The sequence below is a fragment of the Pseudomonas sp. AC532 genome, from assembly GCF_979258965.1.
This window is the reverse complement of record NZ_OZ409888.1, coordinates 3262457-3377799: the sequence shown is the minus strand read 5'-3', so window position 1 is coordinate 3377799 and position 115343 is coordinate 3262457. Positions and strand designations below refer to the sequence as shown.

101 protein-coding genes, 1 tRNA gene and 5 pseudogenes (2 of these 107 running past the window's edge) are annotated in these 115343 nt (G+C 63.0%); 54 read left to right on the top strand and 53 right to left on the bottom strand.

From position 1 onward, the window contains the following. The 8 genes in view from ACZ0AV_RS15855 to glnE are tightly spaced (at most 42 nt apart) and all read right to left on the bottom strand, a layout consistent with a single transcriptional unit that may run on beyond the window. A protein-coding gene (locus ACZ0AV_RS15855; protein WP_499151912.1) for a lipopolysaccharide kinase InaA family protein crosses the window boundary here: on the bottom strand, window positions 1-190 show its 5' end (the start). The gene continues 1241 nt to the left of window position 1, outside the view; the window shows 190 of its 1431 coding nt (coding positions 1-190); it begins with the start codon at window positions 188-190; its stop codon lies beyond the left edge, outside the window. Next, window positions 187-936: a lipopolysaccharide kinase InaA family protein gene (locus ACZ0AV_RS15850; RefSeq protein ID WP_499151911.1), complete on the bottom strand. Its 750-nt coding sequence runs from the start codon at window positions 934-936 to the stop codon at window positions 187-189. Before ACZ0AV_RS15850 ends, ACZ0AV_RS15855 begins: the two co-directional genes overlap by 4 nt. Then, the gene (locus ACZ0AV_RS15845; RefSeq protein ID WP_499151910.1) at window positions 933-1670 is read right to left on the bottom strand and encodes a lipopolysaccharide kinase InaA family protein; all 738 of its coding nucleotides are present in this window, start codon (window positions 1668-1670) and stop codon (window positions 933-935) included. The genes ACZ0AV_RS15850 and ACZ0AV_RS15845 overlap by 4 nt, the downstream gene beginning before the upstream one ends. Continuing rightward, entirely contained in the window at window positions 1667-2497 is an 831-nt protein-coding gene (gene rfaP / locus ACZ0AV_RS15840) for a lipopolysaccharide core heptose(I) kinase RfaP (protein WP_499151909.1), read from the bottom strand. The genes ACZ0AV_RS15845 and rfaP overlap by 4 nt, the downstream gene beginning before the upstream one ends. A gap of 16 nt (window positions 2498-2513) precedes the next feature. Further along, window positions 2514-3635, bottom strand: coding sequence for a glycosyltransferase family 4 protein (locus tag ACZ0AV_RS15835; RefSeq protein WP_499153376.1), 1122 nt, complete (start codon window positions 3633-3635; stop codon window positions 2514-2516). Window positions 3636-3655: 20 nt separating this feature from the next. Continuing rightward, window positions 3656-4657 carry a lipopolysaccharide heptosyltransferase I gene (waaC, locus tag ACZ0AV_RS15830; RefSeq protein WP_499151908.1) on the bottom strand — a complete coding sequence of 334 codons (1002 nt, stop codon included), beginning with the start codon at window positions 4655-4657 and terminating at the stop codon, window positions 3656-3658. Between the two features lie 6 nt (window positions 4658-4663). Beyond that, the gene (gene waaF, locus ACZ0AV_RS15825; RefSeq protein WP_499151907.1) at window positions 4664-5695 is read right to left on the bottom strand and encodes a lipopolysaccharide heptosyltransferase II; all 1032 of its coding nucleotides are present in this window, start codon (window positions 5693-5695) and stop codon (window positions 4664-4666) included. A 42-nt stretch (window positions 5696-5737) separates the two neighbouring features. Next, window positions 5738-8683, bottom strand: coding sequence for a bifunctional [glutamate--ammonia ligase]-adenylyl-L-tyrosine phosphorylase/[glutamate--ammonia-ligase] adenylyltransferase (gene glnE / locus ACZ0AV_RS15820; RefSeq protein ID WP_499151906.1), 2946 nt, complete (start codon window positions 8681-8683; stop codon window positions 5738-5740). 267 nt (window positions 8684-8950) lie between these two features. On the opposite strand from glnE, the gene aceE reads away from it, so the two are divergent. From aceE to ACZ0AV_RS15785, 7 genes are all read left to right on the top strand, one after another. Continuing rightward, entirely contained in the window at window positions 8951-11599 is a 2649-nt protein-coding gene (gene aceE / locus ACZ0AV_RS15815) for a pyruvate dehydrogenase (acetyl-transferring), homodimeric type (protein ID WP_499151905.1), read from the top strand. An 11-nt stretch (window positions 11600-11610) separates the two neighbouring features. Then, a complete protein-coding gene (gene aceF, locus ACZ0AV_RS15810; RefSeq protein ID WP_499151904.1) occupies window positions 11611-13599 on the top strand; it encodes a dihydrolipoyllysine-residue acetyltransferase in 1989 nt (662 codons plus the stop codon). 330 nt (window positions 13600-13929) lie between these two features. Then, window positions 13930-16620: a putative bifunctional diguanylate cyclase/phosphodiesterase gene (locus tag ACZ0AV_RS15805; RefSeq protein ID WP_499151903.1), complete on the top strand. Its 2691-nt coding sequence runs from the start codon at window positions 13930-13932 to the stop codon at window positions 16618-16620. A gap of 70 nt (window positions 16621-16690) precedes the next feature. Beyond that, window positions 16691-17344, top strand: coding sequence for a peptide-methionine (S)-S-oxide reductase MsrA (gene msrA, locus ACZ0AV_RS15800; protein ID WP_499151902.1), 654 nt, complete (start codon window positions 16691-16693; stop codon window positions 17342-17344). Between the two features lie 16 nt (window positions 17345-17360). Further along, window positions 17361-17558: a putative motility protein gene (locus tag ACZ0AV_RS15795; RefSeq protein ID WP_499151901.1), complete on the top strand. Its 198-nt coding sequence runs from the start codon at window positions 17361-17363 to the stop codon at window positions 17556-17558. A gap of 69 nt (window positions 17559-17627) precedes the next feature. Then, the gene (locus ACZ0AV_RS15790) at window positions 17628-18878 is read left to right on the top strand and encodes an HD-GYP domain-containing protein (RefSeq protein ID WP_499151900.1); all 1251 of its coding nucleotides are present in this window, start codon (window positions 17628-17630) and stop codon (window positions 18876-18878) included. A 46-nt stretch (window positions 18879-18924) separates the two neighbouring features. After that, window positions 18925-19662, top strand: coding sequence for an alpha/beta fold hydrolase (locus ACZ0AV_RS15785; RefSeq protein ID WP_499151899.1), 738 nt, complete (start codon window positions 18925-18927; stop codon window positions 19660-19662). Between the two features lie 32 nt (window positions 19663-19694). Here the strand turns inward: ACZ0AV_RS15785 and ACZ0AV_RS15780 are convergent, their stop codons facing one another. Next, complete coding sequence (locus ACZ0AV_RS15780; protein ID WP_499151898.1) at window positions 19695-20531, bottom strand: 23S rRNA (adenine(2030)-N(6))-methyltransferase RlmJ; 837 nt, start codon at window positions 20529-20531, stop codon at window positions 19695-19697. Between the two features lie 169 nt (window positions 20532-20700). On the opposite strand from ACZ0AV_RS15780, the gene ACZ0AV_RS15775 reads away from it, so the two are divergent. Together ACZ0AV_RS15775 and ACZ0AV_RS15770 are read left to right on the top strand one after the other, a co-directional pair. Then, window positions 20701-22503: an acyl-CoA dehydrogenase gene (locus ACZ0AV_RS15775; protein ID WP_499151897.1), complete on the top strand. Its 1803-nt coding sequence runs from the start codon at window positions 20701-20703 to the stop codon at window positions 22501-22503. A gap of 229 nt (window positions 22504-22732) precedes the next feature. After that, on the top strand, window positions 22733-23134 hold the full coding sequence (locus tag ACZ0AV_RS15770) for a GFA family protein (protein WP_499151896.1): 402 nt from the start codon (window positions 22733-22735) through the stop codon (window positions 23132-23134). Window positions 23135-23412: 278 nt separating this feature from the next. On the opposite strand, the gene ppk1 is transcribed toward ACZ0AV_RS15770, so the two are convergent. Together ppk1 and hemB are read right to left on the bottom strand one after the other, a co-directional pair. Continuing rightward, entirely contained in the window at window positions 23413-25626 is a 2214-nt protein-coding gene (ppk1, locus tag ACZ0AV_RS15765) for a polyphosphate kinase 1 (protein ID WP_499151895.1), read from the bottom strand. An 18-nt stretch (window positions 25627-25644) separates the two neighbouring features. Continuing rightward, window positions 25645-26658, bottom strand: a complete 1014-nt coding sequence (hemB, locus tag ACZ0AV_RS15760; RefSeq protein WP_499151894.1) for a porphobilinogen synthase — start codon at window positions 26656-26658, stop codon at window positions 25645-25647. Between the two features lie 252 nt (window positions 26659-26910). On the opposite strand from hemB, the gene ACZ0AV_RS15755 reads away from it, so the two are divergent. Next, a complete protein-coding gene (locus ACZ0AV_RS15755) occupies window positions 26911-27462 on the top strand; it encodes a DedA family protein (RefSeq protein ID WP_499151893.1) in 552 nt (183 codons plus the stop codon). Window positions 27463-27606: 144 nt separating this feature from the next. Continuing rightward, a complete protein-coding gene (gene elbB / locus ACZ0AV_RS15750; RefSeq protein ID WP_499151892.1) occupies window positions 27607-28266 on the top strand; it encodes an isoprenoid biosynthesis glyoxalase ElbB in 660 nt (219 codons plus the stop codon). Between the two features lie 261 nt (window positions 28267-28527). On the opposite strand, the gene ACZ0AV_RS15745 is transcribed toward elbB, so the two are convergent. From ACZ0AV_RS15745 to ACZ0AV_RS15730, 4 genes are all read right to left on the bottom strand, one after another. After that, window positions 28528-28980: a YaiI/YqxD family protein gene (locus ACZ0AV_RS15745; protein WP_499151891.1), complete on the bottom strand. Its 453-nt coding sequence runs from the start codon at window positions 28978-28980 to the stop codon at window positions 28528-28530. Between the two features lie 133 nt (window positions 28981-29113). Continuing rightward, window positions 29114-29743, bottom strand: a complete 630-nt coding sequence (gene rhtB / locus ACZ0AV_RS15740) for a homoserine/homoserine lactone efflux protein (protein ID WP_499151890.1) — start codon at window positions 29741-29743, stop codon at window positions 29114-29116. Window positions 29744-29919: 176 nt separating this feature from the next. Then, window positions 29920-30495, bottom strand: a complete 576-nt coding sequence (locus ACZ0AV_RS15735; RefSeq protein WP_499153375.1) for a mechanosensitive ion channel domain-containing protein — start codon at window positions 30493-30495, stop codon at window positions 29920-29922. A gap of 8 nt (window positions 30496-30503) precedes the next feature. Continuing rightward, window positions 30504-32420: an ATP-binding cassette domain-containing protein gene (locus tag ACZ0AV_RS15730; RefSeq protein WP_499151889.1), complete on the bottom strand. Its 1917-nt coding sequence runs from the start codon at window positions 32418-32420 to the stop codon at window positions 30504-30506. Between the two features lie 50 nt (window positions 32421-32470). On the opposite strand from ACZ0AV_RS15730, the gene ACZ0AV_RS15725 reads away from it, so the two are divergent. Together ACZ0AV_RS15725 and ACZ0AV_RS15720 are read left to right on the top strand one after the other, a co-directional pair. Next, on the top strand, window positions 32471-32938 hold the full coding sequence (locus ACZ0AV_RS15725; RefSeq protein ID WP_499151888.1) for a TIGR02444 family protein: 468 nt from the start codon (window positions 32471-32473) through the stop codon (window positions 32936-32938). 155 nt (window positions 32939-33093) lie between these two features. Next, window positions 33094-33525: a nuclear transport factor 2 family protein gene (locus ACZ0AV_RS15720; RefSeq protein WP_499151887.1), complete on the top strand. Its 432-nt coding sequence runs from the start codon at window positions 33094-33096 to the stop codon at window positions 33523-33525. Window positions 33526-33633: 108 nt separating this feature from the next. On the opposite strand, the gene ACZ0AV_RS15715 is transcribed toward ACZ0AV_RS15720, so the two are convergent. From ACZ0AV_RS15715 to ACZ0AV_RS15705, 3 genes are all read right to left on the bottom strand, one after another. After that, window positions 33634-35250, bottom strand: a complete 1617-nt coding sequence (locus tag ACZ0AV_RS15715; protein WP_499151886.1) for a YdgA family protein — start codon at window positions 35248-35250, stop codon at window positions 33634-33636. Window positions 35251-35737: 487 nt separating this feature from the next. Further along, on the bottom strand, window positions 35738-36070 hold the full coding sequence (locus ACZ0AV_RS15710) for a hypothetical protein (RefSeq protein ID WP_499151885.1): 333 nt from the start codon (window positions 36068-36070) through the stop codon (window positions 35738-35740). After that, window positions 36067-36447, bottom strand: coding sequence for a DNA/RNA non-specific endonuclease (locus ACZ0AV_RS15705; RefSeq protein ID WP_499151884.1), 381 nt, complete (start codon window positions 36445-36447; stop codon window positions 36067-36069). Before ACZ0AV_RS15705 ends, ACZ0AV_RS15710 begins: the two co-directional genes overlap by 4 nt. Before the next feature lie 212 nt (window positions 36448-36659). Between ACZ0AV_RS15705 and ACZ0AV_RS15700 the strand changes: the two are divergent. Then, window positions 36660-37852 (top strand): annotated as a pseudogene (locus ACZ0AV_RS15700) (IS4 family transposase). Here the strand turns inward: ACZ0AV_RS15700 and ACZ0AV_RS15695 are convergent. The 8 genes and pseudogenes from ACZ0AV_RS15695 to ACZ0AV_RS15660 all read right to left on the bottom strand — a co-directional run bounded on the left by ACZ0AV_RS15695 (window position 37837) and on the right by ACZ0AV_RS15660 (window position 43734). Next, a complete protein-coding gene (locus ACZ0AV_RS15695) occupies window positions 37837-38178 on the bottom strand; it encodes a hypothetical protein (protein WP_499151883.1) in 342 nt (113 codons plus the stop codon). The pseudogene ACZ0AV_RS15700 and the gene ACZ0AV_RS15695 overlap by 16 nt on opposite strands. 233 nt (window positions 38179-38411) lie before the next feature. Beyond that, window positions 38412-38786 (bottom strand): annotated as a pseudogene (locus tag ACZ0AV_RS15690) (transposase); the annotation flags it as partial. A 228-nt stretch (window positions 38787-39014) separates the two neighbouring features. Further along, window positions 39015-39614, bottom strand: a complete 600-nt coding sequence (locus ACZ0AV_RS15685) for a hypothetical protein (RefSeq protein ID WP_499151882.1) — start codon at window positions 39612-39614, stop codon at window positions 39015-39017. A 265-nt stretch (window positions 39615-39879) separates the two neighbouring features. Then, entirely contained in the window at window positions 39880-40581 is a 702-nt protein-coding gene (locus ACZ0AV_RS15680) for a transposase (protein WP_499151881.1), read from the bottom strand. A 113-nt stretch (window positions 40582-40694) separates the two neighbouring features. Next, a complete protein-coding gene (locus tag ACZ0AV_RS15675) occupies window positions 40695-41147 on the bottom strand; it encodes a hypothetical protein (protein ID WP_499151880.1) in 453 nt (150 codons plus the stop codon). 150 nt (window positions 41148-41297) lie between these two features. Beyond that, window positions 41298-42448 (bottom strand): IS3 family transposase gene (locus ACZ0AV_RS15670; RefSeq protein WP_499150580.1). Its coding sequence is split into 2 segments (ribosomal slippage): window positions 41298-42205 and window positions 42205-42448, totalling 1152 coding nucleotides; the frame shifts between segments, so codons are not numbered across the junction. A 40-nt stretch (window positions 42449-42488) separates the two neighbouring features. Continuing rightward, window positions 42489-42899 carry a hypothetical protein gene (locus tag ACZ0AV_RS15665; protein ID WP_499151879.1) on the bottom strand — a complete coding sequence of 137 codons (411 nt, stop codon included), beginning with the start codon at window positions 42897-42899 and terminating at the stop codon, window positions 42489-42491. Between the two features lie 406 nt (window positions 42900-43305). Continuing rightward, window positions 43306-43734: a hypothetical protein gene (locus ACZ0AV_RS15660; RefSeq protein WP_499151878.1), complete on the bottom strand. Its 429-nt coding sequence runs from the start codon at window positions 43732-43734 to the stop codon at window positions 43306-43308. Between the two features lie 461 nt (window positions 43735-44195). Between ACZ0AV_RS15660 and ACZ0AV_RS15655 the strand changes: the two are divergent. Next, window positions 44196-44390: pseudogene (locus ACZ0AV_RS15655) on the top strand (transposase); the annotation flags it as partial. A 276-nt stretch (window positions 44391-44666) separates the two neighbouring features. Here ACZ0AV_RS15655 and ACZ0AV_RS15650 read toward each other — a convergent pair. Then, window positions 44667-44945, bottom strand: coding sequence for a polyhydroxyalkanoic acid system family protein (locus ACZ0AV_RS15650; RefSeq protein WP_499151877.1), 279 nt, complete (start codon window positions 44943-44945; stop codon window positions 44667-44669). A 148-nt stretch (window positions 44946-45093) separates the two neighbouring features. On the opposite strand from ACZ0AV_RS15650, the gene ubiE reads away from it, so the two are divergent. From ubiE to yihG, 10 genes are all read left to right on the top strand, one after another. Then, complete coding sequence (ubiE, locus tag ACZ0AV_RS15645; RefSeq protein WP_499151876.1) at window positions 45094-45864, top strand: bifunctional demethylmenaquinone methyltransferase/2-methoxy-6-polyprenyl-1,4-benzoquinol methylase UbiE; 771 nt, start codon at window positions 45094-45096, stop codon at window positions 45862-45864. Beyond that, on the top strand, window positions 45864-46481 hold the full coding sequence (locus tag ACZ0AV_RS15640) for a ubiquinone biosynthesis accessory factor UbiJ (RefSeq protein WP_499151875.1): 618 nt from the start codon (window positions 45864-45866) through the stop codon (window positions 46479-46481). Before ubiE ends, ACZ0AV_RS15640 begins: the two co-directional genes overlap by 1 nt. Then, window positions 46478-48085 (top strand): ubiquinone biosynthesis regulatory protein kinase UbiB, encoded by a 1608-nt coding sequence (ubiB, locus tag ACZ0AV_RS15635; RefSeq protein ID WP_499151874.1) that lies wholly within the window; start codon window positions 46478-46480, stop codon window positions 48083-48085. Before ACZ0AV_RS15640 ends, ubiB begins: the two co-directional genes overlap by 4 nt. Window positions 48086-48139: 54 nt before the next feature. Then, window positions 48140-48541: a phosphoribosyl-AMP cyclohydrolase gene (gene hisI, locus ACZ0AV_RS15630; RefSeq protein ID WP_499151873.1), complete on the top strand. Its 402-nt coding sequence runs from the start codon at window positions 48140-48142 to the stop codon at window positions 48539-48541. Continuing rightward, complete coding sequence (locus ACZ0AV_RS15625) at window positions 48534-48875, top strand: phosphoribosyl-ATP diphosphatase (protein WP_499151872.1); 342 nt, start codon at window positions 48534-48536, stop codon at window positions 48873-48875. The genes hisI and ACZ0AV_RS15625 overlap by 8 nt, the downstream gene beginning before the upstream one ends. A 24-nt stretch (window positions 48876-48899) precedes the next feature. Further along, the gene (locus tag ACZ0AV_RS15620; RefSeq protein WP_084308200.1) at window positions 48900-49166 is read left to right on the top strand and encodes a twin-arginine translocase TatA/TatE family subunit; all 267 of its coding nucleotides are present in this window, start codon (window positions 48900-48902) and stop codon (window positions 49164-49166) included. Window positions 49167-49175: 9 nt separating this feature from the next. Continuing rightward, entirely contained in the window at window positions 49176-49583 is a 408-nt protein-coding gene (gene tatB, locus ACZ0AV_RS15615; RefSeq protein ID WP_499151871.1) for a Sec-independent protein translocase protein TatB, read from the top strand. After that, a complete protein-coding gene (gene tatC / locus ACZ0AV_RS15610) occupies window positions 49580-50377 on the top strand; it encodes a twin-arginine translocase subunit TatC (protein WP_499151870.1) in 798 nt (265 codons plus the stop codon). The genes tatB and tatC overlap by 4 nt, the downstream gene beginning before the upstream one ends. Next, the gene (locus ACZ0AV_RS15605) at window positions 50374-51081 is read left to right on the top strand and encodes a 16S rRNA (uracil(1498)-N(3))-methyltransferase (RefSeq protein ID WP_499151869.1); all 708 of its coding nucleotides are present in this window, start codon (window positions 50374-50376) and stop codon (window positions 51079-51081) included. Before tatC ends, ACZ0AV_RS15605 begins: the two co-directional genes overlap by 4 nt. Before the next feature lie 211 nt (window positions 51082-51292). After that, a complete protein-coding gene (gene yihG, locus ACZ0AV_RS15600; RefSeq protein ID WP_499151868.1) occupies window positions 51293-52186 on the top strand; it encodes a 1-acylglycerol-3-phosphate O-acyltransferase, YihG family in 894 nt (297 codons plus the stop codon). 24 nt (window positions 52187-52210) lie between these two features. Here yihG and ACZ0AV_RS15595 read toward each other — a convergent pair whose 3' ends face one another. The 12 genes from ACZ0AV_RS15595 to ACZ0AV_RS15540 form a co-directional block, all read right to left on the bottom strand. Continuing rightward, the gene (locus ACZ0AV_RS15595) at window positions 52211-52645 is read right to left on the bottom strand and encodes a VOC family protein (RefSeq protein WP_499151867.1); all 435 of its coding nucleotides are present in this window, start codon (window positions 52643-52645) and stop codon (window positions 52211-52213) included. 138 nt (window positions 52646-52783) lie between these two features. Beyond that, complete coding sequence (locus ACZ0AV_RS15590; protein ID WP_499151866.1) at window positions 52784-53326, bottom strand: C40 family peptidase; 543 nt, start codon at window positions 53324-53326, stop codon at window positions 52784-52786. Between the two features lie 68 nt (window positions 53327-53394). Continuing rightward, entirely contained in the window at window positions 53395-53853 is a 459-nt protein-coding gene (locus ACZ0AV_RS15585; RefSeq protein ID WP_499151865.1) for a DUF4878 domain-containing protein, read from the bottom strand. 76 nt (window positions 53854-53929) lie between these two features. Beyond that, entirely contained in the window at window positions 53930-55129 is a 1200-nt protein-coding gene (fdhA, locus tag ACZ0AV_RS15580; protein WP_499151864.1) for a formaldehyde dehydrogenase, glutathione-independent, read from the bottom strand. Between the two features lie 201 nt (window positions 55130-55330). After that, a complete protein-coding gene (gene purU, locus ACZ0AV_RS15575; RefSeq protein ID WP_499151863.1) occupies window positions 55331-56188 on the bottom strand; it encodes a formyltetrahydrofolate deformylase in 858 nt (285 codons plus the stop codon). 265 nt (window positions 56189-56453) lie between these two features. After that, window positions 56454-57083: a sarcosine oxidase subunit gamma gene (locus tag ACZ0AV_RS15570; protein WP_499151862.1), complete on the bottom strand. Its 630-nt coding sequence runs from the start codon at window positions 57081-57083 to the stop codon at window positions 56454-56456. Further along, complete coding sequence (locus ACZ0AV_RS15565) at window positions 57076-60093, bottom strand: sarcosine oxidase subunit alpha (protein WP_499151861.1); 3018 nt, start codon at window positions 60091-60093, stop codon at window positions 57076-57078. Before ACZ0AV_RS15565 ends, ACZ0AV_RS15570 begins: the two co-directional genes overlap by 8 nt. Beyond that, window positions 60090-60416 (bottom strand): sarcosine oxidase subunit delta, encoded by a 327-nt coding sequence (locus ACZ0AV_RS15560; RefSeq protein ID WP_499151860.1) that lies wholly within the window; start codon window positions 60414-60416, stop codon window positions 60090-60092. The genes ACZ0AV_RS15565 and ACZ0AV_RS15560 overlap by 4 nt, the downstream gene beginning before the upstream one ends. Window positions 60417-60471: 55 nt before the next feature. Next, window positions 60472-61722, bottom strand: a complete 1251-nt coding sequence (locus ACZ0AV_RS15555) for a sarcosine oxidase subunit beta family protein (RefSeq protein WP_499151859.1) — start codon at window positions 61720-61722, stop codon at window positions 60472-60474. Window positions 61723-61847: 125 nt separating this feature from the next. Further along, the gene (gene glyA, locus ACZ0AV_RS15550) at window positions 61848-63101 is read right to left on the bottom strand and encodes a serine hydroxymethyltransferase (protein ID WP_499151858.1); all 1254 of its coding nucleotides are present in this window, start codon (window positions 63099-63101) and stop codon (window positions 61848-61850) included. 167 nt (window positions 63102-63268) lie between these two features. Beyond that, complete coding sequence (locus ACZ0AV_RS15545; protein WP_499151857.1) at window positions 63269-64006, bottom strand: TraX family protein; 738 nt, start codon at window positions 64004-64006, stop codon at window positions 63269-63271. Between the two features lie 108 nt (window positions 64007-64114). Then, window positions 64115-64414: a hypothetical protein gene (locus ACZ0AV_RS15540; protein WP_499151856.1), complete on the bottom strand. Its 300-nt coding sequence runs from the start codon at window positions 64412-64414 to the stop codon at window positions 64115-64117. A 191-nt stretch (window positions 64415-64605) separates the two neighbouring features. On the opposite strand from ACZ0AV_RS15540, the gene ACZ0AV_RS15535 reads away from it, so the two are divergent. After that, on the top strand, window positions 64606-65646 hold the full coding sequence (locus ACZ0AV_RS15535) for a threonine aldolase family protein (protein WP_499151855.1): 1041 nt from the start codon (window positions 64606-64608) through the stop codon (window positions 65644-65646). A 1152-nt stretch (window positions 65647-66798) separates the two neighbouring features. Here ACZ0AV_RS15535 and gbcB read toward each other — a convergent pair. Continuing rightward, window positions 66799-67899, bottom strand: a complete 1101-nt coding sequence (gbcB, locus tag ACZ0AV_RS15530; protein ID WP_499151854.1) for a glycine betaine monooxygenase reductase subunit — start codon at window positions 67897-67899, stop codon at window positions 66799-66801. Window positions 67900-68254: 355 nt separating this feature from the next. Here gbcB and gbca point away from each other — a divergent pair, with 355 nt between their 5' ends. The 10 genes and pseudogenes from gbca to ACZ0AV_RS15480 all read left to right on the top strand — a co-directional run bounded on the left by gbca (window position 68255) and on the right by ACZ0AV_RS15480 (window position 78715). Next, the gene (gbca, locus tag ACZ0AV_RS15525) at window positions 68255-69547 is read left to right on the top strand and encodes a glycine betaine monooxygenase oxygenase subunit (protein ID WP_499151853.1); all 1293 of its coding nucleotides are present in this window, start codon (window positions 68255-68257) and stop codon (window positions 69545-69547) included. Between the two features lie 194 nt (window positions 69548-69741). Continuing rightward, window positions 69742-69870 (top strand): annotated as a pseudogene (locus ACZ0AV_RS15520) (AraC family transcriptional regulator); the annotation flags it as partial. A gap of 402 nt (window positions 69871-70272) precedes the next feature. Then, entirely contained in the window at window positions 70273-71250 is a 978-nt protein-coding gene (locus ACZ0AV_RS15515) for a dipeptidase (RefSeq protein WP_499151852.1), read from the top strand. A 171-nt stretch (window positions 71251-71421) separates the two neighbouring features. Next, on the top strand, window positions 71422-71952 hold the full coding sequence (locus tag ACZ0AV_RS15510; RefSeq protein ID WP_499151851.1) for a DUF5943 domain-containing protein: 531 nt from the start codon (window positions 71422-71424) through the stop codon (window positions 71950-71952). 90 nt (window positions 71953-72042) lie between these two features. Then, window positions 72043-74103, top strand: a complete 2061-nt coding sequence (gene dgcA / locus ACZ0AV_RS15505; RefSeq protein WP_499151850.1) for a dimethylglycine demethylation protein DgcA — start codon at window positions 72043-72045, stop codon at window positions 74101-74103. A gap of 114 nt (window positions 74104-74217) precedes the next feature. Beyond that, window positions 74218-76176, top strand: a complete 1959-nt coding sequence (dgcB, locus tag ACZ0AV_RS15500) for a dimethylglycine demethylation protein DgcB (RefSeq protein ID WP_499151849.1) — start codon at window positions 74218-74220, stop codon at window positions 76174-76176. Beyond that, on the top strand, window positions 76173-76301 hold the full coding sequence (locus ACZ0AV_RS15495; protein WP_499151848.1) for a hypothetical protein: 129 nt from the start codon (window positions 76173-76175) through the stop codon (window positions 76299-76301). Before dgcB ends, ACZ0AV_RS15495 begins: the two co-directional genes overlap by 4 nt. Then, window positions 76294-77526 (top strand): electron transfer flavoprotein subunit alpha, encoded by a 1233-nt coding sequence (etfA, locus tag ACZ0AV_RS15490; RefSeq protein WP_499151847.1) that lies wholly within the window; start codon window positions 76294-76296, stop codon window positions 77524-77526. Before ACZ0AV_RS15495 ends, etfA begins: the two co-directional genes overlap by 8 nt. 128 nt (window positions 77527-77654) lie before the next feature. Beyond that, entirely contained in the window at window positions 77655-78428 is a 774-nt protein-coding gene (gene etfB / locus ACZ0AV_RS15485; protein WP_499151846.1) for an electron transfer flavoprotein subunit beta, read from the top strand. 38 nt (window positions 78429-78466) lie between these two features. Next, on the top strand, window positions 78467-78715 hold the full coding sequence (locus ACZ0AV_RS15480) for a hypothetical protein (protein ID WP_499151845.1): 249 nt from the start codon (window positions 78467-78469) through the stop codon (window positions 78713-78715). Between the two features lie 403 nt (window positions 78716-79118). On the opposite strand, the gene gbdR is transcribed toward ACZ0AV_RS15480, so the two are convergent. Continuing rightward, a complete protein-coding gene (gbdR, locus tag ACZ0AV_RS15475; protein ID WP_499151844.1) occupies window positions 79119-80219 on the bottom strand; it encodes a choline metabolism transcriptional regulator GbdR in 1101 nt (366 codons plus the stop codon). 721 nt (window positions 80220-80940) lie between these two features. After that, window positions 80941-81294: a hypothetical protein gene (locus ACZ0AV_RS15470; protein WP_499151843.1), complete on the bottom strand. Its 354-nt coding sequence runs from the start codon at window positions 81292-81294 to the stop codon at window positions 80941-80943. A 182-nt stretch (window positions 81295-81476) separates the two neighbouring features. Here ACZ0AV_RS15470 and ACZ0AV_RS15465 point away from each other — a divergent pair, with 182 nt between their 5' ends. The 7 genes from ACZ0AV_RS15465 to modC all read left to right on the top strand — a co-directional run bounded on the left by ACZ0AV_RS15465 (window position 81477) and on the right by modC (window position 88738). Further along, entirely contained in the window at window positions 81477-82673 is a 1197-nt protein-coding gene (locus ACZ0AV_RS15465) for a quaternary amine ABC transporter ATP-binding protein (protein WP_499151842.1), read from the top strand. Window position 82674: 1 nt separating this feature from the next. After that, window positions 82675-83556, top strand: a complete 882-nt coding sequence (locus tag ACZ0AV_RS15460; RefSeq protein WP_499151841.1) for an ABC transporter permease — start codon at window positions 82675-82677, stop codon at window positions 83554-83556. Between the two features lie 42 nt (window positions 83557-83598). Next, window positions 83599-84543, top strand: coding sequence for a choline ABC transporter substrate-binding protein (locus ACZ0AV_RS15455; protein ID WP_499151840.1), 945 nt, complete (start codon window positions 83599-83601; stop codon window positions 84541-84543). A 268-nt stretch (window positions 84544-84811) separates the two neighbouring features. Beyond that, window positions 84812-85672, top strand: a complete 861-nt coding sequence (locus ACZ0AV_RS15450; RefSeq protein WP_499151839.1) for a glycine betaine ABC transporter substrate-binding protein — start codon at window positions 84812-84814, stop codon at window positions 85670-85672. Between the two features lie 224 nt (window positions 85673-85896). After that, window positions 85897-86655, top strand: coding sequence for a molybdate ABC transporter substrate-binding protein (gene modA / locus ACZ0AV_RS15445; protein ID WP_499151838.1), 759 nt, complete (start codon window positions 85897-85899; stop codon window positions 86653-86655). A 308-nt stretch (window positions 86656-86963) separates the two neighbouring features. Further along, window positions 86964-87647 carry a molybdate ABC transporter permease subunit gene (modB, locus tag ACZ0AV_RS15440; protein WP_499151837.1) on the top strand — a complete coding sequence of 228 codons (684 nt, stop codon included), beginning with the start codon at window positions 86964-86966 and terminating at the stop codon, window positions 87645-87647. Further along, window positions 87644-88738: a molybdenum ABC transporter ATP-binding protein gene (gene modC / locus ACZ0AV_RS15435; protein WP_499151836.1), complete on the top strand. Its 1095-nt coding sequence runs from the start codon at window positions 87644-87646 to the stop codon at window positions 88736-88738. Before modB ends, modC begins: the two co-directional genes overlap by 4 nt. 242 nt (window positions 88739-88980) lie before the next feature. Here the strand turns inward: modC and ACZ0AV_RS15430 are convergent, their stop codons facing one another. Continuing rightward, window positions 88981-89931, bottom strand: a complete 951-nt coding sequence (locus tag ACZ0AV_RS15430; protein ID WP_499151835.1) for a sigma 54-interacting transcriptional regulator — start codon at window positions 89929-89931, stop codon at window positions 88981-88983. A gap of 99 nt (window positions 89932-90030) precedes the next feature. Beyond that, complete coding sequence (locus tag ACZ0AV_RS15425) at window positions 90031-90612, bottom strand: alpha/beta hydrolase (RefSeq protein ID WP_499151834.1); 582 nt, start codon at window positions 90610-90612, stop codon at window positions 90031-90033. Window positions 90613-90864: 252 nt separating this feature from the next. On the opposite strand from ACZ0AV_RS15425, the gene oscA reads away from it, so the two are divergent. From oscA to ACZ0AV_RS15390, 7 genes are all read left to right on the top strand, one after another. Beyond that, complete coding sequence (gene oscA, locus ACZ0AV_RS15420) at window positions 90865-91047, top strand: sulfur starvation response protein OscA (protein WP_499151833.1); 183 nt, start codon at window positions 90865-90867, stop codon at window positions 91045-91047. 150 nt (window positions 91048-91197) lie between these two features. After that, on the top strand, window positions 91198-92199 hold the full coding sequence (locus tag ACZ0AV_RS15415) for a sulfate ABC transporter substrate-binding protein (protein WP_499151832.1): 1002 nt from the start codon (window positions 91198-91200) through the stop codon (window positions 92197-92199). A gap of 74 nt (window positions 92200-92273) precedes the next feature. Next, the gene (gene cysT / locus ACZ0AV_RS15410; RefSeq protein ID WP_499151831.1) at window positions 92274-93086 is read left to right on the top strand and encodes a sulfate ABC transporter permease subunit CysT; all 813 of its coding nucleotides are present in this window, start codon (window positions 92274-92276) and stop codon (window positions 93084-93086) included. Between the two features lie 10 nt (window positions 93087-93096). Continuing rightward, window positions 93097-93957 carry a sulfate ABC transporter permease subunit CysW gene (gene cysW / locus ACZ0AV_RS15405; RefSeq protein ID WP_499151830.1) on the top strand — a complete coding sequence of 287 codons (861 nt, stop codon included), beginning with the start codon at window positions 93097-93099 and terminating at the stop codon, window positions 93955-93957. A 59-nt stretch (window positions 93958-94016) separates the two neighbouring features. Then, a complete protein-coding gene (locus ACZ0AV_RS15400; RefSeq protein ID WP_499151829.1) occupies window positions 94017-95009 on the top strand; it encodes a sulfate/molybdate ABC transporter ATP-binding protein in 993 nt (330 codons plus the stop codon). Window positions 95010-95225: 216 nt separating this feature from the next. After that, entirely contained in the window at window positions 95226-95984 is a 759-nt protein-coding gene (locus ACZ0AV_RS15395) for a sulfite exporter TauE/SafE family protein (RefSeq protein ID WP_499151828.1), read from the top strand. An 8-nt stretch (window positions 95985-95992) separates the two neighbouring features. Next, window positions 95993-96301: a hypothetical protein gene (locus ACZ0AV_RS15390; RefSeq protein ID WP_499151827.1), complete on the top strand. Its 309-nt coding sequence runs from the start codon at window positions 95993-95995 to the stop codon at window positions 96299-96301. A gap of 260 nt (window positions 96302-96561) precedes the next feature. Here the strand turns inward: ACZ0AV_RS15390 and ACZ0AV_RS15385 are convergent, their stop codons facing one another. Beyond that, window positions 96562-97083 carry an Mpo1 family 2-hydroxy fatty acid dioxygenase gene (locus ACZ0AV_RS15385; RefSeq protein WP_499151826.1) on the bottom strand — a complete coding sequence of 174 codons (522 nt, stop codon included), beginning with the start codon at window positions 97081-97083 and terminating at the stop codon, window positions 96562-96564. A gap of 87 nt (window positions 97084-97170) precedes the next feature. Here ACZ0AV_RS15385 and ACZ0AV_RS15380 point away from each other — a divergent pair, with 87 nt between their 5' ends. After that, window positions 97171-97848 (top strand): Crp/Fnr family transcriptional regulator, encoded by a 678-nt coding sequence (locus tag ACZ0AV_RS15380; protein ID WP_499151825.1) that lies wholly within the window; start codon window positions 97171-97173, stop codon window positions 97846-97848. Window positions 97849-97959: 111 nt separating this feature from the next. Next, entirely contained in the window at window positions 97960-99915 is a 1956-nt protein-coding gene (locus ACZ0AV_RS15375) for a metallophosphoesterase family protein (RefSeq protein WP_499151824.1), read from the top strand. Window positions 99916-101070: 1155 nt separating this feature from the next. On the opposite strand, the gene ACZ0AV_RS15370 is transcribed toward ACZ0AV_RS15375, so the two are convergent. The 6 genes from ACZ0AV_RS15370 to gabD form a co-directional block, all read right to left on the bottom strand. Next, on the bottom strand, window positions 101071-102372 hold the full coding sequence (locus ACZ0AV_RS15370; RefSeq protein WP_499151823.1) for an NAD(P)/FAD-dependent oxidoreductase: 1302 nt from the start codon (window positions 102370-102372) through the stop codon (window positions 101071-101073). A gap of 56 nt (window positions 102373-102428) precedes the next feature. Continuing rightward, complete coding sequence (locus ACZ0AV_RS15365; RefSeq protein WP_499151822.1) at window positions 102429-103793, bottom strand: glutamine synthetase family protein; 1365 nt, start codon at window positions 103791-103793, stop codon at window positions 102429-102431. Window positions 103794-104120: 327 nt separating this feature from the next. Further along, window positions 104121-105653: a methyl-accepting chemotaxis protein gene (locus ACZ0AV_RS15360; RefSeq protein ID WP_499153374.1), complete on the bottom strand. Its 1533-nt coding sequence runs from the start codon at window positions 105651-105653 to the stop codon at window positions 104121-104123. Window positions 105654-105870: 217 nt separating this feature from the next. After that, on the bottom strand, window positions 105871-106947 hold the full coding sequence (locus tag ACZ0AV_RS15355; RefSeq protein WP_499151821.1) for an FAD-dependent oxidoreductase: 1077 nt from the start codon (window positions 106945-106947) through the stop codon (window positions 105871-105873). A gap of 422 nt (window positions 106948-107369) precedes the next feature. Further along, on the bottom strand, window positions 107370-108650 hold the full coding sequence (gene gabT / locus ACZ0AV_RS15350) for a 4-aminobutyrate--2-oxoglutarate transaminase (protein WP_070881107.1): 1281 nt from the start codon (window positions 108648-108650) through the stop codon (window positions 107370-107372). Window positions 108651-108899: 249 nt separating this feature from the next. After that, the gene (gene gabD, locus ACZ0AV_RS15345; protein WP_499151820.1) at window positions 108900-110348 is read right to left on the bottom strand and encodes an NADP-dependent succinate-semialdehyde dehydrogenase; all 1449 of its coding nucleotides are present in this window, start codon (window positions 110346-110348) and stop codon (window positions 108900-108902) included. A gap of 337 nt (window positions 110349-110685) precedes the next feature. Here gabD and ACZ0AV_RS15340 point away from each other — a divergent pair. Continuing rightward, window positions 110686-110762 (top strand) — tRNA-Arg (locus ACZ0AV_RS15340). 196 nt (window positions 110763-110958) lie between these two features. Continuing rightward, window positions 110959-111823: pseudogene (gene rhuM, locus ACZ0AV_RS15335) on the top strand (RhuM family protein); the annotation flags it as partial. Window positions 111824-112081: 258 nt separating this feature from the next. Here the strand turns inward: rhuM and ACZ0AV_RS15330 are convergent. Both ACZ0AV_RS15330 and ACZ0AV_RS15325 read right to left on the bottom strand, forming a co-directional pair. Beyond that, complete coding sequence (locus ACZ0AV_RS15330) at window positions 112082-113272, bottom strand: Wadjet anti-phage system protein JetD domain-containing protein (RefSeq protein WP_499151819.1); 1191 nt, start codon at window positions 113270-113272, stop codon at window positions 112082-112084. After that, window positions 113223-115343, bottom strand: partial view of an ATP-binding protein gene (locus tag ACZ0AV_RS15325; RefSeq protein WP_499151818.1) — the 3' portion only. 1185 nt of this gene lie beyond the right edge of the window; the window shows 2121 of its 3306 coding nt (coding positions 1186-3306); the start codon falls outside the window, past its right edge; its stop codon occupies window positions 113223-113225. Before ACZ0AV_RS15325 ends, ACZ0AV_RS15330 begins: the two co-directional genes overlap by 50 nt.

The following is a 115343-nucleotide window of genomic DNA, read 5'->3' as shown; positions in this document are numbered from 1 at the left end:
GTTCGGCCTTGCTGCCTACCAGCAATTTGGCCAGCACCGTACGCCCCTGCCACTGCGCCTGGCCGACATAGCGCTGGCCAGGCAATACGCGCAGCAGGCTGCACAGCTCGAGCGTTTGGCCTGACGGCAAGTCGATCAGCAACGGCAATTCGGGGCTACGCCCCACCTCGGTCAGAGAAGCCAGTTTCATGGGCGCTGCGCCTTGTCCTTGAAGCGCGCCGTGAGGCGCTGCAACCAATGATTCACGTTCTGCTCACCACCCAGATAGGCCGTCAGGAACGCGACCGTATCCTCGTCGCTCCACGGGTTGGCGCGGCGCAACAGCGGCTCCAGATCCTTGATGCGATCACGCTCGCCAAAGAACAGCGGACGTGTCTTCTCCAGGTCGATCAGCTGCGCGGTGAACCCTTCGCCGCGCGCCTGCAGAAAGATGTGCTTGGGGTAAAAGCAGCCATGCAGCTGGCCCTTGTCGTGCACCTGGCGGGCCAGCGCACCGCAGGCAGTCACGATCGCCAAACGCTGCGCGGCAGGCAGCGACGCCCAGCCGGGCAGACAGCTATCGAGGTCCTGCCAGCCGTCCAGCGCCCGGGTCAGCAGGATGGCGCGACGCTCGCCGTCGACACGCCGCTCGGCGTAGAAGGACGCATTCATGGCGGGAATACCCAGCCGCCCGTAGCGGCGAATGCTGCGAAACTCGCGCGCCAGCGTCGGCTCCCCCAGCGGGCGCTCCAGGCTGCGCGTCAGGTAGTTGCTCTGGCGCTTGAGGTAGTAGCCCTGCCCCTCCAGGTCGAGCCGGTACACCGAACTCCAGCCGCCACGAGGCGCCTTGTTGGGTTCGTCCACCGCATGCAGCTGGAGCGCCCACAAAGTCTCGAAACTGGCCAATTGGTGACGTTCGAGCAGCGTGCGGTCCTCGCTGTCGATGAAGTCCTTCATTCTCTGCCCTCGAAAAAGCGGACGATCTGGCCAATACGCTGTTTGTCGCTGTCGTTCAGGCGCTCGCGACGCCGGTACTGCAGGTAGAAGCGCAGTCGCTGGGTGCGTGACAGGTGATATTTGGCCACCTTGTCCAGGCAGGCGAGGTCCTTGACGATACGCCGGCGCAGAAACGGCCCCCACCAGAAGGCTCCGGTCGGGCAGTCGATAAAGTACAGGCGGCGGTGCTCGTCGACCAGCAGGTTGCGCCACTTCAGATCGTTGTGCGCGAAGTGGTGGTCATGCAGGGTGCGCGTGGCCTTGGCCAGCTGGCAGCTGACATCCTCGACCCACGCCCGATCGCGCAACCGCGCATCGTTGCCGTCGGCCAGGCGCCACATGTCCATGGTATCGACCAGCTCCTGGGTGATCAGCGCACCGCGGCTGAATGCGCTGCCCTTGCGCTCCAAGCCGTAGGCGGCAATCGGCGCCGTCGGTATGCCCCAGGCTGCAAAATGCTTGAGATTCTGCCACTCGGCCTTGACCCGCGGCCGGCCGATGAAACGCCGAGCGCCTTTGCCGGCGCCGAAGTAGCGTTTGACGTAATAGCGCAGCCCGTCGAACTCCACGCGGATCACATCCGACAGGGGGTCGTGGGTAATAGGCTCGCCCTGCAGGGCGAACACCGCGTCCAGTGTCGCGAAGGCACGGGCGGCCTCCGGAGTGGCCAGGGCGGTAACGCGCCACTCGCTCATGGCGTGCCTCCCGCCTGGTACTTGCGTGCATAGCGCGTCAGCAGTCGGTCGGCTTTGCCTTGCAGCCAGGTCAGCAGTGCGGCTTCGTCACGCAATAGCTGACGCAGCGAACGCGCCTTGCCGGCCGCCGCGAAATAGGCCTTGAGAAAGCGCAGGAAATCACGCTGCGTCAGGCCGATATTCAGCGCCGAGAAGTACAGCCCGGCCAGGTCCTTGTCGCGCCAGCGCCGCGGCACCGCCGGCCGTATCTGGGCACGGTGCAGGTCGATCACCGAGAGGCGGAAATCGGCGGCGTTAAAGGGTTTGTCGGTGTGCAGCAGGAAATGGCAGATATAGCAGTCGCGATGGTTGACCCCCGCAGCGTGCATGCGCCCGGTCATGTCGGCAACGCGGCGGATCAACGCCCGTTTCAGCCCGGGTTGCGGTGGCTGTGTGGCCCAATCGAGGGTCAGTTGCTCCAGATCGACGGTCGGCGCCAGCTCCTCGGTGATGATGAACGAATGCTGCTGCGCCGGATTGCTGCCGCGCTCGCCATAGGCAGCGGCGGTCATGGTCGGCACACCGGCCTCGGTCAGCCGCCGAATGGCTCTCCACTCCTGGCCGGCACCGAGTACCGGCAGGCGCGCCGTGGAGAGGTTCTTGACGATTTCCCCCCAGCCAACGCCCCGGTGGATCTTCACGAAGTACCCCTTGCCGTCGACCTCGGTACGCAGCGTGCGACGGGCCTCCAGCTCGCGATAGACCTGCCCCTGCAGGCGCTCGACTTCTACGAAGGCATCCTTGCCCTGCCACAAGGTGGCAAATGGCTGTTCGAGAAACAGCTTCATGGCTGGACACTCCTCATTACGGACGCGGCGCCAGGATCACATCGGCCGCATGCTGCGGCATGCTGTACAGGTCGGCGGTATCGGCAAATGCCAGGCCGTTGCGGTGCCAGGCGGCGCGGCCCTGCACGTCTGCGAGCATCTCGGCCAGCGTGCGATTCAGCGCCGGCTGCTCGAACGGGCTGGGCAGCACGCGACCGGCATCGGCATCACGGATGTAGTGGGCGTAGCCGCAGATGTCGGTCACCAGCACCGGCAGCCCGGCCACCAACGCCTCCAGCAGCACCGTGCCGGTATTTTCGTTATAGGCGGGATGAATCAGCAAGTCGGCCCCCAGCAGGAAACGCGGGATATCGCTGCGGCCCTTGAGGATCTGTACCTGATCCCCCACTCCGAGCGCGGTGATCTGCAGCAGGAACGGCTTGGGGTCATCCTGACCGATGACGATCAGCCGGGTGCGCCGCTTCAGCTCGGGCGGCAATGCTGCCAGCGCCTTGAGGCTGCGGTCCAGGCCCTTGGTCTTGAAGCCGGAGCCGATCTGTACCAGCAGCAGCTCATCATCGGCCAGCTTGAATTCGCGGCGAAACTCGGCGCGGATCTCGGCGGCGTTGGCCGGCGCACGGCGATCCAGGGAGATGCCCGGCGGCAGCAGGTGAAAGCGCTCGGCGGGCGTGCCGTAATGCTTGACGAACAGCGGCTGCTGCACCTCGGAGATCATCAGGATCTCGGTGCGCGACTGCGGGGCGAACACCGCGCGCTCATAGTCGGCGAAATGCTTGTAGCGGCCCCAGCGGCGGTACAGCGGGTTACGCAGGGTCTGCGCCTTCTCCTCGAAGCAGCCGTCGGCGGCGTAGTACACATCAAGCCCCGGCATCTTGTTGAAACCGACCACCCGGTCGACCGGGCGCTTGCGCAGGTCCGACTGCACCCAGGCGGTGAGCTTTTCGTTGCGGTGATGATTGAACAGCGCCTTGACCGGCACCACCACCACCTCGAAACCGGCGGGCACCTCGCCCTCCCAGATCGGCGTGTACACGCGAATGCTGTGGCCACGCCCCTGGCACTCCAGGGCGATGCGCATGAAATCGCGCTGCAACCCGCCGAACGGGAAGTATTTGTAGAGGATGAAGGCCAGGCGCATCGGCCCTTCGCTCTGTGGCATCAGTCTATCCCCATGTCCAGCAGCAGCGCGTGCAACTCGGTGAACACCCGCTGCGGCAGTAAATCATCGAAACACGGCTTGTCGCGATCGCCCTTGCCGGCGTCCGGGCCGCTGGCACACAAGTGGATCTGCGAGCGACCGTAGGCGCCCACGCGGCCCGGCAAGGTCGGCCCGTACAGCGAAATGCAGGGCACATCCAGCGCGGCGGCCAGATGGCCGAGGCCGGTGTCCACCGCGACACAGGCCTGAGCGCCGGCGATCACCTTGGCGACGCCGGCGAGATTGAGCCTGGGCAGCACAGCCGCGCCGTCGATGCCCGCGGCGATACGTTCGGCGCGGGCCTTCTCCACGTCATTGCCCCAGGGCAGGCGAATCGACCAGCCCTGCTCACTGACCTGCTCGGCCAGTTCGCGCCAGTAGGCTTCCGGCCAGTGCTTGCTGGCCCAGGTGGTGCCGTGCAGGAATACCAGATAGGGGCGTGATGACGGATCTGCAAGCTGAGCGCGGTTCAGGCCGTAGTCGCCCAGACCGGCGGGCACGCTGTAGCCCAGGGCCTGGCCAAACAGCTGGCGCGTGCGCTCCAGTGCGTGCTGGGCGCGCGGCACGCTGTAACGTCGGTCGTAGAAGCGCGCGGCGATGGGCTCGCGCGCTGACTTGGCATCCAGCCCGGCCACCGGCGCCTTGACGTAACGCGTCAGCCAGGCGCTCTTGAGCAGCCCCTGGGCGTCGATCACCAGGTCATACGGCGTATCGCGCAGGCGCTGCTTGAAGCGTGACCACTCACCATTGCGCAGGGTCTGCAGCGGATGCTTGCGCCAGCGGCGGATGGCCACCGCAATGACCTGCGACACCGCCGGATGCCACGCAGGTATCTCGGCGAAGCCCTCTTCCACCACCCAATCGAAACGAATACCGGGGTTGGCCCGCACCGCATCGGTCAGCGCTGGCAGGGTGTGAATCACATCGCCCAATGACGACGTCTTGATCAACAACACTCGCATCCGGCGCTATACCTCGACCGGACGGGCAACGAGCCGGTCCAGTGCCTCATTGGCAACACGCGGCTCGAGCTGCACCAGGCAGTTGTAGTGGCCGAAACGGCAGGTACGATCAAAACACGGGCTGCATTCGATGCCCAGGCGGACGATCTCCACCCGCTCGGCCAACGGCGGCGTGAACTGTGGCGACGTGGAGCCGTAAACCGCCACCAGCGGACGATTCAGGGCCGCTGCCACGTGCATCAGCCCGGAGTCGTTGGACACCACCGAGGCCGCACAGGACAACAGGTCGATGGCCTGGGCCAGGCTGGTCTCGCCGCACAGGTTGACCACCTCCTCGCGCAGCCCGGGAATCAGCCGCGAACGAATGTCTTCGCCGACCGGATGATCCTTCTTCGAGCCAAACAACCAGACCTGCCAGCCTTCACGGATCCGCTGCTCGGCGACACGCGCGTAATGCTCGCTTGGCCAGCGCTTGGATTCACCGAACTCGGCACCGGGGCACAGCGCGAGCACCGGGCGATCCAGCACCAGGCCGAAGCTCGCCAGTGCGGCGTCGCGCGATGCCGGATCGATGCGCAGCGCAGGCCGCGGGTAAGGCTGCGGCAGCTCGGCGCCGGGGGGATACGCCAGCGCCATAAAGCGCTCGATCATCAGCGGGTAGCGATCCTTGTCCAGGGCGCGAACATCGTTGAGCAGGCCGTAGCGCATCTCGCCCTTCCAGCCGGTGCGCAGCGGGATACCGGCGAAGAACGGCACCAGCGCCGACTTCAGCGAATTGGGCAGCAGGATCGCCTGGTCATAGCGGCCGGCCAGCGACTTGCCGATGCGCCGACGGGTGGCCAGCTCCAGCACGCCGTGACCAAGCGGGAAGCTGAGAGCCGCGCGCACTTCGGGCATGCGCTCGAGAATCGGCCGGCTCCATTCCGGCGCCAGCACGTCGATGGCGCAATCGGGATGACGGGTTTTCAGGCATTGGAACAATGTCTGCGCCATCACCATGTCGCCTACCCACGAAGGGCCGATGATCAGAATATTCATACGCTCAGTTCGATAGAGAAGCCCGAGGGCGGACGGCTGCCATCAACTCAGGCCCAGTTCACGCCAGATACGCATCACATTGCGCCGGTGCTCGTGAAACTGGTCGCCGCCCACTACCCCAGGCTGCTTCTGCAACGCCTGTCGGTGGGCTGCAGAGCGGTAGGCTTTATAAGCGTCCTGGAGCAGGGTCGCCTCACCATCGCGGAGCAGACCAAGCCGATCCAGGCCTTCCAGAATGCGGATGTTATCGGTGAATTCGAGCAGCACCGGGTGCTGTTTCGACCACGCCAGGGCCGCGTATTGCACCATAAATTCGATATCGACGATACCTCCCGCATCCTGCTTGAGATCGAAGGTGGCACCGGCCTCGAAGGCATTCTGCGCAGTGCCGGCGGCAGTGGCGCGGGTACCGAGATTGTCGCGCATCTTGGCGCGCATCTCGCTCACCTCGGCCTGCAACCTGGCCTGATCGCGCTCGCTGGTCAGCACGGCGCTGCGCACCTCGGCAAAGGCCGCACCAACGCGCTGGCAGCCGACCAGCAACCGCGCACGCACCAGCGCCTGGTGTTCCCAGGTCCAGGCTTCCTGTTCCTGGTAGCGGCGAAACGCGCCAAGGGAACTGACCAGCAGGCCGGCCGCCCCGGACGGCCGCAGGCGCATGTCGACGTCATACAGCTGGCCCGAGTTGGTCTGCGCGGTCAGCAGGTGGATGATGCGCTGGCCCAGGCGAGTGAAGAACTGCGCACCGTCGATGGGCTTGGCGCCATCGGTTTCCGCCTGGGGGTCGCCATCGTGGATGAACACCAGGTCGAGGTCCGAACCGTGGCCCAGCTCGATGCCGCCCACCTTGCCGTAGCCGACGATGATGAAGTCCGGCGCGCACAGGCTGCCGTCCGCTCGCTGCGGCGCACCATGCCGGGCGACCATCTGCCGCCAGGTCAGGGCCAGCACCTGATCAAGGATGGCTTCGGCCAGCCAGGTCAGGTAATCGCTGACCTTCATCAGCGGCAGCGTGCCGGCGATTTCCGACGCGGCTACCCGCAGGCCGTGGGCCAGTTTGAAATGGCGCAGGGCTTCCATCTGCTGTTCGAGGTCGTCCTCGGGAATGCGCATCAGCCGCTCTTGCAACTCGGCCGCCAGCTCCGGCGCCTGGGGCGGGCTGAACAGCCGACCCTCATTGAGCAGCTCGTCGAGCAGCAGCGGAAACCGGCTGATCTGCTCGGCGATCCACGGGCTGGCCGCACACAGGGTCAGCAGGCGCAACAGCGCACCGGGATTCTCGGTCAACAGCACCAGGTAGGCGGAGCGCCGGGCGACCGCCTCGATCAGCGGCAGCACCCGTTCCAGCACCAGGTCGGGCTTTTCCTGCTCCACCGTGGCGGCCAGCAGCCTGGGAATGAAGGCATCCAGACGCTCGCGGCCGATGCGCTGCATGGCGCGCACCTGATTGCCGTTGCGCAGGCCCACCAGGCGCTGCCAGGCCGCCTGGGCATCATTGAACCCGGCCTCGGCGAGTTGCCGGCAGGCCGCCTCTTCATCCTGATCGTCATTCCACAACGGCAGCCAGGCGGCACCGACCATGGGCTCCTCGCCACTGTCCTGATCGTCATCCGGATCGGCGATGACCTGGCGGAAGTGCCAGTCGACACGCCCCCGCCAGTGCATCAGCTGTTCATGGAAGGCGCCCCAATCGTCGAAGCCGAGCATGAAGGCCACACGGGCGCGATCCTCGTCGTTGTCCGGCAGCATTTGCGTCTGCCGGTCATCGATGGCCTGCAGCGCATGCTCGGTGTAGCGCAGAAAGGCATAACCGGCGAGCAGTTCATCAACGGCGTGCGCCGGCAGATAGCCTTGCCCCTTGAGCGTATCGAGCACCTTGAGCAGCGAGCGCTGCTGCAGGCTGAGGTCGCGCCCGCCGTGAATCAGCTGGAAGGCCTGGGCGATGAATTCCACTTCGCGAATGCCGCCGGAACCCAGCTTGATGTTCTCGGCCATGCCCTTGCGGCGCACCTCCTGCTGAATCAGCTGCTTCATGGTGCGCAGCGCGTCGATGGCCGAGAAATCCAGGTAACGCCGGTAAACGAACGGGCGCAGCATCTCCAGCAACTGCGCACCGGCCTGCTGGTCACCACCGACCACGCGCGCCTTGATCATCGCGTAGCGCTCCCAGTCACGGCCCTGGTCCTGGTAGTACTGCTCCAGCGCGTTGAAGCTAAATACCAGCGCACCAGACGAGCCGTAGGGGCGCAGGCGCATGTCGGTACGAAACACGAAACCATCGACGGTGATGGCGTCGAGCGCCTTGATCAGCTTCTGGCCCAGGCGGATGAAGAACTCCTGGTTGTCCAGCGGCCGCTTGACGCCCTGGGTTTCACCACCCTCCGGGTAACCGAAGATCAGGTCGATGTCGGACGACAGGTTCAGCTCGAGGGCGCCGAGCTTGCCCATGCCCAGGATAACCATGTGCTGGGGCTCGCCACTGCGGCGCCCCACCGACGTGCCGAACTGCTCGCAATGCCGGGGGTAGAGCCATTGATAGGCCAGATCGATACAGGCATCGGCGAGATCGGAAAGATCCTGACACGTTTCGACCAGATCGGCCTGGCGGCTGACATCACGCCAGATGATGCGCAGTTGCTGGCGGTTGCGAAAGCGCCGCAAGCTGCGCGCCAGGGCGTTTTCATCGCCGCAGTCGCGCAATTGATCGGCCAGTTGCTCGCGCAACTCGCCACGCGCCAGGCGCCGCTCCAACTCGCCACTGGCAGCCAGGTCGAGGAGCATCTGCGGGTCGCGCAGGCCTTGCTGCGTCACGAAATCGCTGGCGGCCGTGACACGCTGCAACTGCGCCTTGCGCGGCGCTGGCCAGGCCGCGAAATCGGCGGCGGCCTGAGGCGACAGCGCCCCCATGGCGTGGGCCAGCGACTGATCGGCGCGCTGCGCCAGGGGTTCGAGGACGGCAGGCAAAGAGGCGAGCGCAGGCAAGCTCATGGTCTATCCTTTTCGGCGGGCTGAAGAGCCTGTTGGCACGCCGGTGCCCCCGCAGGTAGGCTCCCGGCACGGGGCTTGCGCCTGGCGTGATTGTGTATTGCCATTACGGAATCAACCGTAAGAGCTGAAATCGCCAGCGAAATGTAGTAAAACTACACGAAGCCGGATCTACCAACCGGTACATCCAAGAATCAATGTGCCCGCTCAAAAAGCCGGCCACGCATCCTGGCTTCCGATTCTGGAAGCCTTTCCGCTCTGGAGCAAGCCATGCAAGACCTCGATCCAATCGAAACCCAGGAATGGCTGGACGCACTGGAATCCGTCCTCGACAAGGAAGGCGAAGACCGTGCCCACTATCTGATGACGCGCCTGGGTGAGTTGGCCACTCGCAGCGGCACGCAGTTGCCCTATTCGATCACCACGCCCTATCGCAACACCATTCCGGTCACCCGCGAGGCGCGTATGCCGGGCGACCTGTTCATGGAGCGCCGCATCCGCTCGATCGTTCGCTGGAACGCTCTGGCCATGGTCATGCGTGCGAACATGCAGGACCCGGATCTGGGTGGCCACATCTCCACCTTCGCCTCCAGCGCGACCCTTTACGACATCGGCTTCAACTATTTCTTCCAGGCGCCGACCGAAGAACATGGCGGCGACCTGATCTACTACCAGGGCCACGCATCTCCTGGCATCTACGCACGCGCCTTCCTGGAAGGCCGCCTGAGCGAAGAGCAGATGCTCAAGTTCCGTCAGGAAGTGGACGGCGGCGGCCTGTCGTCGTACCCGCACCCGCACCTGATGCCGGACTTCTGGCAGTTCCCGACCGTATCCATGGGCCTGGGCCCGATCACCGCGATCTACCAGGCACGCTTCATGAAGTACCTGGAAAATCGCGGCTTCATCCCGGCCGGCAAGCAGAAAGTCTGGTGCTTCATCGGTGACGGTGAGACCGACGAGCCGGAAACCCTGGGCGCCATTTCCCTGGCCGGCCGCGAGAACCTCGACAACCTGATCTTCGTCATCAACTGCAACCTGCAGCGCCTCGACGGCCCGGTTCGCGGCAACAGCAAGATCATCCAGGAACTCGAAGGCGTGTTCCGCGGCGCCAACTGGAACGTCAACAAGGTCATCTGGGGCCGCATGTGGGATCCGCTGTTCGCCCAGGACGAAGACGGCCGCATGCAGCGCCGCATGGACCAGGCGATCGACGGCGAGTACCAGAACTACAAGGCCAAGGACGGCGCCTACGTGCGCAAGCATTTCTTCGGCCACGACCCGGAGCTGCTCAAACGCGTCGAGAAGCTCTCGGACGAGGAAATCTTCAACCTCAACCGTGGCGGCCACGACCCCTACAAGGTCTACGCGGCCTACCACCAGGCGGTCAACCACAAGGGTCAGCCGACCGTCATCCTGGCCAAGACCATCAAGGGTTATGGCACCGGTGCCGGCGAAGCCAAGAACACCGCGCACAACACCAAGAAGGTCGATATCGAGTCGCTGAAGAAATTCCGCGATCGCTTCGACATTCCGCTCAACGATTCGCAGCTCGAAGAACTGCCGTTCTACCGCCCGGCCGAAGACAGCGCGGAGATGAAATACCTGCGCAAGTGCCGCGAAAAGCTCGGCGGCCACCTGCCGCAGCGCAACCGCGGCACCATGAGCATCCCAACGCCGCCGCTGGACACCCTCAAGGCCGTCCTCGACGGTTCGGGCGACCGCGAAATCTCCACCACCATGGCCTTCGGTCGCATCCTCGCGACAATGATCAAGGACAAGGAGCTGGGCAAGCGCATCGTGCCGATCCTCGCTGACGAGGCCCGTACCTTCGGCATGGAAGGCATGTTCCGCCAACTGGGTATCTACTCCCCGGTCGGCCAGCTGTACGAGCCGGTCGACCGCGACCAGGTGATGTACTACCGCGAAGAGAAAGACGGCCAGATCCTTCAGGAAGGCCTCAACGAGGCCGGCGCGTTCTCCTCGTTCATCGCCGCGGGCACTGCCTACAGCAACTACAATCAGCCGATGCTGCCGGTTTACATCTTCTATTCGATGTTCGGCTTCCAGCGTATCGGCGACCTGGCCTGGGCTGCCGGCGACGGCCAGACCCGCGGTTTCCTGCTGGGCGGCACCTCCGGTCGCACCACGCTGAACGGTGAAGGCCTGCAGCACGAAGACGGCCACAGCCACATCCTGGCCAGCACCATCCCCAACGTGCGCAGCTATGACCCCACCTACGCTTACGAGCTGGCGGTGATCATGCGCGAAGGCACGCACCGGATGATGACCCTGCAGGAAAACGTTTATTACTACATCACCGTGATGAACGAGAACTATCAGCAGCCGCCCATGCCCGAAGGTGTCGAGGAAGGCATCGTCAAGGGCATGTATCTGCTCGAAGAGGACCAGAAGGAAGCCGCTCATCACGTGCAACTGCTGGGTTGCGGCACCATCCTCAACGAAGTTCGCGAAGCGGCGAAGATCCTGCGCAACGACTACAACATCGGCGCCGATGTGTGGAGCGTGACCAGCTTCAACGAGTTGCGCCGCAACGGCCTGGCCGTAGAGCGCAGCAACCGCCTGCACCCGGGCGACGAGCCCAAGCAGAGCTATGTCGAGCAGTGCCTGGGCGGCCGTAAGGGTCCGGTCGTGGCAAGCACCGACTACATGAAGCTGTTCGCCGAGCAGATTCGTCAGTGGGTTCCGGTCAAGGAATACAAGGTGCTGGGCACCGACGGCTACGGCCGTAGCGACAGCCGTCGCAAACTGCGCGATTTCTTCGAAGTGGACCGTCGCTGGGTCGTTCTGGCCGCGCTCGAAGCGCTGGCCGATCGTGGCGAAATCGAACGCAAGGCCGTGGCCGAAGCCATCGTCAAGTTCGGTATCGACCCCGAAAAACGCAACCCACTGGACTGCTAAGGAGACGCATTGTGAGTGAATTGATTCGCGTACCCGACATCGGCGGTGGTGAGGGTGAAATCATCGAGTTGTTCGTCAAGGTCGGCGACCGCATCGAAGCCGACCAGAGCCTGCTGACCCTCGAGTCGGACAAGGCGAGCATGGAGATTCCGGCCCCCAAGGCCGGCGTCATCAAGAGCCTCAAGGTCAAGCTGGGCGACACCCTGAAAGAGGGTGACGAGCTGCTCGAACTGGACGTGGAAGGCGACGCCGAAACTGCCCCGGCAGAAGAGCCTGCCCCTGCACAGGAAGCCCAGGCCGCTGCCCCGCAACCTGCCGCCGAGCCCCAGGCAGAAGCGGCCGGCAGCGCCGAGCCCCAGGAAGTCAAGGTGCCGGACATCGGCTCCGACGCCAAGGCCAGCGTGATCGAAGTATTGGTCAAGCCTGGCGACAGCATCGAGGCCGACCAGTCGCTGATCGCCCTCGAATCCGACAAGGCCAGCATGGAAATCCCGTCGCCGGCTGCCGGCGTGGTGGAGAGCGTGTCGGTCAAGGTCGGCGACGAAGTGGGCACGGGTGACCTGATCCTGGTCCTCAAGGGCGCCGCCGGGGCACAGCCGAAGCAGGCTGCCAGCGCTCCTGCAGCAGCGCCAAGCGCCGCTGCACCTGCCGAGGCCAGCGCCGCCGCACCAGCGGCAGCCGAAGAGCCGGCTGGCGAAAGCAGCGAAGAAGTACGTATTCCGGACATCGGCGAAGATGCCGCCGGCGTGATCGAACTACTGGTCAAGGTCGGCGACAGCGTCGAAACCGAGCAGTCGCTCGTCGTGCTGGAGTCGGCCAAGGCCAGCATGGAGATTCCAGCGCCCAAGGCTGGCGTCATCGAAAGCATCTCCATCAAGGTCGGTGACCAGGCCAAGACCGGCGACCTGATTCTGGTGATGAAGGTTCAGGGCAAGGCCGCCGCCAAACCCGCTGCCGCAGCCGCTGCCCAGGCGCCGGCTGCCGCTCCCGAGCAGGCCAAACCGGCCAATGTTCAGGGCACGGCACCTGCCAAGGCCGCACCGCAGGCCGCTCCTGCTGCCACGCCAAGCCGCGACGGCAGCAAGGTGCACGCCGGCCCGGCGGTGCGTCAGCTGGCCCGCGAATTCGGCGTCGAACTGAGCGCAGTACCTGGCAGCGGCCCGAAAGGCCGCATCCTCAAGGAAGACGTGCAGGTCTACGTCAAGGCCGAGCTCCAGAAGGCCAAGTCGGCACCTGCCGCAGCGGCCGGCGTCACCGGCGGTGCCGGCATTCCGCCGATCCCGACCGTCGACTTCAGCAAGTTCGGTGAAGTCGAAGAAGTGCCGATGACCCGCCTCATGCAGGTCGGCGCTGCCAACCTGCACCGCAGCTGGCTGAACGTGCCGCATGTAACCCAGTTCGACTCGGCCGACATCACCGAGCTGGAAGCCTTCCGCGTGGCCCAGAAGGCGGTCGCCGAGAAAGCCGGCGTCAAGCTGACCGTACTGCCCCTGCTGCTCAAGGCCTGTGCCTATCTGCTCAAGGAACTGCCGGACTTCAACAGTTCGCTGGCACCAAGCGGCAAGGCGGTGATCCGCAAGAAGTACGTGCACATCGGCTTCGCGGTCGATACCCCGGATGGCCTGCTGGTGCCGGTAATCAAGAACGTCGATCAGAAGAGCCTGCTGCAACTGGCTGCCGAAGCCGCTGCCCTGGCAGAAAAGGCGCGCACCAAGAAGCTCTCCGCTGACGACATGCAGGGCGCCTGCTTCACCATCTCCAGCCTCGGCCACATTGGCGGCACCGGCTTCACGCCGATCGTCAATGCGCCGGAAGTGGCGATCCTTGGGGTCAGCAAGGCGACCATCCAGCCGGTCTGGGATGGCAAGGCCTTCCAGCCCAAGCTGATGCTGCCGCTGTCGCTGTCCTACGATCACCGCGTGATCAATGGTGCTGCCGCGGCGCGCTTCACCAAGCGCCTGGGCGATGTGCTGACCGACATCCGCACCATGCTGTTGTAAGTACAGGTTTCGAGCGCCACGTTCGTACCCGTGACCCCGCCCCTCCAGGCGGGGTTTTTTTTAGCCGATACCGCCTCGCCGGCCGCCGGAAATGGCGCCGACGAGCGTTGAAAACATACCCATAATGAAATATTTATCCTTTATAAAACAGTTAGTTAAAAGAAAGACATCACAATGCCATTAGATTTCTTGTCAGTTGGCACACCATGGTGCAACCTAAGCGCTAATACCGCCTCGCAGCGGCCAGGGAGATTCGGCAGCACCCCTCGTTAGCGTTATAGTGAAGAGGCCAGGCGCCTGCCTGTGCCAGTAGATGGATACAGCCATTCGATGAAAAGCCATCCCGATGCCGCGAGCCGTGCAGCGGCCGAGGTCGTGACGCAACTGCCCGTGCCTTCCAGGCTCGGCATGATGCGTTTCGAACGGATGAATGAAGCGAACTGGCTGCTGCTATTTCTCGATGCATCCTGCGAAAAACAGTTCGGCATCGCCGCCAGCGACCTCTGCGCGCTGGTCGAAACTCCCTACGCCAGCCTGATGGAGCCGGAAGCACGTTACCGGCTGCATGACGCCATCCAGCAGCAATTGTCCATTGGCAGCCACTACCTGGTGCGCTACACCTTGCACACGCCCCAGGGCCCGTTGAAGTTGATGGAAGTGGGCGAGCCATTTCGCCAGCGCGGCCGCCACCTGCTGCGCGGCTACTTACTGATAGTCGCTGATGAGACACCGGACAGTGCCGGCCTACCCTCGCCTGGCCCCGCGACCCACGGCGTATTCGACGCGCTGGAGCAGTTTCAGGGCAGCCAGGCAGAGGCCAGGCGGCAGGAGCAGCGCGCGGCGGCCCAGCAGCAACTCATCGTGCGCCTGGCCAGCCAGCGCCATCAGGGCAATGACCCAACCCGTGAAGCCGCCGAGCTGATTACGCGCAGCGCCTGTGAAATCTATGGGGTCGCCCGCGCCGGGATCTGGCATATCAATGGCGATACCCTCGATCCGGTGGCGCTCTACCTGCTCGACCAGGCCCACTACGAAATCCCCCTGCCGATCGATGGCCGCCGCTACCCGACGTACCTGCGTGCCCTGAAGGAAAGCCGCGCGCTGAGCGCACACGACGCCGAGAACGATCCACGTACCCGCGAACTGCGCGACGACTACCTGCGCCCCGAGGGGATTACCGCCATCCTCGACGCCAGTATCCGCGTTGGCGGCGAGCTGGTTGCAGTGCTCTGCCTGGAACACACCGGCGGGCCACGCCACTGGCAGGCGGACGAAATCGCCTTTGCCGGCGAGCTCGCGGATCAATACGCCAACGTGCTGAGCAATCAGGAACGGCGCAACGCCACCAGCGCCCTGTACCTGTTCCAGCGCGCCGTGGAGCAGAGCGCCAGCGCCTTCATCCTGCTCAATCGCGATGGCATGGTGGAGTACGTCAACCCGAGCTTCACGGCGATCACCCAGTACAGCGCCGATGAGGTGCAGGGCCGCCAGCTGTCGGAGTTGGCGGCCCTGGAAAACCTCAGCGAGCTGCTGTTCGACAGCACCTCCGGGCTGGCCGAGCAGAACAGCTGGCAGGGCGAGTTCAAGAGCCGGCGCAAGAATCTGGAACCCTACTGGAGCCAGTTCTCGATCTCCAAGGTGCATGCCGATGACGGCACCCTCACCCACTACATCGGCATCTACGAGGACATTACCGAGTCCAAGCAGTCGCAGCAGCGCATCGAGCGCCTGGCCTACAGCGACAACCTCACCGGGCTGGGCAATCGCTACGCATTCATCCGTGCCCTGGAGAAACGCTTTACCAGCACCAGCAGTTCGCCGGTCAGCCTGCTGCTGGTCGATATCGACAACTTCAAGCGAATCAACGACACCCTCGGCCACCAGACCGGCGACAAACTGCTGGTCAGCCTGGCCAAGCGGTTGCGCAACACCTTCAGTGGCGAGAGCACCCTGGCGCGCTTCGCCAGCAACGAGTTCGCCATCCTGCTCGACAACTGCCACAGCGAGCGCGGCCAACTGATCGCCCAGCAGGTGCTGGCAACCCTCGACAAACCGCTGTTCGTCGACAACCAGCTGATCAACGTCACCGGCTCGGTGGGCCTGGCCTGCTCGCCCGAACACGGCGCCGATCCGCAAACCCTGATGAAACATGCGGGGCTTGCGCTGCACAAGGCCAAGGCCAACGGCAAGCATCAGTTGCATGTGTTCACCGACGCCCTGAACGCCGAGGCCAATTACAAACTGTTCGTCGAGAACAACCTGCGCCGAGCGCTGACGCAGAACGAACTCGAGGTGTTCTACCAGCCCAAGCTGTGCCTGAAGACCGGGCAACTGCTGGGCATGGAGGCGCTGCTGCGCTGGCAGCACCCGGAAAAAGGCATGATCCGCCCGGACCAGTTCATCAGCGTCGCCGAAGAAACCGGGCTGATCATCCCGATCGGCAAGTGGGTGGTGCGCCAGGCCTGCCGCATGAGCAAGCAGCTCACCGCCTTGGGAATGGGCAATCTGCAGGTGGCGATCAACCTGTCTCCCAAGCAGTTCAGCGACCCCGACCTGGTCGGCTCGATTGCCGCCATCCTCGAAGAAGAGCAGTTGCCGCCGGAGCTGCTCGAACTGGAGCTCACCGAAGGGCTGCTGCTGGAAGCCACCGAAGACACGCGCAGCCAGCTCAGCCGCCTCAAGCAACTGGGCCTGACGCTGGCCATGGACGACTTCGGCACGGGCTATTCGTCGCTCAGCTACCTGAAGAAATTCCCGATCGACGTGATCAAGATCGACCGCAGCTTCATCAAGGATATTCCCGAGAACCAGGACGACATGGAAATCACCTCCGCGGTGATTGCCATGGCCCACAACCTCAAACTCAAGGTAGTCGCCGAGGGCATCGAAACCCAGGCCCAGCTGGGCTTCCTGCGTCGTCAGCGCTGCGATATCGGCCAGGGCTATCTGTTCGACCGTCCCATTCCCGGTCGCGATCTGGTAGAAAGCCTGAAGCGCTACCCGCGGCGCCCCACGCGCTGAACGGCAGCTAACGTCAGCCAGTTGCCGCGGTCTACCCCCCACGACAGACACGACTCGGAGAACATGACGCATGGTCTTACGCTCGCAAATTCTCGCCCACAAGCTCGAACTGCCCAGCGCCGAACAGGCATTGCCTGGCCGCGACACGCCGATTTCAGTGCCCGAAGCCCACTACGTGAACGGTAACCCGCTGCAGGGCCCTTTCCCGACAGGCCTGCAAACCGCTATTTTCGGCCTTGGCTGTTTCTGGGGCGCGGAGCGGCGGTTCTGGCAACAGCCCGGCGTATGGAGCACCGCGGCAGGCTATGCCGGCGGCCACACGCCCAACCCGACCTATGAAGAAACCTGCTCTGGCCTCACCGGCCACGCGGAAGTGGTATTGGTGGTGTTCGACCCCCAGCAAACCAGCTACGAGGCGCTGCTCAAGGTGTTCTGGGAAGTGCACAACCCGACTCAGGGCATGCGCCAGGGCAACGATATCGGCAGCCAGTACCGCTCGGCCATCTACTGCACCGACGAGCAGCAGCTCGAAGCCGCTCGCCGCAGCCAGGCACAGTTCCAGAGCGAGCTGGAAAAGGCCGGCCTGGGCGAGATCACCACGGAGATCGCCCCGGCACCGGCCTTTTACTACGCCGAGGCCTATCACCAGCAGTACCTGGCGAAGAACCCGGAAGGCTATTGCGGCCTGGGCGGCACCGGTGTATGTCTACCTCCTGCATCCTGAATAGGGGGAGACGGTCGTGGAGCTGAGCAGCATTTCCAGCCAGGTGGCGAGTCAGGCAGCGGCGCAGTTCTCCGCACAGATGTCGCTCTTGCTGCTGCGCAAGACGCTCGAGCTACAGAGCGCCAGCATCAGCGGGCTGGTGCAGTCCGCTGCACCGGCCAGCGCTCCCAGCAATCCGCCAAACCTGGGCAACAGCATTGATGTGATGGCCTGAAGAACTACTGCCATCACGCCAACAGCCGGCTAAACTGTTGGCAATTAGCCAGCAAACGACGAGCACGGCATGCCCGCCAACCTCCCCTGCATCTCCCCCGATCAACTCTGCGTCGGCCTTTACGTTCACCTGGATCTGAGTTGGTGGGAACATTCGTTCGCCTTCAGCAATTTCAAGATCAAGGACGACAGCCAGCTCAAGCAGTTGCGCGCCCTAGGCCTCAAGCGCCTGCGCTATGACCCGGCGCGTAGCGACTGCACGCCGTTGCCGCTCCCGGCCAGCCCGGTGCAGCAGCCAGCGCCACCCGCACCACCCGACCCCCAGGAACAGGCGCGCCAGGCGCGCGTCCAGCAACTGAGCGTACTGCGCAAACGCCTGTCGGAAGTCGACCGCGCCTTCGTCCAGGCCAGCCAGCGGGTCAAGGCGCTCAACCAGAGCCTGCGCAACCAGCCGGAAGACTCGGTCAAGCAGGCCGGCGCACTGGTGAATGAACTGGTCGCCACCATGCTTGGCGAAGACGGCGTCGCCCTGCACAGCATCACCGGCAAGGCCGCCGAAGATGCCTACGTGCACTCGCTCAACGTCACCGTGCTGTCGATGATGCTTGGCCGTCAGCTCGGTCTGGATGCCGAGGCCAGCCACATGCTCGGCATGGGTGCGCTGCTGCACGACATCGGCAAACTGGAACTGCCGAGCAAGGTGCTGCTCAAGCCGCCGCCGCTGACCCGCGCCGAGCAACAGCTACTGGAGATGCACACCCTGTATGGCAAGCGCATGGGCGAAAAGCTCATGCTCGACGACGACGTACTGCGCATCATCCATGAGCACCACGAGCATTGCGACGGCAGCGGCTACCCGCAGCAACTGCGTGAAGCCTCCATCGGCCGCCTGAGCCGAATCGTCTGCATCGCCAACCACTTCGACAACCTGTGTAACCCCGTCGACCCGCGCGTGGCGCTCAGCCCCCACGAAGCACTGGCGCGAATGTTCCTGCCGCAATATCGGGTGCGCTACGACGATGTCGCGCTCAAGGCCTTCATTCGCTGCATGGGCGTCTATCCGCCGGGCAGCCTGGTGCAGCTCGAAGACGAGCGCTACGCCCTGGTGCTGGGCATGCACCCGACGCTGCCCCTGAAGCCCACGCTGATCGTCTACGATCCGGCGGTAGCCAAGGAGGAAGCGCTGATCGTCAGCCTCGAAGCCGAGCCGAAACTGGCCATCGCCGGCAGCGTCCGTCCTTCACAGCTGCCGCCTGAAGCACTCGAGTACCTCAACCCGCGCCAGCAACTGACCTACTATGTCGACCCGCGACGTCGCTGACCCGCCCCGAGGGCACAGCCCCTTCCCCTCGCCTGGATGCACCGCGATGGCAGACTGTCCCTATCTCCTCATCCACGGCCTGATCGGCAGCCTGCGCGAGCTGGCTCCACTGTTCGCCGCGCACGGTCGCCAGGCCCTCGCGCCAGACCTGCTCGGCTATGGCAGCAGACAGGATGCAGAGCCCTCCAGCATCACGCTCGACGGCCAGGTCGCACATCTCGCCCAGTGGCTTTCGCAGCGAGGCATCAGGCGCGTGCACCTGGTCGGCCATTCGGTCGGCGGCGCGATCGCCATGCTGTTTGCAGCGGCTTATCCGCACCAGGTCGCCTCGATCATCAACGTGGAAGGAAATTTCACGCTGGACGACGCATTCTGGTCAGCCAACGTGGCCACAATGCCGCCCCGGGAAGCCGAAGCACTGCTCGCCGGGTTTCAGCAGGACCCGGCACAATGGCTGGCGCGGTCGGCGATCAGCGCCTCGCCGCACCACCTCGACAGCGCGGCGCGGCTACTCGCCAACCAGCCCGCCTCGACACTCCAGGCCACCGCCCGCTCGGTGGTCGCGGTGACTGGCCGGGCAGCGTACCTGGAAGCGATCAGGGCACTGTTCGAGGGCCCCATGGCCATCCACCTGATTGCCGGCGAGGGCTCGAAAGACGGCTGGCACGTGCCTGAGTGGGCGCTTGCCCACGCTGCAAGCGTCACCTACCTGCCCGGTGGACACCTGATGATGCTGGAGGACCCGCAACGCTTCGTGGCAGCGCTCATCAGCCTCCCGGGCTGAAACCACTAGCAGCTCTGCCGCGACCGACGCGCTTATTCGGCGATCAGCCAATCCAGGCGCCAACTGCCCTTGCTTTGCGCCAAACGCTCGGCCAGCCAGGGCAGCAGTTCACGCAAGTCCTCTTCCAGCCCCCAAGGCGGATTGCTGATCAGCAGACCGGAGCCGTTCAGGCGCCCTGCCTCGTCAGCGGGATGCACGAACAGCTCGGCACGCAGCAGCTTGGGAGCCGCACTCTTTTGCATGTCGCGGTAGAAGCGCTTGAGCTGGCGCTCGTCCTTGATCGGGTACCAGATCGCCACGATGGTCTGGCGCATGCGCCCGATGGCTTCGTTGAGCGCCGCCACGCAGCGCTCCAGCTCGTCGGCCTTTTCGAACGGCGGATCGATCAGCAGCACGGCGCGCTTTTCACGGGTGGGCAGCAAGGCGCGCGGCACATGCCAGCCCTCGCCCAGGTGCACCGCCACGCGCCGGTCACCGGCCATGTTTTCCTTGAGCAACTGGCCGTCGTCCGGGTGTTTCTCATTGAGGTGCAGGCGATCCTGCTCGCGGGTCTGCAGGCGCGCCAGCTCGGGCGAGCCGGGGTAATGGCGCAGCACCCCATCGGGGTTCATCGCGCGGATGACAGCCAGATAGTCGAGCAAAGCCTCCGGTGCCTCCGTGGCCTCCCACAGGCGGGCGATACCTTCGCGCCATTCACCGGTGCGGCTGGCCTGGTCGCCAGCCAGGTCGTAGAGCCCGACGCCGGCGTGGCTATCGAGGTAGGCATACGGGGCCTCCTTGCGCGCCAGCAGGGCGAACAGGCGGCACAGCACCAGGTGTTTCAAGACATCGGCGTGGTTGCCGGCATGGAAGGCGTGGCGGTAATTCATCATCGGCTCCTGAGCAGGGGCGAATTGTAGCCGGCCTGAGCGCGCGCTGCAGCGCCTGCGGTGGATGGCCCGACGACGTCCGGCTTGTTCCACGGCATCACGCCGGTCGATGATGCTGGCGGCACGCGCCCAGCGCCCTAGACTGCGCTGATCGAACCGGAGAGCCATCATGCCCGAGACCCTGCTCAGCGCCCGTAACCTGGCGTTCGAACTCTACGAAGTGCTGAATGCCGAAGCCCTCACCAGCCGCCCGCGCTTCAGCGAGCACAGCCGGGACACCTTCGAGGCCGCGCTGGGCACCGCGCGCAGCATCGCCGAGGAATTGTTCGCTGGGCACAATCGCAAGGGCGACGAGCACGAACCGCAGTATGTCGATGGCGCCGCGCAGTTGATCGCCGAGGTCAAGCCGGCCCTGCAGGCCTTCATGGACGCCGGCTTCGCGAACGCGACCCGGGATTTCGAGGCCGGCGGCATGCAATTGCCCAACCTGCTGTCACAGGCCTGTTTCGCCCACTTTCAGGCGGCCAACATTGCCACGGCCTCATATCCATTGCTGACCATGGCCGCCGCCAACCTGATCGAAGCATTCGGCGACGACGCGCAGAAGCAGCGCTTCCTGCAGCCGATGATCGAGGGGCGCTTCTTCGGCACCATGGCTCTCACCGAACCCCATGCCGGCTCCTCCCTCGCCGATATCCGCACCCGCGCCGAACCGGCAGGCGACGGCAGCTACCGCCTCAAAGGCAACAAGATCTTCATTTCCGGTGGTGATCACGGGTTGAGCGAGAACATTATCCACCTCGTGCTGGCGCGCTTGCCCGACGCGCCTGCCGGAGTGAAAGGCATCTCGCTGTTCATCGTGCCCAAATGGCTGGTCAACGAAGACGGCCGCCTCGGTCCACGCAACGACGTGACCCTGGCCGGGCTGTTCCACAAGATGGGCTGGCGCGGCACCACCTCGACGGCACTGAATTTCGGCGACCAGGGCAACTGCGTGGGCTACCTGGTGGGCAAACCCCACACTGGGCTCTCCTGCATGTTCCAGATGATGAACGAGGCGCGCATCGGTGTCGGCATGGGCGCGACGATGCTCGGCTATGCCGGTTACCTCTACTCCCTCGACTATGCCCGCCAGCGCAGCCAGGGCCGCCTGCCCGACGGCAAGCAAGCGGCGAGCGATCAGGTGGCGATCGTCGAACACGCCGACGTGCGCCGCATGCTGCTGACCCAGAAGGCCTACGTGGAAGGTGCATTCGACCTGGCGCTTTACTGCGCGCGCCTGTTCGACGACAGCCAGACCCTGGAAGACGCCGAACAGCGTACCCAGGCCGGCCAGTTGCTCGACCTGCTGACCCCGATAGCCAAATCCTGGCCGTCGCACTACTGCCTGGAGGCCAACGCCCTGGCGATCCAGATTCTCGGCGGCCACGGTTATACCCGCGACCACCCCGTGGAACAGTACTACCGGGACAACCGCCTCAATCCGATCCACGAAGGCACCCACGGCATCCAGTCCCTCGATCTGCTGGGGCGCAAGGTCGGCCAGCACGGCGGCGCGGCGCTCAAGGCGCTGAGCCGGCTGATCATCGAGACGTGCCAGCGCGCCGAACCCTTCACCGCACTGGACGCCCTGCGCCAACCGCTGGAAACATTACTCAAGCGCCTCTCGGAGGTGACCCTTGGCCTGCTTGGCGATCTGCAACAAGGCCGCGTCAACGGCGCCCTGGCCGACTCGGCGCTGTACCTCAAGGTGTTCGGCCACCTGGTGATCGGCTGGCGCTGGCTGGAACAGGCGATCCACGCCGAACAGGGCCGCCTGGCCGGCAACCCGGCCGACGTCGACTTCTACAGCGGCAAACTGCAGGCCGCGCGCTACTTCCTGCTGCGCGAGGTGCCGGGCTGCCATCACGACCTGCACCTGCTGGAGCAACGTGACGACACCTGCCTGGCGATGAACGAGGCGTGGTTTTGAATCACGGCTCGACCCGCCTCGCAGCCCGACTCATGCGAGGCGACAGCAAGGCGGGCCTCGCCATGCACTGCGGCGCAGCCGAGCAACATGACTGAATCGGAAACCAGCGTCGCCGCCGTCCATACGCCGCTTGCAACAATTGGCGCCGCCGCGCAGCGCCGACAGGCCGCTAGAATTCCATCGCCCACAGACCAATATCCGTAGCGTAACGATCAGGGAGAGCGTGCCGATGAATCATCTGCCGACGCACACGGGAGGCTGCCTTTGCGGGCAGGTCAGGTTTAGCGTCCGGGGTGACTTCCGCGATCCGCATACCTGCTCCTGCGAACAGTGCCAACGGCACTCCGGAGCGCTGACACTGGCATGGGTGGAACTGGACAAGGCCCAACTGGACTGGACCGGCCCTTCTGGCGAACCAGGGCTCTGGCGCTCCTCAGACGCGACCTGTCGGGCTTTCTGTCCCCATTGCGGCTCGACCCTGGGCGCCATCGACGACGGCGCAACAATGGCACTCACCCTTGGCGTCTTCGATATGCTGACGGACCGGCTAGCACCGCAATTTCACAGCTTCTCCGAACGGCGCCCATGCTGGTGGAGCGTGCATGGCAAAACGCCGGGTGACCAAGCGTGATCCAGAGTATTCCCGGCAGCCTGGATAACCCTCGGCGCCCGGCCGCCCTCCACCGTAAACCGTGTCAGGCGCCTGTTTCGGATGGCCCGGCAAGCGCCTTCCCATTACGCGGCGACCGGACACGCCGCAACGCTTGGATGCCGACTGGTTGCCTGCGCGAAGCGCCAGGTTGGCGGCGCCTGTAGCGGTCGGGTATCGCGCCGCTGCCCCATCCGTAAGGTTGGTCCATCCACAACGAGAAACGGGCCCATGGGGCCCGTTTCCTGTTCCTGGCTCACTCAGCGCGCGGTGATCAGCGGGGCGCTGAGCTTTTCCAGCAGGCTGGCCTGCGCGTTGCGCGAGTTCTGGTTGCCGGTCGGCGACAGGCGCAGGTAGCGACCATCGGGCTGCAGCACCCAGGCATGGGTGTTGTCGGTGAGGTAGGCTTCCAGCTCTTTCTTGACGCGGGTGATGAGCTTCTTGCCCTCGACCGGGAAGCAGGTCTCCACGCGCTTGTCGAGGTTGCGCTCCATCCAGTCGGCGCTGGAGAGGTAGATCTTCTCCTCGCCGCCATTGAGGAAGTAGAACACCCGAGTGTGCTCCAGGAAGCGGCCGATGATCGAGCGCACGTGGATGTTGTGCGACACGCCTGGCACGCCGGGGCGCAGGCAACACATGCCACGCACCACCAGGTCGATACGCACGCCCGTCTGGCTGGCCTTGTACAGCGCGCGAATGATCTTCGCATCGGTCAGCGAGTTGAACTTGGCGATGATGTGCGCCGGCTTGCCCTCGCTCGCAAGCTGGGTCTCCCGGGCGATCATGTCGAGCAGGGTTTTCTTCAGGGTGAACGGCGCATGCAGGAGCTTCTTCATGCGCAGCGTCTTGCCCATGCCGATCAGCTGGCTGAACATTTTCGACACGTCCTCACCCAGCGCCACGTCGGCGGTGAGCAGGCTGTAGTCGGTGTACAGCCGCGCGTTGCCGGCGTGGTAGTTACCGGTACCGAGGTGCGCGTAACGAACGATCTCGCCGTTCTCGCGACGCAGGATGAGCATCATCTTGGCGTGGGTCTTGAAGCCCACCACACCGTAGATCACCACCGCACCGGCAGCCTGCAGGCGGCTGGCCAGCGCCAGGTTGGACTCCTCGTCGAAGCGCGCGCGCAGCTCGATCACCGCGGTGACTTCCTTGCCGTTGCGCGCCGCCTCTACCAGGGCATCGACGATCTCCGAGTTGGCGCCCGAGCGGTACAGGGTCTGCTTGATGGCCAGCACATGCGGGTCTTTCGCGGCCTGGCGCAACAGGTCGACCACCGGCGTGAAGGACTCGAAAGGATGCAGCAGGAGGATGTCCTGCTTGCTGACGACGCTGAAGATGTTCTCGCTGTTCTGCAGCAGCCGTGGAATCACGGGCGTGAACGGGGCGTGCTGCAGATCCTGGTGGCTCTCGAGGCCGGTGATGCTGAACAGGCGCGTCAGGTTGACCGGGCCATTGACCTGGTACAGCTCGTGCTCCGAAAGGCCGAACTGCTTGAGCAATTGGTCGGTGAGGTGTTTCGGGCAGCTGTCGACCACTTCCAGGCGCACCGCATCACCGTAACGGCGGCTGAACAGCTCACCGCGCAGGGCGCGCGCCAGGTCTTCCACATCCTCGGTATCCACCGACAGGTCGGCGTTACGGGTCAGGCGGAACTGGTAGCAACCCTTGACCTTCATGCCGGGGAACAGGTCGTCGGCGTGGGCGTGGATCATCGACGACAGGAACACGTAGTTGGCACCCGGGCCGCCGACGTCTTCCGGTACCTTTATGATGCGCGGCAGCAGGCGTGGCGCCGGGATCACCGCGAGGCCGGAATCGCGGCCGAAGGCATCCACGCCTTCCAGCTCGACGATGAAGTTCAGGCTCTTGTTGACCAGCAGCGGGAACGGGTGCGTCGGGTCGAGGCCGATCGGCGTGATGATCGGCGCGATCTCGTCACGGAAATAACGGCGTACCCAGGCCTTGTGCTTGGTCGTCCAGTAACGGCGGCGAATGAAGTTGATGCCGTGCTTGGCCAGGGCCGGAAACAGCACATCGTTGAGGATGGCGTACTGGCGACCGACCTGCTCGTGCACCAGCTCGGCGATCCGCGACAGCGCCTGGTGCGGCTGCAAGCCGTCGGCACCAGCCTGCTCGCGGGCGAAATTGATCTGCTTTTTCAGCCCGGCGACGCGAATCTCGAAGAACTCGTCGAGGTTGCTGGAGAAGATCAGCAGGAACTTGAGGCGTTCGAGCAGCGGATAGGACTCGTCCAGCGCCTGTTCCAGCACGCGGATGTTGAACTGCAGCTGCGACAGCTCACGGTGGATGTACAGGCTGCTGTCATCCAGGCTGGGCACAGCCACGGCGATCGCCGTGGTTTCGATTACGGGTGTTTCCACTATCGTTCCCACCGGCGCTTCGTCGATGACCGGCAGGCTGACTACCGGTGCATCGAGCTGTTCGTTCTCACTGAGTCCTTCGTTGCTCATTGAATTACCCTGGAGGGGCTACTGCCCCTGTCGTATGAGTTCGGCCGCACGCACGGCGAAATAGGTGAGGATGCCGTCGGCACCCGCTCGTTTGCAGGCCGTCAGCGATTCGAGGATCACCGCCTCGCTGAGCCAGCCGTTGCGGATGGCGGCCATGTGCATGGCGTATTCGCCACTGACCTGATAGACGAACGTCGGCACCCTGAATTCGTTTTTGACCCGCTGGACGATGTCCAGGTACGGCATGCCCGGCTTGACCATCACCATGTCGGCACCCTCGGCCAGGTCGGCGGCGACTTCGTGCAACGCCTCGTCGGCATTGGCCGGGTCCATCTGGTAGGAAGCCTTGTTGGCCTTGCCCAGGTTCAGCGAGGAACCCACCGCGTCACGGAACGGGCCGTAATAGGCGCTGGCGTACTTGGCAGAGTAGGCCATGATCCGCACGTTGACGTGGTCGGCCAGCTCCAGCGCCTCGCGGATCGCCTGGATGCGCCCGTCCATCATGTCCGACGGCGCGACCACCTGGGCGCCTGCCTCGGCATGGGACAACGCCTGCTTGACCAGGGCATCGACGGTGATGTCGTTCTGCACATAGCCTTCGTCGTCGAGAATGCCGTCCTGACCATGGGTGGTGAACGGGTCGAGCGCCACGTCGGTGATCACCCCAAGCTCGGGGAAGCGCGCGCGCAGCGCACGGGTGGCGCGCTGGGCGATGCCATCCGGGTTCCAGGCTTCGCGGCCATCGAGGGTTTTCTTTTCGGCGGGCGTCACCGGGAACAGGGCCAGGGCCGGAATGCCCAGGGCGACCCACTTCTCCGCTTCCTGCAGCAGCAGGTCGATGGACAGTCGCTCGACGCCCGGCATGGACGCCACCTCTTCACGCTGATTGTCACCGTCGAGTACGAATACCGGCAGGATCAGGTCATTGGTGGTCAGCACGTTCTCGCGCACCAGGCGCCGGGAAAAATCGTCACGACGATTGCGACGCAGGCGGGTGGCTGGGAACAGGCGGTTGGCGGGGGTAAAGCTCACGGCAGACTCCTGGGCCCGCTCGAACGGGCGAAGTGTGACAGTTATAAGCCGTCATTATGACCAAATGATGACGCCGGTAACGAATACTGCGACGGCGCGTCGCACGCCCCAAGGCACATCCTATCGCGAGATGCTCGTGCACGGCCGGCAACCCGCGCCACGCGCTGGGTGAATTTCACGGTCTCCTGACAAATGCTGTATTACGGTGTCGAACCGCGTAGCCTTGTATCCCCTACCCCACGGTTGCCTTTCATGCTGGAAAATCTGCTGCAGAACTTCGGTTACCCGGCCCTGGCGCTGGGCACTTTTCTCGAAGGCGAAATGTCGCTGTTGCTGGCCGCCTACCTGGCTCTGCGCGGTATCCTGCAGATCGAACTGGTGATTCTGTTCGCCTTCATCGGCACTTACACCAGCGACCAGCTCTGGTTCCACCTGGGCCGCCGCCACGGCCGCCGCATCCTCGAACGCCGCCCGCAGTGGCAGGCGCTCAGCGACAAGGCGCTGGTCTACCTGCGCCGCCACCCGGACCTCTGGGTACTGGGCTTTCGCTTCTTCTACGGCATGCGCACGGTGATGCCGCTGGCGATCGGCCTGTCCGGCTATCCGCCGCGCCGTTACCTGATCCTCGATGCCATCGGCGCAGCGATCTGGGCCGTGGTGCTCGGCACCCTGGCCTACAAGCTCGGCCGTGTGCTGGAAGGCCTGCTCGGCGAGCTGCATCAGGTGCAGATGTACCTGTTCGGCGGCCTGCTGATCATCGGCCTGGGCGTCTGGATGTACCGGCGTAGACAGCGCAGCACCTGAAGCTCGACATTTGACGACGCCCGCAGGCCCGTTTAAAACCTGTAACTACAGGCTGACCCACCGGTCATAACAGAACACGTATTTCCCCAGGCGAGCCCGCCGCACGCAATCGGGCTCGCCTCGTACCTCATCAGGAGTTGATCCATGAACAAGAAAGTCGCAGTGATTCTTTCCGGTTGTGGGGTGTATGACGGCTCGGAGATCCACGAAAGCGTGATCACCCTGCTGCGCCTCGATCAGCGCGGCGTCGAGGTGCAGTGCTTCGCACCCGATATCGATCAGGCTCACGTGATCGATCACCTCAGCGGCGAGGAAATGCAGCCCGCCCGTAACGTGCTGGTGGAATCGGCGCGCATCGCTCGCGGCAACATCAAGGACGTGCGCGAACTGCGTGCCGACGACTTCGATGCGCTGATCCTGCCGGGCGGCTTCGGCGCAGCCAAGAACCTCTCGGATTTCGCCAGCAAAGGCGGCCAGTGCAGCGTGCAGGCCGATGTACTGGCGGCCGCGCAATCGTTCGTCAGCGCTGCCAAGCCGATCGGCCTGATCTGCATCGCGCCGGCCCTGGCCGCGCACATCTTCGGCGCCGGGGTGACCTGCACCATCGGCCATGACGCTGACACCGCAGCGGCCCTGAGCAAGATGGGTGCCGAACACGTGGAGTGCAACGTCGAGGACATCGTCGAGGACACCCAGCGCAAACTGGTGACCACGCCCGCGTACATGCTGGCCAACTCGATCTCCCAGACCGCGTCGGGCATCAACAAACTGGTCGACCGGGTGCTGGAACTGACCCACGAGTGATGAACAACGGCGTCAGCGAGCAGCCGTAGGATGGGCGACAGCCCATCAACGGCCAGGCCGCGCGCCAGTCACGATATGGGAGCGCGCCATGCGTGCGAAATCACGGGCATGGACTGGGGCGTCCCGCCCGTTCCCACATACGTGACCGAAAAACCGATGTGTACGCGTAGGCTGGGCGCAGCCCAACAACCTAGTACGCGCGCCATAGCCTGACCTGGCCGCCCCGGTATCACTTCGCTCCACCCGGGCCACAACTCCAGCTCAACCGCGTGAAAGGCGCGTCAGCAAGCGATCCAGCGAGTTGGCAAAGGCCTGGCGATCCTTGTCGTCATAGGCACCCTGCCCACCCCCTACCTGGCCCTGCTCACGCAGGTCGGTGAACAGGTTGCGCACCGCCAGGCGCTCGCCCATGTTGCGCTCGTCAAACTCCTTGCCCCGCGGGTCCAGCGCGGCCACGCCTTTCTTGACCAGCCGATCGGCCAGCGGCACGTCGCTGCAGATCACCAACTCACCCGGCACGGCGTGTTCCACCAGGTAATCATCCGCCGCATCCGGGCCGCTGGGCACCACGATCAGCTTCACGCACGCGAAACCTGGCCGCGCGACAGCCTGACCGGCAACCAGCACCACCTCGAAATTACGCTTGAGGGCGAACTTGACCACCTGATCCCGCGCCAGCCGGGGGCAGGCATCGGCATCTATCCATACGCGCATATCAAAAACCTGTGGAAAATTTCGCGGGCTGAAAGCGCGCCGGGGCTAGGCGCTCTCGCAAGAACCGGCGAGAACGCGGCATTCATTGTGTGCATGCGCACGCCGAGCGCCTGCCAGGTGCGGGGGCGAGCTCTCAGACCGGTGCACGCCGCACGGTGGCCAGCAGCGCTGCGGCGCCCATGAACAACGCCCCAAAGCTGCGGTTCATGATGCGCTGCTGGCGCGGCGTGCGCAGCAGCCGCAGCACGCGCACCGCCAGGCCGGTGTAGCCGGCCATGACGATCAGGTCGACGGTCACCATGGTCACGCCGATGACCAGGTACTGCTCGGTGAGCGGCGCATGGGGGTTGATGAATTGCGGCAGCACCGCGAGCATGAAGACGATGGCCTTGGGGTTGCCGAAATTCACCAGGAAGCCACGCAGCACCAGGCTCAACGGCCGGCCAATCGGCCGCTCGCCACTCACGCTCATATCGGCTGGCAGCGCACGCCACTGGCGCCAACCGAGGTACACCAGGTACGCCACGCCAAACCATTTGATCAGGCTGAAGGCCAGCGCCGAGGTGGCCAGTACCGCGCCGACACCCGCTGCGACGATGGCGATCTGCAGCGCCAGGCCCAGTTGCAGGCCCAGCGCATTCCAGTAACCGCGCCAGAAGCCGTACTGCAACCCCGCCGACATCGACGCGATGGCGCCGGCACCCGGCGACAGGCTGATCAGCCAGCAGGCGACGAAGAAAGCGAGCCAGGTTTCCAGAGCCATGGTGACGACCTCGATGAAGGTTTGGATGATGGAGGCACGACCTGCGTGCCAGCGCCGCGTTGCAAACAGACTGGATCGCCAGCCAGCCGAAAAGCCGACCACGGCTCGTACACATTCAGCACAACCGAGCGAGCCGGGTCAACCGCCTCACTCCTCTTGCCAGCCCCGCTCCCCGATCAGGACTCGATCTTGCGGTGGGTCGGCACTTCGCCGTTGCGCCAGCGCCTCACGGCCTTCTGGAAAAACAGGCTGTTGGGAATCTGTATCCAGGTGCCAGGCGCATCGCCGGTCAGGTCTTCCAGGGTGGTGTAGAACAGGTTGATATCCAGCACCCGGCCACGTACGCCTGGCTTGTCGGCACTTTCCAGCACCTCGACGCAATCACCGATGCGGAACGGCCCAAGGGCGAAGATCAGCAGCGCGCAGAACAGGTTCGACAATACGCTCCAGATGGCGAAGAACGCGATAGCGGCGACCGCCACGAAACCGGTCAGGGCGCCCCACAGCACCTGCGCCGAAACGCCCAGGCGCTCGAGCACCAGCATGAAGGCGCTGCCGAGAATCAGCCAGCGCGTCAGGCCGCGCAACGGCACCAGCAATTCTGCCGGCAACTGCGGGTAACGATGGCCCAGGCGGGTGATGCCGCGGGTGAGGATGCGCTGCGCCAGCCAGGCCAGGGCAAGGATCAGCACGACCTGCCCGGTGCGCATCAGCGGCTGGCTCCAGGCGCTTAGCCAGGCCAGATCGATCACATCGAAATTCAACCTATCGCCTCCAGTTCCTGTTGCAGGGTTTCCAGGGTCTCCAGCGCTTCGAGCCACTGCTCTTCCAGTTCGGCCTCACGGCTCTTCAGGCCGGCCTGCTCGGCGAGGGCCTGGCGCAGTTCCTCTTTGCGCGCGGCCTCGTAGAGGGCGCTGTCGCCGAGGCGTGCCTCGAGAGCAGCGAGTTTGCTCTGCACCTGGCCCAATTCGGCTTCGAGCTTGTCAGCAGCCTTCTTGTGCGGTGCCAACTGCTGGCGCAGGGCGGCAGCGGCCTGGCGCTGGCCGCGCTTGTCAGTGCCCAGAGCCGATGACGCCACCGCAGTGGCCGCTGGTGCGGCCTGGCGCTGACGGTAGTCGATCAGCCAACGTGCGTAATCCTCCAGGTCGCCATCGAACGGCGCCACGCGCCCGTCCGCCACCAGCAGGAACTCATCGGTGGTGCTCTTGAGCAGGTGACGATCGTGAGAGACCACCACCACCGCCCCGGCGAACTCCTGCAGCGCCATGGTCAGCGCCAGGCGCATTTCCAGGTCCAGGTGGTTGGTCGGCTCGTCGAGCAGCAACAGATTGGGCTTGCCCCAGGCGATCAGCGCAAGGGCCAGGCGCGCCTTCTCGCCGCCGGAGAAATTCAGCACCGGCTCGTCGCAGCGCGGCCCGCGAAAATCGAAACCACCGAGGAAGTCGCGCAGGGTCTGCTCGCGCTCGGCCGGCGCAATGCGCTGCAGGTGCAGCAACGGGCTGGCCTTGTCGTCCAGCGCATCGAGCTGGTGCTGGGCGAAGTAGCCGATCACCAGGTTCTCGCCGCGGGTCAGGCTGCCGCTGAGCGGTTGCAGCTCCGCCGAGAGGTTCTTGATCAGCGTCGACTTGCCCGCGCCGTTGGGGCCCAGCAGGCCGATCCGCGCGCCGGGCACCAGGCTGAGCTTGACCTGCTGCAAAATGGTCTTGTCGCCGTAACCCAGGCGTCCTTCACTGAGGCTGAGCAGTGGCGTGGAGATCTTGTCCGCCTCACGAAACACGAAGTCGAAGGGCGAGTCGACGTGCGCCGCGCTCAGCTCTTCCATGCGTTCCAGTGCCTTGATGCGGCTCTGTGCCTGGCGGGCCTTGGTGGCCTGGGCCTTGAAGCGGGCGATGTACTTTTCCATGTGCGCGCGCTGCGCCTGCTGCTTCTCGTATGCCTGCTGCTGCTGAGCCAGGCGCTCGGCGCGGGTACGCTCGAAGGCACTGTAGCCACCGCGATAAAGCGTCAGTTTGCGCTGCTCGACATGGGCGACGTGATCGACCACCGCATCGAGAAAATCCCGGTCGTGCGAGATCAGCAGCAAGGTGCCAGGGTAGCTTTGCAGCCAGCCCTCGAGCCAGAGGATGGCGTCCAGGTCCAGGTGGTTGGTCGGCTCATCGAGCAGCAGCAGGTCGGACGGGCACATCAGCGCCTGGGCGAGGTTCAGGCGCATCCGCCAGCCGCCGGAGAAGTCGCCGACGCGGCGGTCCATCTGCGCATTGTCGAAGCCCAGGCCGGCCAGCAGCTTGCGTGCGCGGGCGTCGGCGGTATAGCCGTCGGCGCTGTCCAGTTCGCTGTGCAGCCGCGCGATGGCGGTGCCGTCGTGGCTCTGCTCGGCCGCCGCCAGCTCAGCCTGCACGCGGCGCAGGGGGTGGTCGCCGTCGAGCACGTAGTCCACCGCCTGGCGCTCGAGCGTGTCGACCTCCTGGCGCATGTGGGCGATGCGCCAGTCGCCGGGCAGCAGGCAATCACCCGAGTCCGGGGTCAACTCGCCGCGCAGCAGCGCGAACAGGCTGGATTTGCCGGCGCCATTGGCACCGATCAGGCCGGCTTTGTGACCGGCGTGCAGGGTCAGCTCGGCGTTCTCTAGCAGACGCTGAGGGCCACGCTGTAAGGTAAGGTTCAGGAGTCGGATCATAATGGCGGCGGATTCTACCAGAGTCCCTTGCCGCATACTCGGAAGGTGCCATGACTGCTGACCTGTGGAGCTTCGCCACCACCCTCTACGCGCGCCCCGGCGTGGAAACCGCCTGCCTCGCCCAGCAGGATGCCGGCGTGGATGTCTGCCTGCTGCTGTGCGGCCTGTGGCTGGACAGCCGCGGCGTGGCCCACGACCCGGGCCGGGAAAAGCAGCTACGTCAGCTCGCCGCGCCCTGGCAGCAAGAGGTCGTCGAACCACTCAGAGCGCTGCGCAAGGCCTGGCGCGATCCGGCGCAGCAAGACCCGACCCTGGCCGACCTGCGCCAGCGGGTCAAGCAGCTGGAACTGGATGCCGAACGCGAGCAATTGCGGCGCCTGCAGACACTGGGCGATGGCTGGCCCGCCCCGATCACAGGCAAGTCAGGGGCCTGGCTGGACGCCGTGGCGTCAAGAGGTACGACCACAGCCCGGGAGGCAGCCGACCTCCTGCATGCTGCGCAGACCTCCTTGAGATAGCCATAAGCCATGATTATCAAGGGTTTCAGCAGTGTCATGAGAGATCGCGAACCCCTTGCCATCACGGTAGAATAAGCTAAGTTGTACGATGACGGACGATTCGTCGACGGCAACGCGCCGCCTGCTCCCAACAACTACAAGAAAGGGTTCTGTACATGAAGAAGCTGAAACTGCTGGTAGGTTTTCTGTGCCTGTTCACCGGTTATGTCGCGGCGGCCCCTGCCGACGAGAGCGACGTGGCCGCGGCCGTCGACAAGCTCACCAACGCCATGCTGCACAAGGATATCAAGCAACTTGAAACACTGACCGCGGACAACCTTACCTACGGCCACTCCAGCGGTAACATCCAGGACAAGAAGGCGTTCATCTCGGACATCGAGACCGGCAAAAGCGCGTTCAAGGAGCTGAAAATGCTCAACCAGAAAATCACCTTGTCCGGTGACGTGGCGATGGTCCGCCACCACTTCTCGGCCCAGGCCATCAGCAAGGAGAAGGGCATCGTGCCGACCGAGATCGAGAACTTCCAGATCTGGCAGAAACAGGACGGCAAGTGGCTGCTGATCGGCCGCCAGGCGTTCCGCTTCTAGGAAACCTTCGCCGGTGAGCCCCACCGAACAGCCCGGTCGGATTGGCTGCGGGGGCAATACGAAGAAGGCCAGTCGAGTGACTGGCCTTCTTCGTTGTGGTTGCCGGGTTTACTGCACTTCGGCGGCGTCCGGCGCTTGCGGGTCGTCCTGCTCCAGGCCGTCTTCGCCCATGTCGTCGTCCGGGTAGGCGTCGTCTGGCGCATAGCCTTCGGGCTGCTCGTCACCACCAATGCCGCCAGTCAGGCCATTGGCCTTGGACATGACGAACATGGCGAACTCCTCGACGGTCATGTCCTGGCCGTTGAAGGTCACCTTGTCGTTGGCATAGTGCAGCGAGGATTTCAGCGCGTCGCCCTCCAGAGTCAGCAGGCCGGTGCCCAGGGCCATGCCACTGCCCATTTCGGTGAGCATGGTGGCCTGATCCTCGATGGCCTTGGCGTCGGTCTGCCCTTCGAACTGAGCCTGAACACGCACACCATCGCCGATCATCGCCTTGTCGATCGACAGCTTGGCATCGAGCTGCGCGATCAGTTGTTTGGCCAGATCCGGCGGTGGCAGCTCGAACGACTCGGGTTTGTTCAGGTCGACGAACAGGCTCAGCGCCGCCTGGCCACTGCTGGTCTTGATGCTGTAGTTCTCCAGGGCAACCTGCGGCTTGGCGGCAAGCAGCTTTTCGAAGTCGCCTTTCAGGCGCTCTTCCTCGGCGGGCGTGAAGGCCATTTCCGGAGCCTCTTCGTCCTGCGCCTGGGCGTTCTGAATGGGCTTGAGCTTGTCGCGATACAGCTCGATCAGCGACTGAACGGCGCCTGCATCGAGGTTCTTCATCGACCACAGCATGTGCATGCCGGCGACGTCCTTGCCGTCATAGCTGACCATGCCCAGGTCATAGCCGAATCGCCCGGCCAGCAGCCCACCGGCCTCCTGCAGGCTGCCGAATTGCGACAGATCCCGGGCCAACACAGGCGGCTTGTCACCCATGTTGAACTGCAGCGTGGCGAGCTTGAGGTTGCTGTCGCCCAGGTAAAAATCGCCACTGCCCAAATGCTGATCGCTGTCCACGGTCAGGCCACGCAGCTCGACCCTGACCGGCGTTTGCTCCGTATCGGTCACTTGAACCAGCAGGCTGTCCATACTGCCGTGGACCACGACCTGCCTGGCATGCTTGCTGGCCTCTACATCGAGCGTCATGCCGGAGAAGTTGACGGTGGACGTTGGCGTGGGAGCGAAGTCCAGCGGCGTGAATACCAGCGTGCCGCTGGTAGACAGGTCATAGCCCAGGGCGCCCTGGCCGGTGAGCGGGGCAGCGCCCTTGGCGGCATCGAACCACTTCTGGGTGAGCTCATTGGCCTCCAGAGCGTAATTGCTGGCCGCCATGACCGGCCACAGATTGAGCCGCTTCAACCGCGAGAGCGGCAGCGGGCCGTGCTCCATGTTGTCCACGAAAAGCACCTCCATGTGCCGCGGCGCCTCCTCGTCGGTGGCCGGCATATCGAGGCTGAGGCGGTAGCGGGCGGTGCTGGTGAACAGCCGGCTTTCCAGCGACACCAGCTCCAGCTTGCCGGTAATGCCAGTACCCAACAGTGCATCCTGACTCTGCTGGTTGGCTTGGGCGATTGCGTTTTGCAGCACTCCCGGCAACTGGGTTCCGGTGTACCAGGCTCCTGCCGTGCTGATAACGCCAACGGCAACTACAACGCCTGCAGCTATTCCTGCGATTTTCTTCATCGTCTGCTCAATGCATATCCGTGATGTGAATGGTCAGCCTTCCTGGCGGTGGGTAACCCTGCGAAAGGCAGCGGCGATGGTAGCAGCGATCGGCAAGCGGCACTGTGCCGGCGCTCGCTATTTCGCGTGGCGCTTGCCGGCCGCTTTGGCCACGGCTCGGGCAAGCGCGGGCACTCTTTATGGCCCGCCAAGCCAACGCGGGTGTCGACCGGATCGCGGGAGTAGCCTGTACACACTGTATTTGGCCGGCCGTCAGGCTAAAACGACAGGCGCGTCCATGCCGCTTTCAGAGCAACAGCGTCAGGCATGAAACCGGGCTGTCGCTCTGGCGCGTTGGCCTTGAATACCTAAGGCGACCAGCCAGCGCTTTATGGTGCTCGGCACTCGTGAAGATTGAGCTATTGCTTCGTAATGAGGCTCACCGGCAAGCTCAGGTGCTGGAGTAGATTTGTGGGGATTTCTCAGAATCCGTCCCCTTTCCTTGTAGTCATTCATACTTAAAGTCGATTTTTATCTTCATGCTGCGCAGGCAGAGTTCGACAATACAGCCTTTCCATGGCTTACCTTCCGCATAAAGCCCATTCGACTCGAAGAAAATTCTAAGCCGAACAAAAAGATCCAGCAGATCACTGTCCACCTTCGCGCTACTTGGCAAAAACCACTGTTTGGTTCCAGAAGGGCCAACATAATCAAATAACAACTTACAGTGATCCCCCTCCGGAGAAAGTTCGGCCTCTACCAGTACCAATTCGGCATCAGCAGGAGAAATCGCAACCAAAACTTCACCAATGCCTTGATAAATCTCATCATCCACACTCATATCCCACCTGGAGAATTGACAAAAGTTTCTCTTATCGGGCGCTCCGAACCTATCTGATATGTCACAGTAAATTTCTCAGGTCTTACGGACCCGCCTGTGTACACCGGCTCAATTTTTACACCCACCGACTTTCCTTCTTTAAGCGCAGACGCCCATTGATTCTCCATCGTCTTCCAAGCACCCTTATTGAGATTCCCATTCATAGGCAGCAAGTTTAGACGTTCGCCAGGGCCATTAAATATACTGGCGATCAAGTGACCACCCTCATCACCATCAATGCCACATTTGCCAGCCACGCACTGCTGATAAGTATTCCGATCATTCTTCGTCAGCGAGAGGTTGGACTCAACCTTCTCGATCGATGGGGTCAGAGTCATTGATCCAACTATTTTCCCCGCCGCCCGCTCGCTGCCAGCGGGAAAGAGATCGTCGACCTACACGCTACCAATCGCTTTTCTCAGTCAAAAATCAATGACTCTGACCCTGAGGAATCCCCACAAAATATCCATGCAGATCAATCGGATAGCTTGAAGATGCCTGCATGAGTCGGCAGTTTGGTAGTCGCCAAACAACCCAACGCCCGAGACTCATGCAGGCAGTACGATTCTTACACAAGGCATTTTCCCAAGCACTCCCCACGATCCACAGCAAGCGACTGAGCGCCTTGATGAGCTGCGTCAGCGCCTTGCTGCACGGGCATCGTCTGACCCTGACCGACTTGGGCAGGGCCATGCCCAGCGAGGCTTACACCAAGCATTCGATCAAGCGTGTGGATCGCCTGCTCGGCAACGCTCGTCTGCAGTACGAGCGCCCCCTGTTCTATTGGAAAATGCTGACTGCGCTGCTTGGCTCCCTGCGTCATCCCTTGATTCTGGTGGATTGGTCGCCGATCAATGCCGCTTCTGACCTCTACCTGCTGCGGGCCTCCATCCCGCTGGCCGGGCGGGCATTTCCTGTTTACGAGAGCGTGCATGACCGTGAAGCTTGTCCTCAGCGCCAGAAGCAACTGCTCGATGCCCTGGAAATCATGCTTCCCGAGCAATGCGTGCCGATCCTGGTAACGGATGCCGGTTTTCGCCGCCCCTGGTTCCAGGCCGTCGAAGCCAAGGGTTGGTATTACGTGGGGCGCGTGCGCAATCGTGATCTCTATCGCGACGAGTACGATCAATGGCAGCCGATCAAGCAGCTCTACCAGCGGATAACCTCGACGGCTTGCTCGCTTGGACGAATCGAGATGACGCGCAGTGCTCCGCACAAGGTTGCTTTGTACGGCACTCACCAGCCGCCCAGGGGCAGGAAGCATCGCCGCGTAACAGGCAGCATCGCGCGTAGCAAGCTCAGCCGGCAGAACGCTCGTCGTGACAGGAGCCTTGGTTGCTCGCCAGTAACCTGCCGCAACCGCAATGGGGGGCTCGGAAAATCGTCGGTATCTACCGTAAACGTATGCAGATCGAAGAAGGCTTTCGGGACGTGAAAAGTCTACGTTTCGGCTTTGCCTTCGACTTGCATCGAACGCGTTGCCCTCGACGTATCGAGATCCTGCTGCTGATCGCAGCACTGGCGTGTTATGCGTTGTACCTGGCCGGTTTTCAGGCTCGAATGACAGGCCAGTCAGGCCACTTTCAGAGCAACAGCGTCAGGCATAAAACCGTGCTGTCGCTCTGGCGTGTCGGCCTTGAATACCTCAGGCGCTCCACCAGCGATTCATCCTGTTCGGCCCTCACCACGATGGAGCTATTGCTGCGTGACGAGGTTCGCCGGCAAGCTCAGGTACTGGAGTAGATTTGTGGGGATTCCTCAGAATCTGTCCCCTTTTCCACTGTTATAAGAAACTCAGCATCGTCAGCTATCGCATCAAAAAAACTAGATAAACTCATCGCATGTGTACGAAGCATCATCAAAGCAGGCTGAATAACCGAGTCATCTGCCCCCCCCGCATCAAGCATTTTTATAGACTGACACAAAAGACCTGCATATTTATTAAAAGCCTCATTTAAGTCACAATCGTAGTCGATGCTTAACTCACGACAGTCAAAACTGCCCATCTTTGCCTTGGCAATCTCTTTAAACAAACGCTTCAAATCTTCTAGAGACGAAAACTCATTCATTTCGGCAACCTCCTTCCTTCAGATAGGGCCTTACTCGTCTTATCCGCATTATAAGACCCATCGAGATTCAATACAGCTTTGAAACGCCCCTTACTATCAAAGACCTCAAGATGATTCTTATGCATGCCATCCAAATAAAACTTATCGCCTTTGACAAGGTAATCCCCAATAGACGAATTTGCTTGATACACACTTTGCCCTTGATATATCTGCTTGGTTTTCTGTGCAGACGTATTAATTTGTGAACAGCGACAGCAGGCAAGCAGGTAGGTGTCTGACTCAACAACGCTGGACTTGTAGCGACTTTCCCAGAGAGTACCGGTGCGGCCTTCTAGACGATTTCGGTAGCGCGTGGCACGCGCTGCCAGCGCCTTCATTAACTGCCCCAACCCAGCGACGGCCTCGCCGGGCGCCAGCAGCAGGTGAACGTGATTCGTCATCAGGCAATAAGCGTAGACCTTGACCCCGAACGCATCTTTCAACTCGCGTAGGTCAGCTATGTAGCGCTGATAGTCCTGCTCAGCGGCAAACACCACCTGCCGGTTATGCCCTCGCTGCACCACATGATGTGGGTAGTTCGGCAATACAATCCGTCCCATCCTTGGCATAGCGATCTCCTTCAATTTAGACCCTCAGCTTAGCCAATCAGGAGGAAAATAAATCTGTCCCCTTTTCCGATTGTCGGTTAACTGCGTTTGCGGGGGAAATAAATCTGTCCCTGTATTCCGCAGGATCGGGAAAACATTAACTTCGCCAAAATCAATGACTCTGACCCCATCGATTCTGACCCCATCGATTCAAAGGGGACAAATTTGCCCCCTACTTTCCTCTTATTCCTATTCGTACATTGTAGTAAAACACTCATTAATTAGGCTACTTTTCAGAAGACGGTCTAAAGAAAAATCCACGGTCTTCGACACAACAATTCCTTTACGCAAAAAGGCTGGAAACTCTTTAATATTAGAAAATTCCGTAGGGACTAGGAACCTAAAATAATCCCCCATCTCTGACTGCCCAGAGTATCCAACCGGATAATCTACGCCTGGATTATCCCCCTCAACGCCGTGATATACATAAAGGCCTTTATTGACAGGAAGATTAAACTCAGAAAAGACGCCACGCTCAACTAGGTCTTCTTGCAAGTCAGTTAAAACCTCCTCAGCTCCGTACCCTCGATAACTCCATGCAGAAAACAGATCAACCTTAGCTCCTCCAAGTTTTTTCTCTGGATATACAGAGACCTTCGAAGACTCTTCCCATATGAACTCGCAAAGATCATCTAAAAGGGAGCCAACATCATCAACCTCTAGTAGAACCCTCGGCAAATCACCAAAACAATTATTCACCATCACAGCCAGACGACCGCATTTATCCATTGCCACCCACGTATATATAGTACCAAAGCCAGGCTGCCACTCTTTATTTAAAAAACTCATAATATAATCTCACGGCCAGGTAACGCTACAATTGTCACAGGGTTTGACTACTGCCCTATCTTTAACGATGCTCTTCCCCCAAACCTCACGTGGACGTAAAGCTTCTGTAAATTTTATCTTAGACGGCTCGATACCTTGCCGCACTAAGCTATCGGCGGCCGAGACCTCCGCACAAGCACCTACTTTATTCTTACAAAAACTCGTAAAACTTCCAATCTCAACACCCAGCTTACGCTCTATATAACTAACCAAAAAGGGGACAGATTTATTTTCCGGGATTACGCCTCGGTCTGCCCCGACCTCGTAGTTCAACCCGCAGCCCTTGGATTCTTTCTATTTCATCCACGAAACGAGCACTGCCGGTTAGTTGTCCCCTTTGCAGTGCTGCACGAATCAAATCAATTTCGCTTGATGGAACGGCTTGGCGGATGAATTCTGTGTAGCGGATGCGACGCTTTTCAGGCGTATCCCCAAGTGCGACGAAGCAAGGATCCATGTCCAGCCAATCGCTGTCAGCCTGATGCATTACCCGCATCCGATAGCTAGACCAGGGATAATCACCCGCCTCAGCAGCGATACGGGCTCGAACCGGGTTCAGCTCGATATAGCGACAGCAGGCAAGCAGGTAGGTGTCTGACTCAACAACGCTGGACTTGTAGCGACTTTCCCAGAGAGTACCGGTGCGGCCTTCTAGACGATTTCGGTAGCGCGTGGCACGCGCTGCCAGCGCCTTCATTAACTGCCCCAACCCAGCGACGGCCTCGCCGGGCGCCAGCAGCAGGTGAACGTGATTCGTCATCAGGCAATAAGCGTAGACCTTGACCCCGAACGCATCTTTCAACTCGCGTAGGTCAGCTATGTAGCGCTGATAGTCCTGCTCAGCGGCAAACACCACCTGCCGGTTATGCCCTCGCTGCACCACATGATGTGGGTAGTTCGGCAATACAATCCGTCCCATCCTTGGCATAGCGATCTCCTTCAATTTAGACCCTCAGCTTAGCCAATCAGGAGGAAAATAAATCTGTCCCCTTTTCCGATTCTTTTCCGATTGTCTGTAGAGTTCCCAGAGACAGACTAAGATCAAAGAGTCAAGCGTTTCAGCCCATCACAAAACCTTTCAAAATCAGCAACCTCAACAACAGTTTCTAATCCAAAATATGTATTAGAAGAAAACTCATTTGCCTTACCGCAATTAAACAATATAATTACAGAAAAATATCCATCAGAGACACTAACCACCTCACCATCTAAAAACTGTATCTGAATATCGCTTTCCAAAGGAACATAAGAAAATGGCTGAACATATTTATTAAGCAATAACCCTCGCACGTGATTATTGAACTCAGCCACTAACCTATCTATATCTTTACTGTACAGCCTGCATGAAAAGCCCCCCTGTAAAAACCTAGAAAAATTTTCAGCTAAAGCACAGGAAATATTGAAGTCAAAAAAGCCTTCTTCCTTACATGCTTCGGCAAGTGAAAATATTAAGCAACCTGCTTCTGTATGAAGGACGTCTAAATAATTATTCATCTTAGAAAGGCAAATCCTCCCAGCCTTGGTTACGAGCCATTTTTGCTACTTCTTGCTTTGTAAAATTGCGCATACCCGTGACAATCCCTTTCTCACCTTCAACCACAAGATTATATCTTGTTTTACTCCCAGTGAATCGCCCCGGCTTTCCTAGACACTTTCCAAGCTCTGGAAATAGCGCTTTTCAAAATCCACTGGCGATAGCTGCATAGCGCTGCTGTGCCGGCGTTTAGGGTTATAAAACATCTCGATGTAATCGAACACATCAGCACGTGCTTCTTCACGAGTGCCGTAGGTTTTTCGTCTGATGCGTTCGCGCTTCAGCAGTTGGAAAAAGCTCTCTGCCACGGCGTTGTCGTGACAGTTACCGCGCCGGCTCATGCTACTGATTAGGTTGTTAGCCTTGAGGAAACTTTGCCAGTCCAGGCTGCTGAACTGACTGCCCTGGTCTGAGTGGATCATCACTTCCTGCTTGGGTTTGCGCCGCCACACCGCCATCAGTAAGGCATCAATCGCGAGATCGCTGCACATCCGTGGCTTCATCGACCAGCCGACCACCTGGCGTGAGAACAGATCCAGCACCACAGCCAAGTACAGCCAGCCTTCATAGGTGCGAATGTAGGTGATGTCAGTGACCCAGACCTTATTGGGCTCTGCGACCTTGAACTGTCTCTCCAGGCGGTTGGGCGAGGCCACTTTTGGCTTGCCACCGTAATAGCCAGGGCGCCGACGATAGCCGGTCTGCGAACGCAGCTTCTCCAACCTCATCAGGCGGGCCACTCGGTGACGGCCACAGGACTCACCCAACTCACGCAGGTCGTCGTGGATCTTCCGATAGCCGTAAACACCACCACTTTCCAGCCACGCATGCTTGATCAACCCAAGCAGACGCTGATCTTCCTTGGCGCGTACGGAGCTAGGCTCGGATAGCCAAGCGTAGTAACCGCTGGGATGCACTTTGAGGGTTTGGCAGAGACGCCGAACCGGATACTCCACCGACAGCTTGCTGATGAAGGCGTACTTCAGCCGGACTCCTTGGCAAAGTACGCGGCGGCCTTTTTTAGGATGTCTCGCTCTTCGGTCACTCGCTTGAGTTCAGCACGCAGACGACGCAGTTCGGCCTGCTGATCGCCCTCTTGCTGCCGCTTTTCCTGGGGCTTGCTGTAGCGCTTGATCCAGGCATACAGGCTGTGCACCGACATACCTAACCGCGCTGCCACTTCGGCTACAGGAAGGCCACGCTCGGTCACTTGCTTGACCGCTTCGATTTTGAATTCTTCGGGGTAACGCTGGTTGCTCATGGCACCTCCTAGTGGGCCTCATTATGAGGCTTGGAGGTGTCTACGAAACTAGGGGCGATTCACCCCCAATTTTATATATAGCCGTTTGCAACAAAGCATCAGTATATGCATCTTTGCCCTGCAGGAGCTCAGTCTCATCTTGCACGTAAGCGAACGCTTGCTCAGGCCTAAACTGCATTAACCCAAGAGCTCTATCATAAAGCTGCTGTACCATCTGTTGAATCTCTTCATACGTCATCTCTCTATTAATCACGATAGTTCTCCACAGTGAAGATATTGAGCTGAATTTTTGGATATCAATCACGAAACTGCTGAATAACACTACTACACTTGGGCACACTGTCTTTTCAGACATAAGATTGATCCGCCCAGCAGCTTCAAAATTATTACCCAGCCGCTGCGCAACTGTTTCAAGAATCTTAAACTCTGCGATCGATGGGGTCAGAGTCATTGATCCAACTATTTTCCCCGCTGCCCGCTCGCTGCCAGCGGGAAAGAGATCGTCGACCTACACGCTACCAATCGCTTTTCTCAGCCAAAAATCAATGACTCTGACCCCATTGATTTAAGCCTCGCTGGGCATGGCCCTGCCCAAGTCGGTCAGGGTTAGACGATGCCCGTGCAGCAAGGCGCTGACGCAGCTCATCAAGGCGCTCAGTCGCTTGCTGTGGATCGTGGGAAGTGCTTGGGAAAATGCCTTGTGTAAGAATCGTACTGCCTGCATGAGTCTCGGGCGTTGGGTTGTTTGGCGACTACCAAACTGCCGACTCATGCAGGCATCTTCAAGCTATCCGATTGATCTGCATGGATATTTTGTGGGGATTCCTCAGGGTCTGTCCCCTATTACGATTGATTTTTTAACCTTTTCCACCGCAAGCAATATCACGCCAATATTCAGACCGAATTATTTTCTCGGCCCAATTCAGGGGAAGCTTGAGTGCACCAGATCTGAGATCCTCTTTCAAAGATGCTGAGTTCGACTGAGCCACGCCAGCCTGCTCATCGGGGTAATTACCACTTTTTGTAAAATTCTCCCATCGAGAAACAGGTAAATCTAGAAAGTCCTCTATGGATGAAATTAACGTGTGAAAATCCTGATAAACAAGCTCGATAGCCAGCCCGCCCTCATCATATCCATAATTATTAAACTCAATAACAGCGACATTTTCCTTCAACAAAGTAATAGAGCGCACTATAGAGGCATAACCCGCTAAAAGACGGACATCAACACAGACACTACCAGTGGAACCAACAGCAATATATTTATCAATCTCTTTCACATCCATATCACTTACCCCCAATAATTATTGCTGCAGTTCTTAGGATCGATGGGGTCAGAGTCATTGATCCAACTATTTTCCCCGCCGCCCGCTCGCTGCCAGCGGGAAAGGGATCGTCGACCTACACGCCACTAACCGCCTTCTCAGCCAAAAATCAATGACTCTGACCCCATTGATTTCCACGCTTGATCGAATGCTTGGTGTAAGCCTCGCTGGGCATGGCCCTGCCCAAGTCGGTCAGGGTTAGACGATGCCCGTGCAGCAAGGCGCTGACGCAGCTCATCAAGGCGCTCAGTCGCTTGCTGTGGATCGTGGGAAGTGCTTGGGAAAATGCCTTGTGTAAGAATCGTACTGCCTGCATGAGTCTCGGGCGTTGGGTTGTTTGGCGACTACCAAACTGCCGACTCATGCAGGCATCTTCAAGCTATCCGATTGATCTACATGGATATTTTGTGGGGATTCCTCAGGCTCTGATCCAGTTCGCCAAACGGCTTAAGGCTTACTGGCGGGGCATCGTCAGCCGGGTTCGCTGGCCGATGCACACCGGTCAGTTGGAAGGAATAAACAATCGAATAAAGGTCATCAAGCGGATGGCGTACGGTTACCGGGATAGCGAATTCTTTTTCATGAAGATAAAGAACGTCTTTCCCGGCAATCCGTGATGAACCAAAAAAAAGGGTATATACGAGCGCATGGCAATCCGTACCTGGAAAATAAATCGTCCCTGACGAGGTGCCACCACTTTGCCAGCAGACGCCTATCGATCAGGAGACTGGCTTCGCATTTTTGGGGGTGACACTGCGTGGTATGGCCAAAAGCGTGACGAATCGCTCAATTCGTGGGCTGCGGGGTACGCTGGGGGCCAGGGGCAAGTGGCCTGCCATCCATGCGCCCATGCATTCGTCGGGGCATGTGGCTGTGGGAGAGCCGCGCCCAGCTCAGGCCTGTAATTCCTTATCCAGCACCTCTTCGATCTCACTCTTGATCTTGCCGCTCAGCACCGACAGCAGCAGGCCCAGGTTGAGCTGAAGATGGACGTGGTCCTCGCTGACCTCGATCCGCCCGTCGGCGCCACTGCGCTTGAATTCAAGGGTGTCGCCGTTCCACTGATAACGCACGTCGTACTCGCGCGCGAGGCGCTCGGCGAGCTTCTCGGCCTTGCCCCGAGCGGCCTCTATCCCCAGATTGTGGGGACGGTCGACGGTAATTCTGGCCATCACGGCTCTCCTGACTGAAAACGCTGGCGGGGGAATATACAAGAAGCACCCCGTGACCCACTACCGCGCTTGCAGCCTGTGCCCCGGTTTTAGGTTTAGAATGCCCGCACTCGGCTTTATAGAGCCTCGGATTTCAGGAAAGGGCGACATGAACGATCCGCGCAAGAACGACGGCAGCGAACCCACAACCCACTTCGGCTTCCAGGACGTTCCCGAAAGCCGCAAGGCGGAAAAGGTCGCCGAAGTGTTCCACTCGGTGGCAGCCAAGTACGACCTGATGAACGACCTGCTTTCCGGTGGCATGCACCGTCTGTGGAAGCGCTTCACCATCGAGCTGTCCGGGGTGCGCAGTGGTAATCGTGTGCTCGACATCGCCGGCGGTACCGGTGACCTGGCTCGCCAGTTTTCACGCATCGTCGGCGAGACCGGCGAGGTGGTACTGGCCGATATCAATGCCTCGATGCTCAAGGTCGGCCGTGATCGCCTGCTCGACCGAGGCGTGTCGGGCAATATCGCCTTCGTCCAGGCGGACGCCGAGAAGCTGCCCTTCCCGGACAACCATTTCGACTGCGTGACCATCGCCTTCGGCCTGCGCAACGTCACCCACAAGGAGGCCGCCATCGCCTCCATGCTGCGCGTGCTCAAGCCGGGCGGCCGGCTGTTGGTGCTGGAATTCTCCAAGCCCAAGAGCAGCCTGCTGTCCAAGGTCTATGACACCTACTCGTTCAACTTCATGCCACTGGTGGGCAAGCTGGTCACCAACGACGCCGACAGCTACCGCTACCTGGCCGAGTCGATCCGCATGCACCCGGACCAGGAAACCCTCAAGGCGATGATGGAAGGCGCCGGTTTCGACCGCGTGACCTACCACAACATGACCGGCGGCATCGTCGCCCTGCACCGCGGTATCAAGCCCTGATGCTGACCCTGGCCCTGCTCGCAGGCGTCGAACGCGGCATCAACCGCGTACTGCCGCTGGACAGCACAGCCCTGCCGCGCCTGGCCCGGCTGAGTGGTCGGGTGATCGCGGTCGAGTCGCGGTCGCCCGCGTTTACCTTGTTCATCCTCGCGGATGGCGAAGGCCTGCGCCTGGCCAGCCAGTGGGCCGGCGCCGTCGACTGCACCCTGCGCGCGCCCGCCAGCGCGTTGTTGCGCCTGGCCCTGGCCAGGGACAAGCAGGCCGTTCTGCACGCGCCCGAGGTCGACCTCGACGGCGACAGCGGCGCCCTGATGGAGCTGGCCGGCGTGCTGCAGGACCTGGAGCTGGACTGGGAGTACGAGCTGTCGCGCTGGCTCGGCCCATTGGCCACACCGCTGCTGGCCGGGCACCTGCGCAGCCGCACCGGCTGGACCCGGGAGAGCCTGCGCAGCCTGCACCTGAGCCTGGCCGATTACCTCAGTGAAGAAACGCGTGTCCTGGTCGGCCGCCGCGAAGCCGAAGCACGTTTTGCCGAACTCGATGACCTGAAACTTTCCCTCGACCGTCTCGACGCGCGCATCGAGCGCCTCGCCCAACGCCATAAGCCCATCGCATGAAGCTGCTTGCCGTTCGTCGTCTGTTGCGCATCCTCTACGTGGTTATCCGCTACCGCCTGGATGACCTGCTGTTCGCCCTGCCGCTGCCCTTCTGGCTGCGCGCACCGCGTTTTCTGCTGCCGTGGCGCTGGGTGCCGCGCCGCCAGTCGCCGCTCAACCGTGGCCAGCGCCTGCGCCTGGCCCTGGAGGAACTGGGGCCGATCTTCATCAAGTTCGGCCAGTTGCTTTCCACCCGTCGCGACCTGCTGCCCCCGGATATCGCCGACGAGCTGACCCACCTGCAGGACCGCGTACCGCCTTTCGATCCGGCCAAGTCCATCGCCCTGATCGAGGAGCAGCTAGGCGTGCCGGTCAGCCAGGCGTTCGCGCGCTTCGACACCAAGCCACTGGCCTCGGCCTCGGTCGCCCAGGTGCACGCGGCGCAGTTGAAAAGCGGCGAGGAAGTGGTGGTCAAGGTGGTGCGCCCGGGCCTCAAGCCGGTGATCAAGGCCGACATGGCCTGGCTGTTCCTGCTCGCCAAGCTTGCCGAGCGTGCCTCCAACGAAGCGCGCCGCCTGCACCCAGTGGACGTGGTCAGCGATTACGAGAAAACCATCTACGACGAACTCGACCTGCTGCGCGAGGCCGCCAACGCCAGCCAGTTGCGGCGCAACTTCGAGGGCTCCGACCTGCTCTACGTGCCCCAGGTGTACTGGGACTGGTGCCGCCCCAAGGTACTGGTGATGGAGCGTATCTACGGCATCCAGGTTACCGACCTGGCCACCCTGGCCGATCAGCGCACCGACATGAAACGGCTGGCAGAGCGCGGCGTGGAGATCTTCTTCACCCAGGTGTTCACCCACAGCTTCTTCCATGCCGACATGCACCCCGGCAACATCTTCGTGAGCACGCGCACGCCGTGGAACCCGCAGTACATCGCCATCGATTGCGGCATCATCGGCAGCCTCACCCCAGAGGACCAGGACTACCTGGCACGCAACCTGGTGGCCTTCTTCAAACGCGACTACCGCAAGGTGGCGCAGTTGCACATCGACTCCGGCTGGGTGCCGCAGGAAACTCAGGTCAATGATTTCGAGGCGGCGATCCGCACCGTGTGCGAACCGATCTTCGAAAGGCCGCTCAAGGACATTTCCTTCGGCCTGCTGCTGATGCGCCTGTTCCAGACCGCGCGGCGCTTCAACATGGAAGTGCAACCGCAACTGGTGCTGCTGCAGAAGACCCTGCTCAACATCGAGGGGCTCGGGCGCCAGCTGTACCCGGACCTGGACCTGTGGACCACCGCCCAGCCGTTCCTGGAGCGCTGGATGCGTGAGCGCGTGAGCCCGCGCAACCTGCTGCACAACCTGCAGAGCCAGGTCGAACAGGTACCGCACCTGGCCAACATGACCCGCAGCCTGCTCGAACGCATGGCCCAGCCCCACGCCAACGACCCGCCCCCGCCGTGGCGCGAGCGCGACAGCTGGACGGTGCGGCTGATTGGCGCAGCGCTGATCGGCGGCGGCGTGGTGTTGGCCCTGGGCGTCGCCAACCTGCGCGAGCCGGCGATCGCCTGGCCGGCCTGGCTGATGACCGCCAGCGGCCTGTACCTGATCCTGCGCCGATAGCCAGCCCGCGTCCCGGCTGGCACACTTGGCCCGAGCTATGAAGATGGAACCGCAATGAACGACTGGCTAGACGACATCAACTGGAACGACGACGGCCTGGTGCCGGCCATCGCCCAGGATCACCAGACCGGGCGCATCCTCATGATGGCCTGGATGAACCGTGAAGCACTGGCGTTGACCGCCCGTGAGCAGCGCGCCATCTACTGGTCACGTTCGCGCGGCAAACTGTGGCGCAAGGGCGAGGAGTCCGGCCATGTGCAGAAGCTCCACGAGCTGCGCCTGGACTGCGATGCCGACGTCATCGTGCTGATGGTCGAACAGCTTGGCGGCATCGCCTGCCACACCGGCCGCGAGAGCTGCTTCTACCGGGTGTTCGAGAACGGCGCCTGGAAGACCGTTGATGCGGTGTTGAAAGATCCTCACACCATATATGCCCCGGAACACCGTCATGACTGATACCCTCAAGCGCTTGGCCGAGGTGCTGGAGTCGCGCAAGGGCGCGGCGCCGGATAGCTCCTACGTGGCCAGCCTGTACCACAAGGGCCTGAACAAGATTCTGGAGAAGGTCGGCGAGGAATCGGTGGAAACCATCCTGGCCGCCAAGGATGCGGCCAGCAGTGGTGACTGCAGCGACCTGATCTACGAAACCGCCGACCTGTGGTTCCACAGCCTGGTGATGCTGGCCGCGCTGGATCAGCACCCGCAGGCGGTACTGGACGAACTGGATCGCCGTTTTGGCCTGTCCGGGCACGCGGAAAAAGCCGCGCGCACCGACAGCGACACTCAATAAAGACTCTGACGAGGACAATGCAGCATGGGCATTTTCGATTGGAAACACTGGGTCGTCATTCTTATCGTCGTCGTGCTGGTATTCGGCACCAAGAAGCTCAAGAACCTCGGCTCCGACGTCGGTGAAACCATCAAGGGTTTCCGCAAGGCAATGAACGAGGACGACGGCAAACCTGCCGAGCCGCAAGCGCAACAGCCGCAGCAGCCGTACCAGCAACAAGCGCCGCTGAACCAGCCGCACACCGTTGAAGGCCAGGCCAGCAAGGTCGAAGAACCGCTGCGCAAGGACTGAGGCCAGAGCATGTTCGGTATCAGTTTCAGCGAACTGCTGGTGGTCGGGCTGATCGCCCTGCTGGTGCTCGGCCCCGAGCGCCTGCCAGGCGCGGCGCGCACTGCCGGGTTGTGGATCGGGCGCATCAAGCGCAGCTTCAACGCGATCAAGACCGAGGTCGAGCGTGAAATCGGTGCCGACGAAATTCGTCGCCAGTTGCATAACGAACGCATCCTTGAACTGGAGCGCGAGATGCTGGCAGTGAAGAACGACATCCTGCCGCCCAGCACGCCCGCGCCACAGGCCGCCACGCCACCGCCCACGCAGCCAGTGGTCGCCGAACCGGCCGCGGCCACACCGCCCGTGTCGCCGCCCGCCCCCGTTACCGCGCCAGCAACGGCGCCCGTCGCCAGCCAGGACAAGACGCCGCAACCATGAGTCGACTCTCCGACAACGACCAGGAAATGCCGCTGGTTTCTCACCTCGCCGAACTGCGCACGCGCCTGCTGCGCTGCGTAGCGGCGATCTTCCTGATCTTCGCCGGGCTGTTCTACTTCGCGCAGCAGATCTACACCCTGGTGTCCGCGCCGCTGCGTCAGTACCTGCCGGAAGGCGCGACGATGATCGCCACCGACGTGGCCTCGCCGTTCCTCACGCCGTTCAAGCTGACCATGCTGGTGGCGGTGTTCCTGGCCATGCCGGTGATCCTCCACCAGGTGTGGGGCTTCATCGCACCGGGGCTGTACAAGCACGAGAAGCGCATCGCCATTCCGCTGCTGATTTCCAGCATCGTGCTGTTCTACGCGGGCGTGGCCTTCGCGTATTTTCTGGTGTTTCCGATCATCTTCCACTTCTTCGCCAGCGTGACGCCCGAGGGCGTGTCGATGATGACCGACATCGCCAGCTACCTCGACTTCATCATGACCCTGTTCTTCGCCTTCGGCTTCGCGTTCGAAGTGCCGGTAGCAGTGGTGCTGCTGATCTGGATCGGCATCGTCGATGTCGCCTACCTGCGCAAGATCCGCCCCTACGTGATCATCGGCTGCTTCGTGGTCGGCATGATCCTGACCCCGCCAGACATCTTCTCGCAGACCCTGCTCGCCGTGCCCATGTGGCTGTTGTTCGAGCTGGGCATCCTGGCTGGCAGCCTGATTCGCACGCGGCGCGGTGAGCACCCGGACGATGAGCAAGAGCAAACCCCGGCCGATCAGCCGCCCAGCACCCAGCCATGAACCTGCTGCTGCTCGAGGACGGTGACTTCATCGCCGCCGACCGCGTGCGCCTGAACGGCCGCCGCCTCGCTCACCTCAACGAGGTGCACCGCGCCGAGAACGGCGACACCCTGCGGGTCGGTCGCCTCGGTGGCCAGATGGGCAGCGGTCAGCTGCTGCATCTGGATACGACGAGCGCCGAGCTGCAGGTCAGCTTCGACCAGCCGCCACCGGCCAAGCTGCCGATCACCCTGCTGCTCGCCCTGCCACGCCCGAAGATGCTCAGGCGTGTGCTGCAGAGCGTCAGCGCGATGGGCGTGCCACGGCTGATCCTGCTCAACAGCTACCGGGTGGAAAAGAGCTTCTGGCAGACGCCCTTTCTCGAACCCGCGGCAATTCGCGAGCAACTGACCCTCGGCCTGGAGCAGGCCCGCGACACGGTACTGCCCGAGGTGATCATCGAGAAGCGCTTCAGGCCCTTCGTCGAGGATCGCCTACCCCAATTGACCGCCGGCACCCTCGGGCTGACCGGCCACCCTGGCGATTATCCGGCCTGCCCGCGTGCCGTCGAGCAGCCAGTGACCCTGGCCATCGGCCCGGAAGGTGGCTGGATTCCCTACGAAGTGGACAAGCTGGCCGAGGCCGGCCTGCAGCCCGTGCAACTCGGCGAGCGCATCCTGCGGGTGGAAACGGCAGTCACGGCGCTGCTTGCCCGGTTGTTCTGAGCCAGTTGTCCGAAGGCAGACATTCTGTGGGAGCGCGCCATGCGCGCGAAAAATCACGGGCATGGCCCGCTCCCACAATTGATCGCTGAATCCCTACTTTTGCATTGCTAAGGCCCAATTGCTCAACGGCGACATCCTTGCTCGGCACATCGATTTGGCGCCAGCATGCGGTCTGCCTATGATGAACACCTCGTGCTTACAAGGAGCTGCCATGCGCCGCCTGCTCACCGGCCTTACCGTTATCCTCCTGTTGTTGCTCAACACCCTGATACTGATCGGGCCGATGCTGATCATCGCCATCGGCAAGTTCGTGCTGCCGGGCAAGCATCTGAAGGCAGCCTGTTCGCGCCAGGTGATGTGGGTCGCCGAGTTCTGGGCAGAAAACTGCAAGCGCATCTTCGCGGCGCTCACGCCCACCCAGTGGGACATCCGCGGCGGTGGCGAGCTGCGCCAGGACACCTCCTACCTGATCATCAGCAACCACCAGTCATGGGTCGACATCCCGGCACTGGTGCAGGCGTTCAACCGCAAGACGCCCTACTTCAAGTTCTTTCTCAAGCAGCAGCTGATCTGGGTGCCGTTTCTCGGCCTGGCGTTCTGGGCGCTGGATTACCCATTCATGAAGCGCTACTCGAAGGCCAGGCTGGAGAAGTACCCGCACCTCAAGGGCCAGGACCTGGATATCACCCGCCGCGCCTGCGAGAAGTTTCGCGAGCTGCCGGTCACCGTGGTCAATTACCTGGAAGGCACGCGCTTCACCCCGGCCAAACAAGCGCAGCAGGGCTCGCCCTACCAGTACCTGCTCAAGCCCAAGGCCGGCGGCGTGGCCTTCGTGCTGGCGGCTCTTGGCGAGCAGCTGGACGCGATTCTCGACGTGACCCTCGTCTACGTCGAGGACAGGCCGCCCGGCTTCTGGAAGCTGATCAGCGGCCAGGTACCGAAGGTCATCATGGACATCCGCACGCGCCCGCTCGACCCGGCCCTGTGGCAGGGCGACTACCAGAACGACCCGCAATTTCGCCTGTACGTGCAGGACTGGGTCAGCGGCTTGTGGGAAGAGAAGGACGCGCTGATCGCCAGGCTGAAGCGCGAAGCCAACGGCTGAACTGTTGCAAGCAGGCAGGATTGATCAGTCCGGCAAGACCATATGCCCAGCCTCGTCCAGCGGCGCAAAGGGATTGTGCGCCAACTCCCAGAGGTGCCCATCCGGGTCGGCGAAGTAGCCGGAGTAACCGCCCCAGAACACCGTTTCCGGCGCCTTGACCTGCCGCCCGCCCGAGGCGACGGCGAGCGCCATGGCCGCGTCCACGGCGTCCGGGCTCTCCAGGTTGTGCGCCAGGGTAATGCCGGAAAAGCCCGCGGGCCCGGCCTCCGCCAGGTTGGCATCCCTGGCCAGTTCGTCGCGCGAGAACAGCCCCAGCGCGAGCCCCTTGAGTTTGATGAACACGATCTTTTCCTGGGAAGCGGAAGAGCGCGTCCAGCCCAGGCGCTCATAGAACGCGGCGCTGGCCTGCACATCGGCAACGCCCAGGGTGATCAGGGAAATCCGGCGGTCAAAGCTCATGCGTTGCTCCTGCAGGTCGAGTCCTACAGGGTAGCAATTATTCACAGCCCGCTATGCCCCTCAGGGGCGGGCACATCCGACTTGTGCGTCCACCGGCCTTGCGGAGCGATCAGGCGCGCGGCCTCCAGCATCCTGAAATCAGAAGCGATAGAGCCACTCGATGCCCGGATAATCGGCAAAAGCCCTGGGAAAAAGGAAGTCGCCGCGATACAGCGGGTTGTCGAGCCGCGTCCAGGGGGGGTCGAAATCGGCATACTGGGTCGCGATGGCATCGGCGAGCAGCGTGGTGCAGTAACGATGTGGCTCGGAACGCACCTCCAGCAGAAAAGGCTTGCCGACCGCACCCAGCAGGTTTTCTGCGACGGCCTGCTTCTGCTGCCGGTCGAGAAAACCGGGCCGGGCGATGGCGAAGCGTCGAGCCAGCGATGGCTGCAGGAACTCCTCCAGCGGGCTGAGGAGCACCTGATTCACTCGGCTCGGGTCGTCATCGGTAGTGGCATGCACCACCAACACCTGCGGCGTGGTCGCCACCACCATGCCGATATGCGAGTAATCGCCACCGCCCATCTGGTGGACCAACAGGCTGTCTGCCGAGTGGCCAAGGCGAAACAGCCAATCGCCCGTCTGCAACACGGGCAACTGGCTCAGGTCTGGCACGCCCGGCGTTGGCTTGGCCGGCAAAAACCACCCGTTCGTGGCGGATGCCGCCAGCAAGCACGCAAGCGCAGAGAGACAGAAGACGCGCCGCCTCAGAGGCGAACCTTCCACTGGTCATCCACTTTGTTCAGGCGCACCGATTCGGTCTTGGCCGGAACGTCGGCTTTCTTGAAGGTAACGGTGACCTGGGTCGTGGCCTGGGTTTTGTCCTCGTTATAGGAGGCTTCGCCAGCCTTGACCTCAGCAACGCCGCCCAGCTTTTCAGCCAACTCTGCGCGCTTGGCAACGGCCATCTTCATCTTGCCGCGCACCATTTCTTCGGCGCCTTCGTCAGCATCGGCGGGCACGTCGACCAGCTTGAACATGGTATCGGCATCATTGGAAAACGACGCTTCGATAAAGGATTGAGCGACCGCCTCTGGCGAATCACTTGAGGAACAGGCGAGCAGAAGCAGCGATGCAGCGAGAACGAGCAGGCTGCGAGAGAATGTGACCATGGAACGATCCTTGTAGGCGACAGGGCACTGAAGGCGCCCCAGAAGGGCGCACATTGTAGCTTCAGTAACATCATGCCGAAAGGCGGCGAGGCCCAGTGGGCCTCGCCGCCTTCCCTTCCTACCAGGCCTGCTAGGCCGCGCTGAAGGTCTTGTGCGGGTCGATGACGAATTTCTTCGGCACGCCAGCGTCGAACTCGCCGTAACCGCGCGGTGCGTCGTCCAGGCTGATGACCTGCACGCCAACCACTTCGGCGATGTTGATGCGATCCCACATGATGGCCTGCATGAGCTGGCGGTTGTATTTCATGGTCGGCGTCTGGCCGGTGTGGAAGCTGTGGGATTTCGCCCAGCCCAAGCCAAAGCGAATGCTCAGCGCGCCGATCTTCGCTGCCTGGTCAACGGCGCCCGGGTCTTCGGTGACGTAGAGCCCCGGAATGCCGATTTTGCCGGCAACCCGCACCACGCCCATCAACGAGTTGAGTACAGTGGCCGGGGCCTCGTGCTGAGCACCTGCATGGCCGTGGCCACGAGCCTCGAAACCCACTGCGTCGACGGCGCAGTCCACTTCCGGCTCACCCAGCAGGGCAGCGATCTGCTCGTGCAAGGGCGTGTCGGTGGACAGGTCGGCAATTTCGAAGCCCTGAGCCTTGGCGTGGGCCAGGCGAACCGGGTTGACGTCGCCGACGATCACCACCGCAGCACCCAGCAGACGCGCCGAGGCGGCAGCGGCCAGGCCCACCGGGCCGGCACCGGCGATATACACCGAACTGCCAGGGCCAACGCCGGCGGTCACGGCGCCGTGATAGCCGGTTGGCAGGATGTCCGACAGGCAGGTCAGGTCGCGAATTTTCTCCATCGCCTTGTCGCGATCCGGCAGTTTCAGCAGGTTGAAGTCAGCGTACGGCACCAGTACGTATTCGGCCTGACCGCCCACCCAATCACCCATGTCGACATAGCCATAGGCGCCGCCGGCACGGGCCGGGTTGACGGTCAGGCAGACGCCGGTGTGCTGTTCCTTGCAGGAGCGGCAGCGGCCGCAGGCGACGTTGAACGGCACGGACACCAGGTCGCCGATTTTCAGATTCTCGACGTCACTGCCCTTTTCGATCACTTCACCGGTGATCTCGTGCCCGAGCACCAGGCCGACCTGGGCGGTGGTACGGCCGCGCACCATGTGCTGGTCGGAGCCGCAGATATTGGTGGAAACCACCTTGAGGATGACGCCATGCTCGATCTTTTTGCCACGCGGATCCTGCATTTTCGGGTAGTCGATTTTCTGCACTTCGACTTTGCCGGCGCCGAGATAGACGACGCCACGATTACCAGACATATGAATCTCCTTTCTTCTTGTGGATACAAAGACGCGACCTCGGGTCGCGCGGGCCTTGTAGCGCAGTAGTGAGCGTCTGTAGCGGCATCCGTCGTCATGGGCAGGAAGGATGCCGAGTGCGTCTAGCCAGACTAGCCAGCGTGGGCAGCGATCGTGGCCACAAAACCGACAGTCGCCGTTCTGTGTGCGGCACGTTGCCGGTCAGAGCACCACGGTGCGGTTGGCGTTGAGAAACACCCGGCGTTCGAGGAAACAGCTGACTGCGCGGGCCAGTGTCAGGCATTCGATATCTCGGCCTTTCGCTACCAGGTCCTCGGGGTAGTGCGCATGATCGACGCTTTCGACACCCTGGGTGATGATCGGGCCTTCATCCAGGTCGTTGTTGATGAAGTGGGCCGTGGCACCAACCAGTTTCACGCCCTTCTGGTACGCCTGGTGGTAGGGCTTGGCGCCCTTGAAGCCGGGCAGCAGCGAGTGGTGGATGTTGATCGCGCGGCCGTCGAGCTTGCGGCACAGGTCGGCGGACAGCACCTGCATATAGCGGGCAAGCACCACCAGTTCGGCGCCGGTGTCCTCGACCACCTGCATCACCCTGCGCTCCTGCGCGGGCTTGTCGTTGGGGTCGAGAGGGAAATGGTGATAGGGAATGCCGTGCCAGTCGGCCAGTGGCTTGAGGTCCGGGTGGTTGGAGACGATGGCGGTGATGTCCATCGGCAACTGGCCGGTGCGCTGGCGGTAGAGCAGGTCGTTGAGGCAATGGTCGGCCTTGGAGACCATGATCACCACCTTGGCGCGATAGCCCGGCGCGGTCAGCTCGGTGCGCATGTCGAAAGGCGCCGTGCGTTCGTCGAGGCCGGCGAGAAATGCCGCTTCGTCGAAACCGGCCTGGGCGCGGAATTCGACTCGGATGAAGAAGCGGCTGGCCAGGCGGTCATCGAAACTGTGGTGCTCGGTGACGTAGCAGCCCTGTTCGAACAGGTAGCGGGTCACCACGTCCACGGTGCCAAGCAGGCTCGGGCAGTGGGCGGTGAGAATCCAGGTGTCGGGGGTGCGGCTCATGCAAGCGATTCCTTGTGCAGATCGCTCCCATGCGCCGACCGGCAGTGCACGACGGGGAGCATCATTGGCTGCGTTCCCATGCCGCGCATGGGAACGGTAAAGCTAAGGCGGGAGCAGACACTCACGCCCGCAGGGTGGACAACGCTCTTTTTGTCCACCATTACCATGGTAGTGCGGTGGACGGATCGGGCCGCGCAGGCAAAGCGTCGTCCACTCTACGAGGGACTGCCTTCGCCGTCATGCTGCCGCTCACCGGAGCGGGCGCCTAGACCTCGACCGCCAACCCATACTCGGCGCTGGCATCCTGCAGCCACAGCCAGAAGTAATCGGAAAAGCTGCGGCGGATCAGCAATTGCCAGGTGTCCTCGCCGGTATGGCGAATCACCAGTTGGGACTTGGCGAACACCGTGCCGACGGCCTTGCCCACCGGAAAGTTGTTCGGGTGAACGTCGTAGCTGGTGGACTTCATCAGCAGCTCGCGCACCTTCGGCCCGGAGAGCTCCAGCAGGGTTTGCCCACCGCTGACGTTGACCACCGAGATGTGCTGGCCGGCCAGGGTCTCGCGCAGGTTGCGCTCGGCCTCGAACTCGGTGCCGCCGGGCACGATCAGCAGCCATTCATCCGGGCCCAGCCACTGCAGCGAGGTATCGCCGTTGGCCACCAGGGTCAGGGCGCCCGGCAATTCGAGGCCCAGGGCCTTGTGCACACCGCCGGCAAAATTGGCATCGTCGGCGTCGCCACGCAGAATCAGATGGCCGAGCAGCTTCTTCTCGCACAGCGTCACTCCGGCGCCCTGGCGACCCTTGCCGGCCAGCTCATGCAGGCCGGCATGGTGCAGGGACGACTGCCCGGCGAGGTCGGCGGGGCGTTGCTGATAAACATTGGCGTTAGACATTCTGGCGATCCCCTTTCGGGTCATAGAACACGGGGCTGACGATTTCGGCTTCGATCACGCTGCCATCGACCAGCGGCGCGAATACGCGCTCGCCGATGCGCTTGAGGCCGCCCCTGACCAGGGCCATGGCGAAGGAATGCCCCATCGCGGCGCTCATGTAGCTGGACGTGACGTGGCCCACCATGGTCATCGGAATCTGCTGCTTGGCGTCGAACACCAGCTGCGCGCCTTCGGGCAGCACTTTGTTCGGGTCCACGGGTTTGAGGCCGATCAGCTGCTTGCGGTTTTCCTTGAGGCAATCCTCGCGGTTCATGCCGCGCCAGCCGATCCAGGAGAAGGGTTTGGTGCGACCGACGCACCAGCCCATGCCCAGATCGTCCGGGGTGACGGAGCCATCGGTGTCCTGGCCGACGATGATGAAGCCCTTCTCGGCACGCAGCACGTGCATGGTCTCGGTGCCGTAGGGAGTCAGGCCGTGTTTCTCGCCCGCAGCGATGATCTTTTCCCACACGCCCAGGGCATAGTTGGCCTGCACGTTGACTTCGTAGCTCAGCTCACCGGTGAAGGAGATGCGAAATACCCGGGCCGGCACGCCGCCGACGTTGCCTTCCTTCCAGGTCATGAACGGGAAGGCTTCCTTGTCCAGGTCGATGTCGGTGACCTCGGCCAGCAGCTTGCGGCTGTTGGGGCCGGACAGGGTCATGGTCGCCCAGTGGTCGGTGACCGAGGTGAAGTACACCTTCAGCTCCGGCCATTCGGTCTGGTGATAGATCTCCAGCCACTCCATGACGCGGGCAGCGCCGCCGGTGGTGGTGGTCATGAGGAAATGGTTGTCGGCCAGGCAGGCCGTCACGCCGTCGTCGAAGACCATGCCGTCTTCCTTGCACATCAGGCCGTAGCGGGCCTTGCCCACGTCCAGCTTGGTCCAGGCGTTGGTATAGACGCGGTTGAGGAACTCGCGGGCATCCGGGCCCTGAATGTCGATCTTGCCCAGGGTCGAGGCGTCGAGGATGCCCACCGCATTGCGCACCGCCAGGCACTCGCGGGCCACGGCTGCATGCAGGTCTTCACCGTTTTTCGGGAAGTACCAGGGGCGCTTCCACTGGCCGACGTCTTCGAACGCTGCGCCGTTCTCCAGGTGCCATTTCTGCAGAGCGGTGTAGCGCTTGGGCTCGAACAGCTCGCCACAGTGCCGCCCGGCGATGGCGCCAAAGGTGACCGGGGTGTAGTTCGGGCGGAACATGGTGGTGCCCATTTCGGCGATGCTGATGCCCAGCGAACGGGCAGCGATGGCCAGGCCATTGATATTGCCCAGCTTGCCCTGGTCGGTGCCGAAGCCCAGCGCGGTGTAGCGCTTGACGTGCTCGACCGACTCGAAGCCCTCGCGAGTGGCCAGCTCGATACCGGCAGCGGTAACGTCGTTCTGCTGATCGACGAATTGCTTTGGCGCACGCGCGGTATTCTTGTCGTGCGGCACCTGGAACAGCGCAACCGACGCTTCCTCGATGCGTTTTTCGGCTTTCGGCAGGGTACCGGTGACGGGTTGGAAGCCCACTTCGGCAGCCGCCTTGGCACCGGCTTCGAAACCATCGGCGAGGCTATCGCCCATGCCGAACACACCGTTCACCGCACCGGCGCAGAGGCGCTTCTGGAAGCCTTCACCCGCGACGAAGGCGAGGATTTCTTCACGCCATACCGGGCGGCCGCCGAGGTGCGAGGCCAGGTGCACAACGGGGCTGTAGCCACCGGAGCTGACGATCAGGTCGCAGTCGAGCACTTCGCCCGGGCTGGTGACCTTGTGCCTGGCCAGGTCGATGGCGCAGATGCGCGCGCCGGTCACACGCTTGCTGCCGCGCGCCTCGACCACGCCGCTGCCGGTGAGCACACGCACGCCACGCCGGCGCGCCTCTTCGACCCAGCTGCCACGCGGGTTGCTGCGGGCATCGGCCACGGCCACCACCTGGCGGCCGGCATCGAGCCAGTCGAGCACCACGCGGTAGGCGTAATCGTTGTTGGTCGACAGCACAAGCTTCTGCCCGGGCGCCACGCCATAGCGACGCACGTAGGTCGACACGGCATCGGCCAGCATGTTGCCGGGCAGGTCGTTGTTGCCATACACCAGCGGCCGCTCGTGGGCGCCGGTGGCCAGCACCACGCGGCCGGCACGCACGCGGTGCATGCGTTGGCGCGGCTGACCGATGGGCGCGACCTGGCCGAGGTGGTCGGTGAGGCGCTGGTGGATGGTGAGGAAGTTGTGGTCGTGGTAACCGTTGACCGTGGCACGCGGCAGCAGAGTCACTTCCGGCATGGCCTCCAGTTCGGCAATGGCCTTGGCGGCCCACTCCGCGGCCGGCTTGTCGTCGAGCATCTCGCGGGTGGAGAGCAGGCTGCCGCCGAACTCTTCCTGTTCGTCAGCGAGGATCACCCGCGCACCGCTGCGACCTGCAGCCAGGGCTGCGGCGAGACCGGCGGGGCCGGCGCCGACCACCAGCACGTCGCAGTGCTGGTTCAGGTAGTCGTAGATGTCCGGATCGTTTTCCTTCGGCGAGCGACCGAGCCCGGCGGCCTTGCGAATGTACTTCTCGTAGGTCAGCCAGAGGTTCTGCGGGTACATGAAGGTCTTGTAGTAGAACCCGGGCGGCATCATGCCGCCGCCGACCTTGCCGAGAATGCCCATCAGGTCGGTGTTGACGCTCGGCCAGCCGTTGGTGCTGGTGGCGCTGAGGTTCGCGTACAGCGCCTGCTGGGTGGCGCGCACGTTGGGGATCTGCGCCGCCTCGGTGGAGCCTATCTGCAGCACGGCATTGGGTTCTTCGGCACCGGCGGCCACGATGCCGCGCGGACGTGAATATTTGAAGCTGCGGCCAATGACGTCGACGCCATTGGCCAGCAGGGCGGCAGCCAGGGTATCGCCGGCATAGCCCTGGTAGGTCTGGCCGTTGAAGCTGAAAGTCAGGGGCTGGCTGCGGTCGATGCGGCCACCCTGGGACAGACGATTGACCTGGCTCATGCCGTTACTCCTTGGTCGACGGCCTTCTGCTCCGCGAGCGAAGCCTCGGTCACGCTGGGCCGCTCGCCGATCTTGTAGGTTTCGAGGATTTCGTAGCTCACCGTGTGACGGGTGACGTTGAAGTACTGACGGCAGCCCGCCGCGTGGATCCACAGCTCGTGGTGGATGCCGCGTGGGTTGTCACGGAAGAACAGGTAGTCGCCCCACTGCGCATCGGTGCAGGCGGTCGGGTCCAGCGGGCGGGGAATGTGCGCCTGGCCGCCGGCGTGGAATTCTTCTTCGGAACGCAGTTCGCCACAATGTGGGCAGAAGATGTGCAACATGCTCGGTACCTCCAGAAAACCATCGTCCTTCTCTCATCGAGAGAAGGCGCCAAATTCAGTGCGCCACACCGGCTGCGCCGTGCTCGTCGATCAGCGCACCGTTGTGGAAGCGCTCGATGGAAAACGCCTTGGCCAGCGGGTGCATCTCACCCTTGGCCAGGCTTGCGGCAAACACGTTGCCGGAGCCCGGCGTGGCCTTGAAGCCACCGGTGCCCCAGCCGCAGTTGAAGTACAGGTTCTGCACGGGGGTCTTGGCGATGATCGGGCAGGCGTCCGGCGTGGTGTCGACGATGCCGCCCCACTGGCGATTCATGCGCACGCGCGAGAGCACCGGGAACATCTCGACGATGGCCTGCAGGGTGTGTTCGATGGTCGGGTAGGAGCCGCGCTGGCCGTAGCCGTTGTAGCCGTCGATGCCGGCGCCGATGACCAGGTCGCCCTTGTCCGACTGGCTGATGTAACCGTGCACGGCGTTGGACATGATCACGGTATCGATGATCGGCTTGATCGGCTCGGAAACCAGCGCCTGTAGCGGGTGCGATTCGATCGGCAGGCGGAAGCCCGCCAGCTTGGCCAGGTGCCCGGAGTTACCGGCAGCGACCACGCCAACGCGCTTGGCGCCGATGAAGCCCTTGCTGGTTTCCACACCGATCACCGCGCCGTCCTGCTTGCGAAAGCCGATGACTTCGGTCTGCTGGATCAGGTCGACGCCCAGGGCGTCGGCGGCACGGGCGAAGCCCCAGGCCACGGCATCGTGCCGGGCCACGCCACCGCGGCGTTGCAGCGAGGCACCGAGGATCGGGTAACGGGTGTTCTTCGAACAATCCAGGTAGGGGATCATTTCCGCCACCTGCTTGGCATCGACCACCTCGCCATCGATACCGTTGAGGCGGTTGGCGCTGACGCGCCGCTCGATATCGCGCATGTCCTGCAGGGTGTGGCCAAGGTTGAACACGCCGCGCTGGGAGAACATGACGTTGTAGTTGAGGTCCTGGGACAGGCCCTCCCACAGCTTCATGGCGTGCTCGTAGAGGTGCGCCGATTCGTCCCACAGGTAGTTGGAACGCACGATGGTGGTGTTGCGTGCGGTGTTGCCACCGCCCAGCCAACCCTTCTCGACCACGGCGACGTTCTTCACGCCGAACTCCTTGGCCAGGTAGTAGGCGGTGGCCAGGCCGTGGCCGCCCCCGCCGACGATGATCACGTCGTACACCGGCTTGGGCGTCGGATTGCGCCACATGCGCTGCCAGTTCTCATGGTGGCTGAACGAGTGCTTGAACAGGCCGAAGCCGGAATAGCGCTGCATAGGGGACTCCTGAATTCTGCTTGCTGTAGGAGCGCACCCAAACCGCAGGAGGGAGGAAACCCATCGGTTTCGATGGGTTCCGTGGTCCTACGGCATCAAAGCGGCAGCCCCGACGTGACGATGCGTTAGCGATAAACCGGGTAATCGGCACACAGCCCGGCCGCCAGGCCGGCCACCTGGGCCTCGACATCGGCATCACCGAGGTGCTCGAGGATGTCGGCGATCCAGCCCGCCAGCTCGCGGCACTGGGCTTCCTTGAAGCCACGGGTGGTGACCGCCGGGGTACCGATGCGCAGCCCGGAGGTCACGAATGGCGATTGCGGGTCGTTGGGCACGGCGTTCTTGTTCACCGTGATGCCGGCGCGGCCCAGGGCGGCGTCGGCATCCTTGCCGGTGATGCCTTGCTTGATCAGCGAAAGCAGGAACAGGTGATTGTCGGTACCACCGGACACCACATCGAAACCGCGCTCGATGAACACCGCGGCCATGGCCTGGGCGTTCTTGATCACTTGCGCCTGATAGTCCTTGAAACCCGGCTCCAGGGCCTCTTTGAAGCACACCGCCTTGCCGGCGATCACATGCATCAGCGGGCCACCCTGGGCGCCAGGGAACACGGCGGCGTTGAGCTTTTTCTCGATTTCTTCGTTGGCCTTGGCAAGGATCAGCCCGCCACGTGGCCCGCGCAGGGTCTTGTGGGTGGTGGTGGTGACCACGTCAGCCAATGGAATCGGATTCGGGTACAGGCCAGCGGCGACCAGGCCGGCGACGTGCGCCATATCAACAAAGAGGTAGGGACCGACCTTGTCGGCGATGGCGCGAAAGCGCGGGAAATCCAGGGTCTTGGAATAGGCGGAGAAACCGGCGACGACCATCTTCGGCTTGTGCTCGACGGCCAGGCGCTCGACTTCGTCGTAGTCGATCAGCCCGGTATCGGTATCGATGCCGTACTGCACGGCGTTGTACAGCTTGCCCGAAGACGACACCTTGGCGCCGTGGGTGAGGTGGCCGCCGTGAGCCAGGCTCATGCCGAGGATGGTGTCGCCGGGCTGCAGCAGCGCCAGGTAGACCGCCGAGTTGGCCGAGGAGCCGGAGTGCGGCTGCACGTTGGCGTAGTCGGCGCCGAACAGCTGCTTGGCGCGCTCGATGGCCAGCGCCTCGACCTTGTCCACATGCTCGCAGCCACCGTAGTAGCGCTTGCCCGGATAACCTTCGGCGTACTTGTTGGTGAGCCCGCTGCCCTGCGCCTCCATCACCCGCTTGCTGGTGTAGTTTTCCGAGGCGATCAGTTCGATGTGATGTTCCTGACGGCGCTCCTCGGCGTTCATCGCACTGAGCAGGGCGTCATCGTAACCCTGAATCCGATCTTGCTTGCTGAACATCACGTATCTCCCCGGGGCGCCTTGGGGCGCCGCATCTGGCTCGGTTGCTCGATATGAGTCTTGTGGAGCGATGGTATGACTCGCCCCTGGCAACCAGATGCCTATGCACGCCACGGGAGATTGCGTTTGCGACATGGCGCGGCGTCGCAATTACGCATGCTCGCCGCTCAGAGAAACCGCAGTGCCACCAGAACGAGAAAGTGGCCGGGGTAGAACAGGTAGGCCCAGCGCCGTACCGGCGGCACCGGGAACGGCGGTTGCCGGCGCAGCAGCGCAAGGCCGATCAGCGGTGCCAGCAGGCAGATGCCGATCACGCCCCAGGCGAACAAGTCGCCGCGCAGTGCATCGCGGTAGAACGGCGCCCAGTAGTTGGCCGCCAGGCAGCACAGCATCGGCAGCAGCCAGCCGGCGTAGGGGCTACGCAGCGCCAGCAGGAAGGCCGCCGGCAGCACCGCGCCAAAGGCGCCGAACATCAGCCAGGCATGGCCGAACACGGCGATCAGCAGCGCCGCGCCGCCCAGCCAGCAGGCCTGAGCCTGGGGCCGCTGCACGGCGTTGGCGATCAGCAGGCCCAGCACCAGGGTCGGCAGCACGTTGAGCGATTCCGCCGTCGGCACCAACAGCCGGTAGGGCCATTCGGAAAGCAGCGAGAACAGCAGCAGCCAGCCCAGGTAGCTCATGGACACGCCACTGCTGGCCGCCGCGCGGGGCCGTGCGACGTTGGCGGCGATAGCCAGGCAGAACAGCGGGAAGGCCAAACGGCCGGGAATATAGAGAAAATACAGTGAGGGCCAGACATGCCGCAGGTGGTCGATCAGCATGGTCAGCAGGGCCAGCCACTTGATCAGATCCAGCGCTGCGTCGCGGCCGGAAGGCGAGGGTCGAGAGAGGTAGGCTGAGGGCATGCGCACAGGTCACGCTGGGAGATGAAGCTGCACCCTAGCGGCAGCCGACACTTCGGTGCAAATCAACGGGCGGCGCCGGGCGCAAACCCGGCGCCACCCATGCACGGCTTACTGCAGTTTGGCGTTGCAGCTGCTCGACGCGGTGACCAGACGCTTTTGCAGGCCGGCATCCGGCGGTACCTGCTTGCTCATCTCGGCCATTTCGGCCTCGCTGAACTCTTCGCTGACCTTGGTCGCGGCGCAATCGCAGAACGCCGTCAGCTTCTCCTGAGAGTGGCCGGACTGGGCGCCTTTCACGCACTCCTGAACGAAGGTCGCCTTGGCTTCCGGAGACCAAGGCTCGGCGGCCACGGCCGGCAGGGCGAAGGCGAGCGGTGCGAAAAGTGCGATCAGATGGCGGTAGCTCATGGTGGGCTCCTGTGACGTGGGATCGGCGAGTCCTGGACTGCAACTCTCTGCTTTGTGAGCCCAACGGCGGCCGTGAGTTCACTGTGAATGCCGTGAACAATATGTCGCTCCGGCGAGTGCGACCCGTGCCCGGGGCGGGCTACAGTACCGGCATACGCCCACATGGGCGACGCAGCCAAGGACTCTCTTCAATGCCCGACAACGCCCAGCAATTCGCCAGCGACAATTATTCCGGCATCTGCCCCGAGGCCTGGGAGGCCATGGCAGAAGCCAATCTGGGCCATCAGCGTGCCTATGGCGACGATGAATGGACGGCGCGCGCCGCCGACCATTTCCGCCGCCTGTTCGAAACCGACTGCGACGTGTTCTTCGCTTTCAATGGCACGGCAGCCAACTCCCTGGCGCTCTCGGCACTGTGTCAGAGCTACCACAGCGTCATCTGCTCGGAGACCGCCCACGTCGAGACCGATGAGTGCGGCGCACCGGAGTTCTTTTCCAACGGCTCCAAACTGCTGACCGCGCACACCGAGCAGGGCAAGCTGACGCCCGCGTCGATCCGCGAAATCGCCCTCAAGCGCAAGGACATCCACTACCCGAAACCGCGCGTGGTCACCCTGACCCAGGCCACCGAGGTTGGGACCGTCTACCGCCCGGAAGAAATCCGCGCGATCAGCCAGACCTGCGAAGAGCTCGGCCTGCACCTGCACATGGACGGCGCACGGTTCTCCAACGCCTGCGCCTTCCTGGGTAGCAGCCCGGCCGAGCTGACCTGGAAGGCCGGCGTCGACGTGCTGTGCTTTGGCGGCACCAAGAACGGCATGGCGGTTGGCGAGGCGATCCTGTTCTTCAACCGCGAGCTGGCCGAAGACTTCGACTACCGCTGCAAGCAGGCCGGCCAGTTGGCCTCGAAGATGCGCTACCTGTCGGCGCCCTGGGTCGGCCTGCTGCAGAACGATGCCTGGCTGCGTTACGCCCGCCATGCCAACAGCTGCGCGCAGCTGCTCGCCAGCCTGGTACGGGACGTACCGGGTGTCAGCCTGATGTTTCCGGTGGAGGCCAACGGGGTGTTCCTGCAGATGTCCGAACCTGCCCTCGCCGCCCTGACCGCCCGTGGCTGGCGTTTCTACACCTTCATCGGTGCCGGTGGCGCACGCTTCATGTGTTCGTGGGATACCGAAGAGAGCCGCGTACGCCAACTGGCAGCGGACATCCGCGAGGTCATGGCCGGCTGATTGCCGGCAGCCACCCGGGCCGTACCGGCACGCGGCATAAGCTGACACGCTCAGCCGCGCGCCGAAGGCATGACGGCCGTGCGCACCGCTGCCGCCTCATCTGGGGATAATTTCGGCGCCATCCCCAGAACAGGTGGACGACCCTGTGGATAGCCTGTCTGCAGCGGGCCACAGCCCCCACCTCTCGCGGCCTTTGGCATTTCGTACAAAAAACGTTCTATTTCAGCAAGTTGCTCTCAAGCTTACGCACAGTTGTCGTGCAGAACCACCTGCACAAGCTGTGCATAAACCTTCCCAGCCCTTACACAACAAGGGCTTCAGCAGCCCGATTGTTTTTTGATCAGAGCTCCGCGCAGCCGTCTCATCCACAGCTGACGGCCCGGGATGGCTGCACCCTGTGGACAGCCGTCCCCACAATTGGTTGATGACCGCGGGGATAAACTGTAGGTAACGCGCTACAGGCCTTTTATTGCAGGGGCTTCAGCCAAATGATCAAAAAACGATCTACTTCAATGACTTGTGCAGTTATCTACACACAGAAGCTGTGCATCTTGCTGTGCATAAGGTGTTCGGCCATGGCTGCAGCCCCATGAATACGAGGCCTGCGGATGATCGATCAATTAATGACCAAGCGCGCAATCACTATCACCGACTTTGCAGCAGGCTGAATGCCGTGCATACCGCAAGGCAGCGGTGAATAACTCACCTGGGCGCTGTCCCCAAACTCCGTGGATGAAGCTGTGGGAAACCTGTCACCACCTGGCTACAGGCCAGTAAATTCGGGGCGTTCAGGCTACCGATCAAAAAGCACACAGCCTTTGAAGGCGAAATCAGGGTTCTGTCGCCCGCCTCGCTCGACGCCATTCTGCAAATTGATAAAAAACCTGTGCACAACTATGTGGATAACCATTGGAGCGGTTGGCGATACGGCCCAACCGTGGCATTGACACCCGATGCGGCATTCACCTTCTGTCCTGCCCAGCTACTACGGTAGAGCGGCTGCGTAGAGGATGGCTGCGGGGATAACGCGCCGTACCTTGCCCACAGTTACTGTGTGCACGGCTGTGGATAAACTGTTGAATGCTGATTGCAGCCCTGGGCCCGCGTGGGTTGCGGACCACTGGCTATTTCCTGACCATCGCCTGCCGGCGCTTAGTAATCGATGCTCACGTCGTTACGCGGCACGCTGCAGCACGACAGGATGTAACCCTCTGCGACGTCTTCATCGGTGATGCCGCCGTTGTGCTCCATGTCCACCTCGCCTGCGGTCTTGAGCACCTTGCAAGTGCCGCAGATACCCATGCCGCAGGCCTTGGGAATATGCAGCCCCAGCTTTGCCGCCGCCGCATGCACGGTCTCGCCCGGGCCCACCTGGATGCTCTTGCCGGTGCTGGTGAATTGCACCTGGTTGAGATCGGCCGCTGGCACCTGGGGGGCGTCGGCCGCCTGTTCGGCCAGCTCGCGGACATCCTGGCGCACTTCTGCCGGCACGGGGCCGAAGGCTTCCTCGTGGTAGCGGCTCATGTCGAAGCCTTTGGCTTCGAGCAGGCGCTTCACCGCGCTCATGTAGGGCGTGGGGCCGCAGCAGAAGATCTCCCGCTGCAGGTAATCGGGCGCCATCAGCTCCAGCATCGGCTGGTTGAGATACCCGCGGTAGCCGGACCAGGCCTCACCAAGGCCGTGTTTTTCGCAGATCACGTGCAGGCTGAAGTTGCTGATCCGCGCCGCCATGTGCTCCAGCTCGCGGTGATAGATGATGTCCTTCGGCGAACGCGCGCTGTGCACGAACACCATGTCGACGTTGGCATTGGTGTCGTAGAACCAGCGCGCCATCGACATCACCGGGGTGATACCGACCCCGCCACTGAGAAACAGCACCTTGTCGGCCGGAAAATCGATGGCATTGAACAGGCCCACCGGCCCATGCACCGCCAGTTCCTGACCTTCGGCGAGGTTGTCGTGCAGCCAGTTGGAGACCTTGCCGCCCGGCACTCGCTTGATGGTGATGGAAAAGCTGTAGGGCACCGACGGTGAGCTGGAAATGGTGTAGGAGCGCATCACCGGCTGGCCTTCGATCTCCAGTTCCAGGGTGACGAACTGCCCTGGTTTGAAGAAGAACAGCACGGGCTGGTCGGCCATGAAACAGAAGGTGCGGACGTCCCACGTCTCCTGGATGACCTTGACGCAGCGCACCGCATGGCGGCCGTTGCTCCAGGTCTGGGTGGTGACGGGATAGAAGAAGTCGTTCGACATGTCGGTTCTCTCGCACACGCAGGGCGCTCACCGGCCCTGTCTTTGCGGCGATTGTGCGCAAGCCACCTGACGCTCATTTACCTGCCAGCGACATCGGCATGCTCACGGCGACCTGCCCCGTAGACACTGGCGTACCGAGTCGGGAAATGATTCGAGCATGTCGCCCATGGATAAGGTTCACGCCGCGCCCGGCTCCACACTCGCCCCAAGCCGAGCAGGATAAGAGCGCCGATTTTCAGCCCTGTGCAATGCGCCTATCGGCAAGGCGATCGGGGGAGCGACGCGCCACCTTGCGTAACACCGCACTAGCCACTTTTACGGCGTTCGCACCGCGCTCGCCACGAGGAGATTTCCGATGACCGTCACCTCCACGCTGAGCCTTGGCGACCCGCTGGAAGCGGCACGCGCCGCGACCGCCGAGATGCTGCAGAACCGCGAGCGCACCTACTCGCTGCCGCAACCGTTCTATAACGACGAACGCCTGTTCCAGCTCGACATGCAGGAAATTTTCCACAAGGAATGGCTGATCGCCGGCATGACCTGCGAGATCCCCACCAAGGGCAATTACCTGACCCTGCAGATCGGCAATAACCCGATTCTCGTCATCCGGGGTGCCGAAGGCGCCGTGCATGCCTTCCACAACGTGTGCCGGCACCGCGGATCCCGCCTGTGCACCAGCGAAAAGGGCAAGGTGGCCAAGCTGGTCTGCCCCTACCACCAATGGACCTACGAGCTGGACGGCCGCCTGCTGTTCGCCGGCACCGAGATGGGCGCCGACTTCGACATGAAGCAGTTCGGCCTCAAGCCGGTGAGCTGCAAGACCGCCGGCGGTTACATCTTCATTTCCCTGGCCGAGAACCCGCCGGCCATCGACGAATTCCTGACGACCCTGGCTCACTACATGGAGCCTTACGACATGGAGAACGCCAAGGTCGCCGTGCAGACCAACCTGTATGAAAAGGCCAACTGGAAGCTGGTGCTGGAGAACAACCGCGAGTGCTACCACTGCAACGGTTCGCACCCGGAGCTGCTCAACACCCTGCTGGAATGGGACGACACCAACGATCCGCGCGCCAGCCAGTCGTTCAAGGACCACGTGGCCGAATCCGCCGCCAAATGGGAGGCGGAAAAGATTCCCTACCTGCACGCCGGCTTCGGGCTGCGCAACCGCATCGTGCGCATGCCGCTGCTCAAGGGCACCGTGTCGATGACCATGGACGGCAAGCAGGGCTGCAAGAAGCTCATGGGCCGCATCCAGAACCCGGACCTGGGCTCGATGCGCATCCTGCACCTGCCACACTCGTGGAACCACTGCATGGGTGATCACCTGATCGTCTTCACGGTGTGGCCGATCAGCGCCCAGGAAACCATGGTCACCACCAAGTGGCTGGTGCACAAGGACGCCGTCGAAGGCGTCGACTACGACGTGGCCCGCCTGCGCGAGGTGTGGGACGCCACCAACGACCAGGACCGCCGCCTGGCTGAAGAAAACCAGCGCGGCATCAACTCCACCGCCTACCAGCCGGGCCCGTATTCGAAAACCTACGAGTTCGGCGTGGTGAACTTCATCGACTGGTACAGCGGGCGCATGCTCAACAACCTGGGTGCTGCTCCGGCGCCTTACCTGCGGGATGTGAAGGCGCAGTAACGACCGCGCAAAACGAAACGCCCTGCCAGCCGGACTGGCAGGGCGTTTTCATTCTCGCCCCCTCTTCAGGGCAGCCCGATCAATCGACCCACATACACGGAGCTCGGCATGCCCTGCTGCGCTCGCTCAGCTTGACGAGCTGCCCTGCGACGCCGATGTCGAACGGCGCCGAGCGGCCGCTGGCGGTGTCGATGTTGCTCGAGGTGGCGCTGGCCTGCGGCTTCGAGTCGGCCTCCTACTTCGCCCGCCGCTACCGCGCCCGCTTCGCACTCAGCCCACGGCAGGATCGACACGAAACAGCCCCACCCACTCTACGACCGTGAAAAGGCGCAAGCATCCTACAGAACGCAAAGTGACGAGAGCAGACGTAGGGTGGATGACGCTCTTTTCATCCACCATTGCGATCGTGGACGGATCGGGCCGCCTAGGTAAGGCGTCGTCCACCCTACGACTATGGGAGCGGGCCGTGCCCGCGAATAATCACGGGCATGGCCCGTTCCCACAATGAATCACCGAACGGCTGCTTGCGCCTTGTAGCTGCGTGCCGGTCAGCCCCTGCCCTGGAACAGGCCTACCCAAAGAGGCTTGTCCGATCACGACCTTGCCTTGACGCTTTCGGCAATCCCCCCGTCGTTTTTGCACCGGGTCGCCAGGGCGCCGAGGCATATGCTCCCTACAAAGCGCCAGCAACGAATCTGGTGCAACCAATCAAGGGGAGCTGCCTGATGAGCCCAGCCGAATTGCACGCCGACAGCATCGTCATCGACGGTCTGATCATCGCCAAATGGAACCGCGAACTGTTCGAAGACATGCGCAAGGGCGGCCTGACCATGGCCAACTGCACGGTGTCGGTCTGGGAAGACTTCCAGGAAACCATCGATGCCATCGCATCGAGCCAGAAGCTGATTCGCGAAAACAGCGACCTGGTGATGCAGGTGCGCACCACCGCTGACATCCGCCGCGCCAAGGAGCTGGGCAAGACCGGCATCCTCTTCGGCTTCCAGAATGCCCACGCGTTCGAGGACCAGATCGGCTACGTGGAGATCTTCAAGCAGCTCGGCGTGGGCATCGTGCAGATGTGCTACAACACCCAGAATCTGGTCGGCACCGGCTGCTACGAGCGCGATGGCGGGCTGTCCGGCTTCGGCCGGGAAATCGTCGCCGAGATGAATCGTGTCGGCGTGATGTGCGATCTGTCCCACGTCGGCAGCAAGACCAGCGAGGAAGTCATCCTCGAATCGAAAAAGCCGGTCACCTACTCCCACTGCCTGCCGTCGGGGCTCAAGGAGCACCCACGCAACAAATCCGACGCCGAGTTGAAGTTCATCGCCGACCACGGCGGCTTCGTGGGCGTGACCATGTTCGCGCCGTTCCTGGCCAAGGGCATCGACTCGACCATCGACGACTACGCCGAAGCCATCGAATACGTGATGAACATCGTCGGCGAGGACGCCATCGGCATCGGCACCGACTTTACCCAGGGCCATGGCCAGGACTTCTTCGAGTACCTGACCCACGACAAGGGCTACGCCCGCCGCCTGACCAACTTCGGCAAGATCGTCAACCCACTGGGCATTCGCACGGTGGGCGAGTTCCCCAACCTCACCGAAACCCTGCTCAAACGCGGCATGAGCGAGCGCACCGTGCGCAAGGTCATGGGCGAAAACTGGGTGAGGGTGCTAGCCGACGTCTGGGGCGAATGATGAATACCTGCGCCCACCAATAGCGGCGTCGCTACCAGCTCGCCGCACAGTCGTACTGCTCTCGCTTGTCGCTGCGGGTCTCCTTGCTCTCGGCGTGCTCGCTACCGCTTCACAGGCATTCATCCGCCCTGTCCAAACACGCAAGACAACGAATTCTGGAGTTAAGAACACATGGCCACCCACGCCCCCGAAATGCCCATCCAGGTCGACGACGAAACTGGCGTCTGGACCACCGACGCCTTGCCGATGCTGTATGTGCCGCGGCACTTCTTCGTCAACAACCACATGGGCATCGAGGAGGTGCTCGGCGCCGACAAGTACGCCGAAATCCTCTACAAGGCCGGCTACAAATCCGCCTGGCACTGGTGCGAGAAAGAAGCCGAGTGCCATGGCCTTTCTGGCGCAGCGGTGTTCGAGCACTACATGAAACGCCTGTCGCAGCGCGGCTGGGGTCTGTTCGAAACGCAGAAGCTCGATCTGCAAACCGGCTATGCCGAGGTAAAGCTCAAGCACTCAGCCTTCGTGTACGTGTACGGCAAGGTCGGGCGCAAGGTGGACTACATGTTCACTGGCTGGTTCTCCGGCGCCATCGACCAGATCCTGGCCGCCCAGGGCAGCTCGATCCGTACCTTTACCGTGCAGGAATATGGCGGCTCCGAAGAAGGCCATGATGACGGCCTGTTCGTGACTCGCCCGCTCTGAACAAAAGGATCAGGTGCCGCCAATAAAGGCACCCGCCCTCCACCGTGAACGCAGAACGTAGCGTGTAGCCGCCGAATCGAGGAGAAGGTCATGGCCTTCGAAGCAATGTTCCAGCCGATCCAGATCGGCAAACTGACTATCCGTAACCGTGTGCTCAGCACCGCACACGCGGAGGTGTATGCCACCGATGGCGGCATGACCACCGAGCGCTACGTGAAGTACTACGAAGAGAAAGCCAAGGGCGGCATCGGCCTGGCCATTTGTGGTGGCTCCTCGGTGGTGGCCATCGACAGCCCGCAGCAGTGGTGGAGTTCGGTGAACCTGTCCACCGACCGCATCATCCCGCACTTCCAGAATCTGGCTGACGCCATGCACAAGCATGGTGCCAAGATCATGATCCAGATTACCCACATGGGCCGCCGCTCGCGCTGGGACGGCTTCCACTGGCCGACCCTGATGTCGCCGTCGGGTATTCGTGAGCCGGTGCATCGCGCCACCTGCAAGACCATCGAGCCGGAGGAAATCTGGCGGGTGATCGGCAACTACGCCCAGGCCGCACGCCGCGCCAAGGAAGGCGGCCTGGATGGCGTGGAACTGTCGGCGGTGCACCAGCACATGATCGACCAGTTCTGGTCGCCGCGCGTCAACAAGCGCACCGACGAGTGGGGTGGCACCTTCGAGGGCCGCATGAAGTTCGGCCTGGAAGTGCTCAAGGCGGTGCGCGCCGAAGTGGGCGACGACTTCTGCGTGGGCATGCGCCTGTGCGGCGACGAGTTCCACCCGGACGGCCTGTCCCACGACGACATGAAGCAGATCGCCACGTACTACGACGACACCGGCATGCTCGATTTCATCGGCGTGGTGGGCTCGGGTTGCGATACCCACAACACCCTGGCCAACGTGATTCCCAACATGAGCTACCCGCCGGAGCCGTTCCTGCACCTGGCGGCTGGCATCAAGGAAGTGGTCAAGGTGCCGGTGCTGCACGCGCAGAACATCAAGGACCCGAACCAGGCCACGCGCATTCTCGAAGGCGGCTACGTGGACATGGTCGGCATGACCCGCGCGCACATCGCCGACCCGCACCTGATCGCCAAGATCAAGATGGGCCAGATCGACCAGATCAAGCAGTGTGTCGGCGCCAACTACTGCATCGACCGCCAGTACCAGGGTCTGGACGTGCTGTGCATCCAGAACGCCGCGACCAGCCGCGAGTACATGGGCGTGCCGCACATCATCGAGAAATCCACCGGGCCGAAGCGCAAGGTGGTGATCGTCGGTGGCGGCCCTGCTGGCATGGAGGCCGCTCGCGTGACGGCCGAACGCGGCCACGACGTGACCTTGTTCGAAAAGCAGGAGCAGCTTGGCGGACAGATCACTCTGGCTTCCAAGGCGCCGCAGCGTGACCAGATCGCCGGCATCACCCGCTGGTATCAACTGGAGCTGGCGCGCCTGGGCGTCGACCTGCGCCTCGGTACCGCGGCGGATGTGGACACCATCAACGACCTGCGCGCCGATATCGTCGTGCTCGCCAACGGCGGCCACCCGTTCCTTGAACAGGTCGAGCATTGGCATGCGGACGAAGGCCTGGTGGTCAGCAGCTGGGACATCCTCAGCGGCAAGGTAGCGCCGGGCAAGAATGTGCTGGTGTACGACACCATCTGCGAGTTCACCGGCATGTCGGTGGCGGATTTTCTCGCCGACAAGGGCTCCCAGGTCGAAATCGTCACCGACGACATCAAGCCCGGCGTGGCCATCGGCGGCACCAGTTTCCCGACCTACTACCGCAGCATGTACCCCAAGGAAGTGATCATGACCGGCGACATGATGCTGGAAAAGGTCTACGCCGAGGGCGACAAGAAGATCGCGGTGCTGGAGAACGAGTACACCGGCGCCCGGGAAGAGCGGGTGGTCGACCAGGTGGTCGTCGAGAACGGCGTGCGCCCGGATGAAGGCCTCTATTACGCGCTCAAGGAAGGTTCGCGCAACAAGGGCCAGATGGATGTTGACGCGCTGTTCGCCATACAGCCGCAGCCAAGCCTGAGCCAGCCCGGTGACGGCTACCTGCTGTTTCGTATTGGCGACTGCGTGGCCCAGCGCAACACCCATGCTGCGATCTACGACGCACTGCGGTTGTGCAAGGACTTCTGATCCACATATCGCCCTGTGGGAGCGGGCCATGCCCGCGGTTGATTCGTACCAAGGCTGCGCTCATCCGCCAGCCTGGCCCGCTCCCACGACATCTCGTCCGGTGAGGACAGACCGATGCTGAACACCATTCTTCCCATCCTGCTCTTCGCTGCCCTGGCCCTCGCGGTGCTCGGCGCGGCCAGGCGTTTCTTCATGTGGCGCCGCGGCCGCCCGGCCAAGGTCGATTGGATCAAAGGCCTGCTGAAGATGCCGCGCCGCTACCTCGTGGACCTGCACCACGTGGTCGAGCGCGACAGCTACATGTCCAGGACCCACGTGGCGACTGCGGGTGGCTTCGTGCTGGCGGCCGTGCTGGCCATCGCCGTGCACGGTTTCGGCCTGCACAACCGTATCCTCGGTTTCGCGCTGCTGGCGGCCACCACGTGCATGTTCGTCGGCGCGCTGTTCGTCGCCGCGCGCCGGCGCAACCCACCGGCGCGCCTGTCGAAAGGCCCCTGGATGCGCCTGCCGAAAAGCCTGCTGATGTTCTCCGCGAGTTTCTTTATCGCCACCTTGCCAGTGGCCGGTGTGCTGCCAGCAGATTTCGGCGGCTGGGTGCTCGCGGCCATCCTCGCCATTGGCGTGGCCTGGGGCGTGTCGGAACTGTTCTTTGGCATGACCTGGGGCGGGCCGATGAAGCACGCCTTCGCTGGCGCCCTGCACCTGGCCTGGCACCGCCGCAGTGATCGCTTCGGGGGCGGTCGCTCCACCGGCCTGAAAGCCCTGGACCTCAACGACCCGAAAGCACCACTGGGCGTGGAAAAACCCACCGACTTCACCTGGAACCAGCTGCTCGGCTTCGACGCCTGCGTGCAGTGCGGCAAGTGCGAAGCCATGTGCCCCGCCTTCGCCGCCGGCCAACCGCTGAACCCGAAGAAACTGATTCAGGACATGGTCATCGGCCTGGCAGGTGGCACTGACGCCAACTTCGCTGGCTCGCCGTACCCTGGCAAGCCACTTGGCGAACACGGCGGCGGCCCGCACCAGCCGATCGTCTCGCTGCAGGGCAAGGCGCTGGTCGACGCCGACACCCTGTGGTCGTGCACCACCTGCCGCGCCTGCGTGGAGGAGTGCCCGATGATGATCGAGCACGTCGATGCCATCGTCGACATGCGCCGTCATCTGACTCTGGAAAAAGGCTCGACCCCGAACAAGGGCGCCGAAGTGCTGGAAAACCTCATCGCCACCGACAACCCCGGCGGCTTCGCGCCCGGCGGCCGGTTGAACTGGGCGGCCGACCTCAACCTGCCCCTGATGAGCGAGAAGCACCGCGCCGAGGTGCTGTTCTGGGTTGGTGATGGCGCGTTCGACATGCGCAACCAGCGCACCCTGCGCGCTTTCGTGAAGATCCTCAAGGCGGCCGGCGTGGACTTCGCCGTGCTCGGCCTGGAAGAACGCGACAGCGGCGACGTGGCCCGCCGCCTCGGTGACGAGGCGACCTTCCAGCAACTGGCCAGGCGCAACATCGCCACCCTGAATCAGTACCAGTTCACCACCATCGTGTCCTGTGACCCGCACAGTTTCCACGTTCTGAAGAACGAGTACGGCGCCCTCGGTGGCCACTACCAGGTCATGCACCACAGCACCTTCATCGACACCCTGATGCAGCGCGGCGCCTTGAGCCTGGCCAAGCACAAGGGCGGCTCCGTCACCTACCACGACCCCTGCTACCTGGGCCGCTACAACGGCGAGTACGAAGCGCCGCGTGCGGTGCTCAAGGCCATCGGTATCGAGGTCAGGGAGATGGCTCGCTCGGGCTTTCGCTCACGCTGCTGTGGCGGCGGCGGCGGCGCGCCGATCACCGACATCCCCGGCAAGCAGCGGATCCCCGACATGCGCATGGAAGACATCAAGGAAACCGGCGCCGAACTGGTGGCCGTCGGCTGCCCGCAGTGCACGGTGATGCTCGAAGGCGTGGTCGAGCCGCGCCCGCAGATCAAGGACATCGCCGAGCTGGTCGCCGAGGCACTGATCGAAGCCGAAGCACCACAGAAGAAAACCGCCGCGCAACCCACTGCAGTGGAGGTCGCATGAATATCGACGTGCGTGACAACCTGGTGATGGTCGATGGGTTATTACCCATCCTACAAAGCGCGATCCGTAGGATGGGTGACAACCCATCAAGACTGAGCCGCCCGACGGGAGACCGCCATGAGTGACATCATCCGCCGCGATCCGCGCGCCGACTGGATCGCCCGCAACCGCCTGCACCCGCTCCACGCGGCCATGCAGAGCCAGAACCAGACCAGCTGGATGGGCCCCAACGGCCTGGTGCGCAAGAACCCGCATGCCATTGCCGCCGGTTTCATCGGTCCGGCCGGGCTCAAGCGCATCGACCGCAGCGGCGCCCAACAAGGCGGCAGCAATAAACGCCAGAGCAGCAGCGAGGTGGTGCAACTGCCGCTGCATGTGATCGAGCAGCCGGCATTCATCATCGCCGTGGTGCCGGACATGGTTGGCGGGCGCCTGAGCAATCACGACAAGGATCTGCTCGGCCTGGCCCGGCAACTGGCCGGCGCGGACGGCGCCGTGCTCGCGGTGATCTTTGGCGAGCACAAGGAAAGCGCCTTCGACGGCGCCGGCGTCGACCGCCTGCTGCACCTCGACGATGACTATTACCAGGGCTACTCGCCGGAGCAGCGGGTACTCGCCCTGCGCGCGGTGGAAAGCCAGTTCACCCCCCGCCACTGGTTGTTGCCGGACAGCCGCAGCGGTGGCGGCGAGCTGGGCCGACGCCTGGCCGCCAGCCTGGGCGAGCGGCCTGCCACGCGGGTCTGGCAGGTCAAGGACGGGCGCAGCACCGGACGTGCAGGAGCGGGCCGCGAAGACATTGCACAGGCCGCCCCGCGATTGATTCTGGCGGCAGCGGAATGTGCCGAGCCGGTCAGCGAAACACGCCACGAAGCGCGCACGGTCGAGCTCGAGGCGCAGGTCGCGCGCAACCTGCCACGCATCGACGACCTCGGTTCGGTCGCCGTCGACCCGGCGCAGATCCCCATGGCCGAAGCGGAATTCATACTCTCCGGCGGCAATGGCGTGAAGGACTGGGACCTGTTCCACCGCGCCGCCGTGGCCCTTGGCGCGACCGAGGGCGCCTCGCGCGTGGCGGTGGACGACGGCCACATGCCGCGCGGCCGCCAGGTCGGCGCGACCGGCACCTGGGTCACTGCGCGGGTCTACCTGGCGGTGGGCATTTCCGGCGCCATCCAGCACCTGCAGGGTATCGGCACCTGCGACAAGGTCGTGGCGATCAACCTCGATCCCGGCTGCGACATGATCAAGCGCGCCGACATGGCCGTGATCGGCGACTCGGCGGCGATCCTCCAGGCCTTGATCGAGCGGGTCGAAGCCCACCGCCAGGGAGCAAAACGTGATGCGGCATGACCTGCCTGTCGCGGGCATGGCCCGCGCCCACCCCCGCGATGCCAGTGGCACCTTGCGGAGCCTCGGTATGACAACCTCGCGGGAGCGAGCCACGCTCGCGAAATCGCTCGTACAGGTGGAATTCCAGCATGGCTGAATTGAACATCGTTGCCCTCGTCTCCATCGGCACGCACCCGGCCTCGGGTCGGCCTCGACGCGCCGAGCAGGACGCCCGTGCCGTGGAGTTGGGCCTCACGCTCGCAGGCGAAAGACTCACGGTGCTGCACGCCGGCGACCCGCACGAGGAAGCCCTGCGTGCCTACCTCGGCATGGGCCTGCCGGCACTTACCGTGCTCGAGCAGGCCCGCGAGGCAGACGCCCTTCCCACTCTGGTCGAGCACCTGCAGGGCGCCGGCGCGCACCTGGTGCTGACCGGCAGCCAGGCGGAAACCGGAGAAGGTTCAGGCATGCTCCCGTACCTCCTGGCAGAGCGCCTTGGATGGCCATTGATCGTTGGCCTGGCGGCGGTGGAAAGCATCGAAGGCAGCCATGCCCAGGTGCTGCAGGCACTGCCCCGCGGGCAACGGCGCCGGCTCAAGGTGCGCCTGCCCTTCGTCGCCAGTGTGGATGCCGCCGCACCGGCTGCCCGCCAGAGCGCATTCGGCCCGGCAAGGCGCGGCACGCTGGAGCATGAATGGGTGCAAGTGGTAGACGACCCGCTATATGCCGACGCCCAGTGGCAGCCCGCGCGGCCGCGACCCAAGCGCCTGAAGGTGATCAAGGCCAAGACCGGCGCCGAACGCATGAAGGCCGCTACGGCCAAAGCGGCGGGCGGCGGCGGGCAGGTGCTCAGCGGCGTGTCGCCACAGGAAGGCGCAGAGGCTATCTTCAAGCTGCTGGTGGACGAAGGCGTGCTGCGCTGACCGGGCGCCGATCTCAAACACTTCAGGAGGACAGGACGATGATGCACACCGACTTGATCGACCAGGAAGATCTCCGTGAGCGCCTGGTGGCACTGGGCATCAGCATTCCCAGCGGCGTGTCGGCCGAGCAGGCCTGCGAGTATGCGGTAACCGGCCTTTCCCCGGACCGGGCAGTGGCCTTGCGGCACATGGTGGAAGACATCCTCGGCGGCAGCGCCACCGTGCTGCCGACCGTGCGCGAAGCCATCTCCCGTACCCTGTTACCCGCTCTGGTACCGCGCCGCTGAGGCGCTGGATCTGTTCTGCGGCGGGCACCTCGTGCGAAAGCCCGCCGAACGCCCCAGCAACCTGTACACAAAACTGTGGATAAGGTGTTGAATAACGCCTTCAAGGCGCACCTCCGATGCCGGGTCCCCTATCCGCCCTGGGCCGCCTGCCGAAAATCAGCTGTAGAGCCCGCCGTATCGAGGCTTCGCTTGGGTTAAGCCGTTGAACACTGTGTCTGTCCGCAAACCAATAACTGGCGCACAAACACCCCGCGCACTCCTGTGGATAACGCACCACGCAGGGAAGCGGCGCAAGGCCGCCGCATGAACCAGTGGTTTTTTATCAGCTCTAGCCGGTGGTGGCAGGGCCCATCGGCCCGCGGCAAACAGGGCGATGGCGACAGCAGCCGCCACCGCCCCGGGCTCAGATGACCCGCACGCTGGCGAAGGTCGACTCGCCCTGGGCACGGTTAAGGGCGGACATGGCGGAAGAAGGCTCGGGCATCAGGTCATCGCGAATCGGTACCAGCGCCACCACGTTGGAACTGCTGCCGGCACGCTCGTCACGCGGCGGAATGCCAAAGTACTCGCGGTAGCACTTGGAGAAATGTGGCGTGGACACGAAGCCGCAGACCGAGGCCACTTCGATGATCGACATCGAGGTCTGCTTGAGCAACTGGCGGGCACGGATCAGGCGCAGCTTCAGGTAGTAGCGCGACGGCGAACAATGCAGGTACTTCTGGAACAGGCGCTCCAGCTGACGGCGGGAAACGTCGACATACAGTGCCAGTTGGTCGAGGTCGATGGGCTCTTCGAGATTGGCCTCCATCAGCGCGACGATTTCCTGCAGCTTTGGCTGGTTGGTGCCGAGCATGTGCTTGAGTGGCACACGCTGATGATCCTGCTCGTTGCGGATGCGCTCGTATATGAACATTTCCGAGATCGCCGCGGCCAGCTCGCGTCCATGTTCGCGGGCGATCAGGTGCAGCATCATGTCCATTGGCGCGGTGCCGCCGGACGAGGTGTTGCGGTTGCGGTCGATGGAGAACAACCGCGTGGTGATCGCCGCACGGGGGAAAGCCTCCTGCATGGCAGCGAGAAACTCCCAGTGCACACTGCAATCGTAACCGTCGAGCAACCCGGCCTTGGCCAGCGCCCAGCTACCGGTGCACACCGCACCCATCTGCCGGCCTTGGCGCGCCTGGCCCTGCAGCCAACGTACGTGGTCACGGGTGACGCTACGCTGGATGTCCACGCCGCCGCAGACAATCACCGCGCTCAGGGCCGGCGAGTTGTCCGCACTGGCATCCGGGGTGATCTGCAGACCGTCACTGGCGCACACCGGCAGGCCGTTGAGGGTCAGCGTATGCCAGCGATACAGCTCTTTGCCGGAAAGCTGGTTGGCCATGCGTAGAGGCTCCACGGCAGACGCCAGGGAAATCAGGGTGAAGTTGTCCAACAGAAGAAACCCGATGGATTGCGGAACGCGGGGCTGGAGCGGCGCTCCCTGATTGGTCTGGGACATGGGTGGATCCTCACGCTAAGCACGTTGTGAGCCTTCATGGCGAGGCTCAGTTTTCTTATGATTGCAGCACAGGGCAGTCAAGCTCATCCCTATGCAACGCAAGGGTCATGCCGACATTGCACATTCAACACGCAGAAAGGCAATCGCGCCTGCAGCGCCCTTGCTTCGGCAACCCAGGTGACACATTGGCGCCTCGCTGAAACTGGCGAAAGCGCCATGCCCCAGGGGCTTGAGCATTTTCGTAGCACTGTTGGCGCAGGGTGTTCCCGCACAGTTGCAATGGTTACCTGCAGGCAGTAACGCAACGCGTGACCGATCGGTCACGCTCAGCAAGGCATCGGCCGTTGCAGGCGATGCACCAAAAATTGGCGAGCGGCCTGACACCTGGGCGAAAAGGGCTCACGAATCGGCCGCTCCATGCAGCGACAGTGTCGCGCAAGCGGGTGAGCGGGCCGGTGCGGCACGCGCCCGAAAAGGCTCGTTCGCTCGAGCGTGCCAAGCCCTCGCAACAGTGCCGCAAATCGGCGGGGCCCGACCGGCATGCGCGGTAAAAGGCGGTTTTTTCCGACTGTTTTGCCGCTACCGACAGCCTTACATGCGTTTTTTTCGAATTCGCTGCAGCCCGCGTATCGCCTAGCCTGACGCCCGACGAAAGGCTGAGAACCGCGCCACACCTGGCTTGCAGCCTTGGCCAAGGGACGAAAAAATCTGTTATGGTTTTTTAGGCGGCGGCATTTTTGTCGTCGCCCAACACGTCAGGGTCGCAATTCGATAATTGCCATGACCGCAAGACTATATCGTTGAGCCAGCCGATTTCGTCGCTGTCACTTTTGACCAGAGTGGCAGACTGAAGCGCCTTCGCTTCGGACCGAAGAACAGATAAGTGCTGGCCACCGCAAACGGGCGCCAGCCCACAAGAAATTTCGGATGTACGCGCATCTTGGACGAGATGTGAATTCCCAATGGACTGGGTTTCGTAACACTGCCAGAGGGTTTGGAAAGCAGTTTGCAGCACGGCAACGTTAGTTTCACTCGACAATCCACCTGTGCAATGCCCCGGGCTGCTAGCAGCCATGGCAGGGCTCCGGTAGCGTGCGCGGGTGCCAGCAGAACGCCATGTAGCAGAACGCTGTCCAAACCTCGGAACCGTGTATATACCCACAAGCAAGAACAGTCGACATCGCCTGACGGGCGCCCGGTGGGCGCTCGGCAAGCTGCGTGCAACTGCTCTGGATGTCACTGAAGGGGAACCGTCCCATGCAGTCTGGAAAAATAGTCGTCGAGAACCTCTACAAGGTGTTCGGCGACAAGCCGCAAGAAGCCATCGACCTGCTCAAGCAGGGCTGGAGCAAGGATAGGATCCTCGCCGAGAAAGGCGCCGTGATCGGCGTGAGCGACGTATCGTTCAGCGTCGAAGAAGGGGAAATCTTCGTATTGATGGGCCTCTCCGGCTCAGGTAAATCGACCCTCATTCGCCTGATCAACCGGCTCGTAGAACCCACTGCCGGCGATGTATTCATCGACGGCCAGAACGTCGCCAAACTCCCCAAGGACCAACTGATCGAACTGCGCCGCCGCGACATGAGCATGGTCTTCCAGTCGTTCGCGCTGATGCCGTCACGTACCGTCCTGGACAACGCCGCCTTCGGCCTCGAAGTGGCCGGCAAGGGCCGCAAGGAGCGCGAGGAACGCGCCATGCAGGTGCTCAAGCAGGTAGGCCTGGACACCTTCGCCAGCAAGTTTCCGCACGAACTTTCAGGGGGCATGCAGCAGCGCGTCGGCCTGGCTCGCGCGCTGGCCGTCGACCCTTCGATGATCATCATGGACGAAGCCTTCTCGGCACTCGACCCGCTCAAGCGCCGCGAAATGCAGGACATCCTTCTGGAGCTGCAGAAGACCGACCGTCGCACCATCATCTTCGTGTCCCACGATATCGAAGAGGCCATGCGCATCGGTAATCGCATCGGCATCATGGAGGGCGGCAAGCTCATCCAGGTCGGGACGCCGCAGGAACTCATCGATCACCCCGCCAACGATTATGTGCGTAATTTCTTCGATACGGTCGACACCAGCCGCTATCTCACCGCCGGCCAGCTCAAATCCGACAGCGTGCCGATCTACGTGCACAACGGCAAGGCGCCCGATGCGCAGACCGTCTGCCGAGAGCTGCAGGAGCAGGACAAGCACTACGCCTTCATCGTCGACGAAGACAACAAGTTCCAGGGTTCCATCAGCCTCGAGAGAATCGCCCTGCTGGTCGAGGGCGGCGGATCCTGCTCCCTCAACCAGGCCGTATTGAAGGAAATCAACCCGGTTCCGGAGGACATGCCACTCGATCAGGTGATCGGTCGCCTGGTGGACAACGAGGGGCCGATCCCGGTGGTAGACCAGGACGGACACTACAGCGGCGCGATCAGTAAAGGCCGCCTCCTGACTCGTCTGCAGGGAGAATGACATGAGCGAGAAACTGGATCTGGGCAGTTGGGTCAACGACTCGGTACAACACCTGCTGGATAACTACAGCGGCGCCTTCGACAGCATCGGCAGCGTGGTCAGTGGCTTTTCCGAGGGCATCGAGGCGGTGCTCATGCTGCCCCCGGCCTGGCTGCTGATCGCCATCTTCGTTGCCTTGGGGCTGTGGCGCATCGGCTTGCGCTTCGCCGTGTTCACCGCCGTTGCCTTCGTGCTGATCGTCATGACCGGCTTCTGGGAGCAGACCGTGGTCACCCTGGGCCTGACTTTCTCGGCCACCCTGATCAGCCTGCTGATGGGCATCCCCCTGGGTATCTGGGCCGCCAAGAGCGAGCGCGTCTCGACCATCATCCGGCCGATCCTGGACTTCATGCAGACCATGCCGGCGTTCGTCTACCTGATCCCCGCCGCCATGCTGTTCGGCCTCGGCCGGGTGCCCGGCATCATCGCCACGGTGATCTTCGCCATGCCGCCGGCGGTGCGCCTGACCAGCCTGGGCATTCGCCAGGTCAACAAGGAAATCGTCGAGGCCGGCCAGTCGTTCGGCTGCAACAGCCGTCAGTTGCTGTTCAAGGTGCAACTGCCCAACGCGATGCCGTCGATCATGGCGGGCGTCAACCAGACCATCATGATGGCCCTGTCGATGGTGATCATCGCCTCGATGGTCGGCGCCGGCGGCCTGGGCAACGACGTACTGGCCAGTATCCAGCGCCTGGACATCGGCCTGGGCTTCGAAAGCGGCATGGCCGTGGTGCTGCTGGCGATCATCCTCGACCGCATCACCGAAAGCTTCGGTACGCCGCAGACGGCAGCGAACCGTGCCGGCTGGCTGAATTGGCTGAGCGCGCGACTGCAACGCCAGTAAGCAGCATACTCAGCAGCCTTTCGACCAAACAAGGATTCGCGGATGAACAACTTCAAGAAGGTGGCAGGGCTCGGTCTGCTTTCCTGCGTGCTGGCGCAGAGCGCCTGGGCGCAGGAGCCGGCGAGCTGCAAGCAGGTACGTTTCGCCGAGATCGGCTGGGCCGACATCGCCGCCACCACCGGCGTGGCCATGACCCTCACCGAAGGCCTCGGCTACACGCCGCGCAAGACCATGGCCTCGGTGCCGATCGCCTTCACTGGCGTGAAGAACAAGCAGATCGACGTGTTCCTCGGTTACTGGGCGCCCTCGATGGATTCGGTGATCGAGCCGTTCACCAAGGACAACAGCGTCAAGGTGCTGCCCAAGGCCAACCTCGAAGGGGCCAAGTACACCCTGGCGGTGCCCACCTACGCGGCTGAAGCGGGCCTCAAGAGCTTCCAGGACATCGCCAAGTTCAAGGATAAGCTGGGCGGCAAGATCTACGGCATCGAACCGGGCAACGACGGCAACCTGCTGATCGACGGGATGATCAAAGGCGACACCTTCGATCTCGGCGATTTCAAGATGATCGAGTCCAGCGAGGCCGGCATGCTGGTGCAGGTGCAACGCGCCATCCGCAAGAAAGAGCCGGTGGTCTTCCTGGGCTGGGCACCGCACCCGATGAACACCCAGTACGACATCACCTACCTGTCCGGTGGCGACGATGTGTTCGGCCCGGATTACGGCGCCGCCAAGGTCTACACCGTGGTGCCCGCCGACTACGAGGAACGCTGCGCCAACGTCGGCAAACTGCTCAACAACCTGCAGTTCAACGTCGAGATGGAAAGCCAGCTGATGGAAAAAGTGCTGGAGAAGCAGGATCCAGCCGATGTGGCTAAAGAGTGGATCAAGGCCAACCCACAGGTACTCGACACCTGGCTCGACGGTGTCACCACCTTCGACGGCCAGGATGGCGTGGCCGCCGTGAAAAAATTCGTCGGGCTGTAACAGGCCGTTTTCACTCCGGCGGCGGCAACGCAGCTGGTTTTTGATGACCTGTTAAGTCCCGCACCGACCGCGATCCGGTTGCCAGCAACCGGATCGGGTATCGACAGGTGGCGCTGCACGCGCTGCCTGCCAGCGGGGAGGCACGCCTCCCATGCGCCCGGTGCAGGCAGGACCAACACCCTGCCCAGCACAGCTGGTGCCGCAAGGCCCGCGATCAGAACGAGCCAGTATACCAACCGAACTGCCACTCACTGACGGAGCAAGACCTATGCAAAGATTCAAACGCCTCTGCCTGCAGAGCCTCGGCGTCGCCGCCGTGGCGATGGGCATGTCCAGCGCCATGGCAGCCGACAAGCCCGCCCTGAAGATCGGCTACGTGAATGGCTGGGACGACAGTGTCGCCGTCACCCATGTGGCCGGTGAAATCCTCAAGACCAAGCTCGGTTACGACGTGACCCTGCAACCAGTGGAGCCGGCGATCATGTGGCAGGGCGTCGCCCGCGGTGATCTCGACGCCACCCTCTCCGCCTGGCTGCCGGCCACCCACGGCGAGTACTTCGAAAAGCTCAAGGACAAGGTCACCGTGCTCGGCACCAACTACAACGGCGCCAAGATCGGCCTGATCGTGCCCGACTACGTGGAAGCCAAGACCATCGCCGACCTGGAGAAATACGCCAAGGACTTCGACGGCAAGATCACCGGTATCGACGCTGGCGCCGGGGTGATGCGCCGCACCGAAGATGCCATCAAGGAATACGACCTCAAGAGCATCCGCCTGATGCCGAGCTCAGGCCCGGCCATGACCACCGCTCTGACCCGCGCCGAGAAATCCCAGAAGCCGATCGTGGTGACTGGCTGGATTCCGCACTGGATGTTCGCGCAATGGAAGCTGCGCTTCCTGGAAGACCCGAAGAACGTCTTTGGTGAAGCCGAGCGCGTGGACACCGTGGCCAACCCGGGCCTGGAGGCCAAGGCGCCGGAAGCGGCCGCCTTCCTCAAGAAGATCTCCTGGAGCGCCGAGGAAGTGGGCGCGGTGATGCTGTCCATTCGCGATGGCGTCAAGCCGGACGAAGCGGCCAAGCAGTGGATCGCCAAGAACCCGGACCGCGTCGCCGAGTGGCTGAAATAAGCCACCGTTAACCACCGCGTCTCGAATGCCAGTCAGGTGATCTGACTGGCATTTTTTATGGCCACACAAAAAGGCTGGCGCCGCAAAGTGTCCGTCTTCTTCATGCTGCCTGAGCAGTGCATGCCACGCGCGTTAGCGGTTTCACTTCCCTACCGCCGTATATTTTTGTATATAGCGTTATCGCATGTGGCCGTGTTCGCGGCTAGTACCCACAGGAGTCGCCCATGGTCACCCGCCTCGCTCGGCAGCTTTTCATCGTCTGCGCTGCCCTGGCTGTCGCCGGTAACGCGTTTGCCGGCCAGGTGCAGGTCGCCGTCGCGGCTAACTTCACCGCGCCGATGAAGGCCATCGCCGCCGCGTTCGAAGAAGACACCGGCCACAGCCTGCAGGCGTCCTACGGGGCTACCGGGCAGTTTTATGCACAGATACGCAATGGCGCGCCCTTCGAAGTCTTTCTTTCCGCCGACGACGGCACGCCCGCCAAGCTCGAGGCGCAAGGCCAGGCCGTGAGCGGTTCACGCTTCACCTACGCCATTGGCAAGCTGGTGCTGTGGTCGCCAAAACCGGGCGTTGTCGATGACAACGGCGCCGTACTCGAGCACGGAGATTTCAAGCACCTGGCCATTGCCAACCCGAAGGCTGCGCCCTACGGCCTGGCTGCGACCCAGACGCTAGAAAAACTGGGCCTGAGCGAACGCCTCAAAGGCCGGATAGTCGAAGGCCAGAACATCACCCAGGCGCTGCAGTTCGTTGCCACCGGCAATGCGGAACTGGGCTTTGTCGCCCTCTCCCAGGTCTACAAGGACGGGCGGATCACCAGTGGTTCGGCCTGGGTAGTGCCCGAAACGATGTACCAGCCGATCCGCCAGGATGCGCTGATCCTCAACAAAGGCGCAGGCAATCCCGCGGCCACGGCGCTGGTCGATTACCTGAAAGGCCCGAAAGCCGCCGCAATCATCAAGGCCTACGGCTACGAGCTTTAAATGGCCTGTTAACGACCTTGCGAGCGGATGCAAAGGGTCAGGCTGCTAAAAGGCGAGAGCAGACGTAGGGTAGATGACGCTCTTTTCATCCACCATTGCGATCAGTGGACGGATCGGGCCGCGTAGGTGAGGCGTCGTCCACCCTACGACTGTGGGAGCGGGCCGTGCCCGCGAATAATCACGGGCATGGCCCGTTCCCACAATGAATCACCGAACGGCTGCTTCCGCCTTTGAAATGCCGGCGCGTAAGTTGGAAGATCAGCAGCCGGCGCTGGCGGTTTTTTCACCCACACCTGAAAGGCCACTGCATGCCCCTGGGCCCCAATGACTTCGCCGCCATTCTCCTCACCCTGGAGCTGGCCACCCTGACCACCCTGCTGTTGCTGCTGGTCGGTACGCCCATTGCCTGGTGGCTGGCCCGCACCGACTCCTGGCTGAAACGCCCGATTGGCGCCATCGTCGCCCTGCCGCTGGTGCTGCCACCGACGGTGATCGGCTTTTACCTGCTGATCAGCATGGGGCCCAACGGTTTCTTCGGCCAACTGACCCAGAGCCTTGGCCTGGGCACCCTGACGTTCACTTTTGCCGGGCTACTGATCGGCTCGGTGTTCTATTCCCTGCCGTTCGTGGTGCAGCCGCTGCAGAACGCCTTCGAAGCCATGGGCCGCGCGCCGCTGGAAGCCGCTGCCACGCTGCGGGCCGGGCCCTGGGACAGCTTCTTCAGCGTGGTGCTGCCATTGGCCCGGCCGGGTTTTGTCACGGCGGCGATTCTCGGCTTTGCCCATACCGTCGGCGAATTCGGGGTGGTGCTGATGATCGGCGGCAATATTCCCGGCAAGACCCAGGTGGCCTCGGTGCAGATCTACAACCATGTGGAAACCATGGAGTACGCCCAAGCCCATTGGCTGGCGGGCGGCATGGTGGCGTTCTCCTTTCTGGTGCTATTGGCGCTCTATTCCAGCGGCCGGCGTGGCCAGAGGGCCTGGACATGAGCGGCCCGCAGATCCACGCCCGCTTCAGCCTGGTGCACCCCGGCTTCGCCCTGGAGGTCGACCTGCAGTTGCCCGGCCGCGGGGTCAGTGCACTGTTCGGCCATTCCGGCTCCGGCAAGACCACCCTGCTGCGCTGCGTCGCCGGCCTGGAGCGCCCGGCCAGCGGGGCGCTGCAGGTCAACGGTGAAACCTGGCAGGACAGCGCACGGGGCATCTGGCTGCCGGCCCACCGGAGGCCGGTCGGCTACGTGTTCCAGGAAGCCAACCTGTTCCCCCACCTGTCGGTGCGGCGCAACCTCGAGTTCGGCTTCAAGCGCATCGCCAAGGCCGAGCGCCGCGTACCCTTCGAGCAGGCGGTCGAGTTGCTCGGCATCGAGCACCTGCTCGACCGCCTGCCGGATCGCCTGTCCGGCGGTGAGCGCCAGCGCGTCGGCATGGCCCGCGCCCTGCTCACCAGCCCGCGCCTGCTGCTGATGGATGAGCCCCTGGCGGCGCTGGACCTCAAGCGCAAGGGCGACGTGTTGCCGTACCTGGAGCGCCTGCATGACGAGCTGGATATCCCGATCCTCTACGTCAGCCACGCGCCGGACGAAGTGGCGCGCCTCGCCGACCACCTGGTGGTGCTCGACGAAGGCAGGGTCATCGCCAGCGGGCCGCTCCAGGAAACGCTGTTGCGCAGCGACCTGCCATTCATCTTCGAAGACGATGCCGAGGCCGTGATCGAAGGCCGCGTGGAGCGTCATGATGCGCAGTACGGCCTGCTCGACATGCACCTGGCCGGCAGCAGCGCCTGCCTGCGAGTGGCTCACGCGGCATTGCCGAGCGGGCGCCAGGTACGCATCAAGATCAAGGCCCGCGACGTCAGCCTGAGCCTGCAGCAAGCCCGTGACAGCAGCGTGCTCAACCTGCTGCCGGCCACGGTCGAGCGCTGGTTCGAGCTGCCAAACCCGGCGCACCGCCTGGTCGAACTGCAGCTCGGCGAGCAACGCATCATCGCGCGCATCACCCGGTATTCGTTCGACCAGTTGGATATCCATATGGGGCAGCCGCTGTGGGCGCAGGTCAAATCGGTGTCGCTGCTGGCGTCATAGGCGCAACGGGCCCAGTAATGCAAATGGCTACGAGGGGGCGAAAGCGGCCTTTCGGTGATTCATTGTGGGAACGGGCCATGCCCGTGATTATTCGCGGGCACGGCCCGCTCCCACAGTCGTAGGGTTGACGACGCCTCACCTACGCGGCCCGACCCGTCCACCGATCGCAATGGTGGATGAAAAGAGCGTCATCCACCCTACGGCCGCTTCCGCTTTTGACCACCCGCTCACACAGTGTCGTATCAGGAGGCCGCCAGCACCGGCGCCCTTGCCTCAGCACGCCGCAGCAATTCGCGAAGCGCGGCGAGCTGGGCGGCGTCGCCGTCATCGATCAATTGCTCGAGGGCGTGCTCAATACGTTTCAACGGCGCTGCTGCTGGCAAGTTGAGGTGCTGCACGTCGATGCCGCCGTCACTGCAGACCAGCAGTGCGAAGTGCACCACGTTCTCCAGTTCACGGGTATTGCCCGGCCAATCGTGCCGTTCGAGCACCGCCTGGGCAGCCAGGCTGATGCCCGGCAACGGCAGGCGCAGGCGCTGGGCGTAGATGCCCAGAAAATACTCGGCCAGCGGCAGCACGTCACCGACCCGCTCGCGCAGGGGCGGCAGCTCGAGGTGCCCGTCACTCAGGTAATGGGCCAGTCGTTCGTCGAACTTGCCGGCCTCCACCGCCTGCCGCAGGTCGATACTGGTGGCGGCCACCAGGCGTACGTCCACCGGGGTTGGCGCCGATGCGCCCACACGCAAGGCCTCGCCGGTTTCCAACACGCTGAGCAACTGCGCCTGCAAGGCCAGCGGCAAGTCGGCGATCTCGTCCAGGTAGAGGGTGCCGCCATTGGCCGAGCCGAGCCAACCGGCCCGGCTGCTAACCGCGCCCTGGTGGGCACCCGCCACATGGCCGAACAACTCGGCCTCGGCATGGCCGACGCTCAGGCTGCTGCAACTGAGCGCCGCGAACAGCCCTGGCCGCTCGCTGGCACGGTGGATGTGACGCGCCAGCAATTCCTTGCCGGTACCGGTTTCCCCCTGAATCAGGATCGGTACCGGCACGCCTGCCAGGCGCTCCACCCGGTCGCGCAACTGGCGCGTACGCGGGTCGATGAACACCAGCGCCTTGGCACGAATGCTCAAGGGGCTCCTGTCTGCATCGGGAAAGATCAGCAGTGACGGGGCGCCAGCCGGTAGCGTACTCATAAAGGATTACCTCAGTGGTCGGGCCGCGGGCGGCCGGTGATTGGCAGTGGCGGCTGCGTCACCGCCCTGAGGCGACACGTGCCGGTACGCCAGCGGCTGTCAGGCACGCCGGCGCATCTGCTGCTCGATACGGCCCTGCAGGCGGAACAGGTACGCGAAGCCCTGCTCCCAGCGCTGGTGCCCGGACTTCACGTTGATATGCCCGGCGCCACTGAGAATGGCGGCTTCGCTGCCCCAGTCACGGGCCATTTCGATAACCCGCGCCGAACTGGCCGCCGAGTCATTGTCGGAGCCCACCAACTGGCTGGGAAAAGGCAGTAGATGGCGGGGAACCGGTGCGAAATTACGCAGTGCCTCCGGGCAGTTGGGGCGCTGCACATCGGCAGGCGCCACCAGCAGCGCGCCCTGTACACGGCGCAAGGAAGCCACCGGCGCCTGAGTCGCCCAATGCGCCACCGTGATGCAACCCAGGCTGTGGGCGATCAGTATCGCTGGGCGCGGATCGGCGCCTATCTGCCGCTCCAGAGCGGCGACCCAATCCTCGCGGCGCGGAGTCAGCCAGTCCAGCTGCTCGACCCGCGTGCTATTAGGCAGGCTGCGCTGCCAGTGGCTTTGCCAGTGGTCGTCGGCCGAGCCCTGCCAGCCCGGCACGATGAGGTATCGAATGGCTTCACTGCGCATGACGGCGCCCTCCTGAATCTGCATGGCCTGCAGTGTAGAGCGCCGACGAGTAAACCAAAAAGAATAAGTAGATATTTGTTTATTCATTTAAAGAATATAAAGGATGCGGCGGCGCTTGCTCTGCATATATAAAAAAAGAATAACAATGTTATTAAACAGTATTTTTAAGAATATTCAGGAGCCCCTAGTATCCGCTCCACGCCCCGCCGCCGACAGCCGTCGCACCACCTTTCGAGGGCAAGGAGCCACACCATGACCGCCACCCTTCGCAATCTGGAAGGCCAGGACGATGCCGCCATCCTGCGCGAGATCCAAAACGCCCTGAACGGCCTGAAATTCGGCTCGGTGGAAATCACCGTGCACAACGGCCAAGTGGTGCAGATCGAGCGCAAGGAAAAATTCCGCCTGCAGCCATCCGGCAGCAAGAACGCCTGATCCGCTCTCGCCAACTCGACCACGGGCCACCCAGCATGAATGTTTATCGCCACTGCCGATGTACCCCACGAATGCGGGCCTGGAGCCCCATCGAATAACGATCACGCCAAACACGCACAGCACCGTATTCCGTATCGAGGAGCACCACCCATGTCCATTCGCCGTTTCGCAATCGCCGCGCTCGCCAGTGCCCTGGTCGCCGGTCCGGTTTCCGCCCAGACCCTGCTCAACGTGTCCTACGACCCGACCCGTGAGCTGTATGTCGATTTCAACAAGGCTTTCAACAAGCACTGGCAGGAACAGGGCAACGAAGCCCTGACCATCCAGCAATCTCACGGTGGCTCGGGCAAGCAGGCACGTGCGGTGATCGACGGCCTGCAGGCCGACGTGGTGACCCTGGCGCTGTCCGGTGATATCGACGCGATCAACCTGAACCAGCCGCTGATCGACAAGGACTGGCAGAAACGCCTGGCCGACAACAGCACGCCGTACACCTCGACCATCGTGTTTCTAGTGCGCAAGGGCAACCCGAAAGGCATCAAGGACTGGGACGACCTGGTCAAGGATGGCGTGGAGATCATTACCCCGAACCCGAAAACCTCGGGCGGCGCACGCTGGAACTTCCTGGCTGCCTGGGCCTTTGCCAAGAAGAAGTACGGCAGCGACGAGAAAGCCCTGGAATACGTGACCGAGCTGTACCGCCACGCGCCGGTGCTCGACACCGGTGCCCGCGGCGCGACCATCAGCTTCGTCCAGCGTGGCCTGGGTGACGTGCTGCTGGCCTGGGAGAACGAGGCCTACCTGTCGCTCGCCGAAGAAGGCGGCGATGGACTGGAAATCATCACCCCATCGCTGTCCATCCTCGCCGAGCCGCCGGTGGCCGTGGTCGACAGGAACGTCGACCGCAAAGGCACCCGCAAAGCCGCCGAAGCCTACCTGCAATACCTGTACAGCGAAGAAGGCCAGCGCATCGCCGCGAAGCACTTCTACCGCCCGCGTAACGCCGAAGTGGCTGCCGAGTTCAAGGAGCAATTCAAGAGCCTGGAACTGGTCACCATCGACAAGGACTTCGGTGGCTGGGCCTCCGCACAGCCCAAGTACTTCGACGACGGCGGCGTGTTCGACGAAATCTTCAACAAGATCAATCAGTAATCGCTGATCAGCCCGCCCGCCCCTCCTCGGGAGGTGGCGGGCCAATGCGCTGGACCTGATCAAAAGGACTTCCCATGTCTCGTCGAACCTCCTCGGTCATACCCGGCTTCGGGCTGACTCTTGGCTACACCCTGACCTACCTTGCGCTGATCGTGCTGATCCCGCTGGGTGGCATGCTGCTGTTTTCCATGCAGCTGTCCGCCGAGCAGTGGTGGAACCTGATCACCAATCGCCAGGTGCTGTTCTCCCTCAAGCTTTCCTTTGGCACCGCCCTGGCCGCGGCGCTGCTCAACGGCATCCTCGGCACCGTCATCGCCTGGGTGCTGGTGCGCTACACCTTTCCGGGCCGGCGAATCATCGATGCCATGGTCGACATGCCGTTCGCGCTGCCTACGGCCGTGGCCGGCATCGCCCTGACCGCGCTGTATGCGCCCAATGGCATGATCGGCTCGCTGTTTCCGTTCAAGATCGCCTACACGCCGCTGGGCATCACCCTGGCTCTGGTATTCGTCACCTTGCCGTTCGTGGTGCGCACTCTGCAGCCAGTCCTGGCCGACATCCCCAAGGAAGTCGAAGAAGCCGCCGCCTGCCTGGGCGCCAAGCCGCGACAGGTGTTCTGGCACGTGCTGCTGCCCAGCCTGCTGCCCGCCTGGCTGACCGGCTTCGCCCTGGCATTCGCCCGTGGCGTGGGCGAGTACGGCTCGGTGGTGTTCATTGCCGGCAACATTCCGCTGAGGACCGAGATCCTGCCGCTGCTGATCGTCTCCAAACTGGACCAGTACGACTACCCGGGCGCTACAGCCATCGGCGTGATCATGCTGGTGGTCTCGTTCATCCTGCTGCTGCTGATCAACATCCTGCAGCGCCGCATCCAGCCGCAACTCTGAGGAGCCCGTCATGAGCCTTGCAACCCTTGGCAAGAACACGGCCCGCCCGGTTCGCCGCTCCCCCGGCGCCATCGCCCTGATCGTCGTCGCATGGGCGGTGTTCGCGGTGATCCTGTTGCTGCCGCTGTACATCGTCGTCACCCAGGGCCTGAGCCGTGGCCTGACGTTTTTCTGGGAGGCGATCCGCGAGCCGGACGCCATTTCCGCGCTCAAGCTGACCCTGCTGGCCACCGCCATTTCCGTACCGCTGAACCTGGTATTCGGTGTCGCGGCAGCCTGGGCGGTGACCAAGTTCGAGTTCCGCGGCAAGAGCGTGCTGGTCACCCTGATCGACATGCCGTTCTCGGTGTCGCCGGTGGTCGCCGGCCTGATCTACGTGCTGCTGTTCGGTGCGCAGGGCAAGCTGGCGCCCTACCTGCAGGAACACAACCTGCAGATCATCTACGCGGTGCCGGGCATCGTGCTGGCGACCATATTCGTCACCTTTCCCTTCGTCGCGCGCGAGCTGATCCCGCTGATGGAGGAACAGGGCACCACCGAAGAAGAGGCCGCACGCCTGCTTGGCGCCAATGGCTGGCAGATGTTCTGGCATGTCACGCTGCCTAACGTAAAATGGGCGCTGGTCTATGGCGTGGTGCTGTGCACTGCGCGGGCGATGGGCGAGTTCGGTGCGGTATCGGTGGTTTCCGGGCACATCCGCGGTTACACCAACACGCTGCCGCTGCATATCGAGATTCTCTACAACGAATACAACATGGTCGCCGCGTTCAGCGTGGCCATCCTGTTGCTGGTCATGGCGTTGTTCGTGTTGCTGCTGCGCCAATGGAGCGAGGCGCGCCTGAGCCGCCAGCTCAAGGCGAACGACGATTGAACCCTTTTGCCGGCGCCGCGCCCCTGCGCGAACCGGCCATACAAAAACAGGTAGACACCATGAGTATCGAAGTCAGCGGCATCAACAAGCGCTTTGGCCAGTTCAAGGCGCTCAACGACATCAACCTGAACATCAACAGCGGCGAGCTGGTGGCCCTGCTTGGCCCGTCCGGCTGCGGCAAGACCACCCTGCTGCGCATCATCGCCGGGCTGGAAGTGCCGGATACCGGCAGCATCGTATTTCACGGCGAAGACGTTTCCGACCACGACGTGCGCGATCGCAAGGTCGGCTTCGTGTTCCAGCACTACGCGCTGTTCCGCCACATGAGCGTGTTCGACAACGTCGCCTTTGGCCTGCGCATGAAGCCCAAGGGCGAAAGACCCAACGAGAACACCATCAAGAAAAAGGTCCATGACCTCCTGGACCTGGTGCAGCTCGACTGGCTGGCCGACCGCTACCCGGAGCAGCTCTCCGGCGGCCAGCGCCAGCGTATCGCCCTGGCCCGCGCTCTGGCGGTGGAGCCCAAGGTGCTGCTGCTCGACGAACCTTTCGGCGCTCTCGACGCCAAGGTGCGCAAGGAGCTGCGCCGCTGGCTGGCGCGCCTGCACGAAGAAGTGCACCTGACCAGCGTGTTCGTGACCCACGACCAGGAAGAGGCCATGGAAGTAGCGGACCGCATCGTGGTGATGAACAAGGGCGTGGTCGAGCAGATCGGCTCGCCGGCCGAAGTCTACGAAAAACCGTCCAGCGACTTCGTCTACCACTTCCTTGGCGATGCCAACCGCCTGTATGTCGGTGACGACCACCATGTGCTGTTCCGCCCTCATGAAGTGCACCTGTCCACCGAAGCCGAGGAAGGCCACCAGGCCGGTGAAGTGCGTGATATCCGCCTGCTCGGCGCCATCACCCGCATCACCCTGAAGGTGCAAGGCCAGGACGAGCTGATCGAGGCCGAAGTGGCCAAGGATCACCTGAGCCTGGACAACCTGAGCCGCGGTGCCACGCTGTATTTCAAGCCCAAGGGCGGCAAGCCGGTGAGCACCGCGAGCTGAGCGATCAGCGGAGCTGATGCATTGCGGCGTTGGTAGACGTGTTGCACTGTCGCGGCGCGGGACAAAAACAGCGTTGTCCGCCCGACGGCTGAAAGTCGCTCCTTGCGCTCTGCGCCAGACGCTTGATGAAAAACGCCGTGCCCTATTGGAGAACGGCGTTTTTTGTTGGGCCCCTTCGCCTACCATAGGGAGCCTTCTTCAGACGGACGCGCGCCCATGCTCACCTTCGACGGCCTCGTCAGCTACCTGCCGCTGATTCTCCTGACCTTCCTGCTCGCCGGCATGGTCAAGGGCGTGGTCGGTCTTGGCCTGCCGACCATCGCCGTCGGCCTGCTGGGCCTGGTGATGCTGCCGATGCAGGCGGCGGCGCTGCTGATCATTCCGTCGATGGTCACCAACATCTGGCAGCTCTGTGATGGCCGCAGCCCGCTGCCGATGCTGCGCCGGCTGTGGCCGCTGCTGCTGGGCATCGTGCTCGGCACCCTCGCGATCAGCGCCTACCTGCAGGGCGAACAGCTGCCGAACGCCACGCGCTGGCTGGGCCTGGCACTGATTGTCTATGGGCTATTGGGGTTGGCGTCCGTGCGCTTCACGGTACGGCCGACCCGGGAAGCCTGGCTGGGCCCGATCATCGGCGCCATCACCGGGGCGATCACCGCGGTGACGGGGGTCTTCGTGATCCCGGCGGTGCCTTATCTGCAGGCCATCGGCCTGGAAAAGGACGACCTGGTGCAGGCCCTGGGGATTTCCTTCAGCGTCTCCACCCTGGCGCTGGCCCTGAGCCTGGGGCACAGCGGTGAACTGCTGCAGCCTGCGGTGCTCGGCGTATCCGCCCTGGCATTGTTGCCAGCCCTGCTGGGCATGGCCGGCGGCCAATGGCTGCGCCGCCGTATCAGCCCGGAACGCTTCAAGCGCTGGTTCTTTATCGGCCTGCTGCTGCTCGGCGCCGACCTGGCGTTACGCGGCGGGTTCTAGAGGCTGCAATGTACGAAAGCGGCCCTTGTAGGGTGGACGACGCTTGCCTGCGCGGCCCGATCCGTCCACCGCACCACCATCGCAATGGTGGACAAAAAGAGCGTTGTCCACCCTACGGGCTGAGCCTGGGGCACAGCGGTGAACTGCTGCAGCCTGCGGTGCTCGGCGTATCCGCCCTGGCATTGTTGCCAGCCCTGCTGGGCATGGCCGGCGGCCAGTGGTTGCGCCGCCGTATCAGCCCGGAACGCTTCAAGCGCTGGTTCTTTATCGGCCTGCTGCTGCTCGGCGCCGACCTGGCGTTACGCGGCGGGTTCTAGAGGCTGCAATGTACGAAAGCGGCCCCTTGCAGGGTGGACGACGCTTGCCTGCGCGGCCCGATCCGTCCACCGCACCACCATCGCAATGGTGGACAAAAAGAGCGTTGTCCACCCTACGGACCAATCAAGCCGAGATGATGGCTCCCACGCTCCAGCGTGGTCGCTAAGGCCCAGGCGCTCTGCGCCGTGTTGCCCGCAACAGCGGACGCGGAGCGTCCTTGGATGCATTCCCACGCGGTGCGTGAGGAACGATCAACACATCACGCCGTCTTGCGTTCGCGAATACAGGTCGGCCCGGCGCGCTGCACCACTTCGTGTTCGACCTCCTGACGCAAACCGAGCAGAAAGGCAGCCTCGGCGACCACGAACAACGGCCCGATCATCAGCCCCATGATGTCGTCGACGAATGCCGGCTTGCGGCCTTCGTAGAAGTGCCCGACGAACTGGATGACCCAGCCCACCACGAACAACCCCAGCCCTGCGCTCAACCACAGGGCCGTGCCGCCGACCGCCAGGCCGGCGCCGAACCACACACAAAGGCCCAGCAGCACACCCATCACAACGCCGAAGCGAAAATCCAGGCGCAGGTAGAACAGCGTCGTCACCAGAGCCACCGCCAACGCGGGCGACAGCCACAGCCCGGCGAGCGTAAAGCCAGGGCGCGACAGCAGCACGGTGACCGCCAGCACGATCATGGGGATGCCCACGAAATGGGTGATGATATTGCGCCGGTCACGGTGATAAGCCGCGTACTGGGCGAGATGATCCACCAGGGTTTTCATTGTTGTTATCCTCTCGGGTAGCTGTCGCCGCATAATGGCGCCACCCGCTCGCCAGCACTGTCAGCTAGCCGACAAACCGGAACATCGATGATCGATCTGCATGCCGTTCTGCTTCAGGGTCAATGGTTCGCCGGGCTGCCGCCAGCGCTGCAGCAGGCGCTGTTGGCACAGGGTCGGCTGCTGAACCTGCAAGCGGGCCAGCGCTTGTTCAGCCGCGGCGATGCGCCGAGCGGCCTGTATGCCGTGCTCGGTGGCGCCATGCGGGTTGGCAGCGTGGACGCCCAGGGCAAGCAGGCGTTGCTGGCCGTGGTGGAGGCGCCGCACTGGTTCGGCGAAATCGCCCTGTTCGATGGCCAGCCGCGCACCCACGACGCCTATGCTGAAAGCTCCGCGACCCTGCTGCATGTGCCGCAGGCAAGTGTGCTTAACCTGCTCGATGCGCAGCCCGCCTATTGGCGCGACATCGCCTTGCTGATGGCCAACAAGGTACGCCTGGCCTTTATCCTGCTGGAGGAAATGAGCCTGCTGCCCGCGGCGCAACGCCTGGCCCGCCGGCTGCTGCTGATTGCCGAGGACTATGGCGAAAGCCAGGGGCCGCGGCGCATCATCCACCTGGCGCAGGAACAGTTGGCCGCGATGCTGGCGATGTCCCGGCAGACTGCCAACGGCCTGCTCAAGGATCTGCAGGCGCGTGGCATCGTGCGGCTGACCTATGGCGAAATCGAAATTCTCGACCTCGATGGCCTGCGCGATGCGGCACGCTGACCTGATGAAGCTTTTGTGACAAACGAACCAATGGCAGAGCGCCATGTCCCAATTCATTCTCTGAAATACAGGTTGGCGGGCTGATCGCCCATCGACTGGAAGCAATCCCGGATGCCGTTGCCAAACCCTGAAGATTCCACCGACCTGCCCGCCGTACTCGCCGGCCCGATCCTGCGCCGCCTGGAGCCCGGCCGCCTGGTGCTGTGGCTGGTGGGCAGCCACGCACTGCAGCTGACGCTGCGCCTTGCGCCCGGCGGGCAGCCGGCCCGTGACTATCCGTTGGCTGATGACGCCTGCCAGCGCCTGACGATCGGCCGGCACGCGGTCATCCACCTCATCGACCTGAAACTCGATGACGCGCTGCCGCAGGACGAAGTGATTGCCTACGACCTGCTGGTCGACGGCCACGGCGGCATCGCCAACTGGGCCGCGCACTTACTGTATGACGGCGCGACCCAGCCCAACTTCGTGCTGCGCTCGCGCATCGACAACCTGCTGCATGGCTCCTGCCGCAAGCCTCATTACCCGTGCAGGGATGGCCTGCTCTGCGCAGACCGCCTGCTGGCCAAGCCCCACGCGGCGAAAGAGCGGCCTGCGCTGCTGATGCACAGCGGTGATCAGGTGTACGTCGACGACGTAGCCGGTCCCATGCTGCGCGCCGTCCACCAGTTGATCGAACGCCTGGGCCTGTACCACGAGCAACTCGAAGGTGCGGTGGTCGAGGATAGTGCCGACCTCTACGGTCACCCGGCCAGCTATTACCACCGGGCCGACCTGCTGCCTGCTCTGAAGAGCAATGAAACCCTGCGCGATCGTTTCTTCGGCGGCGCCGAAAAACCCATCTTCACCAGCAGCAACGCCGACAACCATCTGGTAACCCTGGCCGAAGTGCTGGCCATGTACCTGCTGGCGTGGTCACCCACGCCCTGGACGCTGCTCGACACTCAAGCGCCGCCGCTGAGCGCCGAGGATGCCCAGCGCTACGACCGTGAGCGCGCCAACATCGCAGCGTTCGTTGCCAGCCTTGGCGAGGTCGCCCGGGTGCTGGCACACCTGCCGAATCTGATGATCTTCGATGACCACGACATCACCGACGACTGGAACCTGTCCGCACAGTGGGAGGAAACCGCCTACGGCCACCCTTTCTCCAAACGCATCATCGGCAACGCGCTGATCGGCTACCTGCTGTGCCAGGGCTGGGGCAACAACCCCGACGCCTTTGCCGAGCCACTGGCCGACGTTCGCGCCCTGTGCGAGCAGGCGCAGGGCACCGGCTTCGGCAGCCCGGCTCAGGACCAACTGATCGATGACCTGATGCGCTTTCAACAATGGCACTACGTGCTGCCGACCACCCCGGCGCTGCTGGTGCTCGACACCCGAACCCGACGCTGGCGCAGCGAGCGCAACTTCAAGCGCCCATCAGGGCTGCTCGACTGGGAGGCCTTGAGCGAATTCCAGCAGGACCTGCTCGACCACCCCTCGGCGATCATCGTCTCGCCGGCACCGATGTTCGGCGTCAAACTGATCGAGGCGGTGCAGCGCGTATTCAGCTGGGCCGGGCACCCGCTGATGGTCGACGCGGAAAACTGGATGGCCCATCGCGGCGCCGCCAGCGTGATGATGAACATCTTCCGCCACTCGCGTACGCCGCGGGACTACGTGGTGCTCTCCGGCGACGTGCACTACTCGTTCTTCTATGAGGTCAAGGTACGCCAACGACGCAATGGTCCGACCATCTGGCAGATCACCAGCAGCGGCGTGAAGAACGAATTTCCGGAGCGCCTGCTGAACCTGTTCGACCGCCTCAACCGCTGGCTGTACGCGCCCCGGTCACCCCTCAACTGGCTGACCAAGCGCCGCCGCATGCAGGTGTTCCCGCACATCCCTGAACACAGCAAGGCCGGCGAACGGCTGTGGAATTCCGCCGGCCTTGGCCAGGTGCTGTTCAACGCCGAGGGCCAGCCCAGCCGGGTATTCCAGCTCAACGCCGACGGCTCGCCGCGCACCGAATTCATCGACGACCGCGACGAAGTGCCGGAACCGCACGAAGCGCCCAAACGCGCATAGGTGCATCGCCCCCGACGCGAACGATTGCGGCCATACCGTAAATCCGCGCCAAGGCCGCCATTCGCCGCGGGGTCGCGGCTCCCACGATGAATCGCGGCGTTACCCCAATCCCGTAGCAACGTCGCCCCCGGCGCGAACGATCGCGGCCGTCCCGCACCACCGCATCACAGCCGCCATTCGCCGCGGGGTCACGGCTCCCACGATGAATCGCGGCGTTACCCCAATCCCGTAGGAGCGTCGCCCCCGGCGCGAACGATTGCGGCTATCCCAAAAATCCGCGGCAAGGCCGCCATTCGCCGCGGGGTCGCGGCTCCCACGATGAATCGCGGCGTTACCCCCAATCCCGTAGGAACGTCGCCCCCGGCGCGAACGATCGCGGCCGTCCCGCACCACCGCATCACAGCCGCCATTCGCCGCGGGGTCACGGCTCCCACGATGAATCGCGGCGTTCCCCCCAATCCCGTAGGAACGTCGCCCCCGGCGCGAACGATTGCGGCTATCCCAAAAATCCGCGCCAAGGCCACCATTCGCCGCGGGGTCGCGGCTCCCACGATGAATCGCGGCGTTCCCCCCAATCCCGTAGGAACGTCGCCCCCGGCGCGAGCGATTGCGGCCATACCGTAAATCCGCGCCAAGGCCGCCATTCGCCGCGGGGGCGCCGCTCCCACGATGAATCGCGGCGTTACCCCAATCCCGTAGCAACGTCGCCCCCGGCGCGAACGATCGCGGCCGTCCCGCACCACCGCATCACAGCCGCCATTCGCCGCGGGGTCGCGGCTCCCACGATGAATCGCGGCGTTACCCCCAATCCCGTAGGAGCGTCGCCCCCGGCGCGAACGATTGCGGCCATACCGTAAATCCGCGCCAAGGCCGCCATTCGCCGCGGGGTCGCGGCTCCCACGATGAATCGCGGCGTTACCCCAATCCCGTAGGAGCGTCGCCCCCGGCGCGAACGATTGCGGCCATACCGTAAATCCGCGCCAAGGCCGCCATTCGCCGCGGGGTCGCGGCTCCTACAAGTGATCGCGGCATCACCACCTCTCGCGTAGGAGCGTCGCCCCCGGCGCGAACGATCGCGGCCATACCGTAAATCCGCGCCAAGGCCACCGCTAGATGCCACATCTACGCAACCATGCGCGCTTGGGAAATTCGCGCCTACCGCAGCTTTTCCAGTAGTTGGTAATACCACATGCCAAGCGCCAGCATCGGGTTGCCGAACACGTCGCCCATCGGCACCTTGACTTGCGAGCAGCCGGCAAAGGTCTCGAAGCGTGACAGCTCGCCGCTCATGGCTTCGGCCATGATCTCGCCCATCACATGGCTGGTGGCGATGCCGTGGCCGGAGTAACCCTGGCAGTACCAGACGTTGGGCGACAGCTTGCCCAACTGCGGGATGCGGTTGACAACGATGCCCATGGCGCAGCTCCACTGAAACTCGATGGGCACGTCTTTCAGGCTCGGGAAGGTGCGCTCGATGCCGGGTCGCAGCTCGGCGGCGATGTCCCGCGAGTCGCGCCCCGAGTAGTTGGCACCGCCGCCGAACAGCAGGCGTCCGTCGGCGGTCAGGCGGTAATAATCGAGCACGAAGCGGCAGTCGTACACGGCGAGATCCTGAGGGTTGATCTGCTCCGCCAGCTCGCCCAGCGGCGCAGTGGTGACGATGCCGCCCATCGCCGGAAAAATCAGGCCCTTGAGCTTTTCCGGCTCCAGCTTGTGGTACACGTCGCCGGCCAGCAGCACCTGATTGGCGACCACCCGCCCCTCGGCCGTCACCAGTATCGGCGTATCGCCATGCACGATCTCCAGCACCGGCGAGCGCTCGAAGATCAGCGCGCCCAGGCTGTGCGCCGCCCGCGCTTCGCCCAGGCACAGGTTGAGCGGATGCAGGTGCAGATTGCGGGTGTTCTTCAACGCGCCGAGGTAGAGGTCGCTGGCCAGGTGGGCACGCACGCCGCACGCATCCAGCAGGGTCACGTCGGCCTCCATGCCGCGGCTCAGCGCTTCGTCGCGGAAGCTACGCAGTTCGTTCATGTGAGCAGGCTTCATCGCCGCATGCAGGTGGCCGTGCTTGAGGTCGCAGGCGATGCCGTAGCGCTGTACCCGCTGCTCGATGATGCTGTGACCGCGCCAGCGCAGGTTCCAGATGAAGTCATCGACCTCATCGCCCAGACGCTTGCGCATCTGCTTGGTCATCGCCGTGTCGCCGGACAGGCTGCCGGTGACCTGCCCGCCATTGCGCCCGCTGGCGCCCCAGCCGATGCGGTTGGCCTCCACTACGGCGACCTTGAAGCCACGTTCGGCCAGTTCCACCGCCGTGGCCACGCCGGTGAAGCCGCCGCCGATGATCGCCACATCGACCCGCACTTCACCCTGCACGCTCGGGTAGTCGCTGTCCTGGTCGATGGTCGCGCTGTAGTAGGACGGGCTGCGCCCGGCCGCCGTCGCGTTGTTTGTCATATCGGTTCCTTGGTGGCAGGCCCTGGCCTGCCACGATTGATCGTTTTTTGAACAGCTCACGCCTGGGTCAGGTACCAGCGCCAGTCCTGTTCACCGACTTCCCCCATGAAACGCCGGTGTTCCTCACGCTTCACAGCCAAATACACACGCAGGAACCCCTCGCCCAGTGCATCCGGCGCCCAGCTCGAGGCCTGCAGCGCGCGCAGCGAGGTCAACCAGTCGGTGGGCAGCAGCGTCGTCGCCTGGGCATAACCGTTGCCCTCGATGGGCTCGCCTGGATCAAGCTCCTCGCGGATGCCGCGGTGAATCCCGGCGAGGACCGCCGCAGCGGCCAGGTAGGGATTGGCATCGGCGCCGCAGATGCGGTGCTCGATGTGCCGCGTCTGCGCCGGGCCACCCGGCACCCGCAGGCTGACGGTGCGGTTGTCCACACCCCAGGTGGGCGCCAGCGGTGCGTAGCTGTTGGCCTGGAAGCGCCGGTAGGAGTTGGCGTTGGGGCAGAAAATCAGCAACGAATCGAGCAGGCTGGCGAGCATCCCGCCGACTGCGTGGCGCAGCAGCGGCGTGCCGGCGGGTGCCTCGCTGGCGAACAGGTTGCGGCCGGCCGCGTCGTTGAGGCTGACGTGCATGTGCATGCCGGTGCCGGCCAGGTGATCGAACGGTTTGGCCATAAAACACGCCTGCATGCCATGCCGGTGCGCCACGCCCTTGACCAGGCGCTTGTAGCGCACCGCCTGGTCCATGGCTTGCAGCGCGTCACCGTGCTCCAGCGTAATTTCCACCTGCCCCGGCGCGTACTCGGAAATCGCTGTGCGCGCGGGAATACCCTGCGCTTTGCAAGCGGCGTACAGGTCGGCAAGAAACGGTTCGATCTGCTCCAGCTCGCGCAGGCCGTAAACCTGGGTGCTTCGCGGGCGACCACCATCGGCATCCAGAGCCGGTTGCGGGTTGCCGCGGCTATCGCGCTTGGCATCGAGCAGGTAGAACTCCAGCTCGCAGGCCATCACCGGATGGAAGCCTTCGGCCTGCAGCCGCTCGATCACCTGCACCAGCACGTGGCGCGGGTCGGCGACGGTGGCTGGCAGACCTTCCTGCGGATGCATGCTGACCTGCACCGCAGCGGTGGGAATCAGCCGCCAGGGCAGGCGCACCAGGCTGCCGGCCAGTGGGTAGGCGCGGCAGTCGATGTCGCCGACGTCCCAGACCAGGCCGGAATCCTCGACGTCATCGCCATTGATACTCAGGCCAAGGATGGTACTCGGCAACGGCCGCCCGCTGCGGTAAACGGCAAGCAATTCATCACGGTGCAACAGCTTGCCGCGCGGCACGCCGTTGGCGTCGATGATGAACAGTTCGAACAGCTCGATATCGGGGTTTTGCGCGAGGAAATCCTCGGCGTCCTGCACAGGCGCGAATTGCATGATGGTGTCTTCTCGTATGGCCACGGGCGACCGCCACGGCGGGCCCGGATCGTCTTGGGGCTGCATGAGCAGCCATGGGGATCAAAAGGCGAGAAGAACATCCGGCGGGCGCGCGTGGCGGCAGTGCCAGAGCGCCCAGAAGGCGAGGGTCTGCGGCAGGCCCGTGGGTTCGGGCACCCGCCCCCGCGAGCGCAGGGCTGGCAGGGTGGTGGCTTGAGCAGAGGTGCAGACCGTAATACACATGCCAGCGAGGCTCGCACGCCACTACAGTCAGGTTAAATCGTTATTACCGCACCTTCAGATTGTCTGCGGCTAAACAATGATCGGTCACGGCTCGGGCTTGTAGCCCAGCCGCAAGCCACCCCAGTGCTTGCCCTGTACGTGGATCGGCACCGACAGGTCGTGCATCAGCTCACCCGTGTCGCGCATGTAGGTCTGCAACAGCAGGCGTTGCTTGTGGCTGCCGCAGCGGATGCCGGTGCGGTCATTGAACATCCGCTTGCTGCGGCTCTTCACGGTATCCACCGCGCGGTCACCGGTGGGCGGATGGTTGAACGCCGCATTGTGGGTCGGCACGTAGCCTTCCGGCGTAGTGGCGATGGCGAACACCAGGCCCTCGTGGCGCTTGAGCAGCGGCTCCTGAAGTGCCGGCAGCACGCCATCGGCATAGCTGTCGAAGCGCGTGCGGAATTTGGCCGGGAAGCTGTCCGGGATCGGCTGGTAGTGACGGTCGAACAGATCCGCCAGGCTGATGCGCCTGGCCTGAATATCCGCCTCGAATTGCCGGGCAATTGCCGCGGCGCCCTCCAGCGCCAGGTCATAGATACGCTGGTGGTAATCGTCCAGGCCGACACTGGCGAGCTGTTCGCTGACGCTTTCCGCCTGGCCGACCAGTTGTTCGGCGGCCTTGCCCAGTTGCCGGGTCTGATCCTCGCTGCTGCGCACGTCGCCGCGCAGTTGCTCGACCGCCACCAGCAGCTCGGCCAGATGTTCGTGGTTACTCGCGGTGCCGGCGCTGATCTGCGCCACCTGGGTGTCGACGTCCGCCGCCAGGTCGGCGATGCCGCGCAACTGCTCGCCCGTGAACTCGATCTGCCGCGCCGCGCCTTCCAGCTCCTCGGCCTGACGCTGAATATGGCTGACCACCGCCGCGCTCTGCTGGCGGATATCGGCAACCATCTGCCCGACTTCGCCGGTGGCGGTGGCGGTACGCCCGGCCAGGCTGCGCACCTCGTCGGCGACCACCGCAAAGCCACGGCCCTGCTCGCCAGCACGGGCAGCCTCGATGGCGGCGTTGAGCGCCAGCAGGTTGGTCTGGCTGGCGATGGACTGGATCACCTGGGTGACCTGCTCGATCTGCTCGGTGCGTGCGCCGAGGCCGTCGATCAGCTCGCGACTGGCGGCTGCCTGGGCGCTGAGCTGCTGCATGCGGCTGATCGCCCGCTGCAGTTCGGCCTGGCCGGTGGCGCTGCTGGTACGCACGGTCTGCGCGGCGCCAAGGGTCTGCACGGCGCGCTCGGCGTTGCTCTGTTCGGTGCGGGTCACGGCATGGGCGCCTTCGCCGATCTGCTCGACCGCTGCCAGTTGCGACTGCAGCCTGCCGGCCAGTTGCTGCACGGTGAAGGCCACCTGGGCTGCCGACAGGGCGTTGTGGCAGGTGTGCTGTGACAGGCTCTGGCTCAATGCGTCCAGCGAAGCGGCCGGCGGCGCATCGGTAGCCACCACGCCCGGTCGCCGCCAGGGCCCGAACCAGGGCCACAGCGCCAGCAGCAACAGCGCGACCACCGCGAAAGAGGCAGGCAGATGCACCTGCTGCCAGACCACCAGCAACGCCAACAGGCCGAGCAGGTGCAGGGCCATTGCCAGCCGGTCATGCGTAAAAACAGAACCCATGGCGAACCTCTTTATTCTTATTGTGCCGGGATAGCGGCCGTGGCCAGTGCGTCAGCGACAGACCACGCCCACCTACAGCTGATCGGCAGCGCGAAGCGGATCTGTAGACAGCCGAGTTGACCACCTCATGATGCGCCGGGCTATGGCACTTTGGTAGCAGGGAGGCAGGCGGCGTGGCGCGCGGTCAGCGGATGAGGCTGTGGCGCTTGACGAAGGCGCGGTCGAAGTAGTCCTTGCAGCGCCCGAAGAAGTGCCCGCCTGCGCTCCATTGTTGCCAGCCGAACAAGGCACCGCCGTCGCCGCTGGCGAGCAACAGCGGGCGCTGACCGCGTGTGTTGAAATCACGCAGCGCGCCGCCGCGCAATGCAGCCGACAGGTTGGCGCCGAGCACCGGTACCTGGCGCATCGAATACAGCCCGCTCTTGCGCACGCCCGGCAGGCTGGCGCAATCGCCCACGGCGAAGATCTGCGGGTGGGAGTGGCTCTGCAAGGTCGGCGCGGTGTGCACGAAGCCATCGGCATCGCAGCCCAGGCCGCTGTCGGCGATCCACGGCAGCGCCTGAGCGCCACTGGCCAGCAGCAACCGGCCACCGCGCCACACGGCGGCGTCACCGCTGATCAGGCAGTCGCCGTCTATGCGGCTGATCGGGCAATGCTCGCGCACCTGCACCCGGCGCATGCGCAGATGGCCCCAGGCGCGCATGCGCAACCCGGGGCAATGGCCGGCCAGCAGCGGCTCGCCACAGAACAGCGCCAGCTGCGGTACCTGATCGGCCAGCGCGAGGGCCATTTCCACGCCCGCCACGCCTCCACCGAGAATCGCCAGCGGCTGCGGATCACGCTGCCAGGCCTGCCAACCAGCGATGAAGCTGTCCACCGGTTTGACCGCCAGCACGTCCATAGCTTCGCCTTCGCGGGGTGGGCAGGCAACGCGGTCACCGGCGTTCAACGACAGCCAGTTGCCCCGTAGCACGCGGCCATCGGCCAGGCTCAGTTGCCGGGTGGCCGCCTCGAGGGTGGCCACCGGCGCAACGATCAGCTCCACCTGGGCGGCCTGGCACAGCGCCGTCAGCTCGATCTGGCAGTCCGCGGCGCTGTAACGCCCTGCCACCAGCCCCGGCAGCATGCCAGCGTGCCAGGTGTGCTCGGCACTGGCGACCAGGGCGATGCGACCCGCCGGCCGCTCGATCAGCGCCCAGCGCCGCAGAACCCCGAGATGGGCCGGGCCTGCGCCTACCAGCAACAGATCGTAGTCAGTCATCTACACCGATATCCTTGTGAGCCTGAGCAGAGCGGCGGATGGCCGCTACGGGAATGCACAGCGAGCTTTGACCGAAACAGGCACACAATGATCCCGCGCGTTCGGGCATTCGCCGAGCATGGCGGCAGCCAGCCGCTTCGAGCAAGAGAGGAGACGCTTGGGGCAGGCTTTCGACACATTTTTTACAGCATGCCCCATCGTTCTCACGCGGCCCCCACAGCGGCCAATTTTCGAGCAGGCCGGGCCAAAGCGCCTGAACATCTGCCCACTCCCAACCGGACAGCCTGCCTGCAGCTCGCAGCGATGGATGCAATGGCATCGCCCGGGCCAGGCCACGGATGGTGTGATCCATCTGGCGGAGCATAGGCAAAACCGCAGGCAAAAAAAGACCCGCCGAAGCGGGTCTTTTTCAACACATTGGCTTACGCCAGTTCGTCGAAGCACTCGGCGACGATGGCGATGCCTTTTTCCAGCTGCTCGTCCGGGATGGTGACCGGCATCAGGAAGCGCACCACGTTGTAGTAGGTGCCACACGACAGCAGGATCAGGCCTTTCTCGCGCGCCTTGGCGACGATCTTGCCCGTCAGCTCGGCAGCCGGTTTGCTGTGGTCGCCGCCTTCGAACAGCTCGATGGCGATCATCGAACCCAGGCCACGCACGTCACCAATCACCTTGTGTTTCTCAGCGATCTTGTGCAGGCCGGCTTTCAGCTTCTCGCCCACGGCATTGGAACGATCCAACAGCTTCTCTTCGTCGAACACCTTGAGCACGGCCAGGGCCGCGGCGCAGGCGATCGGGCTACCGGCATAGGTGCCGCCCAGGCCGCCGGGAGCGATGGTGTCCATGATCTCGGCCTTGCCGCTGACGCCGGAGATCGGGAAACCGCCGCCGACGGATTTGGCGAAGGTGGTCAGGTCCGGCACCACGCCCAGTTGCTCGGTGGCGAAGAAGGTGCCGGTGCGGCCCGCGCCGGTCTGCACTTCGTCAGCGATCAGCAGGATGCCGTGCTGGTCGCACAGGGCGCGCAGGCGCTGCATGAAGGCGGGCGAATTGACGTAGAAACCACCTTCGCCCTGCACCGGCTCGATGATGATCGCGGCGATGTCCTGGGGCTGGGCGTCGTTCTTGAATACGCGCTCGATGCTGGCGATGGATTCGTCTTCGCTCACGCCATGCAGCTCGCACGGCGCGATGGCGCGGTACACGCCGGCAGGCATCAGGCCCATGCCAGCGGAGTACGGCGCGACCTTGCCGGTCAGCGACAGGGTCATCATGGTGCGGCCGTGGTAGGCACCCGTGAAGGCGATCACGCCAGCGCGGCCGGTGGCGGCACGGGCGATCTTCACGGCGTTCTCGACGGCTTCGGAGCCCGAGGTCACCAGCAGGGTCTTCTTGGCGAAGTCGCCCGGTACGCGCTTGGCGATCTCTTCGCACAGCTCGATATAGGGCTCGTACGCCAGCACCTGGAAGCAGGTATGGCTCAGCTTGGTCAGCTGTTCCTGAACGGCGGCGACCACTTTCGGGTGCAGGTGGCCGGTGTTCAGCACGGCGATGCCGCCAGCGAAGTCGATGTACTCGCGACCTTCCACATCCCACACGGTAGCGTTCTCGGCGCGCTCGGCGACGATCGGGTGGATCTGGCCGACACCGCGCGGTACGGCGGCCTGACGGCGTTGCAGCAGGGATTCGTTGGTCTTGCTCATGGCTTCCTCATTCACCGCTCATCGTCGGTGTGGTTCAAGGATGAAATGACCGGGTTAGCGCCGTCGCAGCATGCGATGATCGACTGCAACACTCGCCCCGATCACAGGGAGTATTTTTGCTTTCACGCACTATCGGAGCGTAGCGAGCGAAGGTCAGGGCCGCACCCGCTCCTGCGGGTAGCGGCATTTCCCACATCCATGTGGGTCACAAGGGCTAACGCAGCATCACCGAAGCGCAGCAGCGACTACCTAGATACTCAGGCAGAGGTATTTGATTTCCAGATAGTCCTCGATGCCGTACTTGGAGCCTTCACGGCCCAGGCCCGAAGCCTTGATGCCGCCGAACGGCGCCACTTCGTTGGAGATCAGCCCGGTGTTGATGCCGACCATACCGTATTCCAGCGCCTCGGCCACACGGAACACACGGCTCAGATCACGGGCGTAGAAGTAGGACGCCAGACCGAACTCGGTGTCGTTGGCCATGGCGATCACTTCGGCTTCGTCCTTGAAACGGAACAGTGGCGCCAGCGGGCCGAAGGTTTCGTCCTTGGAGACCAGCGCATTCTTCGGCACGTCGGCCAGAATGGTCGGCTCGAAAAAGGTACCGCCGAGGGCGTGAGCCTTGCCGCCGGAGAGGATCTTGGCGCCTTTGGACACGGCGTCCTCGATGTGCTCTTTGACCTTGGCCACGGCCTTCTCGTCGATCAGCGGGCCGGTGGTGGTGCCGTCCTCCAGACCGTTGCCGATCTTCAGTTTCTCGACCGCGACCTTGAGCTTCTCGGCGAAGGCATCGTAGACGCCGTCCTGCACGTAGATGCGGTTGGCGCACACGCAGGTCTGACCGTTGTTGCGGTACTTGGAAATGATCGCGCCTTCGATGGCCTTGTCCAGGTCAGCGTCGTCGAACACGATGAAGGGCGCGTTGCCGCCCAGCTCCAGGGACACCTTCTTGATGTCCTGGGCGCACTCGGCCATCAGTTGGCGACCGATCTCGGTGGAGCCGGTGAACGACAGCTTGCGCACGATCGGGTTGCCGGTCAGCTCGCTGCCGATATCGCCCGCGCTGCCGGTCACCACGCTGAACACGCCAGCCGGGATGCCGGCGCGGGTGGCCAGCTCGGCCAGGGCCAGAGCGGAGTAAGGCGTCTGCGAAGCAGGCTTGAGCACCATGGTGCAACCAGCGGCCAGCGCCGGGCCGGCCTTGCGGGTGATCATCGCCGCCGGGAAGTTCCAGGGCGTGATGGCCGCAGTAACGCCGATCGGCTGCTTGATGACGATCAGGCGCTTGTCGGCCTGGTGCCCCGGAATGGTGTCGCCATACACGCGCTTGGCTTCTTCGGCGAACCACTCGATGAAGGAGGCCGCGTAGGCGATTTCGCCCTTGGCCTCGGCCAGTGGCTTGCCCTGCTCGATGGTCATCAGGCGCGCCAGGTCGTCCTGGTTCTCCAGCATCAGTTCATACCAGCGGCGCAGCTTGGCGGAACGCTCCTTGGCGGTCAGCGCACGCCAGGCCGGCAGCGCCTTGTCAGCCGCTTCAATGGCACGGCGGGTCTCGGCCGCGCCCATCTTCGGCACCGTGCCAATCACCTCACCGGTCGCCGGGTTGTTCACCTTGATGGTCTGGCCGCTGTCGGCATCAGCCCAGGCGCCGTTGACGAAAGCCTGCTGGCGGAACAATTGCGCGTCTTTCAGTTGCATGGCGGTCTCCTCTATCCTGGCACCACGGCGCCAGAAGATGACGAAAGAAGCTGGGAGCGAACCCAGGTATGGGTGAAGCGACAGATTAGCCACTGCCTGGCCGTTCGAACGAGGGGCGACGCCCAGAGTTCAGCTTGGCAAACACCAGCGTTTGAAATATCAAACAGATCCTAAGATCAGCACGGTCAAAGGGCAATAGGCCCGTTCGAGAAAATTAACAACCCAGCCGATTACCGGCGCCCAAGCAGCCGTTCCTTATGCCTTTCCCACTGCCAAACGAGCCTTGACAGCAGCATGGACGCACGCCAGCGACATGCGTATGATTGCGCCCCGCAACGCACCAGTAGCTCAGCTGGATAGAGTACTGCCCTCCGAAGGCAGGGGTCGTGGGTTCGAATCCCGCCTGGTGCGCCAGATCGTTGTTTCTAGTTGTCTACAGATGTCTACGAAACGCCCTACAGAGCCCGCCCCGTGCGGGCTTTGTTGTTTCTGGCGCCCCGCTGCATCCGTCGCGAGTTTCTTATAGCGTTCGGCGCTAGTAAATGCAGGCCCACGCCAATACCCTTGGTAGCGAACATCGTTTACGGATGAACCGCAGGTGAGTGGTGATATGGCAAATAGCGAGCTGATTCTCTACAGCACCGAAGACGGCCTGGCACAGTTCACGCTTCGAGAAATGGATGGTCAGGTCTGGTTGACGCAACTGGAAATGGCCGAGCTATATCAGACCAGCAAGCAGAATATCAGCCTGCATGTACAGAACGTCCTTGCAGAGGGTGAGCTGGCAGAAGAGGCAACCGTCAAGGAAAACTTGACAGTTCAAACCGAGGGTGTACGTCAGGTCAAACGTAAGCTGGCGCACTACTCGCTACCCATGATTATCGCGGTTGGCTATCGCGTACGCTCGACACGCGGCACCCAGTTCCGCCAGTGGGCTACTCGAACTTTAGGTGAGTACCTACAGAAAGGCTTCGTGATGGACGATGCCCGACTGAGGGAGCCGCGCTGGGACTACTTCGATGAACTGCTCAAACGCATCCGTGACATACGAGCCTCGGAGAAGCGTTTCTATCAAAAGGTACGTGACCTCTTCACCCTGGCCGAGGACTACCGCGCCAACGAGCAGGACACCGCCAAACTGTTTGCCGAGGCGCAGAACAAACTGTTCTTCGCCGTTACCGGCCACACTGCAGCCGAGCTGATTGTAAGAAGAGCCGATGCCAGCGGGCCCAATATGAACCTACTCAGCTTCAAAGGTGACCGGGTGCGAAAGGCCGACGTGGTTGTAGCCAAGAACTACCTTGACGCCGAAGAACTGGAACAGCTCAACCGCTTGGTCGGTATTTTCCTATTTTGCGGAGCTACGCGCAGAGCAGCGCAATCACCTGCAACTTGCCCACTGGCGGCAGTATATTGACAGCTTCATGGCGTTCAACGAACAGCCGCTGCTGCGTAACGCTGGCAACGTCAGCCATGAGCAGATGAAACAGGTGGCACATGAACGTTACGAGCAATTCGACCAGCACCGCCGCAACGCCGAGGCCCTGGCAGCCGACGTTCAGGAGTTGGCTGCCTTGGAGCGCTTGGAAAAACGCTTAAATACAAAGAAAAAAAAAGTGACCGAATTGCCCGCTCTCCCGAACTGGGTGTTAGAGCATGAACCTGGAGCGACTACATGCGCCGCTGGTCAGAGTCGATGCTTGATCGCAGGGCTACTAAGGCGTCGTCAGCTTTTATACAGGGTTCTTTCGAGCCCACTGCCTGATAGCGCGCTCTACTTGTATCTTTGGCAGGTACTCCTGCTCAAGACGCCCTCGTTCTTGCATCAGCAGATACCGATAAAAATCCGCTTCGTCAGCCAGCAAACCAGGTGGCGCCGACTCCAGCGCTTTGGTCGGTTCGACGACTGCGCTCACCGGTGAGTGCTGTACGAACAGCTCCTGCTCCATCAATAGTGCTTCGACTGCCGGCTGATGGAGTCTCGCTCGCGCCAGCATCAGCAAGCCCCAGGTATCCATATCGCCCCAGTAGGCGATCTGTTTCCCGGCAAGGTGCGCAGACGCCAACCACTGCAGATCGAGCCCTGCGCCCAGCACAGCCAGGGTGTCCGGCAAGGTTTCGGGCAGTAAGTGAACGCATTGCTCATTTTCCACCACGAGCAATCGCGAACCGGGAAGTGGGGTTTCGGCCAGTTCCGCAGTGGTGAGCCTAAGCCGCTTGAAGGGCAGCAACTCAGTCTGAAGAGGAACGACCAGAACCCAGTGAGCGCTTTCTTCAAAGGCATCCAGAAACGTCGTCAGGCCTTGCTCGGACGCAGCGCCTTCGAAGCGCTCGTCGAGGAGCTTGGTCAGCAAGCTGGCGTTGCGCTCGAAAAACTTGGTGTCCACGCCATGCTCTGCAAGCAGGCGCAGTGGACGGCCTCGGGCACAGCCTGGCGACAAGCAGGTGGCGAGTTGCGCTGTGGCGACGACTTCTTCAGGCGTCTTCATCAACCACAGGCTGCGTTGTGCCACCAGCAGCGCATGAAAAGCACTGTCGACCTGCTCGACCAGATATTCGAGCTGAGCGTATTCCTGGCTAACCGCTGGATCGTCGGTCGCGGCAATCCATTCGGAGGGACTGCGCAAGTGCCAGCGCCTCGGCAAGGAAATGGGGGCCAGTCCTGCTCGATAGCTGACGGGTTCCCATTCGACCTTACCCACCTTCACGCTCCGCCAGCTCTCCACATGCCGGAGCACCGCCTGGATATTGTCAGTGAACAGGCGTGCCGAAGGCTTGCCGATGTTGGGGCTTTGCGGCCAGCTAGCGGGATTGAGCAAGCGCTCCAGGCGCACGCTGGAGCGCTGCCATTGCCTGGCCAGGTTGCGGCCGATTTCAGTGGGCGACTTCATGCATTGCCTTGATACGCTGTTGATGATGCTCATCCAATGCTTCCCAGCTCAGGGAAAGCAGGCTGGATTCCATTCCGCGCCGATGAACGACGACTGCCGAACGCGTATGGTGGCGCAACAGGCGCATTTCCTTGTTAGGAGTGATGAAGACGGCGTGCAGGCCGAACTCTCTCAGCGCCGCGATGATCCGGCCGGCAACCGCATGGGAGCTGCGCGAGAACGCCTCGTCGAGCACGATGGTGCCGAACAGCGGCCGGCTGCTGCCGTCGGGACAGAGCGCATAGCTCAGTGAAGCAGTCAGCACATATGAGGCGATGATCTCCTTCTCGCCACCACTACCGCCCTGAGAACCTGTTCGGGTTTCGATAACACTCTTGCTTTCTCGATCAATCACCGAGACCGCGAATTCCAGGCGGAAGCGCGGATCCAGAAGCGCCTTGGCTCCCTGATTCCTGCTGTGCTCACAGGCATCTTTGAGCAATCCAACGAGCTCCTGTAATGCCTTGTAATGGCTCTCACCTTCATCATCGATGAAACGCGCCGAGTTCAGTTGGCGCTGAGCCTGTTGCAAGGTGCGCAGGCTTTCATGGATGACCTTTCTCGCAACCAAACGCAGGTAGCGTCCGGGCTGAAAGTCGACACGCTGCATCGTACTGTTCAGATCATCCAGGCGCTCCTCGATCACCGAGACCTCATGGTCGATATAGCTCAGCAGTTGGGTGACGCCGTCATCCGAGGAACGATTGAGGTATTCCAAGAAGCGCTTGAGTTTCTCGGGCAGGGCTTCCTCGGTCAGCACACGTAGACGCTCCAGATACCTGGGTACGTCCACCAGTTCTCGCCCGACCTCTGCAAGCGCCCCGGTGTCTACCTTCAGGGCATCGGACATGCGTCTGGCAAGCTCCGTTTTCTGATCGCCCAGTTTATCGCCGAGCGCTTTGAGCTGCCCTTGAAGCTCACGCGTATGCTCGCGCTCCAGTTCGACAATATCGCCGAGCTCATTAGCAGTCAGGGTCGGGAAATGCATTTTCGCCCGTTCACGCTGCGTATCGCTCAGCCCCTTTTCGGCACCGCGATAAGCCTTACGGGTAGCGGATGCGGCCTGCTCGAACTGAGTTCTCAACTGAACGCACTGCTCGATCAGTCGTTGCAGCTTTTGATCCAGAGTCTCCCGCAGGGCCTCGGCTTCATCCAGTTCGGCCTTGATCATGGCAAGGTCGGAATCTGGGCGCGTTAGGGCGTCCAGCTGAGAACGCAGCGACTCCAGCTGACTCTCAGCTCCCGGCAGATCAATATCCTCGAACTGCAGCTCTTCGACGCGTTGCAGTAGCGACGCTTGACTCTCTAACTGGTGGACATTGCCCTGGGCAGTATCCAAGGCCAGCTTGGCAGGCGCGAGCTGTTGATTGACCTCGTGAATCTGCTCAGCCAAGAAGGCCAGACGGTCGCGGTTGTCGAAGCCGGTCAACCAGTCTTCATCCAGGCGCTTCTGATCCTGCTTGTCGAAGAAGCGTTCCTTGCCCGACATCAGCCCCTGGGCCGTCATGGCGTGCGGGGTATGACGCAATTGCTCCGTGCTTTCGATGCAGTGGCGGTCATTGTCCGCCAGCAGTGCCTTTACCGCTTCTCGGTACGGATGCTCCTTGAAAGTCAGCTTGCGGGTAAACCCATCGTCGAAAAAAACGGGGCGCGACGACGGCTCCTTGACCTCCAACAGGCGCACATGCAAGCGGTTATGGCGTTGGTTCACCCAACGCAGTGCGGTCTGGGATGAGCCCTGCGGCACCAGGATACGCAGCCGGTGGCTACCGATGGCCCGCTCGATGGCCCCCCGCCAGGCCAGTTCCTCGGGCTTGACCTGAACCAGTTCGGCGACGAAAGGAAGGGCTGATTCATCAACGCCAAGCGCCTGTGCCAGATCACCTCGAAAAGCATGAAAATGCCCAGGCAGGTTCGAGCCGGGCCGTCTCTCAACCTCGGCACGCTCCTGCTGCAAGCTCTGCAGGCGGCCATTGAGTTCCTGCTGGACGAGACCTGCATCGAACGCCTTTTGACCTGCCTCAGTGATTTGCTGGGTCAGTATTTCCAGGCGTGCCGCGATCTG

Coding starts and splice junctions, on each gene's coding strand:
- modA (WP_499151838.1), top strand. CDS start 85,897: ATGGTCACCCGCCTCGCTCGGCAGCTTTTCATCGTCTGCGCTGCCCTG.
- ACZ0AV_RS15660 (WP_499151878.1), bottom strand. CDS start 43,734: ATGGATGTGAAAGAGATTGATAAATATATTGCTGTTGGTTCCACTGGT.
- ACZ0AV_RS15460 (WP_499151841.1), top strand. CDS start 82,675: ATGAGCGAGAAACTGGATCTGGGCAGTTGGGTCAACGACTCGGTACAA.
- ACZ0AV_RS15450 (WP_499151839.1), top strand. CDS start 84,812: ATGCAAAGATTCAAACGCCTCTGCCTGCAGAGCCTCGGCGTCGCCGCC.
- ACZ0AV_RS15470 (WP_499151843.1), bottom strand. CDS start 81,294: ATGGCTGCTAGCAGCCCGGGGCATTGCACAGGTGGATTGTCGAGTGAA.
- ACZ0AV_RS15480 (WP_499151845.1), top strand. CDS start 78,467: ATGATGCACACCGACTTGATCGACCAGGAAGATCTCCGTGAGCGCCTG.
- gabT (WP_070881107.1), bottom strand. CDS start 108,650: ATGAGCAAGACCAACGAATCCCTGCTGCAACGCCGTCAGGCCGCCGTA.
- waaC (WP_499151908.1), bottom strand. CDS start 4,657: ATGCGAGTGTTGTTGATCAAGACGTCGTCATTGGGCGATGTGATTCAC.
- ACZ0AV_RS15400 (WP_499151829.1), top strand. CDS start 94,017: ATGAGTATCGAAGTCAGCGGCATCAACAAGCGCTTTGGCCAGTTCAAG.
- ACZ0AV_RS15430 (WP_499151835.1), bottom strand. CDS start 89,931: ATGAGTACGCTACCGGCTGGCGCCCCGTCACTGCTGATCTTTCCCGAT.
- ACZ0AV_RS15540 (WP_499151856.1), bottom strand. CDS start 64,414: ATGAGCTACCGCCATCTGATCGCACTTTTCGCACCGCTCGCCTTCGCC.
- ACZ0AV_RS15640 (WP_499151875.1), top strand. CDS start 45,864: ATGCTGACCCTGGCCCTGCTCGCAGGCGTCGAACGCGGCATCAACCGC.
- ACZ0AV_RS15850 (WP_499151911.1), bottom strand. CDS start 936: ATGAAGGACTTCATCGACAGCGAGGACCGCACGCTGCTCGAACGTCAC.
- gabD (WP_499151820.1), bottom strand. CDS start 110,348: ATGCAACTGAAAGACGCGCAATTGTTCCGCCAGCAGGCTTTCGTCAAC.
- ACZ0AV_RS15675 (WP_499151880.1), bottom strand. CDS start 41,147: ATGAATAATTATTTAGACGTCCTTCATACAGAAGCAGGTTGCTTAATA.
- cysW (WP_499151830.1), top strand. CDS start 93,097: ATGAGCCTTGCAACCCTTGGCAAGAACACGGCCCGCCCGGTTCGCCGC.
- ubiE (WP_499151876.1), top strand. CDS start 45,094: ATGAACGATCCGCGCAAGAACGACGGCAGCGAACCCACAACCCACTTC.
- ACZ0AV_RS15465 (WP_499151842.1), top strand. CDS start 81,477: ATGCAGTCTGGAAAAATAGTCGTCGAGAACCTCTACAAGGTGTTCGGC.
- ppk1 (WP_499151895.1), bottom strand. CDS start 25,626: ATGAGCAACGAAGGACTCAGTGAGAACGAACAGCTCGATGCACCGGTA.
- ACZ0AV_RS15695 (WP_499151883.1), bottom strand. CDS start 38,178: ATGAATGAGTTTTCGTCTCTAGAAGATTTGAAGCGTTTGTTTAAAGAG.
- ACZ0AV_RS15725 (WP_499151888.1), top strand. CDS start 32,471: ATGACTGCTGACCTGTGGAGCTTCGCCACCACCCTCTACGCGCGCCCC.
- dgcB (WP_499151849.1), top strand. CDS start 74,218: ATGCTGAACACCATTCTTCCCATCCTGCTCTTCGCTGCCCTGGCCCTC.
- tatB (WP_499151871.1), top strand. CDS start 49,176: ATGTTCGGTATCAGTTTCAGCGAACTGCTGGTGGTCGGGCTGATCGCC.
- hisI (WP_499151873.1), top strand. CDS start 48,140: ATGAACGACTGGCTAGACGACATCAACTGGAACGACGACGGCCTGGTG.
- ACZ0AV_RS15605 (WP_499151869.1), top strand. CDS start 50,374: ATGAACCTGCTGCTGCTCGAGGACGGTGACTTCATCGCCGCCGACCGC.
- ACZ0AV_RS15365 (WP_499151822.1), bottom strand. CDS start 103,793: ATGCAATTCGCGCCTGTGCAGGACGCCGAGGATTTCCTCGCGCAAAAC.
- ACZ0AV_RS15570 (WP_499151862.1), bottom strand. CDS start 57,083: ATGTCTAACGCCAATGTTTATCAGCAACGCCCCGCCGACCTCGCCGGG.
- tatC (WP_499151870.1), top strand. CDS start 49,580: ATGAGTCGACTCTCCGACAACGACCAGGAAATGCCGCTGGTTTCTCAC.
- ACZ0AV_RS15415 (WP_499151832.1), top strand. CDS start 91,198: ATGTCCATTCGCCGTTTCGCAATCGCCGCGCTCGCCAGTGCCCTGGTC.
- elbB (WP_499151892.1), top strand. CDS start 27,607: ATGAACAAGAAAGTCGCAGTGATTCTTTCCGGTTGTGGGGTGTATGAC.
- fdhA (WP_499151864.1), bottom strand. CDS start 55,129: ATGTCTGGTAATCGTGGCGTCGTCTATCTCGGCGCCGGCAAAGTCGAA.
- ACZ0AV_RS15790 (WP_499151900.1), top strand. CDS start 17,628: ATGCCCGCCAACCTCCCCTGCATCTCCCCCGATCAACTCTGCGTCGGC.
- aceE (WP_499151905.1), top strand. CDS start 8,951: ATGCAAGACCTCGATCCAATCGAAACCCAGGAATGGCTGGACGCACTG.
- ACZ0AV_RS15375 (WP_499151824.1), top strand. CDS start 97,960: ATGCCGTTGCCAAACCCTGAAGATTCCACCGACCTGCCCGCCGTACTC.
- rhtB (WP_499151890.1), bottom strand. CDS start 29,743: ATGGCTCTGGAAACCTGGCTCGCTTTCTTCGTCGCCTGCTGGCTGATC.
- ACZ0AV_RS15805 (WP_499151903.1), top strand. CDS start 13,930: ATGAAAAGCCATCCCGATGCCGCGAGCCGTGCAGCGGCCGAGGTCGTG.
- msrA (WP_499151902.1), top strand. CDS start 16,691: ATGGTCTTACGCTCGCAAATTCTCGCCCACAAGCTCGAACTGCCCAGC.
- oscA (WP_499151833.1), top strand. CDS start 90,865: ATGACCGCCACCCTTCGCAATCTGGAAGGCCAGGACGATGCCGCCATC.
- ACZ0AV_RS15510 (WP_499151851.1), top strand. CDS start 71,422: ATGGCCACCCACGCCCCCGAAATGCCCATCCAGGTCGACGACGAAACT.
- ACZ0AV_RS15730 (WP_499151889.1), bottom strand. CDS start 32,420: ATGATCCGACTCCTGAACCTTACCTTACAGCGTGGCCCTCAGCGTCTG.
- ACZ0AV_RS15845 (WP_499151910.1), bottom strand. CDS start 1,670: ATGAGCGAGTGGCGCGTTACCGCCCTGGCCACTCCGGAGGCCGCCCGT.
- ACZ0AV_RS15680 (WP_499151881.1), bottom strand. CDS start 40,581: ATGCCAAGGATGGGACGGATTGTATTGCCGAACTACCCACATCATGTG.
- purU (WP_499151863.1), bottom strand. CDS start 56,188: ATGAGCCGCACCCCCGACACCTGGATTCTCACCGCCCACTGCCCGAGC.
- ACZ0AV_RS15770 (WP_499151896.1), top strand. CDS start 22,733: ATGAATCATCTGCCGACGCACACGGGAGGCTGCCTTTGCGGGCAGGTC.
- ACZ0AV_RS15515 (WP_499151852.1), top strand. CDS start 70,273: ATGAGCCCAGCCGAATTGCACGCCGACAGCATCGTCATCGACGGTCTG.
- ACZ0AV_RS15650 (WP_499151877.1), bottom strand. CDS start 44,945: ATGGCCAGAATTACCGTCGACCGTCCCCACAATCTGGGGATAGAGGCC.
- etfA (WP_499151847.1), top strand. CDS start 76,294: ATGAGTGACATCATCCGCCGCGATCCGCGCGCCGACTGGATCGCCCGC.
- ACZ0AV_RS15355 (WP_499151821.1), bottom strand. CDS start 106,947: ATGACTGACTACGATCTGTTGCTGGTAGGCGCAGGCCCGGCCCATCTC.
- ACZ0AV_RS15665 (WP_499151879.1), bottom strand. CDS start 42,899: ATGACTCTGACCCCATCGATCGCAGAGTTTAAGATTCTTGAAACAGTT.
- waaF (WP_499151907.1), bottom strand. CDS start 5,695: ATGAATATTCTGATCATCGGCCCTTCGTGGGTAGGCGACATGGTGATG.
- ACZ0AV_RS15585 (WP_499151865.1), bottom strand. CDS start 53,853: ATGTGCGCCCTTCTGGGGCGCCTTCAGTGCCCTGTCGCCTACAAGGAT.
- ACZ0AV_RS15595 (WP_499151867.1), bottom strand. CDS start 52,645: ATGAGCTTTGACCGCCGGATTTCCCTGATCACCCTGGGCGTTGCCGAT.
- ACZ0AV_RS15625 (WP_499151872.1), top strand. CDS start 48,534: ATGACTGATACCCTCAAGCGCTTGGCCGAGGTGCTGGAGTCGCGCAAG.
- ACZ0AV_RS15720 (WP_499151887.1), top strand. CDS start 33,094: ATGAAGAAGCTGAAACTGCTGGTAGGTTTTCTGTGCCTGTTCACCGGT.
- ACZ0AV_RS15330 (WP_499151819.1), bottom strand. CDS start 113,272: ATGAGCATCATCAACAGCGTATCAAGGCAATGCATGAAGTCGCCCACT.
- ACZ0AV_RS15390 (WP_499151827.1), top strand. CDS start 95,993: ATGTACGAAAGCGGCCCTTGTAGGGTGGACGACGCTTGCCTGCGCGGC.
- ACZ0AV_RS15705 (WP_499151884.1), bottom strand. CDS start 36,447: ATGACTCTGACCCCATCGATCGAGAAGGTTGAGTCCAACCTCTCGCTG.
- gbcB (WP_499151854.1), bottom strand. CDS start 67,899: ATGTCGAACGACTTCTTCTATCCCGTCACCACCCAGACCTGGAGCAAC.
- ACZ0AV_RS15425 (WP_499151834.1), bottom strand. CDS start 90,612: ATGCGCAGTGAAGCCATTCGATACCTCATCGTGCCGGGCTGGCAGGGC.
- ACZ0AV_RS15395 (WP_499151828.1), top strand. CDS start 95,226: ATGCTCACCTTCGACGGCCTCGTCAGCTACCTGCCGCTGATTCTCCTG.
- glyA (WP_499151858.1), bottom strand. CDS start 63,101: ATGTTCAGCAAGCAAGATCGGATTCAGGGTTACGATGACGCCCTGCTC.
- ACZ0AV_RS15835 (WP_499153376.1), bottom strand. CDS start 3,635: ATGCGCCTGGCCTTCATCCTCTACAAATACTTCCCGTTCGGCGGGTTG.
- ACZ0AV_RS15565 (WP_499151861.1), bottom strand. CDS start 60,093: ATGAGCCAGGTCAATCGTCTGTCCCAGGGTGGCCGCATCGACCGCAGC.
- modC (WP_499151836.1), top strand. CDS start 87,644: ATGAGCGGCCCGCAGATCCACGCCCGCTTCAGCCTGGTGCACCCCGGC.
- ACZ0AV_RS15555 (WP_499151859.1), bottom strand. CDS start 61,722: ATGCAGCGCTATTCCGGCTTCGGCCTGTTCAAGCACTCGTTCAGCCAC.
- gbdR (WP_499151844.1), bottom strand. CDS start 80,219: ATGTCCCAGACCAATCAGGGAGCGCCGCTCCAGCCCCGCGTTCCGCAA.
- yihG (WP_499151868.1), top strand. CDS start 51,293: ATGCGCCGCCTGCTCACCGGCCTTACCGTTATCCTCCTGTTGTTGCTC.
- ACZ0AV_RS15710 (WP_499151885.1), bottom strand. CDS start 36,070: ATGAGTGTGGATGATGAGATTTATCAAGGCATTGGTGAAGTTTTGGTT.
- ACZ0AV_RS15380 (WP_499151825.1), top strand. CDS start 97,171: ATGATCGATCTGCATGCCGTTCTGCTTCAGGGTCAATGGTTCGCCGGG.
- ACZ0AV_RS15360 (WP_499153374.1), bottom strand. CDS start 105,653: ATGGCCCTGCACCTGCTCGGCCTGTTGGCGTTGCTGGTGGTCTGGCAG.
- ACZ0AV_RS15785 (WP_499151899.1), top strand. CDS start 18,925: ATGGCAGACTGTCCCTATCTCCTCATCCACGGCCTGATCGGCAGCCTG.
- gbca (WP_499151853.1), top strand. CDS start 68,255: ATGACCGTCACCTCCACGCTGAGCCTTGGCGACCCGCTGGAAGCGGCA.
- modB (WP_499151837.1), top strand. CDS start 86,964: ATGCCCCTGGGCCCCAATGACTTCGCCGCCATTCTCCTCACCCTGGAG.
- ACZ0AV_RS15745 (WP_499151891.1), bottom strand. CDS start 28,980: ATGCGCGTATGGATAGATGCCGATGCCTGCCCCCGGCTGGCGCGGGAT.
- ACZ0AV_RS15685 (WP_499151882.1), bottom strand. CDS start 39,614: ATGAGTTTTTTAAATAAAGAGTGGCAGCCTGGCTTTGGTACTATATAT.
- ACZ0AV_RS15755 (WP_499151893.1), top strand. CDS start 26,911: ATGCTGGAAAATCTGCTGCAGAACTTCGGTTACCCGGCCCTGGCGCTG.
- ACZ0AV_RS15780 (WP_499151898.1), bottom strand. CDS start 20,531: ATGAATTACCGCCACGCCTTCCATGCCGGCAACCACGCCGATGTCTTG.
- ACZ0AV_RS15495 (WP_499151848.1), top strand. CDS start 76,173: ATGAATATCGACGTGCGTGACAACCTGGTGATGGTCGATGGGTTATTA.
- etfB (WP_499151846.1), top strand. CDS start 77,655: ATGGCTGAATTGAACATCGTTGCCCTCGTCTCCATCGGCACGCACCCG.
- ubiB (WP_499151874.1), top strand. CDS start 46,478: ATGAAGCTGCTTGCCGTTCGTCGTCTGTTGCGCATCCTCTACGTGGTT.
- rfaP (WP_499151909.1), bottom strand. CDS start 2,497: ATGAAGCTGTTTCTCGAACAGCCATTTGCCACCTTGTGGCAGGGCAAG.
- ACZ0AV_RS15535 (WP_499151855.1), top strand. CDS start 64,606: ATGCCCGACAACGCCCAGCAATTCGCCAGCGACAATTATTCCGGCATC.
- cysT (WP_499151831.1), top strand. CDS start 92,274: ATGTCTCGTCGAACCTCCTCGGTCATACCCGGCTTCGGGCTGACTCTT.
- ACZ0AV_RS15775 (WP_499151897.1), top strand. CDS start 20,701: ATGCCCGAGACCCTGCTCAGCGCCCGTAACCTGGCGTTCGAACTCTAC.
- ACZ0AV_RS15715 (WP_499151886.1), bottom strand. CDS start 35,250: ATGAAGAAAATCGCAGGAATAGCTGCAGGCGTTGTAGTTGCCGTTGGC.
- ACZ0AV_RS15560 (WP_499151860.1), bottom strand. CDS start 60,416: ATGTTGCACATCTTCTGCCCACATTGTGGCGAACTGCGTTCCGAAGAA.
- ACZ0AV_RS15620 (WP_084308200.1), top strand. CDS start 48,900: ATGGGCATTTTCGATTGGAAACACTGGGTCGTCATTCTTATCGTCGTC.
- ACZ0AV_RS15455 (WP_499151840.1), top strand. CDS start 83,599: ATGAACAACTTCAAGAAGGTGGCAGGGCTCGGTCTGCTTTCCTGCGTG.
- glnE (WP_499151906.1), bottom strand. CDS start 8,683: ATGAGCTTGCCTGCGCTCGCCTCTTTGCCTGCCGTCCTCGAACCCCTG.
- ACZ0AV_RS15545 (WP_499151857.1), bottom strand. CDS start 64,006: ATGCCCTCAGCCTACCTCTCTCGACCCTCGCCTTCCGGCCGCGACGCA.
- ACZ0AV_RS15385 (WP_499151826.1), bottom strand. CDS start 97,083: ATGAAAACCCTGGTGGATCATCTCGCCCAGTACGCGGCTTATCACCGT.
- ACZ0AV_RS15370 (WP_499151823.1), bottom strand. CDS start 102,372: ATGACAAACAACGCGACGGCGGCCGGGCGCAGCCCGTCCTACTACAGC.
- dgcA (WP_499151850.1), top strand. CDS start 72,043: ATGGCCTTCGAAGCAATGTTCCAGCCGATCCAGATCGGCAAACTGACT.